Raw genomic sequence first — 113,471 nt, 5'->3', positions numbered from 1 at the left:
GAGATCACCGCTGTCCCGCACCAGCCCGGTAAACGTCGCAATGGCTCCGGTGCCCGCGCCGCTGTCCCGCAGCGCCTGGTACTCCGCTGCCGGATCAAAATCGTCAGTCTGGACCGTAATCATCTCAACCTCCTGTTACCGGAGGGAAAAAGGCCACTTCGTCCCCGGCTTTCACCGGGGTCGACGGTTTGGCCATCGCCTGATTCACCGCGATCATGACCGGTTGGTCGCCCTGCAGCTGGGCCCAGGGCCCGCCCCTGGCCGCCAGCTGCGCGAGAATGTCACCGGTGGTCAGCTCCGGCGATGCCGGCAGTTCCAGGCTTTCGGTGTCCAGCTCTTCCCGCAGGCGCGCGAAGAAGCGCACAGTCAGTGTTTCAGTGCTCATAGTCAGCTCATCAGCTCCGCAAATGAGTAATAGGTCAGCTCGTCCCCGGCCTTCACCGTCGTGTTCTCCGGAACCACGGCAAGCCCTTCCGCCCAACAGGCGGAGCTGAGGACACCCGAACTCTGGTTCGGATAGCAAACAATCTGGAGCTCGTCGCCCGATACCTCTTTCCTGGCACGCACGAATTCCCGGCGGATGGACGGGGATTCCACATCAAAGCCTGCCGGTAATCGTTCGCCCACAGGCCAGGTCTTGTGGCGTCCCTGGCATCTCCGGATATAAGGCATGCCGACAATGAGGAAGGTCACCAGAACGGTCGCGGGATTGCCCGGCAAGCCCAGAATCGGGGTGCCTTCAACAGCGCCGAACGCCAGTGGTTTGCCCGGCTTGATCGCCAGTCGCCAGAGCGAAAGCTGGCCCTGTTCCTCCAGCACTGCCCGGACATGGTCTTCTTCGCCCACCGATACGCCGCCACTGGTAATCACCAGGTCCGCCTCGGATGCGGCTCGCTTGAGGGTCTCCCGTGTCGCCTCCCGGTTGTCTTTCAAGGTTTCGCAGATGGTGACCTCGCAGCCTGCCTGGGCAAGCAGGCCGAGCAAGGTGAATCGGTTGGAGTTATAGATCTGGCCGCCGGCGAGCGGCTGGCCCGGATCCACCAGTTCGTCGCCAGTGGTCAACACTGCCACTTTCATGCGGGCGACGACCGATACCTCGGCAAAGCCCATAGAAGCAATCAGCCCCATTTCCTGCGGGCGAATCGGGGTGCCTCTGACCAGGGCCATATCGCCCTGTTTCAGGTCCTGACCGCGACTGCGGATGTTCTGGTTCCTGGCGACCTCGGCCTTAACCAGGATGCCGTCGTCGGTCACCTCCACCCGTTCCTGCATCACCACGGCATCGGCCCCCTCGGGAATCTCCGAGCCAGTGAAAATTCTGGCGGCGGTGCCTTCGGCCAAGGGGCCTGGGGCCTCGCCGGCGGCAATCCGGCCAGAAACCGGGATTGGCTGACCGGACTTCAGGTCGGTCTTGCGGATGGCGTAGCCATCCACCGCGCTGTTGTCAGCCGGCGGAACATCGGCCGGCACGTGCAGGTTTTCAGCCAGCACACGCCCCAGGCTCTCGCTGAGAGGTACGGTTTCCACCCAGGAAATCTCCGGTGCCCGGTCCAGGATGTGGGCGATGGCATCGTCGACGGAAGTCAGGTTTTGGCCTGCCATGGGTCCGCTCCTGTTATTTGGTTGCCCGGTTGCCGATGACCTGCTGCAAGCGGGGAAATGCGTCGTTCGCCGGTTTGCGCAGGGTCAGGGCGGTAAAGTTGCAGGGCTGGTGTCGGCTGTCCAGCTGGCTCTTCAGGATGCCGTCCCAGCCGGTGCGACAGGCGCTGGTGGAGCCGGGCAGGCAGAAGATCACTGTGTGGTTGGCCAGGCCGCCAAAGGCACGGGACTGGATGGTCGAAGAGCCAATCTCCTCGGCAGACAGGCGGCGGAACTCTTCGCCGAAACCCTCGATGGCCTTGTCAAACAGCGGGCTAATGGCTTCCGGAGTACTATCACGCTCATGGAAGCCGGTGCCGCCGGTAATAATGACCACATGGATGTCGGGGTCTGCAATCCAGTTGGACATCATGGACCTGATCAGGTAGACGTCGTCCGGCAGAATGCGGCGGGCAACCAGCTTGTGGCCGGCTTCAACCGCACTGTCCTCCAGAAACTGGCCCGAGGTGTCCTGGTCCGGTCCGCGGGTGTCGGAGACGGTAAGGATGGCTATGTTCAGGGGTTTGAATTCGTTGGTGCTTTCGCTGCTCATGGCTGGGCTCCGCATTCTGGAAACTGGAGGTGATGGAATTTTCTTCAGTATCCGTATTGGCGAAGGATAATGGAAGGGGAGTAACCCCAGAGGGGGAGGTATCAGGCCAGCCTTACCCCCGTTTCATGGTAATTTGCTCTAATTTTGGTCAGTGCACTTGACATTCGCAGCCAAGGTGGCCGATTATCCTCCTTGCCCGGCGAACGGTTGTTCCCACTCTACTGGCTTCAGCAAACTATTCCGGAATCCACAACACCGGCTTGCTCCATCTGGCCAGCACCTGTTTCAGCTTTTATTTGTTCAATACGTTCAGGGGCACCCCTGTCATTCCAACACTCGTTTATTTCCATTCCTGAAAATCCAACAAACTATGAATCTTACTGAACTCAAGCAGAAATCCGTGCCCGAATTGCTCGAAATTGCGCAAGAAATGGGCCTCGATAACCTGGCTCGTTCGCGCAAACAGGATGTGATCTTCACCATCCTGAAAAAACATGCCAAGAGTGGCGAAGACATCTACGGCGACGGCGTACTGGAGATTCTGCAGGACGGTTTCGGCTTCCTCCGTTCCGCCGATGCATCCTATCTGGCGGGGCCGGATGATATCTATGTCTCCCCCAGCCAGATCCGTCGATTCAACCTGCGTACCGGCGATACCGTGGCCGGCAAGATCCGCCCGCCGAAAGACGGCGAGCGCTACTTTGCCCTGCTGAAAGTTAACGAGATTAACTTCGACAAGCCGGACAACGCACGTAACAAGATTCTGTTCGAGAACCTCACGCCGCTGTTTCCCCAAGAGCGTTTGATGCTGGAAGCCGGAAACGGCAGCACCGAGGATCTGTCCTCCCGGGTCCTGGACCTGGTCGCTCCGATCGGCAAGGGCCAGCGTGGTCTGATCGTGTCTCCGCCCAAGGCCGGTAAGACTCTGTTGATGCAGGGCATTGCCCAGTCGATCACCCGGAACAACCCGGAATGTCACCTGATGGTGCTGCTCATTGATGAGCGTCCGGAGGAAGTGACGGAAATGCAACGCACCGTGCGTGGTGAAGTGGTGGCGTCGACTTTCGATGAGCCGCCGGCCCGGCACGTGCAGGTGGCCGAGATGGTGATCGAGAAGGCCAAGCGTCTGGTCGAGCACAAGAAGGATGTGGTGATCCTGCTGGATTCCATTACCCGTCTGGCCCGGGCTTACAACACGGTGATTCCGTCCTCCGGCAAGGTGCTGACCGGTGGTGTGGATGCCCATGCCCTGGAGAAACCAAAGCGGTTCTTCGGTGCGGCCCGGAACGTGGAAGAGGGCGGTAGTCTGACCATCCTGGCGACGGCGTTGGTGAACACCGGTTCCAAGATGGATGAGGTGATCTACGAGGAGTTCAAGGGAACCGGTAACATGGAGGTGCACCTGGACCGCAAGATTGCCGAGAAGCGGGTTTATCCGGCCATCAATATCCGCAGTTCCGGCACTCGCCGCGAGGATCTGCTGATGTCCGAGGCGGATATCCAGCGTATCTGGATCCTGCGCAAGCTGCTGCATTCCATGGATGACGACACTGCGGCCATCGAGTTCCTGCTGGACAAGCTCAAGGACACGAAGACCAACGAAGAGTTCTTCCAGTCCATGAAGCGCCGCTAACCAGCTTTGCGCTTGAGCCTGCGGGGGCGGGCAGTACCGGGGATGGCCTCCCCGGACACGCCGTGAATACGTCCCTGTAGGCTTGGTCTTGCCATCCCTGGCAAGACACAGTCCGGGGAGGCCATCCCCGCCACTGCCGATCAGACACTGTGCGCGCACTTTCTTGATTCCCCACCTCGTGTCGGCGCTGCTCCGGCAGTCCAGGCGACGAGTCACTCCGTACCTATAGGCCGATACAGAACGGAGCACACGATGAAATACAACGACCTGCGTGACTTCATCCATCAGCTGGAAAAGCTGGGTGAGCTGAAACGGATCAGCGTGGAAGTCGATCCCAACCTGGAGATGACCGAGATCTGTGACCGCACCCTGCGGGCAGGTGGGCCGGCGTTGTTGTTCGAGAATCCCAAGGGCTATGACATGCCGGTGTTGGCCAACCTGTTCGGAACTCCGAAGCGGGTGGCGCTGGGGATGGGGCAGGATAATGTCACGGCGCTGCGGGAGATTGGCAAGTTGCTGGCGTTCCTGAAGGAGCCGGATCCCCCCAAGGGTTTCAGGGACGCCATCGAGAAGCTGCCGATCTTCAAGCAGGTGATGCGGATGAGCCCGAAGGTGCTGCGTTCGGCGCCCTGTCAGGAGGTGGTGATCGAGAAGGATCAGGTGGACCTGTACCAGATTCCGGTACAGCACTGCTGGCCCGGAGATGCCGGTCCGCTGGTGACCTGGCCGTTGGTCATCACCCGCGGCCCTCACAAGGAGCGGCAGAATCTGGGGATCTACCGGCAGCAGGTGATTGGCCGTAACCGGCTGATCATGCGCTGGCTCAGTCATCGGGGTGGCGCGCTGGATTTCCAGGAGTTCCAGAAGGCCAATCCGGGCCAGCCTTACCCGGTGGCGGTGGCGCTCGGGGCGGACCCGGCCACGATACTCGGGGCAGTGACGCCGGTGCCGGATACTCTGTCCGAGTATGCCTTTGCCGGTCTGCTCAGGGGTTCCCGGACGGAGCTTGTGCAGGCCGCGTTGAGTGACTTGCAGGTGCCGGCCAGTGCCGAGATCGTGCTGGAAGGCTTTATCTATCCGGACGATATGGCGCCGGAGGGGCCGTTTGGTGATCACACCGGTTATTACAATGAAGTGGACCATTTCCCGGTGTTCACCGTGGAGCGGATCACCCACCGCCGGGATCCGATCTATCACAGCACTTACACCGGTCGACCACCCGATGAGCCCGCGATCCTGGGCGTGGCGTTGAACGAGGTGTTTATTCCGATCTTGCAGAAGCAGTTTCCGGAGATTGTGGATTTCTACCTGCCGCCGGAAGGCTGTTCCTACCGGCTTGCCGTAGTAACGATGAAGAAACAGTACCCCGGCCATGCCAAGCGGGTGATGATGGGGGTATGGTCGTTTCTGCGGCAGTTCATGTACACCAAGTTTGTCATTGTGACCGATGACGACGTGAATGCCCGCAACTGGGAAGACGTGATCTGGGCGATTACCACGCGGATGGATCCGGTCCGGGATACCACGATGGTGGAGAATACTCCCATCGACTACCTGGATTTTGCCTCGCCGGTGTCGGGTCTTGGCTCGAAGATGGGGATGGATGCCACCAACAAGTGGCCCGGTGAAACCGACCGGGAGTGGGGCGAGCCCATTGCCATGACCGATGAGGTGAAGCAGCGGGTGGATGACATTTGGGACAGCCTGGGGATTGAAATTCCGCAGTCTCGCCCTGATTGAGAAGGACAGTCATTTGCATCGGGTAGTGCTGCGGCCTTCAGGTTTGGGTTATTCGGTGGATCCCGGCGCCGATCTGCTCAGTGCCGCGGGACGGTCCGGTATTGCCGTACCGGCTGCCTGTCGCAACGGGGTATGTGAGATTTGTGAAGCCCGGGTGCTGTCCGGCACTGCTCTGAATACCCGTAATCAACGTGAAATTTCGATTGGTGAGCGGCTGATGATGTGTCGATCTCATGCGCTCGCCGACCTGGAACTGGAGATAACCGCCGTTATGGCAGCAGGAAACAATCAGCCCCGCAAGGTGCAGGCAAAGGTGGTGGATGTCCGGTCCATCAGCCACGACGTATACCGGGTGGAACTGGAGATTCCCCGCCGCCGGGAGCTGTCTTTCCATGCCGGGCAATACCTGTCTGTGAACCTGCCGGATACGGACCCCTGTTATTTTTCCATTGCCAGCAGTCCCTCCGAGCAGAACATTGAACTTCACATTCAGGCCTCTCCGGACTGGGTGTCGGCGCAGAGGGTGATCGACGCCCTGACCTCCGGTCAGGATGTGACCCTGGAGCTGCCCCATGGCCGGGCCTGCCTGGCGTCAGCCCCGGAGAAACCGGTGTTGCTGGTGGCTGCCGGCACCGGCTTTGCCCAGATGAAGAGCCTGGTGGATTACCTGCGCGAGACGAACTTCAATCATCCCATCAAACTGTACTGGGGCGTCCGCAAGCACGAGGACATGTACCTGCGCACCCTGGCCCAGCAGTGGGAGCGGGACTGGCCGCCGTTCACCTTCCTGCCGGTGGTGGGTGATGACGAGGATAATGACTGGGGTGGTCACCATGATCAGCTGGTGCGTGCTGTACTGGCGTCCGGCATGGACTGGAAGAATGTGGAGGTGCACGCCAGTGGGTCGCCGACCATGGTGTATACGCTGATGGACGCGCTGGTCGCGGCAGGGTTGCCGCAGGAAGCGTTTTTCTCGGACGTACTGGAGTACGCACCCAGGTGAAAATGGGGTCAGAAGAAAGCTTTCTTCCGACCCCGACTTGGCGGTATCCCCGAGTCAGCGGCCGGGCATGAACATGGGGTCAGATGAAAGCTTTCATCTGACCCCTTCCTGGGTATGCCCCCAAGCTCAGGCCCTCGGCATCGGCAACTCAGGCAGCCCGTTATCCTGGGCCAGTCCCTGCATCATCAGTTTGATGCTCAGCCCTTCCTCGCCCATGTGGGCATTCAGCCGGCTCAGTTCTGCCAGTGCTTCACGGCTCCGGCGCAGGCGCAGGCTGGTCTCGAAATACTCCCTGGCCTTGCCCCACAGTTCGTTACGCAGGCTCAGTCGACCCAGGGCCAGAAGGAGTTCGGGGTTGTTGGGGCGGTCCTTGAGCCATTGCTCGGCGAGCAGCAGCTGCTCATCTGTTTTCTGCCCCTCAATCCGGCCGTAAAGATTGATCAACTCGTCACTCCAATGGTTCCGAAGTACCTTGCGCAACAGGGTTTCGGCCTGGGCCTCGTCTCCCAGTCTGGCCAGCAGGCGAGCGTAATCCCGGATGGTGTATTCGTCCCGGCGCAGGAATCCAGGCAGCTCGTCCCACAGGCGGGTCAGGGGTTCCAGAGAGGCCTCGGGGTCTGCCTTGCGGGCCCGCTCACATTCCTCAGCCGCCTGTTCCAGCAGATTGTGCCAGACTTCCCGCTCCAGCTCGTGGAACTCCTCTTCCGGCAGGACATCCCGCTTACGCAGTTCTGGCAGCAGCCTGGACAGTTCGCGCCAGTCCTCGAGTCTCAGGTAGGTATTCTTCAGCAGCTTCAGTACAAAAGGATGATGCGGTGACTGCTTGCGCAGCCGTATCAGGGTAGCAAGTGCCTGTTCCAGTCGGTTGCCCGCCAGTTGCAGCTGGGCCTGGGTGATACCCACGGCAAGGTCCGAGCCCGGCGTGCTCTCGAAGGCCCGGCGCAGCAGGTCATCCACCGCCTCATGGTCGCCGGATTCAAAAGCTGCCTGGGCTGCTGCCAGGTAGTTGATCAGGGGCGTATCCGCCTTGTCGGCGGCGGAAGTCAGTAGCTTTCGGGCCCTGGGCCAGTTGCCTTCCGCCAACGACAGCAGTCCCTGGGTGGTGCGGCGTCGGGCACGACGCTCGTTGCCCCGTGCGATCCAGCCGGCTACCACGCCGGTGCCCTGCCGGAAACGACGGATCAGGTTGATCGCCACCACTGTCAGCGCTACCAGCGTCACAAACAGCGCCAGCCCCACCCAGAAATTTGTTTCCACCAGGTAGTGACCGAGGCTCACCCGGATGTAGCCCAGGTCGTATTGCAGGCCCAGCGCGAGGCCGGTGCCGATTAGCAGTGCAATCAGGATAATCAGCAGGAGGCGGATCATGATTCCGTGCCTCCGGCGCCGGCACTGGTCTCCTCGACGTCGCCGCCATTGCCATCGAGGCGGCCGGCCAGGCGCTGCTTGAGAAGGTCGAGGGATTTACTGATGTCCGGCAGTTCCGGATCGACGTTACGGTTGGCCAGCTCCGCGAGGGTATCCGACAGCGCTTTCACCCGGGGATTTTCCGGGTTGTACCAGTCAGTGACCGCCGCCCGGGCCTTAGCGAGGGCGCGCTCATACAGCGCCTGATTGCCGCGCAAGACGGCCATTTCGGCTTCTTCCAGCATCAGCTGGAGATTGAGCCGGGCGTAAGCACTCTGGTCCGGTGACAGCAGGGGTTTGACCGGCTCATCCAGTCGGCGTACCACCACGACCCGGCCGAGGGTGTCGGTGAACTGGCTCCAGGCCTGGGCGAGCAGGCCCGGGCCCCCTTCGGTGGCGTCCAGGGTGGCGCCGCCATCACCGCCCACGAATCCGGGGGCCGATTCGTGGATCAGGGCCTGATCGGTGAGCTGGTTGACGCTGTCAATACCGGCTTCCAGGGTGAGATAAAGGCCGGTGCGGTCGACATTTTCAATGCCTTTGAGGGCAAGCAGTTCCCGGGCCAGCTGCTGGCGCACCGGGTAGACGCCGATGTCATCGGACTCGGCGAGGACCTCGTCGGCGGCCTGCAGGGCGGAGATGGCGCCGCCAATATCCTTCTCAATCTGCAGGCGCTGGTTGGCGATCCGGAGCAGGTATTCCGCCTCTGCCAGCAACCAGTCGGTGCGGGTGCGGTTACCGGCTTCGAGCAACTCCCGCGCATTATGGTCAATCTGGCGTTGCTGGGTGGCAATCAGTTCGCGCTGGGCGGCGAGCTTTTCCTCCAGGGACTGGAGTCTCTGGGCCTGTTGGCTGCCCCGGTCGCCATACAGATCTTCCAGCTGGCGGGTATCCTGTTGCAGGCTCTCGATAGTCTGTAACGTCGCCTTGTGCGCCTGCCACTGCTGCCAGCTCCACAGGGCCAGGGCAATGGCGACGACCAGTGCAACAATCGCGAGTAACCACAAGGGCCAGAGCTTCTGGCGGCTGGGTTGTTCCCGGGGAATGGGAGCGGGCAGTTGATCGGTTGTTTCAGTCACGGGCGTCCTTACGTTTTATTTGCGGCGCCACCGTTTCTGCCATAAAGCTGTGCTGCAACAGTGGCCACGATGTCATTATCGGCAAGACTTCCTGGTACACACGGTTTCTCGAATCCCGCCTCCCGGGCCGTCTGGGCCACGCGTTCGGCGGGAACGATCAGTAACCTATCGTATAGATTATGGCCGCTCTTCGCACATAGTGCGATGAGATTGTTCAAGGTTTCCCCGGACAGTGCGACGATAACCTCCGGCGCGAACTGGCCGAGGGCAAGGTTCACTTGCTCCGGGGAGTGGTCCGGGCAGAATCGGCGATACAGGGGCAGCATGGTGACCCTTGCGCCTCTCGATTCCAGGGTCTGGCGGATCAGTTCACGGCCGTCCTCGCCCCTGGCAATCAATACCCGTTCTCCCTCCGGTCGGGCCAGGGAAGGGAGTTCCAGCAGGGCTTCGCTGGTCCAGCCGCTCGCTGGCCGGCGCACCGACAGGCCGTGACCGGCGAGGACCGCCGCGGTTCCCGCTCCGACTGCATACCAGCGGAGCCCCATGGGAATCTGGGGCCACCAGGTGTCGATTTCCTCCAGCAGCCGGCGGGCGGCGTAGGGGCTGACGGCAATGACGTGGGTAAACTGGTCCAGGTTAAGGATCGTGGTGCGGTTTTCCGGGGATTCCGGTAGCGGCTCACGATCGATCAGCGGCAGGATCCGGGTTTCGGCGCCGGCGGATTCAAAGGCTCGCGCAAGGCGGCCGGCTTCCGGTTCCGGCCGGCAGATCAGGACCCGCCGGCCGGACAGCCAAGGCTGATTAGCGTGGGGTATGACCATAAATTTCCGCCAGTACCTTGTCTGCCCCCATGGCCAGCAGGTCTTCGGCGAGTTCCCGGCCCAGGCGTTCGCCTTCGCCCCGGGGCGCTCTGCCTTCCACCCGGAAGATCTGCTCGCCGTTGACCGCGCCCACCAGTCCGCGCAGCCAGAGGGTGTCTTCGTCTTCCAGCAGGGCATAGGCGGCGATGGGAACCTGGCAGCCGCCTTCGAGGCGACGGTTCAGTGCCCGCTCGGCACTGACCCGGTCCCACGTGTCGGTGTGGTTCAGAGGAGCGATCAGTTTCAGCAGTTCGGTGTCGTCCACCCGGCATTCGATGCCAAGGGCGCCCTGGCCGACGGCCGGCAAGGAAACGGTGTCCGGCAGGCAGTAACGGATACGGTTGTGGAAACCCAGGCGCTTGAGGCCGGAGCTCGCCAGCACGATAGCGTCGTATTCCTCGGCGTCGAGCTTTGACAGCCGGGTATTTACATTCCCGCGCAGGACCCTGATCTGCAGATCGGGGCGGTAGGCGCGCAGCTGGGCTTCCCGGCGCAGGCTGGCGGTACCGACCACGGCTCCGTCGGGGAGGGCATCCACGGTCTCATACTTGTTGCTGACGAAGGCGTCGGTTGGATCCTCACGCTCGCAGATGGCCACCAGTCCCAGACCTTCCGGGAACTCCATGGGCACATCTTTCATGGAGTGCACGGCCAGGTCAGCACGACCGTCGAGCATGGCTTCCTCGAGTTCCTTCACGAACAGACCCTTGCCCCCGATCTTGGCCAGCGGCACGTCCAGGATCTTGTCGCCCTGGGTCTTGATCTTCACCAGTTCAACGCTCACGTTATCGTGCAGGCGTTCCAGTTCGGCCTTGATGTGTTCTGCCTGCCAGAGCGCAAGGGCGCTGCTGCGGGTTGCGATGCGAAGGGTACGTTTGGACATGGCACTCACTGTCGGTTGGGAAAATGTTCGCCAAGGTTAACGCGTGACGGCAGAAATGTCCCGTCGTGAAAACCGCAGTCAGCCGGGCTGGTGATCCTGCAACCACTGGCGCGCATCGGCGGCGTGGCGTCGGCTGACCGCCAGACGCTCGGGCCTGTCCCGCAGAATGATCCGGTTCTGGCCTTCGGTCGTGCGCTCCAGTGCCTTGATGAACCGGACCCCGACCAGGGTGTTGCGGTGAATCCTCAGGAACTGGTCTGGGTAACTGGCTTCCAGCTCCTTGAGGGTGTAGTCGGACACCGTCTCGCCGCCCAGGTGATGGATGGTGACGTACTTCTGGTCCGCCTCGCAGTAGAGAATGTCCGTCAGGTCGATCAGCTCCGTGCCCCGGTGGGTCCGGACCGCCAACTGATCGTTCCTCTGTTTGCTGTTGCCGGCCAGCTGCTGGCGCTGGACCCGGTTGACCCGGCCGACCCGCTCCAGGGCCTCGGCCAGGGCTTCCTTGCGCACCGGTTTCAACAGGTAGGCGGTGGCCTGGACGTCGAATGCCTGGATGGCGTAATGGTCGTAGGCGGTACAGAAAACCAGGGCCGGCGGGTGCTCCAGCTGGCTCAGGCGAGCCGCCGCCTCCATGCCATCCATGCCTGGCATGCGGATATCCAGCAACAGAATGTCCGGCTCCAGCTCGGCGACCTTCTGAAGTGTGCTGTCGCCATCAGCGGCTTCACCGCAAATCCGATAGCCGGGCAGGGCGTCAACCAGTCGCCGCAGGCGTTCCCTGGCCAGGGGTTCATCATCGGCAATCAGGATGTCCAGGTTGTGGTTGCCGTTTGCGGTCATGGCGTCTGATCTGCTCATTGGTTTTCATCAACTACTGTTGGCTTGCCTTCCGCCGGGGCAGGCGCAGGGTCACGGTGTAGGTCTCGTGCTGATGGCTGTGCTTGAGCACGGCCGGCTCGCCGAACAGTGCCTGCAACCGTGACTGGATGTTCGCCAGTGCGATGCGGTTACCCCGGTGACGTCGCTGGTCCTGTTCCGGTTTCGGATTCTGCACCATCAGGTAGACAAACTCACCCCCGGCCGAAATCTCGATTCGGACGGTGCCCCCTTCCGGCCGTGGCTGTATGCCATGGTAAATGGCATTCTCGATCAGCGGCTGCAGGGTCAATGGCGGAATGGCCTGGTGTTCCAGTCCCGGGCTGACAGCCCAATCCACCTGCAGGCGAGCACCCAGGCGCAGACTCTCGATGGCGAGGTAACGCTGGCACAGTTCCAGTTCCCGGGCCAGGGGGATCAGCTGGTCGGAGGTGCGCAAGCTGGCCCGGAACAGTTCGGAGAGATCCAGTACGGCTTCTTCGGCCTGTTCGGGGCGGGTGGCAATCAGGCTGGCGATGGTATTCATACTGTTGAACAGGAAGTGTGGCTGGATCCGCGCCTGCAGCGCCGCCAGCCGGGACCCCATCTCGGCTTCCCGCTGGGCCTGCCACTGGTGCTGGAGATAGAAGTAGCGCAACACCATAAGCACAATCAATAACGCCACCAGCAGCTTCTTGGCAATGCCCTGCCATTTGGTGACGCCGGGCTCCGGATGCAGGACCCGGTCGGCAAACAGGCTGAAGGCGAGGACATCGGCGAGCACAATGGCAACGATGAGCAGGGTTGAACGGGTGACCGTCATCCGCGCCAGGCGGCCGCGAAGCAGGCAGATCAGGGCGGCGCTGGTGAGGGTGGTCCACTGTACGAACAGGGACAGCAGGCCGAAGTAGTTCCAGTCGATCCAGCCGGTCTCGGTCTGCACGATCGACAGCACCAGCACGAACAGTTCGCTGGTGACCAGAAGCAGGAATACGGCCCGGACCCGGCACAGATCCGGGACGAAGAAATCTTGACTGCTCACACTTTTGTCGCCGTTCAGGGGTGTCTCCTTTGCACCGGTCAGAATGCTATAATCCCGCCACATCAAATGTACCCGTTGCCCGCAGATGATGCCGGGCCGTCAGCAGGAAAGATAGACCATGACGGATCAGAAAAAGTCTGACCAGACCACATCCTCCGAAAAACCCTGGGGCGGGCGCTTCAGCGAGCCCACCGATGCCTTTGTCGAGCGGTTCACCGCGTCCGTGGGTTTTGACCAGCGCCTGTATCACCACGACATCACCGGTTCCATTGCCCACGCCACCATGCTGGCGGAAGTGGGCGTGCTCACCACCGAGGAGCGGGACCAGATCATCGAGGGGCTGAAGGGTGTGAAGGCCGACATTGAGGCCGGCAAGTTCGAGTGGTCCGTGAGCCTGGAAGATGTGCACATGAATGTCGAGGCACGGCTGACCGACCGTATCGGCATTACCGGCAAGAAGCTGCATACCGGTCGCAGCCGGAATGACCAGGTGGCCACTGATATCCGCCTTTATCTGCGCGACGAGATCGACGTCATCGCCGACGAACTGAAGCGCCTGCAAACCGGCCTGCTGGATCTGGCCGAGCGCGAGGCCGACACCATCATGCCCGGCTTCACTCACCTGCAGACTGCCCAGCCGGTCACCTTCGGTCACCATCTGCTGGCCTGGTACGAAATGCTGGTTCGCGATGGTGAGCGCCTGCAGGACTGCCGCAAGCGGGTCAACGTGATGCCCCTGGGTGCCGCTGCCCTGGCGGGTACCACCTACCCCATCGACCGGGACATGACCGCCCGGTTGCTGGGCTTTGACCGGCCCACCGAGAACTCTCTGGATTCGGTCAGTGACCGGGATTTTGCCATCGAGTTCTGCAGTTTCGCAGCGCTGCTGATGACCCACCTGTCCCGGTTCAGCGAGGAACTGGTGCTGTGGACCTCGGCCCAGTTCGATTTTATCGATCTGCCGGACCGGTTCTGCACCGGTTCGTCCATCATGCCCCAGAAAAAGAACCCGGATGTGCCGGAGCTGGTGCGTGGCAAGACCGGTCGGGTCAATGGTCACCTCATCAGCCTGCTGACCCTGATGAAGAGCCAGCCGCTGGCTTACAACAAGGACAACCAGGAAGACAAGGAACCGTTGTTCGATACTGTCGACACCGTCAAGGGCTGCCTGAAGGCCTACGCGGACATGATCCCCGCGATTCGTTCCAAGGCGGACAATATGCGGGTGGCGGCCAAACGTGGTTTCTCCACCGCCACCGACCTGGCGGACTACCTGGTCAAGAAAGGCGTACCGTTCCGGGATGCCCACGAGATCGTTGGCAAGTCGGTGGCCTTCGGTGTGGCGGAAGGCCGCGACCTGTCCGACATGACTCTGGAGGAGTTGCGGCAGTTTTCGGACGTGATCGGTGAGGATGTGTTTGATGTGCTCACCCTCGAAGGCTCCGTCCAGGCCCGCAACCACCTGGGTGGTACGGCACCGGAGCAGGTGCGTGCGGCAGTTGCCCGGGCCCGGAAACTGATGGGCTGAGCGGGATTTCCGGCTCCCGGGTCAGCCGCCCGGGTGACCGGATGAGAGGCCTACCACGGCCGGAGTCAGGTCCTCCAGTGGCCGGGGATCTTCCAGATGGGAGCCCTGGCCGAAATGGATCCCGAGGGTCCGCACTCTCCGCAGGGTATGGTCGCTTTCGATGTGGGTAGCGACCGTGGTTTTCCCCGCCGCCTCGGCGATCCGGTGCAAGGCTTCCACCATCACCTGTTGCACCGGGTCCTCCTCCAGCTTTTCCATCATCCTGCGGTCCAGTTTGATGATGTCCACCGGCAATTTTGCCGCCAGGCTGTAACTTTCCACCGAAGCTCCCGCCCCTTCCAGCGCCACCCGGCAGCCAATCTTGTGCAGGGCGTCGCACAGGATGGCGACGTCGTCCGGATACTGGGTGGCATGTTCCTCGCGAATCTCCAGGCAAAAGTATTCCGGCGAGAACGGCGAGTTGGCCAGTTCGGCTTCCAGAAAGTCGGGGAAGGTGTCATCGAGCACGCTGGTGATGGACAGGTTGAAGCCGCAATACTTGATGCGCGGCTCCAGCAGCTTGTGTTGCGACAGCCAGTCGAGGGTTTGCCGGATCACCTGACGGTCCAGGCGTTTGGCCAGATCGAAGCGTTCGGTGACCGGCAGAAACTGGTCCGGTTGAAGTTGGATCTGGCCGTCCCGAAGCGCAGGGATGCGGCATAATATCTCGATATGGTCACCCCAGGTAGCGCTGGCGACGGGCTTCAACGCCTGGTATTCGAGCAGCAGCCGGTCGTTGTCCAGGGCCTCGCGGATCTGGTCGAGCCGCTTGGCAATCAGGTCTTCGTCCATGCTGGAGGCGATAGCCCGAGCCGTGTGGATCCGGTTGCGGCCGGAGGTCTTGGCGGTATGACACAGGTCGGCGGCCTGGATCAGCAGTTTTTCCGGATCGTTCGGGAATTCGTTCTCGATTACCAGCAGACCGCCGCTGACGGTGGTCTGCAGCTTGCTGCCCTGCCATTCGAAGACAAAGCTGCGAACCAGTTCCCGGATATCGTCGGCAATTCTACGGGCCCGGGGCTCCGGGCAGTTCTCGATCAGCAGTACGAAGGTGTCCCCGGATAACCGGGCCAGGGCATCCCGTTGCCGTATCCGCACTCCCAGATTGCCGGCCAGCTCCCGCAGGTAACGGTCGCAGGTACCACTGCCGGCGGTTTCGTTGAATCGGTTGAAGTCATCCAGGTCGAGGTACAGCAGGCTGTCGATGCTGTCCCGGTGGCTTTTCTGTTCCAGAGTCCGCAGCAGGCGGGCGAAGAATTCCCGGCGATTCATCAGGCCGGTGACCGGGTCACGGCGGATCCGGTCACCGGCTTCGTTCTGGCTGATCCGGGTGTGGGTGTTACGGCCAACGTGAACGGCGCCGAGGATGTCGCCCTGGGCGCTGGTCAGGCGTTGGTAGTGAAATTCGTGGACGGGCAGCTCGCGATTCTGGTGGGCCAGTGGCATCTCCACCACGAAGCTGCCCCGCTCGAACGCCCGCTGCCAGAGCCGTTCGATCAGCCGGCGTTCGTTGGGGTGGTCCCGGAGCAGTTCTCTGAGATTGTCACCGGCGGCAGGCGTCTTGCCGAAGGTCTGGGCGAACTGGCTGGCGTAGGACTGGTTGCAGTGCAGGAGCGTCAGCCGAGTGTCGACCGCCGCCACGAGGTCAGGGGTTGCCTGTCCGGCGGCTTCCATAAGCCGATGGCAATGATCGAGGGCCTTTTCCTGTTCCATGATCGCGGTGCGGTCCACCAGGGTACCGACCAGGCGGTGGATGCGTCCTCCCTTGCGCAGTGCCCGGCCATCCAGGGCCATACGGCGCTGCTTCTGCCGTGCCGTCAGAACATTCAGTTCCAGGGAAAACGGCTGGCCGGTGCGTATGCAGCGCCGGAACAGCGCCCGAACCCTGGACTGGCCGGCCTGGCAGTAGAACAGCGCCTGATCCGGTGTGATGTCCAGGCCCGGACGCAGCTCCAGCAGCTGGTAGATGCCCTCACTCCAGGTCATCTCGTTGCTGGCAATATCCAGTTCCCAGAGTCCGAACCGGGCAAGGTCCTCGGCGGATTTCAACAGGCAGGGATCCACTCGCGCAGCATCAGCCAGGGCGATGGTGGCTCGCGCTGCCTGGTCGGAATCGTGGATGGCCTGCTTGAGACTGAGCTGGGCGGTGAAGAAGAAACCTTCCCGGTGCCGGAAGGTCACCAGGATATGCTGGCCACCTTCGATCTGATGGCGGTTCACCGGCGCAAACGGATCGTCCTGGCGGGAAGCCAGGATGCGATGGACCGGTTGCCCCACCAGCTCACCGGCCTCGTAACCCAGGACCGCCTCGGCCTGATGATCGACCTGCACTACCGTGCCTTCGTCATCGATCCTCAGCAGGGTCTGGCGACCATCCTGTGGTGTCTGGTCTGGCCGGTAGCGGCGAATCACGAATTCTTTCACGTGCGGGTAGCCTCGGGTGTCGGTCAGTGGCTCCATGATACTGATACTGCCATGGAAAAGAAGCTTCGGGGCCGGTGCCGTGTCTCGCCCGCTGCCATGGGTGTCAGGTATACTGCGCCAAAGCAACTTTCCGGGGGCGCCCATGCCTTTTCGATTTTTTGCGATCTTCAGCCTCGTGTTTACCCTGTTGCTGGCTGGTTGTGGCCAGAAGGGTCCATTGTACCGCGATCAGGGCGGGGCGGCCGCCAGCGAGGCAGTACAGGCCGTGACCGACGGCCGGGCCGAGGAAGACCGTGAACAGAATGATAACTGAGCAACCGCGCACCCGTTTAACGAATCAGGACATCCATGGACCACTTCAACTACCGTAACGGCGAACTCTACGCCGAAGACGTCCCTGTCTCCGAAATCGCCGAGCGTTTCGGCACGCCGGCCTACATCTATTCGCGGGCTACTCTCGAACGCCACTACCGGGCCTACGACGATGCCCTGAAGGGTCGCCCGCACCTGGTGTGCTATGCCGTCAAGGCCAACAGCAACCTGGCGGTGCTGAACGTGCTGGCCCGACAGGGGGCCGGTTTCGATATCGTGTCTGCGGGTGAGCTCGAGCGGGTACTCCGGGCCGGCGGTGAGGCCGGCAAGGTGGTGTTCTCCGGCGTCGGCAAGCAGGAGTGGGAGATGAAGCGCGCCCTGGAGGCGGGGGTACGCTGTTTTAACGTGGAATCGGATACCGAACTGGACCGTCTGAACCAGGTGGCCGGCGAGCTGGGGGTGAAGGCCCCGATTTCCCTGCGGGTCAACCCGGACGTCGATGCCGGGACTCACCCTTATATCTCCACCGGTCTCAAAGAGAACAAGTTCGGGATCGATATCGCCGAGGCCCCGCAAGTCTACGCCAGGGCCGCGGCCTTGCCGAACCTGGAGATCCATGGTGTGGACTGCCACATCGGATCGCAGCTCACTTCCGTGTCGCCGTTCCTGGACGCTCTGGACCGGGTGCTGGCGCTGATTGATGCCCTGGCCGAACAGGGTGTCCGGATCCGTCACCTGGACATGGGGGGTGGTCTGGGGGTGACCTATGATCAGGAGCAACCACCCCAGCCGTCGGACTATGTGAAGGCCCTGGCGGAACGCCTGGGTGATCGCAACCTGGAGCTTATTGTTGAGCCGGGGCGGTCGATCGCCGCCAACGCCGGGATTCTGGTCACCCGTGTCGAGTTTCTGAAGTGCACGGAACACCGCAATTTTGCCATTATCGATGCCGCCATGAATGATCTGATTCGCCCGGCCCTTTACAGCGCCTGGCAGTCCATCATTCCGGTCCGGCCACATCAGGACGGCGAAGAGAAAGCCTGGGACCTGGTGGGGCCGGTCTGCGAAACCGGGGATTTCCTGGGCAAGGACCGGCATTTGCGGTTGCAGGCGGGAGACTTGCTGGCAGTTCGCTCCGCCGGCGCCTATGGTTTTGTGATGAGTTCCAATTACAACACCCGTAACCGTCCCCCCGAGCTGATGGTGGACGGGGACCAGGTCCACGTGGTTCGCCGCCGGGAAACCCTGGAGGACCAGCTCGCCCCTGAAAGTTGTCTGCCGGAATGACCGGGGAGCAGGAGATGAGTCAGCAGCGACGCGGGCAGGGCCCGACCCTCCGGTTCACCAAGATGCATGGTCTGGGCAATGATTTCATGGTGGTCGACGCCATCAGTCAGCCATTCCGGCTGCGCCCGGAGATGATCCGGGAGCTGGCGGACCGGAATTTCGGCATCGGCTTCGATCAGTTGCTGGTGGTGGAACCGCCCGGCTTGCCGGATGTGGATTTCCGTTACCGGATATTCAATGCCGATGGCTCGGAGGTGGAACAGTGTGGCAACGGTGCCCGCTGCTTCGCCCGGTTCGTTCGGGACCAGCGCCTGACCAACAAGAAAGTCATCCGGGTTCAGACCGCCAAGGGTGTGATCGAACTGCGGGTCGGGAAGGAGGGCATGGTCATGGTCAACATGGGGGTGCCCGAGCTCAATCCGCCGGCGATTCCTTTTGCCGCCGACCGGCGCAAGGATGTCTATACCGTGGACGTCGACGACCAGACGGTGGAGCTCAGTGCGGTCTCCATGGGTAATCCCCACGGTGTCCTGGTGGTGGATGACGTTGACACGGCTCCGGTGGAAACCCTGGGGCCGCTACTGGAACGTCACCCCCGTTTTCCGGCTCGGGCCAACATCGGGTTTCTGCAGGTTCTCGATCGGAGTCATGCCCGCCTGCGGGTGTTCGAGCGGGGCTCCGGCGAGACCCTGGCCTGCGGCAGCGGTGCCTGCGCCGCTGTGGTTGCCGGCAATGTCCGCGGCTTGCTCGACCAGCGGGTGGAAGTGGAGCTGCGCGGCGGCAAGCTGGTTGTCGAATGGCAGGGGGAAGGGTCGCCTGTTATGATGGAAGGCCCTGCAACGACAGTGTTTGAAGGGCAGTTGCGCCTGCCAGCTGACAACCATACCCGCCGCCGCAAGAGCGGTCGTTCCAACAGACAACGTTCCTGACAGCCCGGGAGAACGCGATGACAGAACAGACGGTCCGCAAGAAGGCCGAAGACCTCACGCCGGAACAGGTGGCCGACTACCTGAGGGCCAATCCTGACTTCTTTGTTGATCAGGATGAACTTCTGCGCAGCCTGACCCTGCCCCATGACAGCGGGCGCGCCATCTCCCTTGTGGAGCGGCAGGTGCATCTGTTCCGCGAGCAGCGTGACACCCTGCGCCGGGAACTGGTGGAACTGGTCTCCATTGCCCGCCATAACGACCGCCTGTTCGGGAAAAGCAAACGGCTGTTGATGCAGGTGATCGAGGCCCGCACCCTCAACGACATGGCGTCTGCCATCGATGACAGCATCCGCGGGGATTTCGGCCTGGATGCCGCCTCGGTCCTGCTGTTCACCGATCAGGCCCTGCCGGAAGCCTCCCAGGGCGCCTTGCATGTGGTCGGCCCGGAATTGGCCCGGGAACGGCTTGGCATGCTGCTGGACGGTGACCGCGCGGTGTGCGGACAGTTCCGGGAGAGCGAGCGGGAGTTCCTGTTCCCGGACCGGGAAGAGCCGATTGCCTCGGTTGCCCTGGTGCCGCTGCGCCATGAACAACTGGTGGGTGTGTTTGCTGTGGGCAGCTGCCAGCCCGGGTACTTCGATCAGAGCATGGGGTCATTGTTCCTGAGCTACATCAGCGACACCCTGAGCCGCCTGCTGCCCCCCATGATCCAGCGTCACACCGGCGGTGCGCCGGTGGCCGACATCACCGCGGAGTCCCGATAGCGTGTCAGCAGGGGACGTCGCCACGATGTTGCCCGATTCCCTGCAGGAACCGCTGTCGCGGTTTGTTCGCCACCTCGCCTCCGAGAAGCGCCATTCGCCACTTACCTGTGACAACTATGAACGGGACCTGAACCGACTTGCGCACTGGCTGGCGGAGTCCGGACGCGATCAGTGGCGGTTACTGCTCAGTCATGATCTGCGCCGTTATGTGGCGGTCCTCAGTCGACAAGGATTGAGCGGTCGCAGCATCGCGCGTCACCTCTCGGCCATTCGCCGGTTCTATAACTTTCTGCTGCGGGAACGGCTGGTGACGGACAATCCGGCGGTGGATGTCCGTGCCCCGAAAAGCGGTCGCCGTTTGCCCCGGGTGGCAGACGTTGACCAGCTCAGCCAGTTGCTTGATGCGCTTCCCGACGACCCCCTCGAAGTGCGGGATCTGTGTATGTTCGAGCTGATGTACTCCTCCGGTTTGCGGCTGTCGGAATTGGCCGATCTGAATCTTGAGTCGCTGGACTTGCGTGCCGGGGAAGTGCGGGTGGTCGGTAAAGGTAACAAGGAACGGGTTTTGCCGGTGGGGCGCAAGGCCGTGGACGCCATTCAGGCCTGGTTGTCCGTGCGACCGGAGCTGGCGCCGGAAGGCGAGAATGCGGTCTTTGTCAGTCGTCGGGGTGACCGGCTCAGCCGTCGCAGTATCCAGTCGCGGCTGGGGCGCTGGGGTATTACCCGGGGCGCCGACCAGAAACTGCACCCGCACCTGTTAAGGCATTCCTTCGCCAGTCACATGCTGGAGTCCAGCGGCGATCTGAGGGCGGTCCAGGAGCTCCTGGGCCACGCCGACATAGCCACCACCCAGGTTTATACCCACCTTGATTTCCAGCATCTGGCGCGGGTCTATGACCAGAGTCATCCCCGGGCCCGGCGCAACAAATCCGGATCCGACGATCAGTGACGCATCATTGCGTCCAGCTCGTCGATGATCTCTGCCCAGTCGCTGTCCTCTTCCAGTCCCTCCTCCAGGAAGTGGGATTGGCTTTCCGACCAGAATGGAGCGTCCTGCAGGGCAATTTCCCGCGGGAGCGGGGAATGCCTGGCGACAAAGTCCTCGATGCTCTTGTTATCGGAGGCCAGGCCGAGCTGTTCGAACAGGGTGCTCAGAGAGTGCTTGCTGGTGTCCATGGAGTACTGTCTCCTTATAGAGGATGTCTGAATGAAATCGCCAACGTTTGCAGGTATTGTTCACTGAACTTTAGCGAATCCCGGGAGGATATCCAGTGAAGGTCGTCCTTCGCTCCCTGTTACTATGCTGCCTGCTTGGCCTGTTTCAATCCCCGGTTCTGGCGGATCCTCCCCAACCCTCGCCAGCGCCGGTGCTCGGCCAGTCTGACCTTGAGTGGCTGCAACAGCAGGAACGGTTTGTGGTAGGCGTCCGGGGTGGGCAGGTGCCACTGGTTTTCGATACCGGCGACGGGATGCTGGCGGGAACCTACATCGATTACCTGGCCCGCCTGTCCGACAAGCTCGGTGTACCGGTGGATCCGGTCATCCTTGAGGGCGGGGAAGAAGCCAGCGCCGTGCACCCGGAGCCCGATGCGTTGCTGACCACCCATGCCCCGGGCACCAGGATTGCCAGCGGTCAGCGCATGACCAAACCGCTGATGACCCTGACCTACGGGCTGTTTGTCAGTGCCGGTGATGCCGCCATCCAGTCTCTTGCGGACCTGGAGGGTAGTCAGGTTGCCGTCATCGAGGACGATACCGATCAGTACGCGATGCTGGAACCGGTGGAAGAGTTCCAGCCGGTGCCGGTGAGCGGAATCGGGGAGGCGGTCAGTGCGGTACTCTCCGGCAAAGCTCAGGCGTTTGTCGGACCGGTGCCCGTGGTGTCCGATTATCTGCAGTCGGCCATGATCAACGGCATCGGCCTGGCCAGGCTGCTCGATGACAAGCCGGTGGATGTGGTGCTCCAGGTCCCGGCAAAACAGGAACGCCTGTTCCGGGTGCTCGACAGCGCAATTGCCGCCATCAGCCACAACGAGCACCGGGTGATCCGTCAGTCCTGGCTTCAGGCCGATGTGCCGTCCATGGAGCGCACTGGTGTCGAACTTTCGGCGACAGACCAGGACTGGCTCAAGCGCAATCCCAACCTGAGGGTCGCCTTCCGCTCGGACTGGCCGCCGTTCGAGTATGAGCAGGATGGGCGGCCCACCGGTCTGGTCGCGGATCTGGTGACCCGACTGGAATCCGAGTTGGGCATACGTTTCACGCGCACCCTGGTCGAGGACCGTTCCCAGGGGGAACAGAAACTGATTGATGGTGAGGTGGATATTCTGCCCGGTCTGTCCAGAACGCCCCGCACCGAAAACAAGTATCTGTTCACGCGTGCCTATCTGAACGTACCCATTTCCCTGGTGATCCGGGATGACGGTCGGTTTATCGGGGATCTCCGGGAATTGCGGGAGGAGCGTGTCGGGGTCGTTAGCCACCACGCTGCCCACGATTATCTGCTGATCAACCATCCCAACCTCGATCTGTATCCCATGGCGGATGTGGAGACAGGCCTGCTGGCCTTGTCCAACGGCGACCTGGACGTGATGGTGACCCATATTCCGGCAGTCAGTTACACGGTGGCACGGCTGGGACTGTCCAACCTCCGCATTACCAGCATTACTCCCTACCAGTACGATCTCAGGCTGGCAGTGCGCAAGGACAACCCGGAGCTGCACCGGATCCTGAACAAGGGCCTGTCGAACCTGGAGGCTTCGGAAACCGAGTCCATCTATAACCGCTGGATTCACCTGGATATCGAACAGGAAACCGACTACACCGTCGTGCGACGGGTGGTGCTGATTGCCATCGTGGTGGTGCTGATCTTCCTGTACTGGAACCGGAAGCTGTCCCGGGAGGTGGACGAACGGATCCGCTCGGAAAACGCCCTGCGCCGCAGTGAGGACGAGTTGCGGGCGGCCAAGCTCGAGGCCGAGCGGCTGGCCCGGGAGGCGGAGGCCGCAAGCCGGGCCAAGAGCGAGTTCCTGGCCAACATGTCCCATGAGATCCGGACTCCGATGAATGCGGTGATCGGCTACAGCGACCTGCTTAGCAACAGTGTGACCGATCCCCAGCAGCGTAGTTATCTGGATGCCATTCGTGCCGGCAGCCGCAGCCTGCTGATGTTGATCAATGACATCCTGGACCTGTCCCGGATCGAGGCCGGCAAGATGCGCCTGGACTACTCGGCGGTATCGGTGCGCCGCCTGTTGAGCGATGTCCGGCATATTTTCGATCTTCGTGCCCGTGATCAGGGCATTACCCTGGAAGTGAGCGTGGATTCGAGAATGCCGGCTGCAATGATGCTCGACGAGACCCGGCTACGCCAGGTTCTGTTCAATCTGGTGGGCAATGCCATCAAGTTCACCCACGAAGGGGGCGTTACTGTCCGGGCCACAGCAAAACCGCTGAAAGACGTTCCGGACGACGATGGCAAAGCAACGGACCGCCAGTTCTATCAACTGGTGGTCAGGGTCAGCGATACCGGAATCGGTATACCGCCGGACCAGCTGGACCGAATCTTCGATGCCTTTGAACAGCAGGAGGGGCAGAACACGCGTCGTTATGGCGGTACCGGCCTGGGGCTGGCGATCAGCCGCAAGCTGGCCCGCATGATGGGTGGGGATCTGGCGGTGGAGAGCGAACCCGGTAAGGGTTCGGTGTTTACCGTGACGCTGCCGAGAGTGGAAGCAACGGTCGAACAGGCCGAGGAAGATGGCGAGCCGAAAGAAGAGGAGCGCCTGCTGGCCCAGACTCTGAGCATGCAGGAGCGCGGTTGGTTGCGGCAGCAGCTTGCCCGGGACTTTGGTGATGAGTGGAAAGCGGTCCGTGAGAGTGGTGACCCGGAACAGATGAAGGATTTTGCCCGGCGTGTCGTGGCCTGGGGGCAGCGGCACCGGTCACCATCGGTCACCCGCTACGGCGAAAAACTGCTGGCAGATGTGGAAGCGTTCAATCTGGATGCGGTGAACAGTGCGCTGGAGTCCTTTCCGAAGCTGCTGGGGCGGCAGGGCTAGCCCGCCGGTGATCACAGACAGTCGAACTGGGAGCGGCGGTCAAAGGCTACAGAGACCATGTCGTAGCCGGACTCGGACAGATTTTGGATCAGGTCACGGTCCTTCAGAAGGGCCATGCAGACCTTGTGGACGCTGGCCTGCAGCTGCTCGGTGGGAGGTTCGCCCGCCGGGAAGCGGAAATCCACGATCAGGTATTTGCGATCCACTGTGGCCGCCACCGGAATATCCTCGCGGACGATGCTTTCATAGCCGATGTAGGTGGCCTGCTGCTGGGGGAAGACCTGGCTCATCAATACATCAATGTTCTCGGCCTGCGCCACTGGCGCTGCCAGGAGGAGGCCGGCGATGACCGTGCGGGAAAAAGTTCGAAGGTTCATGTGTCCACTCCCTGGTTTCCTTTTGGGCAGTGTAACAAAGTGTAACATCTCGTTACAGGCCATTATTGCAGAGTGTGCCGCCATTTACGCCGGTGGTGGGAAAAGTTTTTCAATTGTTTGCAGTCTGGATACAGTTTCTCCGGGCTGCCCCGGGCGAGCGGATCAACTATTCTTTCAAGAGCAAAAACGATAGGGAGAGAGCCATGTTTCAGCTGGTATTCAAAGGTGAGTGTGTTGCAGGAACGGATGAGCAGACGGCAAGAAATAACGCCCGGGCGCTGTTCAAGGCCTCTGTCGAACAGGTCGAACGGATGTTCAGTGGTCAACCGGTGGTCATACGCAACAAGCTTGAGGAGGCCCAGGCCGAGAAATACCGGGCAGTGCTGAAAAAACACGGCATGGTGGCGTATGTCCAGCCCATGCCCGGTGCCCGGCCTACACCCGCGCCATCACCCTCCGGCACCCAGGCCTCGTCCCCTACGCCTGATGAACCGGTACCCAAACCGGCCGCCAGCACCCCGGCGCGAGCCAGCGGTGGCGCAACCCCGAAGGTGGAGCCGGGCGACCGGTTGCCGGTGGCCGGGGAGAAGGTGGATGACATTCTGGCCGGCAGCGGCCTTGACCTGGATCCCGTCGGGGTAACCCTGGCTGAGCATCAGGAAGCCGAGGCGCCCATGTTCGAACACCTGGATGACTGGACCCTGGCGCCGGCGGGTTCGGATCTCGGCGTAGAGCGGGAGTTGCCGCCACCCATGGTCCCGGATGTGTCACACCTGTCCCTGGTGGACGAGGACGACAAAGATAAACCCTGAGCCTCTCGGTAACAGGACGTCTGCATTGAAAGCTCTGATTATCCTGCTCCTGTGTCTGCTGGTGCCGGCTTCGCTGCTGGCGCAAGAGCGTGAACGTGTCCGCGTCGGCCTGGTGCTCAGTGGTGGCGGCGCCAAGGGCATGGCCCATGTTGGAGTGCTGCGGGTGCTGGAGGAGATGAATATTCCGGTGGATGTGGTGGTCGGGACCAGTGCCGGTTCGGCAGTTGGCGCCCTGTACGCTTCCGGCATGCCCGTTGCCCGGATTGAGGAGCGCTTCATCGAAATGGACTGGCTGTCCAGTTTCCGGGATGACCCGGGACGGGTCTACAAGCCGATCCGGCGCAAACAGGATGACTGGCGGTTTCCGGTCTTGCCCGGTCTTGGTGTCCGTGCCGATGGTTTGCATGTCGGTGGCGGCATTGTTGCCGGTCAGAACCTGGGCTTCATTCTCAACGAACTGACCCGGAATGCCGCACTGGTGGAGGATTTTGACCGGCTGGCGATCCCGTTCCGGGCGGTCGCTACAGACCTGGCCACCGGCGAGCAAGTGGTTATTGGCCGCGGGAACCTGGCCGAGGCGGTCCGGGCGAGCATGAGTATCCCGGGTGTCTATGCCCCGGTGGAGCTGGACGGCCGGTTGCTGGTGGATGGGGGTGTCGCCAACAACCTGCCGGTCAGCGTTGCCAGGGATATGGGGGCGGACGTGATCATTGCCGTGGACATCACCGACCCGCTGATGGACACCGACGACCTGAGAGAGGCTTTCTCCGTAGTCGGCCAGCTCACCACTCTGCTCACCCGCCGCAACACAGAACAGCAACTCGGGTTACTTGGTCAACAGGATATTCTGATCCGGCCGGATCTGCAGGGTCACACCTCGGCCGATTTCTACCAGGCTCCGCTGCTGTTCGAGCTGGGTGCGACCGCCGCCCGAGACCATGCCGGCGAGCTGAGACCTTTACAGGTTTCACGCACCGACTGGACGGCCTATAAGGCGCGGATGGCCAGCCGCGCCTTCAGAGCCGGCCCGATTGCCCGCATCGAGATCGAGAATACCCGACGGCTGGCCCGGGATTTCCTGCGGGAGCGGATCCGCCAGCCCGTGGGTGAGCCCCTGGATGTTCCGGCCCTTGAGGAGGATCTCAAACGCATCTACGGCCTTGGCTATTACGAAACGGTTTCCTACTCGCTGTCTCCTTCTCCGGATGGCACCGTGCTGGTTATCCAGCCCCGGGAAAAGACCTGGGGGCCCAATTACCTGTCCTTCGGCCTCGGGTACGAGGACAATTTCGATGGCGAAACCCGTTTTAATATCGCCTCCGCATTGCGCATGACCGAACTCAACCGGCTGGGCGGTGAATGGCATACCGGCCTCCAGTTGGGTACCGAACCCTGGGTCAGGACCCAGTGGTATCAGCCCCTGGATTATGGCTACGACCGCTTCCTGGTGCTGGGTAGTGAGTATTCCCGGGACAACTTTGGCGTTTATGACGAGGTCGGCCGACAGATCGCCGAGGTGGATGTCACTTTTCGTTCCGCGGATCTGGCGCTGGGTATGGAGCTGGGCGGTGATGCCGAAGCCCGGCTGATCTACACCCGTGGCTATGCCACAGTGGATGAAGAAGTGGGGGAGCCGGTCGCCCCGGGCGACGCGATCCACCAGGGCAACGTAACGCTGCGGCTGGTCCATGATTCCCTGAATGATTCATTCTTTCCGACCGCAGGGGCTTTTGCCGGTGTCAAAGGGCGGTTCGAACGGGAGGATCTTGGCTCGGACCGGCATTTTGACTCGGTAACCACGCTGCTTCTGGGTACCGGAAGCTGGCAGGGCCTGACCCTGACGGGACTGGTGTTTGCCGAGGATGTGACCCGGGGCGAGGCCGGGGTTGAGAATCACGTCCGCCTGGGTGGCTTCCGGCGGCTGTCGGCGTTCGCTCCCGGTGAGATCACGGGCGAGAGCGCGGCCATGGCGGCCGCTTACGCCAGCCAGAGTTTTGGCGGGCCGCTGGTGCCGTGGTTTGCCGGTGTCGGACTCGAGGCGGGTAACGCCTGGGATTCCCTGAGCGATGCCAGCTGGGACCGCTCGGTTCGATCCTGGAGTCTGTTTGCCGGGGTGGACACCTTCTTGGGGCCGGTCCAGCTGGCAGGTGCCTACAACAACGAGGACAACTGGAGCGCGTACCTCAACATCGGCTTCTCCTTCACTCAGTTGTTCTACTGACAGCGCAGCTCAGTCCCGTTGTTCATTCCTGGCAATGGCGTCCAGTACCTGCTGGCACTGTTGCAGGGCGAAACGGTGGAGGATGCCGGCAAGGCGTTCCTCGTCGCGGTCCCGGATTGCGCTGATGGACTCCTCCATGTTCGAGAGGTTGTCCTCGAGCACCTGGCTGCCGCCATGCTGGAACGCAACGAAGGCACAACGCCTGGCTGAGGGCCAGAGGTCATCAATGGCGTTCACGATGAAGTAGTTGTCGGCGTAGACCAGGGAGGCCTTGGTGTATTCGATGCCCAGCTCGAGAAACTTCATCAGGTCATTGTTCTGGTAACAGGCCTTCATCTGCCGGTGGAGTGATTCGAGCCGCTCCATGTCTGACGGTTGCCACTTGCGTGCCAGCTTCCTTCCCGTGTGGGTGAGATAGAGTTCGAGGGTCTCGTACAGGCTACGCACAAAGTAGTCGTCCAGGGTTGTGACGAACGCTCCCTTGCGCGGGACGTTGCGCACCAGATGCCGCTTTTCCAGCAGGAGCAGGCCTTCCCGTATCGATCCGTGGCTGACGTCCATCTCCTTGGCCATGGCACCCTCGTAAATGCGCTCGCCGGAACGAAGCTGTCCAAAGACGATCAGGTTTTCGATGTGGCGGGCGACCTGTTCGGTCAGGGTTTCACGGGGTTTGAAAGCGTTCATGTCGGTTTATGGCTACTACAGGCGGTTGGAGATGATCGCATATTCGCATATTCGGGGGCGCCCGGGCCAGTCTGCGGCCGGCGTCACAGCAGGGGGGCACTCAGACGGATGGCCCGGCAGGTCAGCCGGAACAGGATTGAACGGTCCCGGTAGTCGCGCTCGGTCATCAGCCGGCAACTTTTCAGGTCCTCCTCCAGCATCTGTTCCACATCGGACACGAATCGTCGGTCGGTGTTGATGGCGGTGATCTCGAAGTTCAGGCGCATGGAACGGTTGTCCAGGTTGGCCGTACCCACCGCGGCATAGCGGTCATCCACCAGCACCACCTTCTGGTGCATGAAGCCCGGCTGATAACGATAGATGCCGATCCCGGCCTGGCTGGCCTGCACCAGGTAGGAATAAGCGGCCAGCTTCACCAGGTGATTGTCCGGTGTTTCCGGGATCAGGATGCGAACGTCGATGCCCCTAAGCGCCGCCAGCTGCAGGGCATTCATGATCTGGAAATCCGGGACGAAGTAGGGCGAGGCGATCCAGATCCGGGACCGGGCATTGTTGATGCAGTTCAGGAAAAACAGGGTACAGGTTTCCCAGGTATCGGCCGGTCCGGTGGGAAGGATCAGCACTTCCTGGTCGCCTGGAGTGTGCTCGCCGGCGCTCCAGTCGAGATTGGGGAGCTCGTCACTGGCCCAGTTCCAGTCTTCCAGCCAGGCCAGCTGGAGGCCGCTTACCGCCGGGCCCTCGATCCGGCAGTGAGTGTCCCGCAGGGGGTCCTGGTCCATGGCAGTACCCAGGTATTCATCACCCAGGTTGATACCGCCGACAAAACCGACCCTGCCGTCGCACACCAGCAGTTTTCGGTGATTGCGGAAGTTGATCTGGAATCTGCGCCGGCGGATGTTGCCATCGCCGAACGAGGCGACCCGTGCGCCGGCCCGGGACAATTCCCGCAGGTAACGGCGGGGCAGGAAGGCGCTGCCGATATCGTCGTACAGGAACCACACCTCCACGCCCTGCGCCAGTTTCCGTTCGAGGATCGACTTGATGCGCTGACCGACCCGGTCCGAGCGGACGATATAGAACTCCAGGAGGATGTACTCGCAGGCATCCTCCATCGCTTCAAACAGCGCCTCGAAGGTGGCTTCGCCATCGCGAAGCAGGGTGCACTGGTTGCCAGCGGTGAACGGCTGGCGGCCCAGTTTGCACAACACCTGCAGTTCGTCCTGGAAGCGGTCGTTGCCGGGGGCAGGAATGGACGTGGTCTGTTGCTCGAAACGGTTGAGCAGGGCAGTCAGGGACTCGTCACCCATCCGTCTGGCTTTGACGTAGCCACCGAACCGGTTCCGGCCAATCAGCAGGAACAGGGGCACGGTGACATACGGGATGCCCAGCAGGCCAATGATCCAGGCTATGGCGCCCTGGGGTGTGCGATAGGTCAGCAGGATCCGGTAGATACACCCCAGTGCCGCCAGGTACAGCAGGCCGACAGCAATGGCAATCAGCGGAAAGCCCTCCATCACGCCGTGCTCCCGGGATCCGTGGTGTTGGTACCCAGATGTTCGGCCCGATACTGGGCCGGCGCCTGGCCGGTCCAGCGCTTGAACGCCCGGCTGAAGGCGCTTAGCTCGGAAAAGCCCAGCAGGAATGCGATCTCGCCCAGGGCATACTGGTCGGCGGCGACATAACGCAGGGCCTTGTCCTTACGCACCTCCTCAACCAGCTCGTGGAAGCTCAGTCCTTCCTTCTTGAGTTTGCGGTAGAGGGTTTGGCGGCTCATGTGACACTGGCGGGCGAGGGTGTCGGCATCGATCCGGTCGGTCGCCATCTGCCGGGAAATCAGGCGGCGGATCTTGCGGCTGAAGGAGCGGCGGGTCTGCAGCCGGGCCAGCAGGAAATTGACCTGACGAAGGACCGCCGAATACACATAGGGATTGCGGTGCGGTATCGGATGGCTCAGGTGGCGACTGGCAAAGGCAACGCGGGTGATGCCATGCCCGAAGGTTACCGGTCCGCCCAGCAGGACTTCGTACTCGGTGGCGTAGGATGGCTTCTCATGGGCGATCTCGGCCCATTCGGCCTGGAAACCGGGATGGATGAAGTGCCGGGTCCGGCTCATGGCAGCGGCCAGGGTCCGGTCCATGTCCTGGCGGCAGTAATGTTTCGGAACGTCCGGTTGCCAGGTCAGGATGGCGGTGTCGCCGCTCTGTTCGAAGGTTAGGATGACCGATTCGTTGATCAGCCGGTGGAGGCGCACATACTGGGTCACCGCCTCGCCCAGGGTGTCGCAGTTGAAAAATACATGCCCCACCAGCCCCATGCGTTCTGGATCGACCAGTTTGCCGGCGTGGAGGCCGACGCCGGGGTCCCCGGTGATCTGTTCGGCATATTCCCACAGCCGGTAGTGGGCATCGGCAGGCACTCGGCGGTCCGGATCTTCGAGTTCACCGGTATCCAGGCCGGTGATGAGGGCGATCCGGCTCCGGTCCAGCACGCCCTGGCGTTCCAGGTAATGCACCAGTGCCAGCGTGCTGGATGCGGCAACGCCGGGAGTACGGGCTGTCAGGGTATCCGGGTGCGAGGAACTCACAACATTCCTTCTGAAAGTTAACAAGCTGTCATGGACGCTGGTACAAAATGTCAAGCGTATGGGACAACTTGTCAACGGCCTGTTTGCGATACAACGATAGCATCATCACATCAGGTTGGAGTAATGAATGCACACTTGATGGAGGTGTTGTATGGAACAGGAAATCTTTGTGCCCCATAGCGAGCAGGAACGCAAGAACGTGATTGCTCTCGCGGAATATCTGGACAGCATCTTCTACTGCTGATCAGACAGGCGTTCAGCCTATGACCTTAAGCCGGGGAACCCCCGGCTTTTTTTCGTCCCGACATTCGCCTGCCTTGCTCGCTGGGCTGGCAATGGTAATGTATCCGCTCCTAGAACAATCCTGTCCAATGCGGAGGCCGTCTGTCCATGAGTGTCGAGCTGAATCATCGAATTACCGGCGAAGGCAAACCCCTGATCCTGTTGCATGGCCTGTTCGGGTCACTGGAAAACCTGGGAGGGATCGCGCGCCGGCTGCAGGATGAATGGCAGATCCACGCCCTGGACGAACGCAATCACGGCAGTTCCCCACACACCGACAGCATGGACTACCCCTCCATGGCGGAAGACGTGCTTGCCTACATGGATGCCCAGGGGCTGGACAAGGCCTCACTCCTGGGGCATTCCATGGGGGGCAAAGTGGCCATGCAGGTGGCCCTGATGGCGCCGGAGCGGGTGGAGAAAGTGATCGTGGCGGATATCGCGCCGGTCAGCTACAAACCCCGCCACGATGCCATTCTCGAGGGGCTGAGACGTCTGGATCTGACCAGCGTGCGCTCCCGTCAGGCCGCCGACAAGCTGTTGGCGGAGTTTGTCGAGACGCCCGGCGTCCGGCAGTTCCTGCTGAAGAACCTGGAGCGGGTGCCCAGCGAAGAGCAGAGTGCTGATGGCCCCATGTTCCGGTGGCGGCTGAACCTGCCGGTGATCGATGACTGCTATGAAAATCTGGCCAAAGCCCCCGAGGGCGACGGCCCCTTCAACGGTCCGGTCCTGTTCCTCAAGGGCGCCGAATCCGCCTACATCCAGGAAAAGCACCGTGACCAGATCATGCGCCTGTTTCCTTCGGCCGAACTGCGGATCATCCAGGATACCGGCCACTGGCTGCACGCCGAGAAAGCCGATACCTTCGCCGCCCTTTGTCGCCGATTCCTTGAGAGTGAGGGCTGATGCCGGAGCTGTCTGGCATGGTCTGTTTTCATGGGCTGGCCCGCGTCTGCTATGGTTAGGCCATTGTCCTGGCGGGGAAATCGGAAAATAACAACAGGCGGACGCACTCTATGAAGTGGTTGTTGATCGGGTTGCTGGTGGTGTTTCTTTTGCTCGGCAGTTTTTTGCTGACGCCGTCGCCCATTGACAGCAAGGCCTGGGAGCCTCCCTCGCCACCACCCCTGACCGGCATCCTGGCGCCCAACGAACGGCTTCGGCTGGCGGACCTGCTGGCCCGCGGTCAGGTGTATGGCCCGGAAGACACCACGGTCGGGCCGGACGGCGTTCTTTACAGCGGTACCCAGGACGGTTTCATCGTCCGGGTCTTTCCGGACGGTCGCATCGAAAAGTGGCTCGAGACCGGCGGCCGGCCCCTGGGGATGGTGTTTGACCGCGAGGGCAACCTGATTGTTGCGGACGCCTGGAAAGGCCTGTTGTCGATTGCCCCGGACAAGACCATAACTGTGCTGGCCCGCGAAGCCGGGGGCACCCCGTTCCGGTTTACCGACGATGTGGACATCGGCCCGGATGGCACCATCTATTTTACCGATGCCAGTTCGCGCTTCCATCAGCCGGACTACAGGCTCGACCTGCTCGAAATGCGCCCCCATGGACGTCTTCTGCGTTATTCCCCCCGCACCGGGCGGGCCGAGGTCCTGCTGGGCAACCTGCACTTCGCCAACGGTGTCGCGGTTTCGCCGGACGGAGATTTTGTCCTCGTCAACGAGACCTGGAAGTACCGAATCCTGCGCTACTGGCTGCAAGGCCCCCGGGCCGGTCGGGCCGAGGTGTTTGCCGACAACCTGCCAGGGTTCCCCGACAACCTGGCGGTAGACAGAGATGGCCGTTACTGGGTGGCATTCCCCACACTGCGGAACGCGCAGGTTGATGCCCTGCATCGGACGCCCTGGCTCAAGGACCTGGTTGCGAAGCTGCCGGACAGCCTGAAACCCGCCCCCCAGGAGTATGGTCTGGTGGTGGCTTTCGACCGGGACGGCAATCCGATTACCAGCCTGCACGATACCCGTGGCACCCACCTGCAGGAAATCACCTCGGTGAACCCCCATGACGGGGTTCTATACTTTGGTTCACTTCACAACGACCGTATCGGGCGGCTACCGTTGCACGCCATTCCGGGGCTCGGAGACACTGACGAATGACCGCCGAACAGAACATTGACTGGGATCTTCCGGATCCCTTCACCCTCGAGATTACTGTGCGTGAAGAGGACACAGATCGCCTCGGGCACGCCAATAACGTAGTGTACGTCCGCTGGCTGGAGGACATCAGCTGGGCCCACATCGAGACTCTGGGCATGACCTGGGAGCTGCACGAGAGCACCGGCAAGGCCATGGCGATCACCCGTACCGAAATCGATTACCTGGCCTCTGCCAACGCCGGGGACCGGCTCATCCTGGGTACCTGGCTAACCGGATTTGACGGGCGCTTCCGTTCCTCCCGCCAATTCCAGTTGGTACGCCCGGCGGATGGCAAAACCCTGGTGCGGGCCGTTTCCACCCACGCCTGCGTCAACATGAAAACCCAGCGACCCTCCCGTGCGCCTAAGGAATTTGCCGAGATTCTGTTGTCCGCCTCGGTCAGTGGCGGCAAGGGCCTGGCCTCGAACTGAGCTTACCCGGGGGCGGTTTTCTGCTAGTCTGAAAGCGTCTGCCTCTGTAAGCACCGACAGTTACTATCGATTGTTACCACCGATGTCTGGAGAGACCCATGGAATCCACTAACGAAAACAAAATCGACACTTCCATGCGCCACGTGGTTTATGACCGTTTTGGTGAACGGGATGTTCTGCAGGTGGTGGAAAGCCCGGTGCCGGAACCGGATGAAGGGCAGGTGGTAGTTCGGGTTCACGGTGCCGGTCTGAATCCCATTGACTGGAAGACTCGCAAGGGTCTGGGTTTTGCGGCGCGCCAGATCGAGAACTCGCTGCCCTGGACGCCCGGCTATGATGTGGCCGGCGAGGTGGTTGCTGTGGGCGACGGAGTTACCACCCTGGCACCCGGTGACCGCGTGATGGGCATGGTGGGGTTCCCGGCCGCCGGCGGAGGCTACGCCGAGTATGCCCTGGCCGCAGCCGATGAATTGGCGATCGTGCCGGAGGAACTCGACCTGGTAGCGGCCGGAGGTGTGCCCCTGGCGGCACTGACCGCCTGGCAGGGGCTGTTCGAGATGGGCAAGCTGGAATCCGGACAGAAAATCCTGATTCACGCCGGTGCCGGTGGGGTTGGCCATTTTGCAGTCCAGTTTGCCCTGGAGCGGGGTGCTCATGTGATTGCCACCGCCTCCGCGCGAAACCGTGACTTTCTCGCGGAGTTGGGCGTTCATGAAGTGATCGATTACCACACCACCGATTTCGCCGATGAATGTTATGGCCTGGACATGGTGCTGGATCTGATGGGCGGAGATGTGGGCAAGCGGTCACTGCATACGCTCGGTGAGGGCGGTGTTCTGGTGACCATTCCCACCGTGACGGCTGATGAGATTATCAGCACCGCCGAAGAGATGGGCCTGCGGGCCCACGGTATGACCGTGCGTCCGGATGTCTTTCACCTGGAGGAGATCGCCGAGCTGATCGAGGACGGCGATGTGCGGGTGCACGTTGACGGCAGATTTACCCTCGATCAGGTGCGGGAAGCCCACGAAGCGCTTGAGGGCGGACATGTTCGCGGCAAACTGGTGCTGGATTGCCGCTGAGGGCCGGAGCCCTCAGCCCTTTTCTTCCGCGTTCGCGGAGTTTTCCGTCTCCGCCTTCGCGGCTTTTCCGCCGTTGTTTTTCTCCTTGCGTTCCTTTTGCGGCTGAGGCGGTACCAGGCTGATCAGTACCCAGTCCTCCTCCGGTTTCAGGTCGTCCATCTTGCAAACCGGCGAGATGTAACCCTTGCTATCAAACACGAACAGTACCAGGGCCTGGCGCTGGTATTTCTCCAGGAAATCCTCGTAACTGAATTCCTCGCTCAACTGGGTGGTTCTCACCGTGTAGCCCTGGCTGGCCAGGCTGGCCAGCTTTGCGTAGCTGACGCCATCGAACAGACCCCGGGTCATCTGGATCTTTTCTGCCGTCTGGTGGCGCGCCTTCTGGTCCTGGTCTCCCTCGGCCAGACTGAACACACAGTTCTTCCCGAACCAGTCCAGGAAATGATACGTGGCCAGTGAATTCATGTGCTTATATGGGGAAATGACCAAGAGTTTGCCAATGCCGGTCAGGTCCAGGTGGGTCGAGGCGTGTTCGGACACCGGATTGCCGAAGTAAACCTGCAGATTGTCCATCCGGGCCTGGCGAACATTCTCCCAGTTGGTATCGGCCAGGGTGACCGGCACCTCATGCTTCTTCAGTGCATGGGCAATCATTCGGGCGACATTGTTGGCGCCCAGGATCAGGAAGCCGAATTCGGCCGGTTCCGCGACCTTCAGCAGCCTCGCCAGAGGACGAGCGGTCAGGCTCTGCAGGGTGACCGTGGCAATGATCAGCATGAATACCAGCGGCACCAGTGTGCCGGCACTGTCATAGCCGAGTTTCTGCAACTGGAAAGCGAACAGCGCTGAAACCGCGGCCGCCACGATACCGCGGGGGGCTATCCAGCTCAGGAACAGCTTTTCCCTGAGGTTGAGTTCGGTGCCGATGGCCGACAGAAAAATGCTCAATGGGCGGGCAACCAGCATCAGGGCGGCCAGAACCACCACCAGGGCCCAGCCCAGCTCTGCAATGGCCGAGAATTCCACCCGTGCGGCCAGGATGATGAACAGGGCGGAGATCAGCAGGACACTGAGGGATTCCTTGAATTCGAGGATGCTGTCGATGGGTACCCGCTTCATGTTGGCCATCCAGATACCCATGATGGTGACGGTAAGCAGACCGGACTCGTGGGCCAGTTCATTGGAAATGGCGTAGACACCGAGCATGAAGGTCAGGGTGCCCGCATTGTGCAGGTACTGGGGAATCCAGTGTTTGCGCAGCACCAGGCCGTTGAGATAGCCGGCAACCGCCCCGATAAGAAAACCCACCAGCAGGGTCTTCCCGAAGATATAGAGGGAGTGGCTGAAAACGTTGCCCTGACCCCAGGAGACGATGCCCTCGAATACCAGCACTGCGAGGAGCGCGCCCACCGGATCGATGATGATGCCTTCCCAGCGAAGGATGTTGGCCAGTTTGGACTTCGGACGGACCGATCTCAACAGGGGCGCAATCACGGTAGGGCCGGTAACGATGGAGATTGCACCGAACAGCAGTGCCACTTCCCAGGATACCTCGAGGGCCCAACGGGCCACCAGGGTGCCGATGATGCAGGTGACGATGGAGCCGACCGGCACCAGATTGCGCACCATCTTGCCGTGGCCGCGAATTTCCTCGTAGCGCAGAGTCAGACTGCCCTCGAACAGGATGATGGCCACCGCCAGTGAGATCACCGGGAACAGCAGGTCCCCGAAGACCTGTTCTGGTGCCAGGAAGCCGAAGAGCGGTCCTGCGGCAATACCGCCGGCCAGGAGGAACAGGATAGCCGGCATTCGCACCCGCCAGGCCAGCCACTGGCAGAACAGGGACAGAACGCCGATGCTGGCGAGAACCATGACAGTGCTGAGAGGCATAGGTTTTCAGGTCCTTTGAATTACAGGTTGGCGCGCCGGGCAATACGGTTGAGCAGGCGCGAGGCCGCGATAAACCCGAAACTGGCGGTCACCGGGCTGGCGGCCCCGAAGCCGGAGGCGCAGTCCAGCCGGACCGGGCCGTTGCTGGCCGGTTTCTGCAGGCACACTTCACCATCTCCCGCAGGATACGTGAGCTGCTCAAGTGAGTATACGGCCTCTACGCCAAATCGCCGCTTGGGGTTGCGGGAGAAACCGTATTCCCGCCGTAACAGGTTGCGGACCTTCGCAAGCAGCGGGTCCTGGGTGGTTTTGGCAAGGTCGGCCACCTGGATCTGGGTCGGATCCATCTGGCCACCGGCTCCGCCGGCACAGACCAGTAGAAGCTTGCGTCGCTGGCAGTGGGCGATCAGGGCGGCCTTGGCCTTGACGCTGTCGATGGCATCCACCACTCCGGTCATCTCGGGGGTAACCAGTTCGGCGACATTCTTGGGGGTCAGAAAGCCAAAATGAACCCGTACCTCGGCATGGGGGTTGATGGTCCTCAGGCGTTCGGCCATGGCGTCGGTCTTGGTGCGACCATATTGTCCCTCCAGGGCGTGTAGCTGCCGGTTGGTGTTGGATACACAGATGTCATCCATGTCGATCAGCGTCAGGGTACCGATACCGCTGCGGGCAAGAGCCTCTGCGGCCCATGAACCGACACCCCCGAGGCCGATGATGGCGATGTGTGAATTCCGGAATGCGTCCAGGGCACGGCGGCCATAGAGCCGCTCGATCCCCCCGAAACGAAAAGCATAATCGTCCTCGGACATTCAGCCTCCGTCAGTAGCCGGTCCTTGCCGGCGCGAATCAAAGGACGCAATTGTAACCCAGGCATCGAAGGGAGACGAAAAGCAGGCATAAAAAAGAGCCACGCGGGGGCGTGGCCTTGAAGATGGCCCTGTCCGAGCAGGACATGGGCCGGACTAGTTCAGAGACACTAATCAACGGCTCCATTATTGATTTTCATCAGACCCGAGAGAAGGTCACAACGTGCCATTTGCCGGTCATTTCCGGTCAGACGGTCAGGCCATCCAATGGTGGTCGGAGAACGCCATCAGACTGTCCTTGCCGCTCTCGATATCCCTGAGCAGCCAGTCGATTTCCGGCAGCAGCTTGTCGAAATAAAAGCGAGCGGATACCTGCTTGCCTTCGAGCAACGGCTTGTTGCCCCCACCGCTGGCAAGTTGCTCGCCGGCGACGCCGGCCATACGTGACCACAGGTAACCAATCACAGTCAGGGCCATCAGGCGCAGGTAGGGTGTCGCTGCCGCACCAGCCTGCTCCGGATCTTTGGGGGCATTGTTGGCAAGCCATAGCGTGGCCTGTTCGAGTGCCTTGACCGCGTCTTTCAGTCGCTCCCGATGGGGCGCTTCCGGGTTGTCCTTGAGGTAACCGGTAAGTACCGCAAACAGGGTGCGCACCAGTTGGCCGCCTTTCAGCGACAGCTTGCGGCCCACCAGGTCCATGGCCTGGATGCCATTGGTGCCCTCGTAGATGCGGGCGATGCGTCCGTCACGCACCAGCTGCTCCAGAGGCCAGTCGGTGGTGAAGCCGGAGCCGCCGAGGACCTGCAGACCGGTGTTCGCGTTATTGAAGCCCTCGTCGGTAAGGAACGCCTTGACCACAGGGGTCAACAGCTGCACCAGGTCGTCTGCGGACTCGCGGAGTCCGGCATCCGGGTGGGCCACGGACAGGTCGAGCTGATGGCCGGTGAACAGGGCGAGGGCACGCATCCCTTCATTCAGCACTTTCTGACGCATCAGCATGCGCCGTACATCCGGGTGCACAATGATTGGATCGGCCGGGCCGTCCGAATTCTTCGGTCCACTGAGGGACCGGCTTTGCAGCCGCTCCCGGGCAAAGCCGAGGCTCTCCTGGTAAGCCATCTCCGCAAGGCCAAGCCCCTGCATGCCGACCATGAGGCGGGCCTCGTTCATCATGGTGAACATGGCCCGCATGCCGTCATTGGGTTCGCCCACCAGCCAGCCCTTGGCGCCTTCAAAGTTCATCACACAGGTGGCGGAGCCCTTGATACCCATCTTGTGCTCGAGCCCGCCACAGAAGGCCGGGTTGCGCTCGCCGGAATCCGGCAGGAACTTGGGTACCACGAACAGGGAAATGCCCTTGGTGGTATCCGCCGCACCGGGCAGCTTGGCCAGAACCAGGTGTACGATGTTGTCGACCAGATCGTGTTCACCGCCGGTGATCCAGATCTTGGTCCCTTCCAGGCTGTAGCTGCCGTCATCGTTGGGTGTGGCGCGGGTACGGATCAGGCCCAGGTCCGTGCCGCACTGGGGCTCGGTCAGACACATGGTGCCGGTCCACTCACCGGAGATCAGCTTGTCCAGATAGGTCTGCTTGAGTTCCCCGGAACCATGGGCATAAAGGGCGCTGATGGCGCCGTGGGTCAGGCCCGGATACATGCCCAGGGACAGGTTGGTGGAGCACACCATTTCATCCACCACGAACTTGAGTGTGTGGGGCAGTCCCTGGCCGCCGAACTCCAGGGGCGCGTCGAGGGCGGTCCAGCCGCCTTCAACAAACTGGCGGTAGGCCTCTTTGAACCCATCGGGTGTTGTCACGCTCCGGGTTTCCGGATTGTACTGACAGCCTTGCCGGTCACCGGTCTGGTTGGTGGGCTGGATGACTTCCGCTGCCAGCTTGCCGGCCTCGTCAATCACCGCGGACATCAGGTCCGGGGTGGCGTCGGCGTACTTTTCCAGCTCGTGCAGCTTGTCTGCTCCCAGGACATCAAACAGCAGGAAGCGAAGGTCATTCGCGGGTGCCTGGTATTGCATGGACGCTCTCCTCGTCGTTTTCAGGTCAGTCAGACTGGATATGATTGTTCCGGGCCTCGCAGCCCGGTACTCGTCTTCAAACTGGTGATTCATACGACTGTTTGAACGCTTTGGTCTTCACTGATCGGACAAAAAAGTAGCGCAACTTCATAAAAAAAACGTATCGACCTGTTGGGTTCGATCAATGGGTTTTTCCGAAAACCCTTTGATAATCTTTTCAGTCAGTTGGAGCTCATCATGAAGCAGGTTTTGATTGCAGGCGTCAGCGGGGCGATTGGTTCTGCGGTGGCGAGCCAGTTACTGGCCACGGATCCGGAACGGACCGTTTTGGGTCTGTGCCGGAATCCGGATGCGCTGCGGGAACGGATTCCGGACAGTCGCTTGCGACTGGCGCACTGGGACGCCCAGACAAGCAGCGTGGAAGAACTTGGTACTAGCCTGGCGGAGATGCTGGGGCGGGATGGCGAGCTGGACACCGTGATCTATACTGCCGGCCTGCTGCATGACAGCGAGGTCTTTCCCGAGAAACGGATAGAGGAGCTTGAGGTCGAGGCGATGGCGCGCTCCTTTGCCGTCAACTGCACCGGTTTTGGTACTGTGATGCGGGCGGCTATCCCCTATTTGCGACATCGCCGGTTCAAGCGGATTGCGGCTATTTCCGCCAAGGTGGGGTCGATTGAAGACAATCGGTTTGGCGGGTGGTACGCCTATCGTTGTTCGAAGGCCGCCCTGAATATGCTGGTCAGGAACCTGTCTGTTGAGTTACCAAGGCGGTGTCGGCCCGTGAGCTGCGTTGCCGTGCATCCCGGTACAACCGAATCGGGACTCAGCGAGCCATTCCAGCAGTCACTGGCGAGTCTGCAGGTGCACAAGCCCGGGGAAACTGCGGCCAATCTGTTGAGGGTGATCGGATCACTGGAGGAGGGGAGTAACGGTCGTTTCTATAGTTGGGATGGCAGCGAGTTGCCCTGGTGAAGTTGGATTTTGCACCGCCCCGAAGCGCGAAGCGGTGCGAGATATGAGGGTAGCTAGCTATCGGATAAAGGGGTTGAGAAGGCGGGTAAACGTGCCGGTCAATTTCACCGGAGCGCTGAGCACAGACAACGTAATGCAGTCCTCACACCCAACCGCAACGGGCTTGTGCTCGTCCTGTTCATTGAGCACGACGAAATCCCACTGGTTGAACACACCATTCTGGTCAGCGAACGCGCCCTGCAGGACAATTGTGGTTTCATTGCCCCGATGGGTGTGAGCCGGCGCTTTGCCTCCGGCTACCAGCTTCTGTAAAACCACCTGTTCGCTCTGCCCGGGAAATTTCTCGCTGATATCCAGCACGCTGACATCACCCAGCTGTCTTTTCCAGGGCAGTTCGTTCAGATCCTCCCCAAGCAGCTTCTGCAGCGCACTCATCCTCGGCGCAGCCGGTTGGGCCGGTTCACTGGTGGGCTCACTGTCAATGCGCGACAGGATGTCGTCGAAGATGCTCTCTGAGACACTGACCCGGGGCTGCTCTTCCATCATCACGGCGCCCAGGCTGTCCAGCGTGTCTACACGGCTCCGGCAGTGCGGGCACTGATCCAGGTGGAGCCGGATGCACAGGGCATGGGGCTCGCTCAGGTTTCCTGCGCTGTACTCCATGAGAGTCAGGCTGTCGGGATGGTGCCGTGTCATACGTTCTGATCCTGCAAAATCACTTTCAACTTGTTCAGGGCCAGGCGAACCCGGCTTTTCACCGTACCAAGGGGGATGTTCAGCTCGTCCGCAACCATCTGGTGGGACTTGTTCTCCATGTAAACCTTGGCAATCACTGTGACCTGCTCCTCGGGCAGATGACTCAGTGATTCGCGGATTCGCCGCTCAGACATAAGACGGTGCAGAGAGGTAACCGGTTCATCCTCGTTGTCGCCGGGGATCTGCCAGAGGTCCTCGGTCTCAACCAGCATCTCGGCGCTGGATCTCTGCATCTTGCGCAGCATGTCGATGCGTTGGTTACGGGCAATGGTGAAGATCCAGGTGGAGGCCGCCGCCTTGCGCCAGTCATAGAGACAGGAGCGCCGCCAGATCGAGACAAATACTTCCTGCACCAGTTCTTCCGCGTGACTGGCCAGGCCGTTGGCCATGGCGTAATACTTGATCTGCGGACCAAAGTGCTCGAACAGTGCGTGGTAGGCCTCGCGGTCCTGGTGTTTGCCCACTTTGTTCAGCAACTGGCTCCAAGGATCCTTTCGGCCCTCGGCTTTTGCTGGTTTCGGATCCAGTGTTGTCACCGGACGCTCCTTGACAGTCGCATGGCTTGAGCTTGTTCTGGTCATCATTCTATGCACTCGTCGCGGGTTTGTCAGTCGCAGGATTTACGAGGGCACGAGGGGACCGGATCAGTAAGACCACAAAAAAACGGAAAAGTTTTCCGTTGCGGCCCGGGTGTCCGAACGCACCGGTGGTTATTCTTCGAGGTAGGTGTAGCCTTCCAGTCCCGCGGCCAATTCAGCCAGCAGGGCCTTCTGTTGGCTTTCTGACAACTCGCTGGCGGAGAACTTCCGACGATACGCTTCCAGCAGCTGCTCCGGCTCGAAATTCACATAGCGTAGCACCTTGGCCACCGTGTCACCCGTGATGGGTTCGCCGATGGCATAACCGCCCTGGTCGTCCAGCCGGACGTCCACGGAGTGGGTATCGCCGAACAGGTTGTGCATGTCGCCCAGTATTTCCTGGTAGGCGCCAGTCATGAAAAAGCCCATCAGCAGCGGCCCTTCGCCATTTTCTTCCGGCAGGGGCAGGGTGGTCTCGATACCCTGCCCGTCCACGTACTGGTCGATACGGCCGTCGGAATCGCAGGTGATGTCCTGGATGACGGCACGCCGGGTCAGGGGGCGGTTCAGGCCGTTGATCGGCATCACCGGGAAAATCTGGTCGATGCCCCAGACATCCGGCAGGGACTGGAACAGCGAGAAGTTTACGAACAGCTTGTCGGCCAGCTTTTCGTTGAGCTCGTCAATGATTTCCCGGTGGGCGCGGTTGGCGCTGTCGAGTCGGCTCTTGAGTAGCCGGCAGCACCGGGTATAGAGGGTTTCAGCCTGGGCCCGTTCGGTCAGTGACAGCAGGCCGTGGGCAAACTGGCTGTGCACTTCGGCCATGGCATGCAGCACGTCGTGGTAGATCTCCGCCAGCGAGCGGGGGGATTCGCTGTCCTCAAGGCTGGCCAGGTCGCGCCATAGATCGTGCAGGGGCGCCGGTGCTTCTGCCTCCGGTTCGATGGGGGTGCGGTTGTCTGGCTGCTCCCGGTCGATGACGTTGGTAACCAGCACCGAGTGGTGGGCGGTCAGGGCTCGCCCGGACTCACTGATGAGGTCGGGGTGCGGAATGCCCTGGCGGTCGCATTCGGCCTGGATTACATGGACTACGTTGTAGGCGTATTCCGACACGCTGTAGTTCATGGAACAGCTGCTGCGGGAGCGGGTGCCTTCGTAATCCACGCCCAGGCCGCCGCCGATATCCACGGTTCCGATGGGTGCCCCCAGGCTGTGAAGCTCGGCATAGAAGCGGGCGCATTCCTTCAGCCCGGTCTGGATATCCCGGATGTTGGCAATCTGCGAGCCAAGATGGAAGTGCAGCAGTTGCAGGGACTCGAGGGCGCCGGCGTCGCGCAGGGTTTCCACTACATCCAGGACCTGGCTGGCGGAGAGGCCAAACTTCGATTTCTCGCCCCCGGTGTTCTGCCAGTTGCCCTTGCCGATGGTAGCCAGGCGGGCACGGACACCGATCAGCGGGGTCACCTCAAGCTCCCGGGCCTGCTCCAGAATCAGGGGCAACTCGGATTGTTTCTCGACCACGATAAAGACCTGATGCCCCAGTTTCTGGCCAATCAGGGCAAGACGAATGTATTCACGGTCCTTGTAGCCGTTGCAGACAATCACTGAGCCGTTCTGGCGGGACATCGCCAGTACCGCCATCAGTTCGGGCTTGCTGCCCGCCTCGAGGCCAATCTGGCCGGCGGAGGCGGCGGGTTCTGCCGCCAGAAGTTCTTCCACCACCCGGCGCTGCTGATTGACCTTGATCGGGTAGACCGCAGTGTAGCGACCCCGGAAGCCCTGATCCGTGGCAACGCGGTTAAACGCGTTGCAAAGCGTGTTGACCCGATCATGAAGGATATCTGTGAAACGGATCAGTACCGGCAGCTGCACTCCGGACTGGCTGAGGCTACGGGTCAGTTCGGGCAGGTTGATGGCAGCCCGGGTGCGGCCCCGGTCCGGTCTTATCAGGACCTCACCCTGCGGGTTGACGCCAATGTAACCGTCGCTCCAGTGCGCGATGTTGTAGACCTTGTGGGCAGGGGTGCCGCTGGCTTCGCTCATGCTTGCTATCCTGTCAGGAAACCGGGCCGGACGGGTGCCGGGAATATGGGCGCCATTGTAGGGCCAACATCCGTTGGCTAAAAGAACCGGATGTGGAAAATACGTGCTTCCGGGACGGTATAAATGCTTTGGCGGCCGGGATCCCGGCCCTACAATACGCCCCTTTCAACATAGCCCATGGTGCACAGCGGGAGGCAACACATGACAGCATTGAACGAGGGATGGTTTACCGAGGTCTTTCAGGATCAGGGTACGGCTTTTTCCCTGCAGGTGAAAAAGAAACTGCATGAAGAACAGACGCCGTTCCAGAAACTCGAAATCTACGAGACCGAAACCTTCGGCAACCTGATGGTGCTGGATGGCTGCGTGATGCTGACCACCCGTGACAACTTCCTGTACCACGAGATGATGACCCATCCGGCCCTGTTCACCCACAAGGATCCGAAAAAAGTGGTCATTGTCGGGGGGGGTGACTGTGGCACCCTCAAGGAAGTGCTGAAGCATCCGGGGGTGGAAGAAGCGTGGCAGGTGGAAATTGACGAGCGGGTGACCCGCATGTCCGAGAAGTATTTCCCGGAACTGTGTGAGGCGAATGATGACCCCCGGGCCAACTTCTTTTTCGGTGACGGTATCCAGTGGATGCGTGATATCGAGCCCAACAGCGTTGATCTGATCATCATCGACAGCACCGATCCGGTCGGCCCCGCCGAAGGCCTGTTCGCCCTGGATTTCTACCGGGATGCCATGCTGGCGCTCCGGGAAGGCGGCATCATCGTGCAGCAGAGCGAATCACCGCTGCTGCACACCGACACGATCATCAAGTCGATCCATGAGGACATGCACAAAGCCGGTTTCGAGCATGTGCAGACCTTGCCGTTCCCTCAGCCGGTCTATCCCACGGGCTGGTGGAGCTGCACCATGGCCAGCAAGACCAACCCCCTGCGCTACTTCCGCGAGGAAGACGCGGGTAACCGCCCGTTTGTCACCCGCTACTACAACCCGGGCGTTCATCACGGTGCCCTGGCCATGCCCCAGTTCATGCTGGACGCCCTGGGGGACCCGGTTATTCCCGGCGAGGCGTGACGCAAAAGTAGACACTTCCTGAGTCTGATCTAGACTTTAGGCAGTGATCGCCTTTCGATCATTCACGTTGGTTTTAGCCAGAGGAAGCTGTAGAGGAAGTCTTTATGGATGTACGCAAGGGAGAGCAGGAACGTCACTGGTTCCGAAGTAAGCGTTTTGAGGTGATCAACGGTCAGTGGTATTTCCAGACCCGGGAGGGAACCATGGAGGGGCCGTTCGACAGTATGAAGGAGGCGCAAATGGAGTTGCTTCTATATCTTCGCCACGCTGACGATGCCTTGTACCAGAGTGTCTGAATAAAGAAGGGGTCAGATGAAAGCTTTCACCTGACCCCCGTGTTCACTTCAGGTTCAAATTCGCGACCTCCGGGGTCAGATGAAGGACTTCATCTGACCCCTCCTTCACAGCGGCCTTACTGCTTGCCGCTGACAAACTCCGGATAGGCTTCCATACCACACTCGGACAGGTCCACACCCTCGTACTCGTCTTCCTCGCTGACCCGCAGGCCGATGACTGCCTTCAGGATACCCCAGACAACCAGGCTGGCCACGAAGACCCAGATGAAGATGGTGAGCGCGCCGATGATCTGGCCGCTGAAACTGACGTCACCGTTGGTGACCGGCACCAGCAGCAGGCCGAGCAGACCGCACACACCGTGGACGGAGATGGCGCCCACCGGATCGTCGATGCGCAGTTTGTCCATGGTCACGATGCTGAGCACTACCAGGACACCGCCGATGGCACCGAAGAGTGTCGCCGTCAGGGCACTCGGAGTAGACGGCTCGGCAGTGATCACCACCAGGCCGGCCAGCGCACCGTTCAGCAGCATGGTCAGGTCGGCCTTGCCGAACATCAGGCGGGCTGTGATCAGCGCCGCAACCGCGCCACCGGCAGCCGCGGTGTTGGTGTTCAGGAACACCATGGCCACGGAGTTGGCGCTGGCGATGTCGCCCAGTTTCAGGACAGAACCGCCGTTGAAGCCGAACCAGCCCATCCACAGGATGAAGGTGCCGAGGGTAGCCAGCGGCAGGTTGGCACCCGGGAACGCGCGGATCTCGCCGTTCGGGCCGTACTTGCCTTTACGGGCACCCAGCAGGAGCACGCCAGCCAAGGCCGCAGCCGCACCGGCCATGTGCACGATACCGGAGCCGGCAAAGTCACTGAAGCCGAGGTCACCCAGGTTGTACATGCCGAACACAGAGGCACCGCCCCAGGTCCAGGCACCTTCCATCGGATAGATGAAGCCGGTCATGAATACCGCAAAGACCAGGAAGGCCCAGAGCTTCATGCGCTCAGCCACCGCACCGGAAACGATGGACATGGCTGTGGCAACGAAGACCACCTGGAAGAAGAAGTCAGATGCGCCGGAGTAGATGGAACCACCCTCGAAGCCATCCTCACGACCGGCGAAGTCGCCCAGCACACCGGCAACGTCCACGTCGGCAATGCCGGACAGGAAGATGCTGCCGCCGTACATGATGGCGTACCCGCAGACCAGGTACATGATGCAGGAAATCGCGAACAGTGCGACGTTCTTGGTCAGGATTTCAGTGGTGTTCTTGGCTCGCACCAGGCCGGATTCCAGCATGGCAAAGCCGGCGGCCATCCACATGACTAATGCGCCGCACACCAGGAAATAAAACGTATCTATAGCGTATTGCAGGTGAAAAAGATTGCTTTCCATTTGAAGCCCTCCGCACAAGGCTCTTCAGGTTATAGGTTTTTTGCGTTGGCTGACTGAGTGGTCAGGTCAGGCTCAGACCGCTTCTTCGCCGGTTTCACCGGTCCGGATGCGGATCGCCTGTTGCAGTTCGGTCACGAAGATCTTGCCGTCACCGATCTTGCCGGTGTTGGCTGCCTTGGTGATCGACTCGATAACCTGGTCCAGCAGGTTGTCGCCGATGGCGATCTCGACCTTGACCTTGGGTAGGAAATCCACCACATATTCAGCGCCACGGTAGAGCTCGGTGTGGCCTTTTTGCCGACCGAAGCCTTTGACTTCAGTGACGGTAACGCCTTGAACGCCAATCTCGGATAGTGCCTCACGGACATCATCCAATTTGAAAGGCTTGATGATCGCTGTCACAAGTTTCATTGCTTTCTCCTTGGTAAAGCCGTCCCAACAGTGAGGGCCCGTCGGCCGATTGTTGAGTTCGGGATGCTGCCACCTCGCACACCAATTGTGCGGATTGCGTACTGGTGTTCTAGCATCGGGTATGCCAACGCAAAAAATTCATTTTAAAACAAAAGGATATATATTGCCTGTCCCAGATTGGCGCAAAAGCGTGCACCAAAACAGGGCCACTCATCGCCCGGCGGTCCATTTTGGAGCCATTCGCCGTGCGGCGACGGCAGCCATTATATAGCTGACAGGCAACAGTATGGCAGGCCCGCGTGTGTGATACACTCCCGGAACTGCTTTTTGGTGGCCGGCGCAGGCCGGAATCCGCAAGATTGGGAACCAGTGAGGTAATACGTGAAAGGTCCGCAGGATATACTCTCTCAGCTACAGGGCCAGTTCGGTCAGTTCGTCCCCGATATGGCCCGTGCCGCCCGGGAAGACTTTGAAACCCAGGCCCGAGCCACGGTCATGTCGGTCCTGTCGCGCCTGGAACTGGTGACCCGGGAAGAATTTGATGCCCAGCAGGCGGTACTGATGAAGACCCGGGAAAAGGTGGAAGCACTGGAATCCCGCGTCGCCGAGCTGGAACAGAAACTCCAGGGCAAGTAATGCCCTGTTGGTGGGCAGGATGCCCGCCGGAACAAACCATGGAAGGTGATTATGCTTGCCGTTGTCCATTCCCGCGCCAGCATTGGCGTGTCGGCTCCCGCGGTTACCGTGGAGGTCCATCTGTCGGGCGGCCTGCCTGCCCTGTCCATTGTCGGATTGCCGGAAACCGGTGTCCGTGAAAGCAAGGAGCGGGTGCGCAGTGCGCTGCTGAACGCCGGTTTCGACTTCCCCGCCAAACGCATTACCATCAATCTCGCTCCAGCCGACCTTCCCAAGGAGGGTGGGCGCTTTGACCTGCCGATTGCCCTGGGAATCCTGGCAGCCTCCGGGCAGATTCCGGAGCAGAGCCTGCAAGACTGCGAGTTTGTTGGCGAACTGTCCCTGGATGGCGCTCTTCGGCCTCTCAAGGGTATTCTTCCGGCCGTGCTGGCGGCCAGGAGTGAGGGGCGCCAACTGCTGGTACCCCAGGCCAACGCCGAAGAAGCCGCGCTGGCAAGCCGGGATGATGTGCTGGCGGCTGCCCACATTCTGACGGTGAGCGAGCATTTGTCCGGCCGTGCCCGGCTGGTTCCCATCCCCGGCGCGACCCGGGAGCAGGCCTCGGGCGACCGCCAGCCGGTGGCCGATCTTTCCGAGGTCCGGGGTCAGCAGGTGCCCCGCCGGGCGCTGGAGGTGGCCGCAGCGGGTGGCCATAACCTGTTGCTGTTTGGTCCTCCGGGAACCGGCAAGAGTATGCTGGCGAGTCGATTGCCCGGCATTCTGCCGTTGCTGACCGACGACGCCGCCATGGAAGTGGCGAGCGTGCATTCGGTGGCAGGACTGCCGGTTCGGGAGGGGCGCTGGCGGGAACCGCCGTTCCGTGCACCCCATCATACTGCCTCGGCCGTGGCCCTGGTGGGTGGCGGCAGCAGCCCCCGTCCCGGTGAGATCTCCCTGGCGCACCGTGGCGTACTCTTCCTTGACGAATTACCGGAATTCGAGCGGCGGGTACTCGAGGTGCTGAGGGAACCGATGGAGACCGGCGAAATTGCCATTAGCCGGGCTGCCCGGCAGGTGCGTTTCCCGGCCCGGTTCCAGGTGGTGGGGGCGATGAACCCCTGCCCCTGTGGTTACAGTGGTCATCCTTCCATCGACTGTCAGTGCACGCCTTCCCAGGTGATGCGATACCGATCGAAGATCTCGGGGCCTTTGCTGGACCGTTTCGACCTGCACGTGGAAGTGCCGGTGCAAAGCGGCGAGGTGCTGATGCAATCGGGTACGGAAGAGGAAACCAGTGCCTCGGTGCGTACCCGGGTGGAGCTTGCCCGGGTACGACAGCTGGAACGGGGGCAGCTCAACGCCCTGCTGTCCGGTCGTGCCCTGCAGGACGCATGCCGCCTAGATGCCGACAGCGAACGGATGCTGGCCGGGGCCATGGAACGGTTGGGGCTGTCGGCCCGGGCGCTGCATCGTATTCTGAGGCTGGCACGCACCCTGGCGGATCTGGAAGCGGCGGAGACGGTGTCCTATGCCCACCTTGTGGAAGCGCTCGGTTACCGTCAGTTGGATCGGCAGCAGGGCCGGCACTCGGTGGTATCCGCCTGAACCGACGGACTCTGGTAAACTGTGGCCCAGATTGTTAACCAGAACCCGCAGCCTGCGGTAAAGGATTCCAGATGACTGACCAGAATGAACCGCAAGACCAGAAGGAAGCCGCGGATTCGCCGGTAACCACCCGCCGTGGTGTCCGCAGCTTCGTGCTCCGTCAGGGGCGTATGACCGAGGGCCAGAAGAAGGCCTTTGACCGGGGCTGGGCGAAGTATGGCCTGAGCCGCGAGGACGGCATGATCGATCCCCGCGAAGTATTTGGCCGTGATGCCATGCTCAACCTGGAAATTGGTTTCGGTATGGGCCAGTCCCTGGCCGAGATGGCCGAGGCCGCGCCGGAACAGGATTTTATCGGGGTGGAAGTGCACCTGCCGGGTGTTGGCGCACTGCTCAAGGAAATCGAGGACCGGGGCCTGGAAAATATCCGGATCTACAACATCGATGCCAATGATGTCATCGACCTGTGTCTGCCGGATGCCTGCCTTGATCGGGTCATGGTGTTTTTCCCGGATCCCTGGCCGAAGAAGAAGCACCATAAGCGCCGGTTGATTCAGCCCGAGTTTGTTCAGCGCATCCGGCACAAGCTCCGGGTAGGCGGCGTGCTGCATCTGGCGACTGACTGGGAAAACTACGCCGAGCACATGATGGAAGTGATGGGCGAGTCGGAAGGCTTCGCCAATGCCGGCGAACCGGGTGAGTTCTCTCCGCGCCCGGATGATCGGCCGATCACCAAGTTCGAGAAGCGCGGTGAGCGTCTGGGCCATGGCGTCTGGGATCTGCTGTTCCACCGCACCAACTGATTCCCTTTGCCGGGTCAGCCGTGGGCGAGAGGATGTCGCCGGGCGGCCCGGATGATTACCAGGCCGGCCACGCCCAGGGTCAGGCCGGTAAACTTGATCAGCGCACAGAGTGTGGCGGAAAGGCTGACCACATCAGTGGGTGGGTTGAAGTTGTTCAGCAGCAGGATGTTCTCGGTGACATCCGCCGCGCTCGCTGCCACAAACAGTGCCCGTACCCAGCGCCCGACGACCCGCTCCCGGACGCCGGGCCGGTCCCGCATCAGGTGGCGGGTGAGGTGCAGCAGTGCCAGCAGGTAAGCCGCGATAAAGAAGAAATCGAGCCACAGGGAAACCCGGGCCCAGAGCAGGCCTTCGGAGCGCCAGCTGCGAAGGATGGCATGAGCCTGGTCAGCAGTGGCAGCGAACTGGAAACTGACAATGCCCTGGGGCGCAGAGCCGGTCTGAAGTGGCTGATTGACCAGTATCAGGCCCCCCAGCAGGATTACGGCGGTGATCAGACTGGTCTTCAGCGTTTTTGGCAAGGCTGCCCATCCATGTGCCGGGTCCATCAGAGAAAACGCTCCAGCAGGCTGTTGAGATATCGCTGGCCAAGCTCCGTTGCCTGCAACCGGTGGCTCTCCAACAATCCATCCTTACGTAATTGATCAAGTTGTACCCTAACTGACCCCAAGGGTAAACCCGTTCGTTCCGCAAACAGCGATTCTGCCACACCGGCCTTCAGCCGCAATGCGTTCATCAGGAATTCCAGCGGCCGCTCGTCCGGTTCAATGGCTTCGACCCCGGCGGTGCGACTGCCAATACGATTGAGATAGGCCTCCGGCTGACGGGTTTTCCAGTAGCGCCGGATGCTGCCATCCGCCAGGCTGACCTTTCCGTGTGCGCCGGCACCCAGCGCCAGGTAATCGCCGAACGTCCAGTAATTCAGGTTGTGCCGGGAGGCTCGTCCGGGCTGGCACCAGGCCGATACTTCGTAGTCCTCGAAGCCGTTCTCCCGCAGCAGGTCAGCGCCGGCCCGGTAGATGTCCCAGAGCCGGTCATCGTCGGGCAGATTCGGCGGGCGACTGTAGAATTCCGTGTTCGGTTCCAGGGTCAGCTGGTACCAGGAAAGGTGAGGCGGCGCATGGGACAGGGCTTCGCGCAGGTCCGAGAGGGCCTGAGCCGGTGTCTGTCCCGGCAGGCCATGCATCAGGTCCAGATTGACGTTGTCGAAGCCGGCAGTTCGGGCCGCTTCAACGGCGCGATGGGCCGAGTTGCGATCGTGGATGCGCCCAAGCACTCGCAGGTGTTCAGGGTTGAAGCTCTGGATGCCGATGGAGAGCCGATTGATGCCGGCCTGCCGGAACGCCTCGAAGCGGCCCTGTTCCAGGGTGCCGGGGTTGGCTTCGAGGGTGATCTCCGCATCCGGCGCAAAAGCAAGCTTCTCCCGAAGCGCTTCGAACAGCCGGAAATAGAAATCGCCCGTCATCAGGGAGGGCGTGCCGCCGCCGATGAAAACCGTCTGGATGGCCCGGTTCCGAACCAGCGTCAGATCCTGCTCCAGATCCTCCAGCAGCGCTGACAGGTATGCCTTCTCGGGAATGTCGCCCCGGATTGCATGGGAGTTGAAGTCGCAGTAGGGACACTTGCGCACGCACCAGGGCACGTGGATGTAGAGGCTCAGGGGCGGGTTCACCGCCACCGGGGTAGTGGCGGACATGACCTCAGAGCTCCACCTTAAGGTGTTCCACCAGCTGGGCAAGGGCGCGGCCCCGGTGGCCGATGCGGCCCTTTTCGTCCCGACTGAGTTCTGCGGCGCTGCAATTGTGTTCCGGCGCGAGGAAGATGGGGTCATAGCCGAAGCCGCCACTACCCCGGGGCTCGCGCAGAATCCGGCCCGGCCAGCGGCCATGGCAGACGATGGGAGTCGGATCATCAGCATGGCGCAGATAGACCAGTACGCAATGGAACTGGGCCCCGCGATCTTCATCGGGGACGTCCTTCAGGGCGTCGAGGAGGGCTTCGACGTTGTCCGGGTCGGTGGCATCTTCGCCGGCAAACCGGGCCGAGCGGACGCCGGGCAGGCCGCCCAGGGCGTCCACCGCAATGCCGCTGTCGTCGGCAAGCGCTGGCAGGCCGGTTTCCCGGGCAGCGTGCCGGGCTTTCAGGATGGCATTCTCAACAAAGGTAACCGCCGGTTCCTCGGCCTCACCCACACCCAGCTCGCCCTGGGCGATTGGCGTCAGGCCCAGGGGCGTGAGCAGTTCGGTCAGTTCGGCAATCTTGCCCTTGTTGTTGCTGGCGATGACGAGTTGTTGTGCCATGATTCAGTCGCTGAACAGGGTATGGGCAAACCGGACCGAGAGGTCCTGCTGGTAGCCGGTCGGGCGGGCGGTAATGTTGAAGGTCATCAACTCGCCGGCGGGGTACTGGTACTCGGCGATGAAATAGACCGCATCGCCTTCCTGGATACGACGGAACGCCAGGAAATTGACCTGTTGGATGTCGTTAGTGACCTTGCCTTCTACCTGGCCGCTCACAGGTTTGAGGGTGCCGTTGTCCTGCTCCTGCATGATGGAGATATTGATGATGCCGATGCCCTTGCTGCGTTGGAGGTTGTTGGCACTGGCGACCTCGGGCGACAGGAAGGTGCTCGGCAGCACGCTCCAGTGCAGCTGATAATCGCCGAAGTCCTTGGAGCCGGCTGCCTGCGCCTGCAAGCCAGCCAGGGTCAGGAGGGTGGCCGTCAGAAAGATTGTGAAAATCCGGAGTTGTTTGATCATTGCTCGTTCTCCCGTGTGATGCGGTAAATGGCAATCTCCCCCAACAGGTTAGGCCATAATCGGGCAGACCAGCTGTTCTGGTGCTGGCCGTCCACCACCCGTCGGCTCTTGATCCTGATGCCCTTTTGACGGCACAGGGCCTCGAAATCCTTGAAGGTGCAAAGGCGGATGTTGGGGGTGTTATACCATTTATACGGCAGTGCCTCGGATTCGGGCATACGGCCACTGAGCGCCAGGCCCCAGCGCAGCCGCCAGTGGGCGAAATTGGGAAAGGTGACAATGCCTTCCCGGCCCATTCGCAGCATTTCATCCAGGACCTTGTCGGGGCGGCGGACGGCCTGCAGGGCCTGGGTCATCAGTACGATATCGAACATGCCGTCATCGAAGTTATCCAGGCCCTGGGTGTCCAGGTTCTGTTCGATTACGGCGACACCCCGGCTCATGCAGGTGGTGATGTGGTCCGGGTTGATTTCCAGACCGAAGCCGGTGGCCTGGCGTTCCCGCTGCAGGAAGTCGAGCAGGGTGCCGTCACCGCACCCCAGATCCAGGACGTGATGCCCGGGTTTGACCCATTGCTGGATGATTTCGAGGTCAGGTCTCATGCGCCTACCTCCCTTGCTACCCGGTCCATATAGGCGGTGAAGATATCGGTATACCGTGGCGTGGGGATCAGGAAGGCATCGTGCCCCCAGGGCGCGTCAATCTCGGCGTAGCTGACTTTCTTCCGGGCGGAGATCATTGCGTTCACCATCTCTTCCGAGCGCTGGGGCGTAAACCGCCAGTCAGTGCTGAATGACAGTACCAGGAATTCACACTCGGCTGCCGCAATCACTCTCGACAGGTCGCCGCCGTGGTCATAAGCCGGGTCGAAGTAATCCAGTGCGCGGGTCATGAGCAGATAGGTGTTGGCATCGAAGGTCTCGGAAAACCGCTCGCCCTGGTAGCGCAGGTAGCTCTCCACCTGGAATTCGGCGTCATAGCCGAACTTGTAGGCTTCTTCCCTCAGCTCCCGGCCAAACTTCTCCCCCATGGAGGCATCGGAGAGGTAGGTGATGTGGCCGACCATCCGCGCCAGCATGAGGCCGCGGCGGGGCAGGGTGTCAAAGTCGTAGTAGCGGCCGCCATGAAACTCCCGGTCGGAGGTAATGGCCTGGCGCGCCACCTCGTTGAAGGCGATATTCTGAGCGGTCAGCCTCGGTGTGGAGGCAATCACCACGGCGTGCCGGAGTCGGTCAGGGTAATCGAGGCTCCACTGCAGTGCCTGCATGCCGCCCAGGGAGCCGCCAACCACCGCCGCCCAGCACTGGATGCCGAGTCGGTCGGCGAGCAGGGCCTGGCTCTTCACCCAGTCACTCACCGTAATCACCGGGAATTCGGGGCCAAAGGGCTTGCCGGTGGCCGGGTTCTCCGAATTCGGTCCGGTACTGCCGTGACAGCCGCCCAGGTTGTTCAGGGAAACCACGAAGAAACGGTTGGTATCGATGGGTTTGCCCGGGCCGATGCAGCTGTCCCACCATCCGGGTTTGCGATCGTCCATGCTGTGGTAGCCGGCGGCATGGTGATGGCCGCTGAGGGCGTGGCAGATCAGCACGGCATTGCTGGCGTCGGCGTTCAGTTCGCCATAGGTTTCCACCACCAGGTCGTAATTTCCCAGCTGCTGGCCACAGGCCAGCTCAATGGGAGTGTCAAAGTGGTAAGACTGTGGGGTAACTATCCCGACAGAATCCGCGGGCAGGGAATCGGGCATCGGCGCGACAGGTTCCTGGTTCGATCCGTAAGTAACTGGAACAGCGACAGCAAAGCCATCGCCAGCCCAGCAGTTTATAGCCGGGTGGGGATGGCTGCAACCGGGGCGGGTGTCAGCAGGCCGGGGTTAAATGACCCCGGAAATGTTTACCACCTTCTGCTGGATCAGGGTCGGGGCCGGCTTGCGGATCTGCCGCTGCATGCCGTCGGCCAGTTCAAGCTGGCGACGCAGGTCGGCAATGGTGGTTTCGAGCTTCTCCCGCTCGGCACGGCCATCGCGGTCGCTTCTGACCATGTCACGCAGTCGCCGGATCTGGTGCTCCAGCAGCTGCTTCTGTTCCATGGAATACTGCATGATGGGGAGCAGGGCCTCGTGTGGCCAGCGTTCAACGTCCTTGCGTACCCGGTTATGCAGGGTGCGGGCCTCTCCGACCATGACATTAAAAAAGCGACGCACCAGCAGGGACTGTTCGGTCAGGAGGTTTTTCGGGCTGATCCGGAAGCGCCTGGCTTTCTTGCGCAGCTCCCGGACGGCGATGACGTGCCGTCCGGCGCGTAGCGGAATGGGTTCCAGATGCCGTGCCCGGGTATCTTCGTTATAGCGCCGGTAGATGGCGCCCACCATCTTCTCCGCCAGGTGGCCTTCGCTCATAAGGTTGGTGAGGTCAGCTTCCAGCAGTTCGAAGAAGTGATCCATGGCCCGGTTCATGCCGGCGGTGGTCCAGCTCTTTGACATGGACGCCCGGATCTTATCGGCATGCTCCTCGAAGCGTTGCTCGCTGACCAGGCTCTTGAGGGTCTTGCCCTGGGAATCCACCAACCGGCGACTGGAGCGCAGGGATATGAGCTTCTTGTAGTAGAAGTCATAATCTTTCTGTGCCCGCTCCGCGAGCCGGCCAAGGGCCGCTTTGTCCATAGTGGCGCCGGAGCAGGCCTGGAGTTCTTCGTCCAGCGCCTCCAATCGGGTCTGCATGGCGGCCTGGCTGTTCTGAAGCATACCCAGCAGGTCGTTGATCAGGCTCTGGGTAATCAGCTGCTCCTTATGCATCAGGATGCGTTTTATGATCAGCTGTTCCAGCTGGCCGATGTTGGAGCGCTCGAACAACTCGGCATCCCGGCGGACACGTGCCAGCAGCCCCTGCTTGGCCGACAGCGGGATGACATCGTGCTGGCGGATACCCAGGTGGTCGGCGGTGTAGCTGCGTACCCGTTCGATGGCTTCCCGGGTATGCTTTTCACCCTGTAGATCGTCCCAGAGCACGTCGATCTTGTTCAGGGCCGCAAACCGGCCGGCCCGGTGATCAGCGTGTTCGGTGTCGATGTGTTCCTTCCAGATGGTCATGTCACTGGCGGTGACACCAGTGTCGGCGCTGAGCACGAAAATCACTGCGTGGGCCCGGGGCAGCATGCTGATGGTGAGTTCGGGTTCGGAACCAAGTGCGTTAAGGCCGGGGGTGTCGAGAATGCGCAGGCCGCGTTCGAACAGGGGGTGCCGGATACTGATCTGGGCGTTACGCCAGGCCGGCACCAGAACATTGCCGGGATTGTTGCGATCATGCTCGAGCATGGCTTCGTCGAAGCCGAGGTTCCGTGCCTCTTGTGGTGGCACGCTCTTGACCCTGGCAACCTCTGCCAGAACTTCGCGCATGATTTCCGGATCGCGCTCATCGAGTTCATGCTTGACCCAGCGTTCCGGCTGTTTTCGGAGCTGCTGCAGTGACAGCTCTCCGGTGCGGGTCTCGATCGGGAGCAGTAGCAGGTAATTCTGATTGGCCGTACGGTCAAAGAACAGCTCGGTCGGGCACATGGTGGTTCGCCCGGCCTGGGAGGGCAGCATGCGCTGACCATACTCCGAGAAGAACAGGGCATTGATAAGTTCGGTCTTGCCCCGGGAGTACTCGCCGACAAAGGCAATGGTCAGCTCATCCTCGATGAGCAGTTCGAGTCCGTTCCGAATGCGGGTGCTGATGTCGTCGGAAAACAGGTCATTATCCTGCAACCAGAGGCGGTAGCGCCCGATCTGCCGGATCAGTTCCTTTTTCCAGTTATGGTAAGCCTCTACCTGCTGCGACAGAGTTCCCTGCGGGTTCATTGGAGTTTCCTTCTGCGCGACTTCCCGGTATACCGGCGCCCACTGCCTGCCAGGCGCGCGGACTACAGCAATTCATGAATAAGTAGTAATACTATCCCGTCTTCCGAATTTGTGTGTACCTTCCCTGTGCATTCCGTCGAACAGGTCACAATTTATCCCAATAAAAAGCCGCAAAATCAACAAGATGATTCTGCGGCCTGAATTTATTGATTTTCGTTTCCGGGTGTTACCGAATGTACATCAGGAAGGCGGAATTACATGCCGAGGCCAATGGATCCGAGGCCGGCGGCCAGTTTCATGTGATCGATCACAACTGAAATCACGTTCAGGATCAGGAATACAATGATCGGAGACAGGTCCAGTCCGCCCATGGATGGCATGATGTTGCGCACCGGGCGCATGACCGGCTCGGTGATCTGGGCAACCAGCTGAATGGCCGGGTGGCCACTGTGGGGAGCGATCCAGCTCACCACCACCACCGCGATGACTGACCAGAAGTAGATTTTCACGATCAGGCTGAGCACGTTCAACACGGCCCAGACCACCAGGGTGATGGGATTGATCGCCGGAATGCCACCGTTGAGTGCGATCAGGATGAAGAAGAATGTGATGGCCTGGATGATGATTGCCAGGACGAGGGAGGCGCCGTCGATGCCTCCCCAGCCCGGAATAAAGCGACGAAGGGGGCGCAGCAACGGGTTGGTCGCCTTGACCACAAACTGGGAGATCGGGTTGTAGAAATCGGCCCGGGCCAGCTGCAGCAGGAAGCGCAGCAGCACAATCGTCAGATAAAAGGTGGACGCGATCAGCAGGATGGTGATCAGGATGTCTGCCAGCATGTAGCTGTGTCTCCGTTATCGGTTACTGTTTGCCGGCCAGTTCTTCGGCCATTTCTTCCGAACGCTTGAATGCTGCGCCGTAGGCTTTCTTGACCAGTTCTCGCAGCCCGCCTTCCTCGAACGTATTGATAGCCTGCTCGGTGGTGCCGCCGGGGGACATCACATTGCGCTTGAGCTGGGCAGGATCGTGTTCGCTGCGGGCGGCCATTTCTGCGGCCCCGGCCATGGTCTGGATCGCCAGTTCCCGGGCGGTGGCCGGTTCAATGCCGGCTTCCGTGGCGGCCGCCTCGAGCGCTTCAAGCATCAGGAAGAAGTACGCCGGGCCACTGCCGGACAGAGCGGTAACCCCGTGCAGCAGGTTTTCGTCCTCCACCCACAGCGCGGAGCCGATGCTCTCAAATACAGCCTGGACCATCTTTTTCTGGTCGTCTTTCACCTGGCTATTGGCAAACAGGCCGGCAGCCCCTTTGCCAACCAATGACGGTGTGTTGGGCATGACCCGCACCATGGGTAGCCCGCCGCCGAGCCATTCGTCCAGGGTGTCGGCGGTCAGGCCTGCGGCGATGGAGACCATCAGTGGACGGGTGTTCTGCACCACCGGGGCAATGTCACGACAGACATCGGCCATGACCTGGGGCTTGACCGCGAGGATGACCATGTCGGCCTGCTGGGCGCAGTAGCGGTTGTCGGTGGTGACGCTGACGCCAAAACGCTTGCGGATGGCCTGAAGATGACCGTCATCCGGGGCGCTGACCCAGATATCACCGGCCTTGTAGCCATTGTCCAGCATGCCGCCAATGATGGCGCTGGCCATATTGCCGGCTCCGATAAATGAGATAGTGGGCGATGTGCTCAAGGTTCACTCCAACGATTGATCGGTTAACTGTTTGAACCGGATGATAGCAGGAACTGAAAGATTCAGCTCTGGGGTTCCTTTGGTGGGCGGGCTCCGAACACCGCAGTGCCAACACGGACCCAGGTTGCGCCCTCGGCAATGGCCATTTCCAGGTCATCGGACATGCCCATGGACAGGGTGTCCAGCGGGCCGACGCCCGGGAATTCCTGCTTCAGGGATTTGAGAGCGTTGGCCAGTTTGCGGAAGCTGGACCTGAGCTCCGATTCCGGCTGGTCGGGGTCCGGAATGGCCATCAGGCCCCGCAGGCTGAGGTTGGGAAGTTCACCGATTGCTGAAACCAGCTCGGGCAGCTCCTCCAGGGTACAGCCGGACTTGGTGTCTTCCTCATCAATATTGACCTGCAGACAGATGTTGAGGGGCGGTAGTGACGGCGCACGTTGCTCGCTGAGGCGGCGGGCGATCTTCAGGCGGTCGATACTGTGCACCCAGGCAAACGATGTGGCGATCTGGCGGGTCTTGTTGGACTGGATCGGACCGATAAAATGCCATTCGATGCCGTCCAGATCGTCCAGCGCCTCGATCTTCTCGAGGGCTTCCTGCAAGTAGTTTTCGCCAAACGCGGTCTGCCCCGCAGCGAAGGCTTCACGCAGGTCTTCCGGCGGTCGGGTTTTGCTGACTGCCAACAGGCGCACACTGCCGGGGTCCCGCCCCGCCTGCAATGTTGCTTTTTGTATGCGTCGGGTTACGCTCCCGATGTTGTCTGCTATGCTGCTCATACTGTGAGTTTGCCGCTTCTGGATTAAAAGAAAAAGCCCTCCGAGGAACCCTATGGATATTACTGAACTGCTTGCCTTTTCGGCCAAACAGGGTGCGTCCGATTTGCACCTTTCCTCTGGTTTGCCCCCCATGATTCGTGTCGACGGCGATGTACGCCGGATCAACCTGCCGCCGATGGAGCACAAAGAAGTGCACGGCCTGATCTACGACATCATGAACGACAAGCAGCGCAAGGATTACGAAGAATTCCTGGAAACCGACTTTTCCTTCGAGGTTCCCGGTGTCGCCCGTTTCCGTGTTAACGCCTTTAACCAGAATCGCGGCGCCGGTGCCGTGTTCCGGACCATCCCCTCGAAAGTGCTCACCATGGAAGATCTGGGCATGGGCCAGGTTTTCAAGGATATCTCGTCCGTTCCCCGCGGGCTGGTGCTGGTGACCGGGCCGACCGGTTCCGGTAAGTCCACCACGCTGGCGGCCATGATGGACTACATCAACGACAGCCGCTACGAGCACATCCTCACCATCGAGGATCCGATCGAATTCGTGCACGAATCCAAGAAATGTCTGGTCAACCAGCGGGAAGTGCACCGGGACACCCTGGGCTTCAACGAAGCCCTTCGTTCGGCACTGCGGGAAGACCCGGACATCATCCTGGTGGGTGAGCTCCGGGACCTGGAAACCATCCGCCTGGCCCTGACCGCCGCGGAAACCGGTCACCTGGTATTCGGCACCCTGCACACCACCTCGGCAGCGAAGACCATCGACCGGGTGGTGGACGTGTTCCCGGCTGAGGAAAAGTCCATGGTGCGGTCCATGCTCTCCGAATCCCTGCAGGCGGTTATCTCCCAGACCCTGATGAAAAAGATGGGCGGCGGACGGGTTGCCGCGCACGAGATCATGATCGGTACCCCGGCCATCCGGAACCTGATCCGGGAAGACAAGATCGCCCAGATGTACTCCGCGATCCAGACCGGCGGCTCGCTCGGCATGCAGACTCTGGACCAGTGCCTTGAGCGGTTGCTGCAGAAAGGTCTCGTTTCCCGTGAGGCGGCGCGTGCCAAGGCGAAGATGCCGGATAACTTCTGAGGTAAGTAGGTAGCAAAATGGAATTCGAAAAACTGTTGCGGCTGATGGTGGAGAAGGGCGGTTCGGACCTGTTTATCACAGCAGGTGTGCCGCCGAGCATGAAGGTCAACGGCAAGGTTCTTCCGGTTACCAAGAATGCCCTGACCCCGGAACAGACCCGTGAGCTGGTCTACGGCGCCATGAATGACAAGCAGCGCGCGGAGTTTGACGCCAGCCATGAGTGCAACTTTGCCATCAGTGCCCGGGGCATCGGGCGTTTCCGTGTCAGTGCCTTCTTCCAGCGTAACCTGTGCGGCATGGTGCTGCGCCGGATCGAGGTGAAGATTCCCCAGATCGATGATCTGGCCCTGCCGGATATCATCAAGGATCTGGCCATGACCAAGCGTGGCCTGATCATCTTCGTGGGCGCCACCGGTACCGGTAAGTCCACCTCCCTGGCCGCCATGCTGGGGCACCGCAATCGCAATAGCCGCGGGCACATCATTTCCATCGAGGATCCGATCGAATTCGTGCACCAGCACCAGGGTTGTATCGTGACCCAGCGCGAGGTGGGGATCGATACCGAGAGTTTCGAGGTGGCCCTGAAGAACACCCTGCGTCAGGCTCCGGACGTAATCCTGATCGGTGAGGTGCGGACCCAGCAGACCATGGAATATTCCGTGCAGTTTGCAGAGACCGGCCACCTGTGCCTGGCGACGCTGCACGCTAACAACGCCAACCAGGCGCTGGATCGTATCATCCAGTTCTTCCCGCCCGAGCAGCACAACCAGATCTGGATGGACCTGTCCCTGAACCTCAAGGCCATCGTGGCCCAGCAGCTGGTGCCGACACCGGATGGCAAGGGGCGCAAGGCGGTCATCGAAGTACTGATCAACACTCCGTTGGCATCGGACATCATCCGTAAAGGTGAGGTCCACAAGCTCAAGGAGCTGATGGCGAAATCCGGTGAAGTAGGAATGCAGACCTTCGACCAGGCCTTGTACCGGTTGTACTCCGAAGGCTCTATTACCTACGAGGATGCTCTGGCCCATGCCGATTCGGCGAACGATTTGCGCCTGATGATCAAGCTGGGCGCCGATGCTGCCGGAGCCGACCAGCTCTCCACGTCGGTGGACAAGCTGTCCATACAGGATGACTGAACGGGAATTCAGCATTTCAGACTAAAGTCGTAAGTAGTTAGGGCCTCGAACCAGTAGTTTTGGCATTTGAGGCCTTTGGCCCGTGCTGCGTATACTCCGCGCCGAATCAATCAAGGAGATACCATGCACAAGAATACCAACGCACTCGTAAAGGCAATCCGCCTTGCAACCCTGGCCGCTTTTGCCGCGCCAGCCAGCGTCCTGGCGGGTGGTTTCTCGCTCAACGAACAAAGCGCCAGCGCCATGGGCGTGGCCAATGCTGGTGTCGCCGCCAATCCCGAGAATGCGACCACCGTGCTGTTCAACCCGGCCGGGATGAGCCAGCTTTCCGGGATGAACGTTTCCTTTGGTGCTGCGGTTCTGGATATTGATGCCGAGGCGAAAGAGGGCTCCACCTCAGCAACCAATCAGCTTGGTATGCCGGTGACCGGTAGCACTGGCGGAGACATTGCTGATCCCGCAGTTCTTCCCAATTTCTACTTTACCCACGAAATCAACGACTCTATCGATGTCGGGTTTGGGATTCATGCGCCTTATGGTCTGGCTGCCGATTACGACAATGACTTCATTGGTCGGTACTTTGCTGATGAAACCGAGTTGACCGCTATCGCCTTTACGCCGTCTGTTGCCGTAAACAATGGTAAGGGGCTCTCCATGGGCGTCGGGCTTAATATCATGTACGCCGAAGGGCGTCTGTCGAAGTTTCAGGACTACTCCGGGGCCTATTTCCTCGCTCAGCAAGAAGCTGATGCGGCGGGCGTGCCACTGAACGGTGAGCCGTTCAAGCCGGGTTACGCGGATATCGAGGGTGACGATATCGGCATCACCGCACGCATCGGTTTCCTGTATGAGATGTCGAAACAAACCCAGTTGGGTCTTACTCTGCAAACCGGAACGGAGCTGGAGCTGGAGGGAGATGCGGATCTCTCCAATTACCCGGTGGTCCAACCGGGCGATACCGGGCTGAACGCCTTCCAGGCTGATATCAGTCGGGATGTAGAGGTGCCACTGGCAATTCCAGAGAGTGTTGCCTTCGGTGCCCGGCACTTGCTCACTGACAAAGTGACCCTCCTGGCCGGTGCGACCTACGCCAAATGGAGCCGCTTTGAAGAGCTGGATATCATTAGCCAGGAAAGCGGAGAGGTCATCTCCCACATCACCGAAGAGTGGAAAAACACCTGGCAGTTCAATGTAGGCAGCATCTGGCAAGCCACCCCTGAATGGGCCCTGAAGGCAGGCTATGCCTGGGACGAGTCGCCGGTCGACAACTACGTCACTGCCCGGATTCCGTCAGAGGACCGTCACTGGCTGACCCTGGGTACCCAGTGGAAAGATATCCAGAGTGGCTGGACGGTCGATGCTGCCGTAGGCACGTTGATTTTCGCGGATGATGCGAAAGTGGATGACAGGGAATACAGTCACGAGGATCCCACCGGTGATCCGGTCAGCGCGGCCAGCTACCAGGGCGAATACGACCTGAGTGCCTGGAGCGCATCATTCCAGATCAGCAAAGCCTTCTGATTCCCCCGTTCAATCCGCACTTTGTGTGAGGCTGGCGGCCAGCGCCGTCAGCCGATCACCTGGCCGCGGTAGATCACCTGTTTCTTCCTCGGTGGCGTGCCGCCTGTCTGCTCTCCTTCCTCAACCGCTCTGGCGGGCCGATCGTCGGCGATTGCCTGACCGCGATACATCCGCCTCGGATTTTCTCCGTCTTCCTTGTTTCCCGAATCCCGTTGCAGTTGCGGTACCTGCGCCTTGAGCGCCTCCCACGTCCGGATCAGGTGGCCGGAGCGGCTTTTGCCCGCATAGTCCGCCAGTTGCTGTTCGAGATGCTGTTCGGTGAGATGAAGTTTGACGCCGAACTCGGAATGAATAAGCCGGCGGCACTGGTGCACCAGTTTCAGCAGATTGGGGTCCAGGAGCCAGCCTCGTTCAGATGCCAGAGTGTTCATGGTTACGGCCTCGGTTTATAGGTCACAACGTGATTGCGGTTCGGGATGGACCGAATCCGGCAACCGACACCGTTCAGGATGCGAATTTTGTGCCGTTATTCACGGCATCGCCCGCAGGCCGCCAGCGAAGCGGTTTACGGGGTCCGTCATGGCGTGGAGGCCGGGTGGCAAAGCGGTTACCGTGTCACTCGAGGGTGCAGAAGCAGATGCTTTGCCCCGTTTTGGGGTGGGGGAGCCGGCCGGGTGGGGCCCAAGCCGGCTTATCGGGCAAGTCGAATCAGTGGGCTTCGTCCCAGTTGTCGCCGACCCCGGCATCCACCACCAGGGGAATGGCCAGTTCCACCGCGGCTGACATCCGTTTCACCAGCCCGTCCCGGACCTTGTCCAGGGCAGATTCCTTTACTTCCACGATCAGTTCGTCGTGAACCTGCATGGTCATGCGGGCCTCGTCGGCGTGCTCGTTACGCAGCCAGTTGTCGACTTCGATCATGGCCCGCTTGATGATGTCCGCTGCGGTTCCCTGCATAGGAGCGTTGATCGCTGTGCGCTCTGCAGCCTGCTGCATCTGTTTGTTGCGTGCATTGATTTCCGGTAAGTACAGGCGACGGCCGAACAGGGTTTCCACGAAGCCATCCTCGTGGGCCTGTTTGCGGATATTGTCCATGTACTTCAGCACGCCGGGGTAACGCTCGAAATAGCGGTCGATGTATTCCTGGGCCAGTTTCCGTTCTACGCCCAGTTGCCGTGACAGACCGAACGCGGACATGCCGTAGATCAGGCCGAAGTTGATGGCCTTGGCGCTGCGGCGTTGATCGGAGCTGACCTCCTTGAGACTGACGCCGAACACCTCGGCGGCCGTGGCTTTGTGAATGTCTTCCCCATGTTCGAACGCGTTGATCAGGCCGTTGTCGCCGGACAGGTGAGCCATGATCCGAAGCTCGATCTGGGAGTAATCCGCGGCCACCAGCTTGTAACCCTCCGGCGCTATGAACGCCTGGCGGATGCGCCGGCCCTGCTCGCTGCGGATGGGAATGTTCTGCAGGTTCGGCTCTGACGAAGACAGCCGCCCGGTGGCGGTGACCGCCTGGTGATAAGAGGTGTGGACGCGTCCGGTTCGGTGGTGGATCAGCTCCGGCAGGGTGTCGGTATAGGTGGACTTGAGCTTGCTCAGGCTCCGGTGCTCGAGGATCAATCGGGGCAGTTCGTGCTCGTGGGCTAGTTCCTGCAACACCGGCTCGGCAGTCGATGGCGCGCCCTTCGGTGTCTTCTTGATGACCGGCAAGCCCAGCTTGTCATAGAAGATAACCTGCAGCTGCTTGGTGGAGCCCAGGTTGAAGCTTTCTCCGGCGACTTCGTGGGCTTCCTCCTCCAGCTCGGCCATACGCTCGGCCAGCTCCTGACTATGCTTTCTTAGCACGCTGGCGCTGATCAGGGTACCCCGTTGTTCCATGCGGGACAGAACCGGCACCAGCGGCAGGTCGATCTCCCGGTAGACGGAGTCCAGCTTGCCGGTTTCCTTGAGTCGGGGGCTCAGGGTCTGATGCAGGCGCAGAGTGATGTCGGCATCCTCGGCGGCATAGGGGCCGGCCTTTTCCAGATCGATCTGGTTGAAGGTCAGCTGCCTGGCGCCCTTGCCGGCAATGGATTCGTAGGTGATGGTCTGTTCTCCCAGGTATTCCCGCGCCAGGCTGTCCATGTCATGGCGGGTGGCCACCGAGTTATAGACATAGGACTCCAGCATGGTGTCCTCGGCAATGCCCTCAAGATCGATGCCATGATTGGCCAGCACGTTCTTGTCGTACTTGAGGTTCTGGCCCACCTTTCTCTGCTTGGGATCCTCCAGCAGTGGCTTGAACTGCTCGAGTACCGTGTCGCGGTCCAGTTGTTCTGGCGCCCCCATGTAGTCGTGGGCCAGGGGTACGTAAGCCGCTTCGCCTGCTTCAACAGCGAAGGAAACCCCGACAATTTCGGCGTCGATGTACCGCAGGCTGGTGGTTTCCGTGTCAAAGGCGAACAGATCGGATGCCTTCAGGCGCTTGATCCAGTCGTCCAGTTCGTCTTGCTTGGTGATGACGCTGTAACGCTTTTCCTTCGGGTTGGAGGGGCTATTGTTGTCAGTTTTTCCCTCTGCATCGCTTTCGCTCTCCAGTTCGTTGACCCAGCTGCGGAATTCGTATTCCTTGAACAGGTCCAGCAGCTGTTCGTCGTCCTGCTCCCGCAGCTTGAGATCCTCCAGGCCGAACTCGAGATCGACGTCGGTCCGAATGGTCGCAAGTTCGCGGCTCAGGGGCAGGGTTTCGATGGCTTCCCGCAGGTACTCGCCGATCTTGCCCTTGATTTCGTCCGCGTGCTCGATGAGGTGGTCCAGATCCTTGTAGGTCTGCAGCCATTTGACAGCGGTCTTCGGGCCGCACTTGTTTACGCCCGGGATATTGTCCACCTTGTCGCCCACCAGGGCGAGGTAGTCGATGATCTGCTCCGGCGTCACGCCGAACTTTTCTACCACGCCATCCCGGTCCATCCGGGTCTCGGTCATGGTGTTGATCAGGGTGACATGGTCGCTGACCAGTTGCGCCATGTCCTTGTCACCGGTGGAGACCACCACATCAATGCCCTTGCTGGTGGCTTCGTTGGCGAGGGTGCCGATGACGTCATCAGCTTCCACTTCCGGGACGATCAGCAGGGGCAGGCCCATGGCCCGGACGATCTCGTGAATGGGTTCAATCTGCATGCCGAGGTCTTCCGGCATGGGAGGCCGGTTGGCCTTGTACTCCTCGTACATCTCGTGCCGGAAGGTTTTGCCCTTGGCATCAAAGACCACCACCATTTTCGAGCCCGGAAAATCCTGCTCCAGGCGCCGGATCATGCTGATAACGCCCTTGATGGCCCCGGTCGGGTGATTCTTGCTGTTGGTCAGAGGCGGCAGCGCGTGATAGGCGCGGAAAAGATAGGATGAGCCGTCGACGAGCACCACGGGTGGGGTCTTTTTTTCATTCATAGAAATACGGATCCGGATTCTGATTGAAGCGTTGGTTGGCTTGTGCAACTCTGTACTGAACTGGATTGACGAAAGGGTATCACGAAAATGAAGCGAATCGCTTACCCCGCCATACTGCTACTTGGCCTGCCGCTGGCAGCCTTGGCTCAGGAAGAGGGGGCGCTGGACCAGACCCCGGTGGAGACTCCGAAAGAGCCGGTGGTGGTGACCGATTATCAGCCGGAGGCTGAAGGCCCCCAGATTGTTATCCGCCCCGGCGAGAACGAGGTGTTCTACGAGTACCGGGTGAATGGCCAGCTGATGGAAATCAAAGTGGTGCCGGAGGTCGGACCCGAGTATTACCTGGTGCCTGCCGATGGTGGTGGCTGGATCCGGGAAACCGAATCGGACCTGCTGGTGCCCAGTTGGGTTCTTTTCCGGTGGTAGCTGGTTTTTAGTATGAACATTCTAATTTTTGCCCGTATCTTGGTTAGTGAGATCGAAAGAAGGCCCGCGATTTAAGCAGTTAGCGGGCCCGACGAATGTTCACGAAACCAAGGAGAGTCCATCATGGGTAAACTCAAGTCCTACCAGGAACAGATTCAGGAAATCGTCGACAAGGGCATCAACGCCGCGGAAGAGCAGCAGAAGAAAATCGCTGCCAAGCCGTTCGAGTACGCCGAAAAGCTGGAATCCGAAGCTCGCGAGTACAGCGTCAAGAACCTGCGCAAGCGCTATGACGGTTACAGCGAAAGCCTGTTCGAGCAGCTGCGCAGCCTGAACTCCCGTTTCGGCAACTTCGCTGCCGAGCTGGTGGCCAAGCTGGAGAAGGAAGCGGCTGAAAGTGCGGAAACTGTCTCCGAAGCGGCCGACGACGTGTCCGAGGCGGCCCAGGAAGCCAAGAAGAGTGTTGAGCCGAAGAAACCGGCCGCTCGCAAGACCACTGCCCGCAAGAGCAGCAGCTCTGCAGCTGCCAAGAAGAGCACAGCCTCTGCTTGATCTGCATTGACGTGAAGAAGATGGGGTCAGATGAAAGCTTTCATCTGACCCCTTTTTGCATCATCTGGCCGATGTGAACTGAGCTGGATTGACGGCGGGGTCAGAAGAAAGCCTTCTTCTGACCCCATTTTTATGCCTGGCCTTTTACTGCTCGCCGGCCACTTCCAGAGGCAGCGTCCGTTTCTTGTCCGTAATCACTTCCAGCCGCTGAATATCTTCCCGATAGCTCTGTTTGAGCTCCACGATATCCTGTCGCTGGCTGGCAATATCCTGCTCGATTTCCTCGATCTGGGATTCAAGCCGCCGGATCTTGTCCAGGGTGGCCGGCGGGATTTCCCGGCCTGCGCGCTCCATATCCGCAGCGCGACTCTGCTCGTTATTGAGCTGGGATGAGATCACCTGGATGTTGCCGCGCTTGAGCTGGATAAGGCCATTCATTTCCCGCACCTTTCGATGCATGGCTTCAACCGCCTGGTCCGGGTGGCTGTAGCGTTTGAGCAGCAGTTCGTCCTGCTCGCGCTGGCGTTCCCGTTCCTGTTGGCGTTTTTTCTCGGCCTTGCGGGCTGCAATCTCTTCTTCGGTCGGCGCAGGCGGGACGGTTTCCACCACCCGGCCGTTACTGCCCAGGATGTCGTAGCCCCGTTTTGTGGCTTCCTGGGGAATGGTATTGCTGATTACTACCTGGCCCTGTGCGTCGGTGTAGCGATACATCTGGGCATTTGCCGGTAGCGAGGCGCCCATGGCGGCTACCAGCAGCAATGCCGACGAATACACAGACAGACGATTGCCCATCAGTCAGACTCCGTATTGATCACGGTATTCGGCTACCTTGTCCGCGTGACCGCCAAACTCCGGGTTGGCCTTGAGGTAGTCGAGCACCTGTTCGAGGCGAATGATACTGACCACCGGAATACCGAATTCCTTTTCCACTTCCTGGATGGCCGAGAGTTCGCCGTTACCTTTTTCCTGTCGATCGAGGGCGATCAGCACGCCTGCCGGTTCGGCACCTGCGGCCCGGATAAGGTCAATGGACTCACGGATGGCAGTACCGGCAGTGATGACGTCATCCACGATCAGCACTTTGCCCTCCAGTGGTGCGCCGACGATGTTGCCGCCCTCACCATGATCTTTCTTTTCTTTGCGGTTAAAGGCAAACGGTTTGCTGTTACCTTCTGTAGCCAGGGCCATAGCGGTAACAGTGGCCAAGGGAATGCCCTTATAGGCAGGGCCGAAAATGATGTCATAATCCAGCCCGCTGCGGCTGATAGCGGCGGCATAGGCTTTGCTTAATTGCAGCAGGTCGTTTCCGGTGTTGAACAGTCCGGCGTTGAAAAAGTACGGGCTGGTGCGGCCGGATTTGAGTGTGAACTCTCCAAAACGCAACACGTTCCGCTGGATGGCGAATTCGATGAAATCTTGCTGATAGTCGTGCATGACAAGGCTTCTGGCGGGTGTGGATCTTTAATTAGTGCGTAAAAACGGTATCATACACACAAACCGAATCAGGGAACACGTATGCGGGTAGTATCAATCAGCGTCAATGGCCTCGCCCAGGCTGTTGATAAGGGCTTTTTTGACTGGCTGGCCGACCAGGACGCTGACGTGGTTTGCGTTCAGGATCACCGCATGCGGGCCTACGAGATCGAAGACTACAACCTCATCCCCGAGGGCTATGAAGCCTACTTCATTGATGGTGAGAAGAACGAGCATGGCGGTGTCGGTATCTATACCCGTCATTTTCCCAAGGCCATCATGTACGGTTTTGCCAATGAGCAGGCGGACCGCGAGGGGCGCTTCCTGCAGGCAGACTTCGACAAGGTCTCTGTAGCCTGTGTGCTGGCACCCAGCGCGCTCGGGCGCGAGGAAGAGCTGATCGGTGAGGATGACCTGACTGTCCTGGATCACAAGGACGAGTTCCTGGATGCGTTCGGTCTGCATATGCAGAAGACCCTGCGAAAGCGTCGTCAGTTCATCTTCTGTGCGAACTTGCAAACAGCCCACCATGTGACGGATGCCAGTCCGCTCTATCACAAGTTCGATTTTTCCGGTTTCCTGCCCCACGAACGGGCGTGGCTGGATCGGCTGTTTGATGAGATGGGCTGTATTGATGCCTTCCGCGAGGTGAACAAGCAGAGCAATCAGTTTACCTGGTGGCCGGAGCAGGCGGAGGGTGCCCGTCGGAATGCCGGTATCCGGGTGGACTACCAGTTGCTGACGCCGGGGATTCGCAAGACTATCCAGGATGGGTGGATTGATACTTCAACCCGGTTCTCGGATCACGCGCCGGTGATCATGGATTACGACATCGAGATTGGTTTTTAAGCCCTGATTTAAAGTCTGGGGGGAGGCGCCCGCATGGCACCACGTCCCCAGACACGCTACGAGCACATCCATGTGCGCTTGTTTCGGGCCGTCCATGGCCCTCAACAGTCTGGGGACGTGGTGCCATGCAGGCGCCCCAGACTTTCTGTTTAGCCTTCCAGCGCTGTTTTCTGAATCTCGAACAACTGCTCAATACCCTGTTTCGCCAGGGTCAGCATGCTGTCCAGTTCTGACTGTTCAAACGGTGCGCCTTCCGCCGTTCCCTGGATTTCGATGAAGCCACCCTTGTCGGTCATGATGACGTTCATGTCGGTTTCGGCTTCGGAGTCTTCCGGGTAGTCCAGGTCGACCACTGGTGTTCCCTTGTAAACCCCCACGGAAAGTGCCGCCACCATCTGCTTGAGCGGGGAGGCTTTAATGCGCTTTTCGGCTACCAGGTAGTTCAGGGCGTCCACCAGGGCGACGCAGCCGCCGGTGATTGCCGCTGTGCGGGTGCCGCCGTCGGCCTGGATGACGTCGCAGTCGACGGTGATGGTGTGTTCGCCCAGGGCGGAGAGGTCGACGGCGGCGCGCAGGGAGCGGCCGATCAGGCGCTGGATTTCGACGGTGCGTCCGCCCTGTTTGCCGCGGGCGGCTTCCCGGCCCATGCGGCTGCCGGTGGAGCGGGGCAGCATGCCGTATTCGGCGGTGATCCAGCCTTTGCCTTCGCCTCGCAGGAAGGGTGGTACCTTGTTTTCGACGGAGGCGGTGCAGATCACTTTGGTGTCCCCGAATTCCACCAGCACGGAACCTTCGGCATGGCGGGTGTAATTACGGGTGATTCGGACGTCTCTGGGTTGCTCGGGCGTTCTGCCGCTTGGTCGCATAGTGTGTCCTGTATCTGGATCTGAATGTCCGGACTCGGGTCCGGGCGGGGTAATGAAAGGACAGCGAGTATAACACGCTCAACGGAGAACACAGGCGGATCGTCCCTTCCCTTTTGGTCGGGTTCGCCGCAACTGTTAAGAGCCTGTTAAACTCCGGTGATCTGCCAAACATGATGATTGGAGCCGATATGATCCGGAGTATGACTGCCTTTGCCCGGAAGGATGCCCGTGGAGACTGGGGCACCCTGACCTGCGAGATTCGCACCGTGAACCATCGTTACCTGGAGCCGTCATTCCGGTTGCCGGAGGCGTTCCGGGAGCTGGAGAACAAGTTCCGGGAGGAGTTGCGCAAGGGCCTGAAGCGGGGCAAGGTGGATATCTCCATGCGGCTTCAGTCCGCCGAGAACACCGCACAAAGCTTCGAGATCAGTGACGAGATGGCAAAGGCGGTGAACAACGCTGCCAACCATATCAACCGGATGCTGGATAACCCGGCCCACATCAGCGCGCTCGATATTCTCCGCTGGCCCGGTGTGCTGTCCGTGCCGGAGCAGGACTACACTGCTGCGAGGGAAGCGGCGGCGGAGCTGTTTGCCGATACCGTGGCGGAGCTGGTTACCGTTCGTGAGCGGGAAGGGGAGCGGCTGCGTCCCTTGTTCGAGGACCGCCTGGAGACCATGGGCAAGCTGGTGGCGGATGTTCGCGCCCGGATGCCGGAATTGCTTGAGGCCCAGGAGCGCAATTTGCGGGAACGGTTCGAGAAAGCCAGTGTCGAGCTGGATCCTGATCGGATCGCCCAGGAAATGGTGATGCTGGCCCAGAAGAGCGATGTGGCGGAAGAGCTGGATCGCCTCGATGCCCATATCGGCGAGGTCTCGGATACCCTGAAGCGGGATGACGCGATTGGCCGGCGCCTGGATTTCCTGATGCAGGAGCTGAATCGGGAAGCCAATACCCTGAGCAGCAAGAGCATCGATGCCGATGTCACTCGGGCAGCAGTGGATCTCAAGGTGCTGATCGAGCAGATGCGGGAACAGGTGCAAAACATCGAGTAACGGATAAGCCGAGGCGGTTACCTGGACCCATGGACGATTTTCACTGGCATGCTCGCGCTCTCAAGGAAGTCCTCGATCGGCTGGGGACCAGGTCGCAGGGGCTTTCCACATCGGAGGCCCGGCGTCGGCTGAAAAAGAGCGGGCCGAATCGTATTGAGCGAAACGGTCGTCGGTCCTGGTACAGGATTCTTCTGCATCAGCTGGCCGATCCGATTGTCTACGTGCTGCTGGCGGCAGCGGTGCTTGCCATCCTGATTGGCAAGGTGACGGACAGTTTTGTGGTGCTCGCCGTTGTTGTGCTTAACACCACCATCGGCTTTGTCCAGGAGGTGCGCGCCACCCAGGCCATCGAGGCGTTGAGCCGGATGGTGCCCCAGAATGCCACGGTGCTGCGCGACGGTGACGCCAGGTCGGTTCCCGCCCACACGGTGGTGCCGGGGGATGTGCTGTTACTGCAGGCTGGAGACCAGGTGGCAGCGGATGTCCGGCTGCTTGAGGTCAATGGACTGCAGGTTGATGAGGCAGCACTGACCGGGGAATCGCTTCCGGTGACCAAGCAGGAAGAGCCGGTGGCAGATGACGCGGTGATTGGTGATCGCCATTCCATGGCTTTCGGTGGGACCCTGGTCACAGCCGGTACTGCGGACGGCGTGGTGGTTGCTACTGGCGCCACCAGTGAGCTTGGTCGGATTTCCCGGTTGCTGAGTGAAACCTCGGAGCTGCAAACCCCGCTGACCCTTCGGCTCGCTAGCCTGGTCAGAGTCATTTCCCTGGCGATCCTCGTGGTCGCGGTGCTTATCTTTCTTGTCGGGATGTGGCGGGATAATTCGCTGCTCGACAGTGCGCTGGCCGCAATCACGCTGGCCGTTGCATCGATTCCCGAGGGCTTGCCCGCCGTTATTACCATCGCATCGGCCATCGGTGTACAGCGCATGGCGCGTCGCCGTGCCATCGTCCGTCACCTCCCCGCTGTAGAAACCCTGGGCAGTACCACCGTCATCTGTACCGACAAGACCGGCACCCTGACGCGAAATGAGATGACTGCCGAGGCGTTGTGGACGCCGGATCTGGAAGTCGAGGTGACCGGTATCGGGTACGCGCCCGAAGGCGAGCTGCGGGCCGGAGGCCAGTCATTGTCCCCGGTGCCGGAGCAGGTTCACGACTTGCTGCTGGCGGGTTTGCTTTGCAACGATGCGGAGCTGGAGTGCAAAGATAGTCGCTGGCGAATCGTCGGCGACCCCACCGAGGGGGCTCTGGTCGTCGCCGCCGGTAAGGCAGAGCTGGATGAAGACTCGATGCGGGCAGCCTTCCCCCGCAAGGACGAGATCCCGTTCAGTTCGGAGAGTCAGTTCATGGCGACCCTGCACGAATCCGGTGACGGGGCCGGCATGGTGTGTGTAAAGGGTGCGCCAGAGGTGATCGCCGAGATGTGTCCGGTATTCGCCGGAGGCCGGCCAATGGCCATGGAGCTCGTGCATGAAGCCGTGGAAGCGCTGGCTGCACGAGGCATGCGTGTGCTGGCCGTTGCCATGGCAAAGCCACCTGCGGGCGAGGTGGATCTGGAGTCGTCCGGCTGGCGGGACGAGCTTTGTTTCCTGGGGCTGGTCGGCATGTCGGATCCACCCCGCGATGAAGCCATTCAAGCCGTCAGGATCTGTCAGCAGGCCGGCGTTGTGGTCAAGATGGTCACCGGCGATCACGCGGAGACCGCCCGGGCAATCGGCCAGAGCATTGGTTTGCTGGAGGCCGACGGCGACGGTGCGCAGGTGGTGACGGGCGTGCAGATCGAGGCGGCAACCGATGCCGAACTGCTTGAACTGGTGCACTCCACCAACGTTTTTGCCCGTGTGGCGCCAGAGCATAAACTGCGGCTGGTCAAGGCGCTTCAGGCCGGGGGGCAGGTTGTTGCCATGACCGGTGATGGTGTCAACGATGCGCCGGCACTGAAGCGGGCGGAGATCGGCGTTGCCATGGGAATCAATGGCACGGCGGTCGCCAGGGAGGCCAGCGACATTGTGCTGGCAGATGATAATTTTGCCTCCATAAGCGCCGCCGTAGAGGAGGGGCGGCGGGTCTACGATAATCTCTCCAAGTCCCTCGCTTTCGTGCTGCCCACCAGTCTCGGGCAGGCCATGATCATCCTGGTTGCGGTACTTTTCTTCCCCGTTACTGACGGCCATCTTCTGATGCCGATCGAGCCGGTACAGATTCTTTGGGTGAACCTGGTCGTTGCCATTGCACTGGCGCTGCCGTTGGCCCTGGAGGCCAGGGAGCCTGGCTTGATGAAGCGACCGCCGCGGCCGCCGAAGGAGCCACTACTGAGCCGGTTCCTGGTGGTTCGTACCTTCCTGGTCGGAGCCCTGATGACCGGTGGGGCGGCAGGACTTTTCCTGCTGGAGTACGCCGCCGATCTTTCCGAAGGGGCTGCGGTTGAGCTCGCCCGGGGTAAGGCACAGACCATGGCCGTCACAACCATCATCCTGTTCCAGATGCTGTATCTGCTCAACTGCCGCTCGCTCACCCAGACGTTCTGGCGGATCGGTCTGTTCGGCAATCTCTGGGTGTACCTCGGTATTGGGGTGACCCTGGTGTTGCAACTGGCCTTTGTCTATTTTGAGCCACTCAACCAGCTTTTCCATACCCGACCCCTGGAGGCGGCTGACTGGTTGATGTCCGCGGGTGTGGCGTTGGCGGGGTTCCTGATTATCCTGCTGGAGAAATGGCTGTGGCGCCAGAATGACAGTGGGGAGCAGGTTGAAAATGGGGTCAGATGAAGGTTTTCATCAGCCCCCTGGGGCTTGGGTCTGACTCCGGGGGCGATGGTCTGGAATGGGGTCAGATGAAAGTGTTCATCAGACCCCTGAGCAACGGCCTGGCCTCGGGGTAGCGACTAGCAATGGGGTCTGATGAACACTTTCATCTGACCCCGTCTTGCATATTCCCCCACATTCGCCGACCCTGCGGCTTTCACGTATAATCACCCGCTTTTCCAGCCCCAGGGGCGAGCAACACATCGACGTTCGGGAGTTTTCAATCATGAGTCAGGCCGGTGAGCAGGGCACCCTGTTTGTGATTTCTGCCCCCTCGGGTGCGGGCAAGACCAGCCTCGTGGCAGAAATGCTGAAAAATGATTCTAAGCTCGGTGTATCTATTTCCCACACCACCCGGCCGATGCGGGAAGGGGAACAGGACGGGGTGAACTACCACTTCGTCAGCCGCGATGTATTCGAGGCCATGATCGCCCGGGGAGATTTCCTGGAGCATGCCGATGTTTTCGGCAATTACTATGGTACCTCCCAGGTCTGGGTGCGTGAGACCCTGGCCCGGGGCGAGGACGTCATTCTCGAAATCGACTGGCAGGGGGCCGAACAGGTGCGCCGGCTCATTCCGGAATGCGTCAGCATCTTCATTGTTCCTCCCTCCTCCGAGGTCCTGCGGGAGCGTCTGACCGGACGCGGTACCGACGCTACGGACGTCGTCGAACGCCGACTCAGGGAAGCCACCGAAGAATGCTCCCACGCCCTGGAGTTCGATTACCTGGTGGTGAACGATGATTTTCAGGTGGCGCTGGCGGATCTGCTGGCGATTGTCCGTAGCCAGCGCCTGCGTATGCAGGTCCAGCAGGTCCGGCACAGGGGGCTGCTGGCCGGACTGTCCGGCAAGGCGTGATACGCGGTTTTCCTGTATACAAATTGAGCCGGTAGCAGTAAACTATCCGGTCTGCTGAATCAGTCATTTTATTTGTCGGGGAAGTTATGGCACGAGTTACCGTTGAAGATTGTCTGGAAAACGTCGATAACCGCTTCCAGCTGGTGATGCTGGCTACCAAGCGTGCCCGCCAGATTGCAACCAAGGGCTTTGAACCGATGGTTCCGGAAGAGAACGATAAGCCGACGGTCATTGCGCTGCGCGAAATTGCCGAGGGCAAGGTAACCCGAGATCTTCTGAAAGAAGAAGACGAGGATTGATCACTGCGCAGGATTTGCACCTACGCGCAAGTGAGAACCATTGAAATCTGTCCCCGCGGTTTTATAGTGTATCTATAGAACGTTGCTGGAAGGACCAGGAAGGACCCGGATGCGTGCATTCGGGTTTTTTTGTCCCTGAAATTCGAAAAGTGTGGAGGCGCGGTGTCGGCGGAGCCTACGGTTGAAGGTCTGGCGGGAGAGCTCAGTACCTATCTGGATACCAATCGCATCAATCAGGTGCGAAGGGCCTACTATTACGCCGAACAGGCTCACGAAGGGCAGATGCGCAAGAGCGGGGACCGTTACATTACCCATCCCCTGGCGGTCGCCGGTATCCTCGCCGAGCTGAAGCTTGACCATCAGAGCCTGATGGCTGCCATGCTCCACGACGTCATTGAAGACACCGGGATTCCCAAGGATGCCCTGGCCGAACAGTTTGGCGAGGATGTGGCGGAACTGGTGGATGGCGTCAGCAAGCTGACCCAGATTGAGTTTCGCTCCCGGGCAGAAGCCCAGGCGGAGAACTTCCAGAAAATGACCCTGGCGATGGCCCGGGATATCCGGGTGATTCTGGTGAAACTGGCCGACCGGCTGCACAACATGCGCACTCTCGGGCCCATGCCCTACGAAAAGCGCCAGCGTATCGCCACCGAAACCCTCGATATCTACGCCCCGATTGCCAATCGTCTGGGCATGCACTCCATTTGTACCGAGCTTGAAGATCTGGGCTTCTCGTCCCTGTACCCGATGCGGGCCAAGTATATTTCCAAGGCGGTGAACAAGCTGCGGGGCAGTCACCGGGAAATCATCGAGGAAATCCGCGGCAAGCTGCAGGAAAAGCTGGAGGAAAGGGGGCTGCCGGGCCGTATTCTCGGGCGCGAGAAGCATCTGAACAGCATCTACAACAAGATGAAGTTCAAACACAAATCCTTCCATGAGATCATGGATGTGTACGCTTTTCGGATCATCACCGACACCGAAGACGACTGCTACCGCATCCTTGGTGCTGTGCACAGCCTGTACAAGCCGCTGCCGGGCCGTTTCAAGGATTACATTGCCATGCCCAAGGCCAATGGCTACCAGTCCCTGCACACCACCCTTTTCGGTATGCACGTGAACATCGAGATCCAGATCCGCACCGAGGAGATGGAGCACATCGCCAACAACGGCATTGCGGCCCACTGGATGTACAAGAACGAGCCGTCCAATGTCACCAACGTCAATCAGGCCAGAGTAGACCGCTGGGTCAAGGGCCTGATGGAGATGCGCGAGCGTGCCGATGACTCCCTGGAGTTCATCGAACACGTCAAGGTGGACCTGTTCCCCGACGAAATCTACGTATTCACCCCGAAAGGCAGGATCATGGAGTTGCCCAGCGGTGCCACACCGGTGGATTTTGCCTATGCCATCCACACCGATATCGGCAATGCGGCAGTGGCCTGCCGGATCAATCGCAATCTTGGTTCCCTGAGCCAGCCACTGCAAAGTGGCCAGACAGTGGAAATCATCACCGCGCCGGGCGCGCGGCCCAATCCCGCCTGGCTCAGCTTCGTGGTCACCGGCAAGGCTCGCAGCAGTATTCGCCATGTCCTCAAGACCCAGAAACGGGCGGAATCCCTGGAACTTGGTCGTACCTTGTTGAAGAAGTCACTCAAGGGCTTTGGCGCCAAACTCGCCGAGATCAGCGACGGCCAGAAACAGGCGGTGGTCAATCACAACCAGGTGAACAGCTTTGACGATCTGATCAGTGACATTGGCCTTGGGAACCGCATGGCCTACCTGGTGGCCCGGCAACTGGTCAACGGTGCCGAGGGCGCAGAGGGCGCACCGGTTGAAGCCGGGCGACCGGCGGATGGCAGTCCGGTCACCATCCGCGGTACGGAAGGGTTGCTGGTGAAGTTCGCCAGCTGCTGCAAGCCGATTCCGGGAGATCCGGTGGTTGGTGTGATGGACTCCGGCAATGGCATGGTGATTCATTCCGACACCTGCTCCCGCCTGCCTGAAGACGACGAAGGCAGGGCGCGCCTGACCCACCTCAAGTGGGCCAAGAATATTACCGATGAGTTCTCGGTTGAGCTTCGGGTGGAGCTGGAACGCCAGCGCGGTGTGATTGCGGAGCTGGCCAACGCGGTGGCCATGGCTGACGGCAACATCGAGCGCATCAGCGTGGAAGACCAGAACGCCAAGTTCGGGATCGTCAGCCTGGTGGTTCACGTCAATGGCCGTAAACATCTTGCCCGTGTGATGCGCCGGATACGCAACATCCGCGCAGTGACACATATCAACCGGGTTCGCCACTGACGTCGACCAAAGGCCGGTTGACAGTTGCGGCCGTGAGCGGCGAGCATTGGCGTTTTGGAAGAGAGGAATTCTGAGATCATGACCAACAAATCCGTAATCCAGACCGAAAATGCTCCCCAGGCGATTGGCACCTACTCGCAGGCGGTCAAGGCAGGGGACACTGTCTACCTTTCCGGTCAGATTCCGCTGGATCCGGAAACCATGGAAGTGGTTCCGGGGGATTTCTCTGCCAAGACCCGTCAGGTATTCGAGAACCTCAAAGCCGTCTGTGAAGCGGCCGGCGGTGAGCTCAAGGATATCGTCAAGCTCAATATCTACATGACGGATCTGGCCAATTTCGCCACCGTCAACGAGATCATGGCGACTTACTTCCAGGAGCCGTATCCGGCCCGTGCCGCCGTTGGCGTAGCGGCACTGCCGAAGGGTGTGCCTGTCGAGATGGAAGCTGTGATGGTGCTCAGCTGAGGCTGTCGATCATCTCCCGGTACCCCGCCCGGAAGTCGGGGTACCGGAACGTAAACCCGCTTTCCAATAATCTCCTGTTACTGCATCGCTTACTCCCGGCACGGCCTCCCTTGCGCGCACCCGCCTGAGGCGGTTTGCAGGCAATTTTCTGCCGGACCCAATCTACCACTTCATCCAGTCTCACCGGCTCACAATCGCTGGCGATGTATACCGGTTCCAGTTTTTTGTCCGCCAGAGCCCGGTCCACCAGGTGAACGACCACCCGTGCGGCATCCACTTCGTGGATCCGGTTGCTGAAAGGCGCCGGCGACTGGGGATTCATGCGCCCTTCCAGAACCTCCTCCAGGAAGCGTTGGCGGCCGGGCCCGTAGATCCCGCTGAAGCGCACGATCGTGGCCGGGTGGAGGCTGTCGAGCGCGGTCTGTTCGCCGGCGATGATTTGCTGCCCACTGAATTTTGCCGGTACCGTCTCGCTGTTCTCATCCACCCACCCGTCGTCATCCTGGGAGTAAACACTGGTGCTGCTGACGAAGATCAGGCGCTTCAGTGACTGATTTCCGATGGCTTCGAGCAGGTTGGCCAGCCCATTGACATAGGCGTTCCGGTAGCCGTCTTCGTCGTAGCTGGCGGGCGTCAGGCAGTAAATGACGATGTCCAGGCGGTCCGGGAGGTTGCCTTCGAGTGTTTCCGGCCGGGTCAGATCGGCGCGGATACCGACCACTCCTTCAGGTACCTTGCTTGCATCCCGGCGAAGACCGAACACCTCGGCATTGTCGAGCAAGGCGCTGGCAATACTGCCACCAAGTTTCCCGCACCCGGCGACCAGGATGCGTGGCAGATGTCCGTTTTCAGTGATTGCCATAGACAATTTCAATCCTTATGCTTTACCTCATAAATAAGTGAAACTTCGACCCGTACCTATCTGACCGGAGCTCACCATGACTCTTACCGAGTTACGATACGTCGTTACCCTCGCCCGCGAAAGGCATTTTGGCCGGGCAGCGGAGCGCTGTCATGTCAGCCAGCCGACGCTCAGTGTTGCCGTCAAGAAGCTCGAGGACGAGCTGGGTATTCCTCTGTTTGAGCGGAGCAAAAGCAGCATCCGAGTGACGGAGACTGGTCAGCGTATCATCGAGCAGGCCCAGAGGGTTCTGGATCAGGTGCATGTGATCAAGGACATGGCGCAGGACGGCAAAAACCAGCTGAATTCACCGCTGAAGGTGGGTGCCATCTACACCATCGGTCCTTATCTGTTCCCGCACCTGTTACCTGAGTTGCGTCGGGCGGCACCGGATATGCCCTTGTATATCGAGGAGAACTACACGGCCAACCTGCGCCAGAAGCTGCGCCAGTCCGAGCTGGACGCAATTATCATCGCGCTGCCATTCGAAGAGCCGGAAGTGCTGACATTGCCACTCTATGACGAGCCCTTTGTGGTTCTGCTCCCGGCCGGTCATCCGCTGGCCAAAAAGGAACAGCTCACCGCCGAGGAGCTGGCAAAGGAACAGCTGTTGTTGCTGGGCCCGGGGCACTGCTTCCGGGACCAGGTGCTGGAATCCTGCCCGCCCATGGTGGAGGCGATTACCAAGCGGGTGGACAACGGCTCTCCCTCGCTGGTGACCGAAGGCAGCTCCCTGGAAACCATTCGTCATATGGTGGCTTCGGGGCTTGGGGTTACCGTGTTGCCCCTCTCCGCGGCGACGGCCATGCAGTATCACGAGGACATCCTCGCTGTCCGGCCGTTTGCTCCTCCCGTGCCGTTCCGGACCGTGGCCCTGGCCTGGCGGGTAACCTTCCCGAGGCCCAAGGCCATCGATGTGTTGTCTCTCGCGGCCAGTCAGTGCCGGGTGGTGGAGAAAGCGAAAACGGACAATCCGGCCGTAGCCGAATCCGCCTGAGCTCCCTATGACGGCACTGGACGACATCCCCGTCACTCAACTCAAGGGCGTTGGACAGGCCCTGGCGGATAAGCTCGCCAAGCTGGGCATCGAATCCCTGCAGGATCTTTTGTTTCATTTGCCTCACCGGTACGAGGATCGTACCCGGGTGATCCCCATGGGCAACCTCCGCATCGGCGATGTGGCCGTGGTGGAGGGCGAAGTGATGAAGGCGGATCTGGTCATAGGCCGGCGCCGCAGCCTTCAGGTGACGCTCAGGGACAGCAGTGGTTTCCTGGTCATGCGCTTTTTCCACTTCAATGCAGCCCAGAAGAACCAGCTGTCCGAGGGCGCCCGGGTTCGCTGCTTCGGGGAAGTCAGACCGGGTCGGGCCGGCTACGAGTTCTACCACCCCGAGTACCAGGTGAATCCGCCGCCCATGCCGCCGGAAGGCCAGGCGACCCTGACCCCGGTGTATCCACTCACCGAGGGCATCCAGCAGCCCAGGGTGAGGAACCTCTGTCAGCAGGCGCTGACCTACCTGGACCGGTTTCCCATCCGGGACTGGCTGCCATCAGGCCTGCTGGCGGATTACCAGTTGCCGGGCATCACCGAGGCGGTAAGGCTGGTGCATGCACCACCGGCGAACGCGCCCGTCCATCTGCTGATGGAGGGCAAACATCCGGCGCAGCAACGCCTGGTGATGGAAGAATTACTGGCGCACCAGCTCAGTCTTCTGCAGGTGCGCGAACAGATCCAGGCCCGGGAGGCACTGCCGCTGCTGCCAGCCGGAGATCTTGCCGCCCGCTTTCTCGACAGCCTCCCGTTTGCCCTGACCGGCGCCCAGAAACATGTCATGACTGATATCCGTCAGGACCTGAGTCAGCCCATCCCGATGCTCAGACTGGTTCAGGGCGACGTCGGCTCGGGGAAGACTGTGGTGGCAGCACTGGCGGCGCTGCAGGCGATCAGTGCGGGTGCCCAGGTGGCCCTGATGGCACCCACCGAGATACTGGCGGAGCAGCATTACCAGAATTTCCGTGGCTGGCTGGAGCCTTTGGGTATCCGGCTGGCCTGGCTTTCGGGGAAGGTCAAGGGCAAAGCCCGGCAGGAAGCGCTTGATGCCGTGAGCTCCGGGGTTGCCCCGGTGGTGATTGGTACCCATGCACTGTTCCAGGAGGACGTCCGGTTCGACCGGCTGGCGCTGGTGATTGTGGACGAGCAGCACCGGTTCGGCGTTCACCAGCGTCTGGCACTGAGGGAAAAGGGCGTGGGCGGTTCCCTCGCGCCCCACCAGTTGATCATGACCGCAACCCCGATTCCCCGTACCCTTGCGATGAGTGCCTATGCCGATCTCGATACGTCGGTCATCGATGAATTGCCGCCCGGGCGCAAGCCCATTGAAACTATTGTGATTGCCGACGGTCGACGCGATGATGTGATTGAGCGGGTTCGCAGCGCCTGCCGGGATGGCCGCCAGGCCTATTGGGTCTGCACGCTGATTGAAGAGTCCGAGGCGCTGCAATGCCAGGCGGCGGAGGTGACAGCACGGGAACTTTCCGAACGGCTCCCGGGGTTGCAGGTTGGCCTTGTCCACGGTCGACTGAAAGCTCAGGAAAAAGCTGAGGTGATGGAGCGTTTCAAGACCGGTGAGCTGGATTTGCTGGTGGCGACCACGGTGATTGAAGTGGGGGTGGATGTGCCCAATGCCTCGCTTATCATCATCGAGAATCCGGAGCGTCTCGGTCTGGCCCAGCTGCACCAGTTGCGAGGCCGGGTAGGGCGTGGTGAGCAGGCCAGCTTTTGTGTGTTGCTCTACCACCCGCCTTTGTCGTCCAATGGCAAGGCGCGGCTGCAGGCGCTCCGCGACAGTCAGGACGGTTTCGTTATTGCCGAAAAAGACCTGGAAATCCGTGGCCCCGGGGAGGTCCTCGGAACGCGGCAAACGGGCATGATGCAATTCCGGCTCGCGGATTTTGAAAGGGACAAGGGCTGGATTGAACCGGTCAGGGAGATGGCCCCTTCGCTGATGAAGCACCCTGACGTTGTCAATGGACTGATTCGCCGTTGGTTGGGCGAACGAATACGCTATGGCGACGTCTGAACCAGGGAGATCTTTATGGAACTACCCCTCGCGGTGCGGCAGGCTCTTGGAGATTCTGCCCAACGCGTGTCACTGACGACTGTCCGTCAGGTCGATTCGCTATCGGCATTGCGGATGTTGTTGCTCAGTGATGAACAGGGCAGCCTGCAGGTCATCTGTCGCAAACATGACCTGATCGACCTCGAGCAGCTTAACCAGCAACTTGGCCGTGACTTCCGGATTATGGAGCGTCCGGAGCAGTGGCGTATTATCGACCGGACCGGCCTTTCCGACCTTCCCGCGCTGCCATCTCTGACCGAGCTTCCGACGGTCGTGGATTTCCGGGTCCGGGACCTGGATACCGTTTCGCTGGAACTCGCCGGGCAGAACCTGGCGATTGTGATGGCGGCCAGTGACTTCCGTTCCTTGGCAGAAGCGGCCTGGCATTGTTCCTTTGCCGTCGATCCTGCCCTGATTTCTGCGCCCGGAAAAAAGTCCTCCGGTGGCGCGGACCAGTTCCATTCCAGCATCAAGAAATTCACCGCCCTGAGAATCCAGCAACGCCTGGAAGACACCCTGGAGTTGCCCCCGATGCCGGAAACGGCGCAGCGTATCGTGCACCTGCGGGTGGACCCTAATGCGGTGATGGGCGACCTGGTGGATGTTGTCGAGAGTGATCCCAGCCTGGCGGCCCAGGTGGTCAGTTGGGCGTCATCCTCGTTCTATGGTGCAGCCGGCCATGTTCGATCCGTCCACGACGCGGTCTCCCGGGTGCTGGGCTTTGACCTGGTGATGAACCTGGCCATGGGGCTGTCCATGGGCCGGGGCCTCAAGCAGTCCACTGATGGCGGAGAGGGCTATACAGGGTATTGGCGGCGCGCACTCTGGCAGGCACAGTCAGCCGGGATTCTGGCCAGCATGATGCCGAGGGGCAAGCGCCCGACCTTTGGCCTGGCATACCTGGCAGGGCTGTTGCACAACTTCGGAGAACTGGCGCTGGCCCAGATCTTCCCACCCCACCACCGACTGGTCTCAAGGGCCCAGGAAGTGAATCCCCACTTCGATCCCTCGGTGATCGAGTATTACCTGCTCGGCATCAGTCGGAATGATGTGGCGGCACGGCTAATGGAGAACTGGGGCATGCCCGAGGAGGTCATCGTGGCGATCCGGCACCAGAACGATCCGTCCTATCAGGGGCCGCACCAGGTTTACCCAAGGCTGCTCTGGCTATGTCGACAGCATCTGGCGACCCTGGGAGTCACCGGCAAGGTGGCCGCGGAGGTGCCGGAGGCCCTTTACGACGAGCTTGGCCTGGACCCCGAGCGTGTTATCAGACAGTTCCAGGAGTTGTTGAAGGGCAAAGACAGTATTCATGCCGTTACCGGGAGCTCCGATACACCGCCGTCGGGCCTTTGACCACGAAAAAAGCCGGCCCAATGGCCGGCAAGCTCACCCGCTTTTTGCAGAGTCGTCCTAACTTATCAGGAGAAAACAACGTAGGGCGTTGCCGCCGCAGATTCTGGCACCACCCTGTTTATAATCTAGATCACGAAGACAAAAAGAAAAGTCAATAGTTCGGTGTGTGAAAGGTGTGATTCGAGCGTCAGTTTTATGGGTTTTCGGAAGTTGCTGATTCTAAATGATAAAACTCAGCCTTTCCGGCTTTTGATGTTACAAACCGTTACAAAAATGAGGTCTGACCAGTTGGGTTTCGGCTGATTAGTCGAACTGGTGATGACGAATCGCTGTCGCCGCCCGGCGGATTTCGTCGGCGTGGGTTTCTTCGACTTCGAAGCGTTCCTTGTCCATCTTCTCTACGAATCGGGTCTCGGTTGCCTGCCGCGCCCGATGAGTGGGCATATGTTCCAGTTTCTCGTGAACCGTCTGGAAGATCCGGAAGGGAGCCTCCTCCAGCAGATGCGGTGCGACGTGGTCCAGCAGTCCTTTGATGCGCAGGCAGGCTTCGGAGTACTCGATCTGATCCTCTTCCACGGCCATGGCAATGACGCGGATGCTGCCGATCATGTCCTCTCGACGCTTCGCCTGGAACGCCTCGGCTTTTTCCTGACGCCGGCGCCCCTCGGAGAGCACATTCATCTGATTCCGGATGAACCAGATCAGGCAGGTTATGGCAATCAGGCCGGCAATAATCAGGGTCCACTGAAGCCAAACAGGCATGCTCTCTCCTTTCTTGATCAGGCGGAACGGCGTTGTTTTCCGGAACGCCAGACTCTGACAGTTACCGACTGGCCATTCAATACGGAAGTTCCGGACAACTGGTCTATCTGATTGTCCTCCAGCACGTCATTGATAGAGGCGCCGGCATGGGCGCTTGCCACCGAGAGGCCGGTGCCCTGACGGTCATGGCCCCAGCCGTGGGGTATGGAAGCCACCCCCGGCATGATGTCCGGGGTAACCTCGACCGGCAGCACGATGGTCTGACCGGCGCCCTGGACTTGGGCAGATTCCCCGGCCTGAAGACCGAGGCGCGCGGCATCATCCGGATGCAGCATCAGTGTGCAACGATCCTTGCCTTTGACCAGTCGGCGACTGTTGTGCATCCAGGAGTTGTTACTGCGCACATGCCGGCGGCCGATCAGGCATAGCTGGTCATCCGGTTGTGACACCAGGTGTTTGTGAAGGCGGCCCAGGTCCTGCAGATAGCGCCGGGGCGCAAGATGGATGAGCCCATCCCGGGTAAACAGCCGGTCCGGCAGAGATGGCTGGAGCGGGCCGAGATCCACTCCGTTGGGGTGGTCCCTGAGTGCCGAGAGGGAGAGGCCCTTGGGAAGGGCATTCCACTGCCGGTTAACCGGGCTCAGCCGCGCCAGACCCCGAAGCGGGTGCCGCTCGGGCAGAATATCGAGCACCAGATCAACCGCAGGCTGGAGGAATTTCCTGGCCGGCCCGGTATCGGCACCGTAGGGGCCGGAACGCAGCAACAGATCCAGGATCGGGTCCGGGCCGATTTGCTTGAAGGCGCGCCAGCCCAGTTCCGACCGCAAGGGCAACCGGCCGCCCTTGCGGTGCTGTTCCAGACGGTGGGCCAGTTCCAGGAGAATCTGCCAGTCGTGCTTCGCATCTTCACTGGGCTCGAACAGGGCGGCGCTGTATTTGGCGTAATTGCGCACGGCAAACATGCTGAATATCAGGTCGTAATGACTGCGCTCCAGCGCGGCGGTGGGCGGCAGGATGACATCGGCATGGCGGGTGGTTTCGTTCAGGTAATAGTCCACCGAGACCATGAAATCGAGTTTCTCGAACGCCTGCTCCAGGCGACGGCCATTGGGGCTGGAGAGCACCGGGTTACCGGCGACCGTCACAAAGGCCCGGATCTGGCCGTCACCCGGCGTAAGGATCTCGTCCGCCATCGTGCTGGCGGGGTATTCACCGGCAAACTCGGGAAGATCACGGACCCGGCTTCGGCGCTTGTCGAAATGCCCGTTCTGTCCGCTCATGGCCCCCAGCGCCACCAGATCGATGGCCGGCTGGGTGAACAGCACCCCCCCCACCGAGTCCAGCTTTCCGGTCAGGATGTTCAGGCAATAGGCCAGCCACGTAGCGAGGCCGCCGAAGGCCTGGGTGCTGGTGCCCATCCTCGAATACAGGGCGGCCTTGCGGGTCGAGGCGAGTTGCCGGGCCAGGCCACGGATCGCTTCGGCGTCCATGCCCGTGTGGCCGCTCACCGCTTCCGGCGTGTAGGGGACGGCAGCCAGCTGCAGCAACTCGAGATCCTTGACGAGACGTTCCGCCGGGCCCGGATCGACCAGGTTCTCCTCGAACAGGGTATTCACCATGGCCATCAGCAGCAGGGCATCGTTGCCCGGACGGATGAAGTGAAACTCATCGGCCAGTCGGGCGGTTTCCGTGCGCCGGGGGTCGATCACCACCAGTTTGCCACCACGCTGCTTCAGGGCCTTCAGCCGACCCCGCACATCCGGCACCGTCATCAGACTGCCATTCGAGGCCATGGGATTGGCGCCGATACAGATGAACAGATCAGTATTGTCGATGTCCGGAATGGGAAACAGGATCTGGTGCCCGAACATTTCCAGGCTGGCGAGCATATGGGGCAGCTGGTCATTGGACGTGGCGGAAAAACGGTTCTGGCTGCCTATGGCACGCAGGAACGGCATGGTCGCAACCAGCGACCCATGATTGTGGACATTGGGATTGCCCAGGTAGACCCCGATGCTGTTGCGGCCGTGTTCCTTCCGGGTCTGGTGCAGGCGCCGGGCGACCAGGTCGAAAGCCTCGTCCCACCCAATCTTCTGCCAGCCGCTCGCGGTCTTGCGCATGGGCTGGCGCAGCCGCTCCGGGTCCTCATGGAGATCCTGCAAGGCAATGGCTTTCGGGCAGATATGGCCCTTGCTCAGGGGATCGTTCTCATCGCCCTTGATGGAAGCAATGTGGCCATCCTTCACCTCAATGGCCACGCCGCACATGGCCTCGCAAAGGTGACAGGTGCGGTAATGAGTGCCGTTGTCCATGGAATCTCCCGGGAATTGTTGTTATGGCAGCAGGTTTCGTTGTGCAACCAGATTATCAGGTTTGGCGGGGGAGGGGAAAAGTCAGGACGGGACAAGGGAATAAAAAAGGCCAGTCCGAAGACTGGCCCAAGGCGGAGACATCTCAGGTTATTGCTTGGCCGGGATCTCCTTGATCGGGTTGGAGATGAAGTTGAGGTAAATGCCGCCCACTGGAATCTGCAGCGGAATATCTGCCGTAGTCCCTCCGCCAATCAGCACATTGATGGGCGCAACGGCGGTGTTACGTTGCTCGATCTGCATCCGGCCATCATCGAAAAAGGTAATCGGGCCGTCCAGCACGAGTTTTATCGGGTAACTGTAGAGATTGTGCTGTGCAATGCCCTCCAGGGGCGCCAGGTTGGGAGCGTCCAGTGTCAGGTTCGCAACAGTACTGAAATAGGGGCGTCCGTCACTGCCTTCGGAAATCAAGCCCTCGACCAATCCCAGGGGGTTGTCCTCAGTAGGCTCGCCGTATGTCATACGGATGATTTGAGGGCCGGTGGGCTCCTCGAGCTCTGCCAGTGACAACAGGTCCAGGTCGGACTTCAGGAACACGCTGGCGGAAGAGGCCACCAGCATGGTCGGATACAGCAGCACCCGCACGCCAATGTTATTGCCTGCTTCATCGAAAGCCGGGCCGATTACCTCTGTATCCAGACCGTAGGTCTGATAGATGAATTTATTGTCCGGACAGTCGGCTCCGGTGGTTGAACAACCGACCCGTGCGTCGGCTCCGGCGCCAAGGACAGATGCACGCTGTCCCACGACTCCAAGCTTGCCCGCATTGGCTGACGGCAGGAAGCCACCGTTGCCATCCTCCTCGTGGGCAAAGGGCTCCAGGCAGTCTGTGCCTCCCGGCGTATCGCAGTCGATGACATAGTTGGAGTTGGTATCCCGGATCGGCAGGTTACGCAGTGGTGTGAATACACTGGATTGCTCTTCTGTGCCGGTGAAGTAGATGGTCAGGTTCGGCCCGCCCACATCGGTCGGGTCAACAAGAACGTCGGTCTGAAGGGGAAGGTTTTCTTCCGAGCAGACGTAATCTCCTGTGCCGCAATCCCCGTTCGCCGCTGATTTCAGAGTGTAGCGGTAGGTTGCACCTACCTCCCAGGCGGCGTCCGGGAAAAAGCGCACGCGTTGATTGCTCTTGTTCAACCGGCCACTGACCATCTCTTCAGTGCCTACGGCTCCGGGCGTTGCGGGATTCGAGATCTTCTCTACCACAAAGGTGTTGGAATTAATGGTGGAGAGATCCATTGACTGGGAGAACTGCACCACAATCGGCCGGTCCTTCGGTAAGGTAGTGACCGGAAGCTGGTCACGAACCGTGCCTCCTGGTGCTGCGTCGACACAGGTGCCGTGGCTCCCGTTCGGGAGGTCAAGATTTTCGGTCGCGCACGGATAGCCCGGGTAGGTCGTCAGCGCGATGGGCGAGGCAAACGGCGCTTCTGATCCATCCTTGATTGCCGGAAGGGCAAAGTCCAAGGATTGTGACGCTGCGCTATTGCCGGCCAGGTCAGTCAGTGCGTTGCTGATTGCCAGGGTGTAATTGACACCATGTTTCAGGCCTCCCTGAGGGTTGATTGCTACCGTGGTGCCATCAAGCCGGGTTTCCACGGGTACTGTACTTGCGTTGCCGGCATAGAGGATGAAAGCGGTGTCGAGGCTGTCTTCATCCAGAGGTTCATCAAAATTCAGCACAATCGGATCACCGGGGCGCTGCATCTGGTCCCGATCACCCGGAATGGCAGAATCCGGACCCGGCATCCAGCTAACGAGGGTCGGGCTGGTGGTGTCGGGCTCCCAGAGATCCTCGGCGTCGAGTGCAGAGTCGGTGTCAGTGGCCGCCTCGATACGGAAGGCGATGGTGGAGTCGGTGAACTCCTGACCCAGCAAATTGGGCTCAACGACACCGATGGCATCGATCGTCAGCACACCGTCCTCAACCAGGGCGATGCCGCTGAGTTCCACGCCCAGGAGGTTCTGGGACAGGGAGGCATTGGGCTGGGCCTCCTCGGTATTCATGGCTACGTCCATGAAAAGCTTCACATGGCGGGGCGCGTTGAGGTCATCGGTATAAGGGTTCGGCAGCAGGTAGCCGCTGGCATCGGAGATCATGGTGACCTTGATGTTGCCGGTCTGCTGAATCTCCCCAGTTACGGGATTGATGATTGGCACAGTGCCGTTGATCTTGACGTCCAGGCTGCTGCTGTTGAGCACACTGCTTCGCGGAACACGCAGTGGCAACGGCTCATCCGCCTCAAATGCCGGGGCGTAGGCGAGCTCGGCGAAGAGACCGCCTGTCTGTTGGGACGGGCCGGCGGTGCCCTGAAGCACGGAGTTCAGAGTAACGCCGTTGATGATCTGTCCATTGAGTTTCGAGGTGTTCGGCTCGGTGCCGGCCAGCAGACCGGAGTCGATGACCTCCTGGAACAGGACGACTGTTGGTCCGGTTTCCCGGACGGTAAAGGTCTTGTCAAAATCCAGTGTGGTACCGGGACTGGTCAGGCTCGGGAGTCCGGAGATGCTAAGCGTGTAAGTGGCACCGGCCATGAGCTCATCGGCCTTGGTGCCGCACTGTGCCGGCTCGTCGGTCAGGCATGGATCAACGGTGATCCGACGCTGGTCGACAAGGATTTTTGCCGGAACCTCATTACCGTCGCTGTCCTCGAGAAGGATGCTGCCACCCATTTTCTTCCACTGAGGGTGGACTGGCTGGGTCAGGAGAAGACGGAAGCTGGAGAAGTCCATTGGTTGCAGCTCACCCTCGGGGGAGGGGATCATTTCCGCCACTTCGAAACTCGGTGCCAGATTGTCTTTACTGGCAATGCCGGTGAATCCGGCTCGGGTAGTGAACTGGATCCCTTCTGGACCTTCCGCGTTCGGAGTGCCAACTGAATTGGCATTGGCCGCAGCGAGTGGTTCCACAAAGGAGATGGAATATTCGGTCCCGGTGCTGAGACTATCTGCAGGTTCCAGCTTCAGGCTGCGTCCGCCATCAACTTTGGTCACGGTAAAGTCGACGTTACCAGCGCTGTCCTGAACCAGTATCTTGCTCTGTATGTCCGCTTCTTCTTCCGTAATGGCATGGGAGAAGCGGATCACGATATCGGATTTGGGGCTGATTCCGGTCTGGCCATCGGCCGGATAGGAGTAGACGACGGAGCCGGATGGCAGCTCGGCGTTCAATGTCTGCTCCTCGCCCCCACAGGCAGCGAGCAAGATCGCGGGGACGAGTGCCAGGGTCTTGTTGTATTTCATGGCTGTACCTCTCCTCAGAACTTCAGGGTGATGGAGCCGGCGACCACGTGGACATCGCCGTCGGCTTTCACGTTGGTCTCATTGCCGTCGAAGTCCACCAGGGTGAAATCACGCTCCTGCAGCTGCTGATACTGGTAGCCCAGGTCCAGCCGGACCGGGTAGGCCAACAGACGGGTGCGGTCGTAGGTGGCGCTGATGCCAAGGCCGATCACGATCTTGTCGGTGTCGAGGTAGTTGATCTCGGGGTTGCGGGTGGATTTGAGGGGGGATTCTTCATAGGCAATCCCGCCTCGAACTGCGAAATTCTTGTTGAGCTGATACTCGCCCCCGACACGGGGGATCAGGATGTCGTCAAATTCGATCCGGCTGGCTGCTGCCACCGAGCCCTGATCCTTGATGCTGTCGGCAGCGAATTCATCCTCCAGCTCGGACCAGTTCTGCTGCTCGATGCTGCCACCAATGCGCCAGTTCTCACCCTGGTACTGGGTGCCGATGCCGATGGTTTCCGGCTGGAAAGAGTCAATGGTTGAAACAGCAAGACTCAAGCCGGGCTCCGGAATGGTCTGGGTGACGATAATGTTGGAGTCGATCGTGGTGGAGGCAGAGGACTTGGTCCGGTAAATGAGTGCAGATTCCCAGCCATCCAGGAAGCATTCACTGTCCGGACAGAACGTACTTCCCAAATCAATATTGGTGCCGAGGATGGTTTTCAGTGAGGGCTCGGCATTGACGGAGAGACGTTCGCGGGTGGTCTCGCCGCCCAGTGTGGACACGGCGTCGAGATTTGCCGTTGCGTCCAGCGTAACTCGTACTGAGGCACCGGCAGAAATGCCGCGCCAGATTTGCGTCGCGCCGCCGATATTCAGGAACAGTGGTTCCTTGCCGTACTGCAGGAATTGGCCGGTTTCGGTGGTTTCAGAGCTGAAAGCCAGCATTTCCTTGCCATATTTCTCCACGCCGGCAATGAAACCGAGATAGATCGGATGGTCAAAGCGGGTCAGTGACCCCAGGTTCGTTTTCATACCGATCAGCACGTGCTGGCTCGGGGAGTTGGAGAGCACATCGCCGTCCGCGTTGGGGTTGGCAGAGCGCAACTCCTGTTCCGCGTGCAGAATACCTGCCGTCAGTTCGCCGCGGGTGTCCTTGGTCAGGTACGCCGGGTTGTAGTAGGTGGCGGACACCTGGTCATTAAACATGGACAGGGACTGGGCGGTGGCAACGTCAACCGGCATTACACCATAGGTGGTGCCGAGGTTGCCCATGCTGGCAGTGGCGGACAGAGAAACACCTGCGGAAACCGCAGCAACTGCAAGGGACATAGCCCGTACGGAAAACCGGGGGGTGGTTACCATTGATACACTCCGTTATCTCGTTGTTTTTGTCCGTGCGCCGGTGCTTCCTGAGGGTGGCGCCACGTTGGTTCAGGGTTGCAGTGTATGTGGCTTGTCTTTTCGGGACTTTGGCTTTTTTGACACAGATCAATGTCTGTAGAACCACGTATATGCTTGGGGGTCGTGAAATCCCCGTTGTTACAAGCTCTTACCAGTGTTTTCCGAATTATGAAATGTTTAATGGTCACGGAATGTAAGGGACCGTGACGCGATGTCGAAAAATTTTACGATTTACTCCGGAGTGGCTTTTTTTTGCTCTCGTAACCGGCTGGCAGATATATGTTTTTCCATGTTGGCTCGCCTCTTGCTCATATCCGAAGAGAAAGTGGCCGTGCAGTTTTTGGTGGTGGAGGGGTTGATGCCTCTACCGGGACTGCATGTCGTACAACGGAGGGAAGTAACATGAAATTCAAAGGAAGGTTCTTGCCATCACTGCTTGCTGCTGGGTGCCTTGCGGGTGCCGGTGCGGCTCAGGCAGGGATGATTACGTATGACACCTGGACGAGCAATGAGAACGGATCAGGTAACTATATCTTCACGGTGAACGACAACGACGCGGGTTATTTCAACTACAGTCTGACTGTTGATCCGTGGAACGCAGAGGCGTTGGGCCTGTTTGTCGATTTCGGCAGCGAGACCACCGGCGGCGGCAGTGCGATGCTGACAGGCGCTAATGTCGCTTTGGTCGGGCAGGACACTTCGAGCAACAGCTGTGGCACAGGTTGCAACCTTGAGGGCTTGTCTTTCCCTGCATCATTTGATGGCCTGTGGGGGCTGGTGTTCCGCCTTGGCGAACAGGGCTTTGACGGTATCCAGACCTTCTCTTGGCAGACGTCAGACTTCGGCTTGGGTCTTGATGACTTCGGGCTTGTTGCTATCCGGGCTCAGCAGTTCTGCTCTGAAGGAACTCTGGATGGTAATAATGACGGCTGCGAGGGTAGCGACAAGTCTTACAGCTCCGACAAACCGCCGGTATCTGTTCCGGAGCCTGGTACCTTGGGGCTTCTCGGGTTAGGGCTTCTGGCCTTGGCCATCCGGAGGAAGAAGGCTTCCTGAAGCTCTGTGAAAGATCATGAGTGTTAAAAAACCGCTGGGTGAGATCCCAGCGGTTTTTTTGTCCAGAAAATTTACACCGTGCGTGGCCGCTTGTGTAGGGGTTATGTTTGAGGCGCGTCGAACGGTACCTCCACGCTGAAGGCAATATCGGTCGTCGCATCACGAAAATAGAAGACCACCTTGAACTCACCGGGAGGGTAGGTTGTTTCAGAATCCGATCTGAGTTCGCAGCCGAAGAAAGCTTCCTCTCCACCTTCGAGGATTCCGTTTTGATTATTCAGATCCAGCGGCGGCAGTGGGTTTGCGGGGTCGCAATCTATGAGGGTACTTCCATTGAAAAACTCGGCCTGGGTTGGTTGGAACCCAAAATCGCGATTTGAAGTATTTTTGATAAGTGCACCAAAATCTCCGTCGCGCAACATGCCGTTGAGTATAACTGGCTGCCTGATTTCGCTGGATTGCTGAATGACTTCATTGAAGTTGGATACAACATCCAAAGTGCCTTGAGCCTTGGCTGTGGTATTTGGGACGGCCGCAGAAAGCAGGTATTCGCCAACGAGTGTGGATTTGGCTTCTGTTTCAACCTGGTTGGTGCTGTTAATTTCAGCTTCAGTCGGTATGAAACTTACATCGCCGGATGACTCTGAGAAGACTATCGTCGTGGTAGGGCTCAGGACTCCACCAGTCTCATCATTGGCAAATACCGTAGCAAGAATAGATGCGCCTGTTACTTCATCCTTCAGAATAACATTTGGTGTAATAACGATTTCCATTCGCCCGGGAGCATCCGGAGCCGGAGCTATCATTAATTGCGTGGTGCCAGACACGGGCCCGGCAACTGCGGATATGGTTACTTCCCCTGGTTTGAGCGCAGATACCTGCCCTTCGTCAACTGTCGCTATAGTCTCGTCGTTTGAAGTCCATGTTACGCCGTTTGTTACGTCTTTTGAGGTGCCATCGCTGAAGGTGCCCCTTGCTGTGATCTGTTCCAGTGAACCATCCATGATGCTCTTGCTCGGTGGATCCGTGACGATCTTGATCAATGGGTTGCCGATGGTTACGGAGGCAGTAGTTGAAATGCCGTCGAGTTCAGCAGTAATTGTGGTTGATCCTTCGTTTTGAGGTATAACCGTAACGGTCCCGCCGGATCTCGTAATGGAAGCGATAGCAATATTATCCGAGCTCCAGTTAACCTGATCCGATACATCAGCTGTTGTTCCAGTCCTTACCAAAGTGGCAATGGCCTTTACCGTGGCACTCTGGTTAAGCGCCAGATTCAGGTTGTCAGGGTTTATGGAAAGGGAAATATCCTCCGTGGATTCCACGGTGACCGATTGACTTCCGCTCCCACCTCCACCACAGGCGCTGAGAACGAAAGCCAAGAAAAGAAGGGTTAATAGGGTCTGAAAGGTGCCGAGTTTGCTCCTCATGATGCCTCTCCATGGGTCTTTGACGACTTCATCTGTTCCCTCGGGGAATTACGATCAATGATCCAATTTCCTGGCTCTGGGGACGGTTCTTGTCAGGCTCGACGCAGTGTCGAGTGAGCCTTGGCCGGTAATTCCTGCCTGTCGTCGGCCATCGGTCGGCGATGTGCTCCGGTCACTTTAAAATTAGTCGATAAAGATAGGTATTGCACAAATTCAGGTGGGAATTGTATTGGGGGCAGGGAAGTGGTGGGCCCAGCTGGGCGAAGCAGGATGAAGCGGAAGCATGGCTTGCGCCCTGCGAAGCGACAGAAATCTGTGATTTCTGGCTGGAATAGTCCAATGAGGTCCATCGCGACTGAAAGGAGTGGTGGGCCCAGCTGGACTCGAACCAGCGACCAAGGGATTATGAGAGCCTTGCAGGAGTGCTTTTTGCAGCACATAAGTCCTCAGTCATCCACAAAACAATGACTTACGAACTAGTATCTCCACTTTGATCCACAATCAACCAGGGTTTGGTTGACAGTACGTCGACACTCTCGGGTTTACCTTTCTCCCAGAATCAGCTAACTTAGGTTTCAACTAAACCGAGTAGTTCGGGTTTATCCGACTACTCTTCGCCCTCCAGTTCGAAGTATCTCGGCTGGTTCTTCAGGTATCGCTTAAGCGATTCTGAGGTACTGAAAAAGCCGGTCTATTTCGTGTCTAAAAAAAGATATTCCCTCAAAAAAAATCGTAATTCAGTGTACCTCCGTCAGCATGGTCTTTGCATATACTGCCGCAAGCCTATGTGGATCTCCGATGTCGAAAGCTATGCATCTCATTACGGTATCTCTGTAAAGCAAGCATCTTTCTTTCAGTGTACTGGCGAGCATCTCGTTGCTCACTGTGAGGGAGGAAAGGCGAATGCATCAAACATCGTCGCGGCATGCAAATTCTGCAATACAAAGAGACATGCTAGAAACCGTCCAGAAGATCCAATCTCCTATGCATTTCATGTGCAACAAAGGTTGAAAAAAGGCTCCTGGAATAATCACTTACTCAACCTCGCAGCGAATTGTAATTCTTAGTATGGTGACCAGGTGAACCGCAGTCAGCGCTGTCACAACCATGTAGAACTATTAAAAGGAGCAGTAATCGTGAGGAACCTGGTATTTATTCTCTGTTTCATCTTCAGCGGATCCGCTTTGGCGAGCATTCTGGATGATCTGAAGAAAACGCCAGCCACCAAGTATGAGGTTGGAGTCGTTCGGTTAGAAGTTGGCGCAATGATGTTGTCCAAAAATCTTGAGGGTAAGTCTGCTGGAGAAGGAGGGGTTAAATTCAAAGGTGCCAGGGTCGACGAAAATCCAGGAAGCGTTGAATTCGTGTTCATGGTAGAGAGCAGAGCTAAGGATATCAGCGAAGAACTTTGCCAGGTTATGAAAAACAAGTTTGATGAACAGGGTGTCATAGAAGAGATGAAAAAAGACGTTTGGCCAGGTCTTTCCGATTCTCAGTACGCTGCACTTGGTGAGGAGTTTTTCCTGACGGTTGAGCTGGTGTCCAAAGAGAATTCCGCCTTTACACTCAGCTGCAAATAATTGTGCTTCGTGGCTGCGTTTTCTTCATTGGAAATCGTGGCCACCGGGTTCTACCCCGTTAGCCGGATTGATCACCTCACTCGGATTAGCCTTCAGATAAATCCATATTAGTCATTAAAACATGTGCTTATGTAGTTAGGAGTCTATCCTGACACATTGACAACTACAGGCAGGTAGGCAACTCGTTGACACATGCATTCCGTGCTATCTTTAGCGCCACCGCTTGTTGGAATGTAAGCTAATCAGTTGTAACGTAAGGAATGTTATGTCAATTTTTCGCCCCTTCTGTTTTTCCGCCATATTGCTCTCTGGCTGTGCCTCTCAACCTGCAACAGAAATGAGCCGCGACGAAGTTCTGTCGTCCCGTCTACCAGGTACATGGGAGTGTTCTTTAATTGAGAAATCTCCCGATGGGAATTTATCAATTGAATCTACCGACCAATATCTTCCGACTGGCGCTGCAAATTCGTTCGGGTCGATGACGATTTCCGGTGGCGAGTTGCCGGTAGAATTGAAATTTGCGTTCTCGGTAGCCGGAACGTGGGAAATCATGGATGAGAAGCTGATTGTGACGTCTCAGGATATGAAGATTAAGAACGTCTCGCATCCTGAGATGGATTCATTCTTTAATCTTGAGGAATTCATGCCTCAGGGCCTCAGCGATGCTAGTACGATAAGGGTCTTAACGTCTGAAGTTCTTGTTCTGGGAATTGACAGGAATTCTCCGCCAATTGATTGTTCTCGAATCGATGGCTAGCTCTTTCCTTTGGGTGGGCGCTGGCCAGCCATAGCGCCCACAACTTCAAACGGAATAACAGAAGTGGCGGGAATTGAACCCGATGTCGCGCCTTTTCAAAGCAACACAGAAAACCACTATTCTCGCAAAATCAGTAGCCTGGTTAACTCTTCTCCCACACAAAACCACTCTTAAACACAAACCCGTGGACACTTTGTTGACACCTTCGGTAAGCTTCCTATCGGTGTTTCAAAGGAGTGAATGATGTCCTGGTTTAAGGTGTTTTCTGCAGTTGTCGTCGCGAACATCGTTTCGTGGATCATTATCAGTATTATTGGTTGGCTGATTTTCTTCGTGGTTTTCGATTCCATGACAGACTTCATGGAAAAGAAAATGGAATCGCAACTCTCAAAAGAGTTTCCTCCCATAACAGTTCCGGCTCCCAGTCTTCCTTCACGAGATATCCAGCGACAGTGGGAGGAGGCTGAAAAGGATAGGCAACGCAAACAGGCCGCGGCACAGAGAGAAGCTGAGCAAAAACGGGCAATGATTCAAAAGAATCGCGAACTCTGTGAGTTTTGGCAGGCGGAATTCAGTAAAGATAGGACTGAGAAGAGCAAAGCCTACCGCGATATGGCATGTACGAGGTATAGGAATAATTTATGAGTGGCGATAAACATTACCAGCCGCCTCAAAATTCCTTGATGTCTGAGCTGAAGCGTTTGCTTTCTTCGCTTGTGGCCTTCGCCGCAGCAACAGTCTTATTGGCGATCCAGGGTAGTATTGAGCCCCATGGTTTAATTGGGTTCCTAGGTCTCGGGATATTCGTCGCGGCCATTCCTCTGGGAATTTTTTCCTACATTCTCTTCCACAAAGTTTTGGAATCTGACCCTGCTCCGCCTGTTGTTTACAAGGCCGCAGACGTAATTTCGACTTTGGCCCTGGTAGGACTTTGTGCCGGTTTTATTTTCCTCCTAGCCGACTTTAGCCCCTTGCTTTGCGGGATTCTGGTCTTTTCCCTATTAATGAATTTCTTGGTTTTCCGCTGGGTCATCGGGTTTTGGGAAAAATCTAGAGTTGAAGAGAACGCACAAAAACAAAAGGATGTGGCATGAGCTATACCGTCATTACGGAGAACGACGTTTCTCAGTGGTCCGATAAAACGGGTTCCGAATATCACTTTCCAAAGCGTTACGCCAAATACCTCGCCCCCGGCACTACGGTTGTCTATTACAAGGGCAAGCTGAAAGACAAAAGCTTTCGGGACAAACGTCTTTCGGATGAGCCCCATTACTTCGGCTTTGCAACCATTGAGCAGGAGCCATTCATAGACGAGGAGAGCCAAAAAGGTGACCTCTTCGTTACGATCGAGAACTTCACTCCGTTCAAAGAAGCGGTGCCTAATAAGTACCCAGGGACAGACGAGTATATTGAGATAATTCCAGAGAACCGGAGAAATAACTATTGGCGTGACGGTGTAAGGCCGATCAACAAGGAAACATTTGACCGGATCGCTACGCTTGCGGGTCTAAGTGGCCCTAAGAGTCAAAAAAGGTTAGGGGACGAATATGCGTTTACTTCATCTATAGCGGAGGGTGGAAAAAAACGCATTTTCTCAACGCGCTATGAAAGGGACCCAAGGCTAAGAAAGCAGGCTATCGAGATTCATGGTGATAGTTGCATCGCATGTGGTTTTAATTTCGGCGAAGTATATGGTGATCATGGTGTGGGTTTTATCCATGTACACCATGTTGTTCCTATCTCTATGTATGATAAAAAACAGATTGTAAACCCTGCCACTGACTTAATCCCTCTTTGCCCGAACTGTCATGCAATGGTACATCGTGATCCGAATAGCACTCTTAGCATAGAAGAATTGCAAAGAATCCTAAAACGATTTGGAAATAAATAAGCTCAGATTTACAGAGGTTGAAGAATGGATACTAAGCCAGTGAGCGCCGTTATTTTTGATTTGGATGATACACTTATTTACACCAAAAGCCTTCAGGGATACCGAGAGAATCGAGATTCCCAAGGGATGCGGGAGAAGCTCGATGAAAGTAGTGTCTTTAAACCGGTTGCTAATATTGTTTCGGAGCTAAAAAAAATAGGGGTACCACTGGCTGTTGTTACAAATTCTCCGCGCTGGTATGTAGATATTCTTCTTAATCATCATGACTTAAACGTATTTGATATTTTGATTTGTTATGATGATGTGGGCCCTTCAGGTGCTAAACCATCACCTCGCGGTATTGAGTTGGCTCTCGAAAAACTGGGTCGTCCTGATCCAAAAACAGTAATTTATGTTGGGGATCAAGACACTGATATTGTGGCTTCATACGCTGCCGGTGTAAGACCTATTGCTCCGTCTTGGGCGACTAGAAGACCAATTGATCAAGTTCCTGCCGCTATACTTAATTCTGAAACGTTGCTCGCTAACCTACATGATGTAGAGGAGTTGGCGTTGATTGCGGATCGGGTCGCCCTGAATAGGAAGTTCGATTTCCCAAAATCTCAAATGAATTTCCTTCCTCTTAATGAAGCGGGCCAGGTTGTACCATTAAAAAGGGAAGAAATAAAGCTGATATCTTTTGGTAGATATTTTAGCCAAGGTAGCTCTCTCACCGCCCGTATTCATGAAGATCATTCTTTGTCTAAAGATATCTTCAAAAAGGAAGAGTCTCAAACTTATATATTGCCTGAGTATTACGTTGACTTAATTGTTAAAGTGGTTGAGAGTCTTCCACAATATGCTTTTGGTTCTGATGAATCATATTTTGATGTTGTTACTGTTATACCAGCTAAAAAAGAGAAGAACCCTCGGCTAGAGAATTTCCTAAAAAGAATACAGAGGAAATCAAAATCGAGATCAGAGTTCATACCTGATATTTTTGAGTTTGAGCGTGGCGCGCGGAGCCTTAAGACTCTTGGCGGCAAGGAAAAGCGCTCAGAGGAATTGAGCAGAAATTTCCGTATCAAGAAAAAACATGAAGAACGACTCTCTGGAAAGACTGTGTTGGTATTGGATGATATCATTACTACCGGCGCCACCTTCACGGCGGCCTTTGATCTGCTGCAGAGAGTAGGCGTTTCCGCAGCTCTGGGAGCATGTTTGGCCAAAACCGTGAGCATCCAGGAGCATCAGAAGACCTGTCCAAAATGCTCTCGTGTTATGAGAGTTAGTAAAAATGGTAAAACAGGAATTCATTTTTATAGTTGCACTGGTTTCTATGAAAAGGATCAATGCAAGTATTCGGAGTATATTAAGATAAAGGAGTGTCCTCGTTGCGGAAAAGATATGAAGAAGAGCTACAATTACAGGGAGGGAAAACAGTTCTTAACCTGTACCTCTTATGGAACTCCCGAAGCATGTGGTTATACTGAGAGTGTGAGCGACGTATGATAAGCGATTGCACGAGAAGTTTGATTAAATATAGTCGACTTAAAGGTGTCGGAAGAAAGTATTTGATTGATGTGCTTAGCTTTTGTCTCCGTGAATCAGTTTCGGTTGAAAAATATTTCCATGACGATGTCGTCAAAAATAATAAATATACCGAACAAGAAATTCGGGAAGCTGAACATTATGCAGATGTGCAGTTATCTGTGGCCAAATCTTATGGTCATCATATAATTTCAATGAATGACGAGGCATACCCGGAATCACTCAGGAGTGTAAGTGATCCACCCCCTTTACTTTACTGCTCAGGCAATCTTAGTCTACTTAAGAGGGAGTCGGTGACGATTATTGGCACTCGTGAGCCTACGGATCATGGAGCCCGCATTGCTGAAAGGGTTACGTCTTGGTTCGTTTCTGATGGCTGGGTAATTACCAGTGGTTTAGCTAAAGGCGTTGACACTCTGGCACATCAGTCATGTCTGGTTCGCGGAGGGTCCACGATTGCTGTATTGGCTCATGGTTTGGAAAAGATATATCCCGCATCCAACAAGGAGCTAGCCCGAAAAATCGTTGATAACGGTGGGTTGTTGATTAGCGAATACGGATACAATTCATTCGTTGCTAGATCCAATTTCGTTGAGAGAGACCGTATTCAGGCGGCATTGGCCAAGGGGGTTGTGCTAGTGCAGTCTGATTTGAGGGGTGGAAGTCTTCACGCGTCAAGATCAGCTTTGCGCTATGGGCGTTATTTGGTTGTATTGGGGCAATCTATTCGAGATATTCGACGTTCAGAACCAAAAACAGCTGCGAATCTATTGTTAGCAGACTCTGAGGATTTTGCTAAGTTAGAGCTTTTGAATGTCTCGCCAGATAAGCTGAAAAATTTACTTTATTTACGCGATAAATCTGAGTTGCCACCTACATCAAGCAAGCTTAGGTCCTTATCCTTCGACGGGAAGGTTGAAGACTCATCTGATCTCTTTAGATGAAAATGTTGAGGGTCTATTATCTAATGTTGTTTATAGATCCTTTCCCACCCAAACGACCTTACCTATTACCTCGAGATTCTCTAAATCAGAGCTGGCAATTTCTTGGGGCGGATATTCTTTGTTGTCACTCAACAACTGAACACCGTCATTCCATAGTGTTTGGATGCGCTTAACCAAAAGGTGGTCGCCGTTGCGAATGACGTAAATATGCCCATCCCGAAGCTTTTTTTCGCTAGTATCTACCATCACGGTTTCATTGTCTGAGATGGTTGGCTCCATTGAATCTCCTTTTGCGAACACCAGGGCTAGGTCTTGTTCATGCAAGCCTCTGAAGCGAAGCCATTTCCTCCTGAAAGCCAATTCCCTAGTTGGTGCTTCATCACCCGCGATTGATCCATGACCTGCAGCCACCTGGACGTTGTAGCCGGGTATTAGAGCAAACTCTTCCTCAAACCTCAGTCCACTTTCATCGGTTTCGTTACTGCTTTTCTTTTCACGTTGAAGCTTCGGCTCACCAACTCCTGTCAGTATCCAGTTGCTGTCATAGCCATTTGCAATCAGCTTCGCGAGAAATCCGGCATCTGGAGTTCTGTTCTCGCGCTCGTAGTTGCCTAGAGAGTTCTTATGTACGCCGAGCTTTTCGGCAAATGCCGCCTGGCTCATAGAGCCCCGAATGTGGGCTATTCGGCCTCCAATGCCTTCAATTTTGTCTTCGTCGTTATGGTCTGGCATCGATTGCACCCATTCGAAGTTTTAAAAAACACAAACGGGGTTGACAATGCTCCCGAATGTGGTCATATTTAGATTGTGGTTTCAAATGTGTGCCAATGCTGTCCTCGTGTTAGCACACGAATGGGAATAAGTGTAGCAGAGTGCAAAACAGTGGACGAGCAGAAACAAATCATTCTGATAGCTACCCCGGTCATGACCCAGGAGCGCTTTGCTCAACTGACCGGGCTCACGGAAGGGCAGGTACGGGGCATGATCGAGAAGGGCCATTTGCCGTCTCTCAAGATCGGAAAACCCCGCCTGGTGAACATTGCCGCTCTGTCTCAGGACGCACTGGATAAGGAGGACTGGCAATGAGCCCGGACCTGCGCAACCAGAAACAAACCATCATGCGCCTGCGCTTCCAGGAAGCCTGTGAAGCCTTTCAGGAAGGCGAATACGAAGAAGCCGCACAGCGCATCAGCCAGATCCACCAGATGGTGTCCGCCTACATGGGCGTCGATTCCGACCTGTACTGGTACGGCCTCCGCCTGACCATCCTGTGGGCTGAATTCCTCCTCCAGGAACAAACCCGGGACTTCAACGCCTGGGCCGTCGGGCAAGCCTGCACTGCACTGAGGGCTTCGGGATGAGATTCCACCGCCACGACGTAAACCGCGCCATTAATGCGGCCAGTTTCGCCTTCCAGGGCCCACATCCGTCCTCTGCGCTCACCCCTGATGCCCTGGAAGGCCTTTTTGACACCCTGGCCCAGCGCCTTGGCCAGCTGCGCGACGTCCGCACCGACCATCCGTGCGACTACCTAGCCCGCTGCAAGGCCGGGTTCACCGACGCACTCATCCACGAACTGGAAGCCAGGAACTACCACAGCCCGGCCTTTGATCGCCTCATTCAACTGAGGGATGCCTGGGACTGCGGCCACCTGGATCTTCCCAACGTCACGGAGACACAACCATGAGTTACATCCCCCCAAGACAGGACCAGGTGGAGGACAAGGAACGCCGCTTCTACGTGGTGGCCCCGAGTTCCTGTTACCTGCAATTGCAGCAAGAAGCCATCCAGCGTGGCACCGACCTGTGGACCCTCTGCGGTTCGGTCCTGCGCGCCTGGTTAGAGGCTGGCTGCCCGAACTTTGGCTTCCAGGGGGATGCCCCTGAAAAGTCTTCGAGTCCGCCCCCGTCATCGTCACCACTCGCGCACGACCAGGGGGCCGGGCAGTGAGCGCTGCAAGGCTGGCGCCCCGCGCCAGGGCCGCAGGCCCCCTGGCCTTGTGGCGGTCGCTGACTGGTCCACAGTGCGCATCCGGAGTGGTGAGGATGTCGGGGGAGGACGCCCGCCCCTTGATTCCGAGCCATGAGCACAGGAGGCAAGCGGAGCGCGGCAGGCGACAGGGATCGTTACCCGTAAGGGTGGTCACCTTAGTGACCAGGAGCAACGCGAGTAGAGCCCGCCCCGTAAGGGGTCGCACAACCCAGGTTTAAACCGCCCGGAGCTTCCGGGACATCAACGCAACCCAGCAACACCGAAACCAGAACCAGAGGACCAACGACATGGAAAACTACCTGAACCTGATGATCATCGGCGCCACCCGCTACGACATCGACGGCAACAAAGGCGGCTCCCTGTGGGCTTACTCCCCGGCTGAAGCTGACGACGACAACCGCGTCGGCAACGAAGTCATGAAAATCGCCTGCGACTACAAGCACATCGACCAGCTTCGTAATCATGCCGACCGCCTCCCGGCCATGTTCACCGTCAAGGCGCAAATGAAAGCCGGGCAGGGCGGCAAGATCACCTTCAAGGCCCTGGAGCTCAAGCCCCAGGACACCGTGAAGAAACCCGCTGCTTAAGGTCCAGGGCAGCCTGTTATGAACGTCATCACCTGCGAAGGTGAATGGATACAAGGGACCCAGGGCATCGAATGCACCGGGACCCTGCAAAGCATTCCTTATCAGGACGTCGACGTCCTGTTTCAGGAATACCTGGCACCGGACGTCGAGATCATCGGTCTGGTGTCAGGGATCGCCCTGACTCTCTTCGTCACCGGAGTCGGTGCCGGACGAGTCGTTCAAATCATGAGAAAAGTCTGAGGTACACGCTATGAACGAAGTTATCGAAATGGAAAAGCAGGACAACGGCAAAACCTGGGGCATGGCCCGCGCTCGCTTCGGCAAGGGACTGGCTAAGGCCGGTGCTGTGGTTGCGGCGGCTGGTACATCCCTGAGCGCCTTCGCCGTGGATCACACCGCCACCATCACCGCGGCACAGACCGACGCCACCACCAACACCACGGCCGCTGTGGCCGCCGTTATTGGTGTCGCTGCCGTGGTCTTCGGTGTCGGCATCGTGCTGCGACTGATTAACCGGTAATGCTGACCAGCATCTTAATAGCCTGTCTCTGGACAGGCTGTTTTGTCTCCGGTTATCGCACTGTCTAAGGCCGGTTTCGACCGGCCTTTTTAGTGGGGGCTTCCATGAGATTTGTACTAAGACTTTTGCTTCTCAGCGCGGTATCGCTGCCAGGTTTTGCAGCGCCTTTTTATGCCCCGGCCAGTGCCAACTATTACTTCACATCCGATCAATGGTTCGACACCGAACAGCAGATCGGAGACGCCATCAAATGCAAAACGGGCGGTTGCCCGGACCTGGTCGATGACAACTACGCCATTGTCCTCAACGATACCCGCACGCTTTACATCGACGGTGTCCGGTATGGGCCGCTGCCTTATAAGAAACTGACTGTCTACGTCATCGGCAAGGACAACCCTTCTGCGTACTACTACGATTTCGAAGGCGTCGAGAACCCACCGGCGCCATGTGACCCACCCAACTACGAAGACCCCGATACCGGCGCCTGTCTCTCTCCCAAAGCCCCGGAAGAGTGCGAGGAAATCGGCGAGTTCTACAACCCTGATAATTCCCAGTGCGTCACCACCTGTCCCTCGGGTGGCTCCCTCGGTACGTACTGCCTGACCCAGCCCGATCCGGCCTGTTCACCATCCTCCCCGGATTACCAGGGCACCGCCGGGTGGGGCGACGATCACCGTTATGTCTGCTCCGGCGAGACCTCCTGTGGCACCGGCGAATCCTACGCTTTCCGGGAAATGGACGACGGCTCCTGGAGTGGCGTCTGTGTTTCCGACGAATCCAACCCGCCGGTCTGCCCTGGTGGCTTCGAGAGCGTGCTGGAAATCTACGACGACGGCTTCGCCTGCGGAAACCTCAACGAAGACAAAGAAGATCCCACCCGTAACGATTCGTCGAACGGGGACAGCGACGGCGATGGTGTTGCCGATGACACCGGCATGGCCGGCCAGCTGGAAGACATCAAGGGCCTGCTCAAAGACGGCAACAACGAGCGTTCCAACATCGGTCAATCCATCAAGAAGGGCTTCGGAGATCTCAAGGACGCCATCAGCAACCTTCCCGGTGGGGGAGGCGGTGACTCTGGTACCGGCAAAACCGAAATCGTCGGCGAGGACGGCAACGCCATCACCTGGAGCGGTTCGCCTATCGCGATGGAAGTTCAGGACGGCCTGAACGAACTCAACGCCGTCCAGGGCGAATACGAAACCCTCATCGGCAACATTCGGTCAGAAATGGCCGCCTCTTTCGGCTCCTTCACCGGGGCCGGGGGCCTCCAGGACAACAACATCACCCTGTTCGGCCAGACCTTCAACGCCGGTCTGTCCAAGTTCGGAGCGGATCTCTCCATGATCGGCTCCATCATCCTGTTCGCCGCCACCTTCGCCGCGCTCGGCATCATCATGGGAGCACGTGACTGATGGAATTCATCGCTGACTTCTTTACCGCCATCTGGGGCTTCTTCGAATCCATCCCGGCCTTCCTGGATGACATCCTGGTGAAGCTCTCCGCCTGGTATGTGATCTGGGTGACCAAGGCCAAGATCTACTTCGTCGGCTTCTCCTGGCAGGTCGCCCAGGAAGTCCTCAACCAGCTGAACATCTCCGGCACCATCAACCAGTACTGGGGCTCCATCGATTCCAAGGTCATGGGGGTGCTGACGTTCTTCCGGGTGCCGGATGCCCTGAACATCATCCTCAACGCCCACCTGACCCGCTACGTGATGGGAGTCTTCAAATGACCATCAACATCCACCACGGCCCGCCGGGCTCCTATAAATCCGCCGGCGTGGTTCAACGCTACGTGATCCCGGCCCTGATCGGGGAGGACAGTGACTACCCGGACGGCCGCTGCGTCGTCACCAATATAAGAGGCCTCGATTCCATCGAACGGGTAGAGCAAGCCTTCGGCGTCACCTGCGGCCCGGAAGCGAGAATCATCAACCTGGAAACCGAAACCCGGGACGCCCTGGAGTACGCCGCAAGATGGTTCCATTGGGCCCCCATCGGTGCCCTGATCGTCCTCGACGAAGCCCAGGCGGTGTACCCCGCTGCCCGGCGTGACTTCAAGATCGAACACCTGGACTACCCGGGCGGCAAGGAAGCGGCACAGAGAGACAACCGCCCGGCGGACGTCCTCTTAGCCTTCGACATGCACCGGCACTACAACTGGGACCTTTTCCTGTGCACCCCGAACATCGGAAAGATCCACAAAGAAATAAGACAGAGTGCCCAGCAAGCGTTCCGTCATTGGCAGATGGGGCACATCGTGCCCTGGAAGAAAAACAAATGGAGGGAACTGGAACATGACCCTGAAAACAGCGGAAAAGCTGCCTCCCATAGCATCGGTGTCCCAAAAGAGTACAAGGTCGATCTCCGGGTCTTCGAGTGCTACCAGTCGACCAAAACCGGCAAGGCCAAAGGGGTGGTCGGGGGCCATTCAATCCTTAAGGATCGCAAGTTGCAGATGGCAGTTGTGGTTGTCATCGGCAGCCTCGGCTACTTCTCATACGCTGCGGTCCAGATCATCGAGCGTGAGAAAGCGCGCCTCTCAGGTGACCCGGTGGCTGTGCCTGAAGCTCCTCAGACTGATGGTGGCGCTTACCCTGATGGTGCTGATGGGCGCAGCGTTCCGGCTGGTAGCAAGGCTGAGCGTGCTGTAGATCCAGACCAGCCAAAACCTGAATCACACCATCCGTTCTCGGACGTTCACCTCCGCATCGCCGGCAGCATCAACCGGGCCTACCTGTTCAGCGGCAAAGACCAGCAGGGTGAGTTTGCACTTACTCAACAGGATCTCGCCAGCTACGGGTACCGGGTGCTCTACCTCCGGGACTGTCACGGCCAGCTTTGGTGGAACGGGGAAGCCGTCCAGGATCTCTACTGCCATCGCATCCGATCGGAAGAGCCGGGACCACGCCCGATGATCGAGCCAAGCATGTATCCACCCTTATTAACCCAGGCCGACGACCCGGCGCCAGCGGAGCGCTAGCGACGATGCGCGAGGAGCAAGCGATCCGCTGGCGCCGGGGCGAAGCCCCAGAGACGTCCCTGTAACACGTCTCATAGAAAACAACGTGAGTTGATTTTCCACCACAGACAACCACAGAAGGCCACAGATGAAAATCAAAGACTTTGAACGCATTGATATCCGGACCGGGGAAACCGGCAAAGGGGATCTGTTCATCGGTCCCGAAGGGCAACAGGTCAACCTCCAGGATGTGAACGTCCTCTGGACCGGGGTTGATACCGTTCGTCAGTTGTTCGAAGGACGCCTCAAGCCCGAACCCCTGGCGGAAATCGCGGAAGCCTATGAATCCAGCTTTGACGCCACCATCACCATCAGGAACATTCCGTTCCGGGTCCAGTCGGGCAGGCGAGGTGGCTTCAAGTACATCCTGCAGAACCGTGAATACGGCCTGACCCTGCTGATCCAGAACTTCTACGCCGATGCGGAGAACCCCGGCACGCACCTCAAGATTGAAACCTCTCCCCGCTGGCTCTACGAGCGCTCCAGCCAGGAGATCCACGACGAGCTGGCCGAGTGGGGCATGGTCTTCCTGAAGGGCATTAAACCGGTCGGGATTGCCCTACATCTGTGTGTGGACTTCCAGGGCTGGGAACCGCCCCAGGACTTTGCCAGCCACTTCGTCACCCGCGCCAAAACCATCAGCGTCCACAACGGCCTGAGTGACCTGGTGTTCAAGGGCCTGGACGGTGCCACCATCAACGGCCGGGGTGAAACCTACACCTTCGGCAAGGCCAACAGCCTGCAGGTCTGCCTCTACGACAAGTCCAAGGAAATCGACGTCTCCGACAAGCGCGCCTTCATGGAGTCGATCTGGGAATGTGCCACCAACGAAGAATGTTTCCCGGATACCTGCTACGACCCCGACAAACCGGTCTGGCGCCTGGAAATCCGGTTCCATCACCGGATCGTGAACGAGATCTCCCAGGGCACGGCCAACATGAAGCCCATCTATACCTACATGGACGCCGTACCGCACCTGACCGGCCTATGGCGCTACGCCCTGACCGGCAACCGGTATGAAGTAAAGCGGGAATGGGTACACCCCATCTGGACCAAGCTCCGGGATGACATCGGCTTCGGCTACTCGGCCCCGGATCTGCTCTACAAACGCGCAAAAAAGGAACCCGGTTGCGGCAACGAAAAGAACGTCTCCCTGGCCTTTGGCAATTTGCTCTCCATCTATGCACGCAACCGGTTTAACACGCGCCAGGCTTGGGACTGCCTCAAGAAATCCGGCCTCTGGGAAGACCTCTGCAATTACTACCGAAGGCGCGAGATTTACGAAAACGAGCTCTACCGGCTGGTAGAGGACGGGCTGATTAAACGACGACTGCTGACAAAGGTGGCTGCATGATCCGGAAACTACCATCAGGACGATGGCAGGTAGACCTGCGTATGGATGGCCGGGGCTCTAAACGCATCCGGAAAAGCTTTGATTCAAAGGCTGAAGCCAAGCGCTTTGAAACCTTCATCCTCACCAAACGGGCAGAAGGGAAGGATTGGAACCCCTCGAAGGCGGACAACCGGCGGCTTAAAGAGCTCGTCCAGCTTTGGTTCAATGCCAAAGGTGTGCACCTCAAAGATGGTGAGCGCCGAAAGCGCTGTCTGGATGTTATCGCGGACTTCATGGGCAACCCGATTGCTAGGACCGTTAAGCCTGCTGCATTCCTGGCCTATCGCGCCTACAAAATCCAGGAAGGGGCCAGCACGAAAACGCTGAACAATCACCTCGGCTATCTCAATGCGGTCTACAACCAGTTGCATCGGCTGAATGAAATCGACTTTGAAAACCCGATCAGGAATGTCGAGATGATCCGCTTGGATGAACGGGAGCTATCCTGGCTCACAGTCGAACAGATCCGGCATTTGCTGAAAACCATCGAGGAATTCAGTCAGAATCCGCACGTTCATCTGCTTACCAGAATTTGCCTGGCTACTGGCGCCCGGTGGGGAGAGGCAGAGAACCTTCAGCTGCGGCACGTCCAAGAGGGAAAGCTGAGGTTTGTAAATACAAAGAGTGGGAAGTCGAGATCTGTCCCAGTTTCTCCCGAATTATTCCAGGAGATCAGGGAGCATCTGGAAGCACATGGGGGGTTCAGTTTTTCTCTATCGGCCTTCCGACGAGCCCTTGATAAGTCAGGAATCGAGCTGCCATCAGGTCAAGCAGCTCATGTGCTTCGACATACCTTTGCAAGCCATTTTGTTATGAATGGAGGGGATATACTGAGTCTTCAAAAAATTCTTGGGCACTCGACCATTACAATGACGATGAGGTATGCCCACCTTTCCCAGGATCACCTTGTTGAAGCCGTAGTTAAAGGGCCGCTAGTTTCGTTGAACTAAGTGAAAATTGACAAAAGTTTATAGAATTCGGTGATTTTTGGGCTATCTTTAGATCATTAATTATATAAGCCTGGTTGGCCGGGGTGAGTGTAAGTGGATGGGCGTATCAACTCGCCCACGTGGTATTTTAGATGAATGCTGAAAACGTCACCGTAACGTCTATTGGTCGGGAAGCACTCGATTTCAGCGGTCGAGGAAGTCTACTTCGTACCGTATCGCGAGTCATTGTAATTGCTGCGTCGTTAATTGCAGGTGCTTCTGTTGTTTATGCAACTGGGGGCACTGGATATGCCTACCCGTATACTGTTCTTCTGCCGGTTATTCTGACAGCGGCATGGTTTGGGCCCGTTCCGACAGTGATTAGTGCTGTAATTGCAGGCCTGCTTCTTGGCCCTTATATGCCTATGGATGTTGAAAAAGGTTTGATCCAGTCAACCGATAATTGGTTGGCCAGGACTGCTTTTTTTATGCTTATTGGTGGTTTTTCCAGTTGGCTTTTCCAAAGCCTGCGCATTTCAACTCAACGACATTTTCGAGATATTAAAATTGATAGGGAAACCGGACTTCCCAACCAGGTTGCGCTAAAAGAAGATCTTGTAAGTGTTCTTTCTTCTGCTACGTCTCGGAAAGCATTTTCGGGCAGTCCTGGGGTCATACTGGTTCGTTTGCAGGACCTTTGGGAAATCATGGAAGCAATGGGCCCGCAAACTGCTAATAAAGTTGTTTGCTGTCTTGCAGATCGAGTTAGCGTAGCTGTTTCCTGTGACCATAAGATTTACCGTTTTAGTACCTCGGAGCTTTTGCTCTTGTTTTTCGCTTCATCTCAAGAAGAAGTTGACAATGTTGCAAAGTCTGTTCGTTCTGCAGGAGAACAAGAAGCGGAAATAGACGGTATTCCGCTGAGAGTTCAACTGATTGTTGGTAGCTACTTGGTTGAAAGAAACGTTGTTGAGCCTGATCTTGTGGTTAACCGGGCAAGAACGGCTCTTTTTGCGGCAGTGGATGCCAATGCTTTTTATCGCTCTTATGATCCAATTTTCGATCATAAGACGGTAGAGCAGGTGCGTCTAATATCGGGTGTCCGAAAGGGGCTTCGAGAGAATGAATTTTGCCTCTTCTATCAGCCTAAAGTTTGCCTTAGAAGCGGCCGCCATACTGGGGGTGAGGCATTATTGCGATGGTTCAAAAGTGATGGGTCAGTTGTTTTACCCGGTCTGTTTATGCCGAAACTGGAAACCACCACGTTAATAGATCCTGTGACGCGATTTGTGATCAGGAAGGCCTGTGAGGATGTTAAGCAACACGATCTTTGTGCGGTAAGTATTAATTTTTCAGCTAAGAATCTGATGGATACTGCGTTGGTTCAGAATTTAGGTCGTGTTGTGTCTCTATGCGGTGTTGAACCTGGAAAGTTGGAAATTGAGATTACTGAGAGGGCACTCATCCGTGATCCCGCTAATGCCAAGTTGGCAATTGAGAGTTTGCGAAATCAAGGTTTCCTTGTGAGCCTAGATGATTTTGGAACGGGATACTCATCGTTCCAATACCTCGCTCATTTACCTCTTTCGGGGTTAAAGATTGATCGCGCTTTTGTATCGAGCGTGCATGAAAGCCCTCATGCTCGGACAGTTCTGAGCTCTATGATCAAGATGGCGCATGCATTGAATTTGCACGTAACAGTCGAGGGAGTCGAGACGAGAGAGCAACATGAGATCGTCGCAGAATACGGAGCAGATACGGCACAGGGTTTCTATTATGCGAAGCCGATGCCGTTAACCGAATACGTAAACTGGAAATGTGGTCTTAATGTGGACGCCAGGGGAGGTTCAACCTCTTAGAGGCAAAAAAAAGCCCCTGAAATCAGGGGCTTTCTTCTGGGTGTTTGGTGGAGACGGCGGGAATTGAACCCGATGCTGCAGGCTTTCGCAGCAGCACAGTAAACCACAATTCGTGTTAAAACAGTCACCTATGAGAACCAAAAACCACTCAGTTCCACACAAAAGCGCATGGGCGTGGACATTTTGTTGACACCTGCCTAACTCAGTTGGCGATGAGTGAGAAATATAGGCTACTATCCTTATCTTCATAAGGAACTGAAAAGGTAAAGGTGTTCTTGTGTTCGATGGATTGTTGTTTCCGATCCTGTTAGCGGGGATCGCAGTATTATTCTACTTGCTCTGTTCGCCACATTCGCCTCTTGCTAAAAGGGTGGTAATCGAGTTCCCCTATCAGCGTCGAGACCGCCTGATGACAGAAGCAGAGGGGTCGTTTTACCAGGTCCTTGAGCTCGCATTACCTGGCGATCAATACAGGCTTTTCGGCAAGGTTCGTGTAGAGGATCTTATCTCTGTAAAAACGGGGCTTGAGCGGCAAACCCGTCAGTCTTTCCGTAATCGAATAAAAAGCCGCCACATAGATATCGTTGTAGTGGAACGCAAAACCTTCAAGCCAGTTTGGGCTATTGAGCTGGACGATAAATCGCATGATTCGGCCAAGAGAAAGGAGCGTGACACTTTTCTAGATAACGCCTTTGAAGCTGCAGGCCTCCCTTTAGTTAGGTTTAAAGCCAAACGCAGCTATACCACTGCGGACATCCAAAAAACATTGGGTGTAGGTCAGACGAGTGAAGCCATTAGTGGGGCTTCTGTTGGAAGTGAAGATAGTGTTGAGCCAGTTGATGAGGCTTTATTTGCGTCTCGTTCTGAGGATACGCCGGAGAATTTCTGTCCTCGTTGCTATGCGCCGATGGTGAAGAAGCGGGTTCGCTCAGGCAAGCATGCAGGCACTGAGGTTATGGCTTGTTCTCGGTACCCGAAATGCCGAAAGCTGTTACCTATCGCCGATTCCGTTAGGGAGACTTATTCAGAGTCTCCGTAGTTTTCTTATACACTTTGTTTTTCCGAAATCAACCGTCAAAGATATTCTCCAGAAAGCCCGATGTTAAAGCTATGAGAACATATCTAATAGCCTATCCTTTTTGTCTTTTTTCTTTTCTTTAATAATTTCAAGGATTTTTGATGATGTGGTGTAAATCTGCTTGTAGAATTCGAAAAGTTCAATTTCTCTAAATAGTTGTAAGTTTTCGTCGCTTGCCTCTGTGGGCCTTATATCAAAGCCAAAGGAATCAAATGTTTCCGCTGTTAGATAAGTCGTTAGTTTGTCCATACAGAGCCTTCGATTTATTTTTTTAACTTTATTTTTATGTGATTTAGCAAACCATTCTGAAGATCTATGTATTAATCCGAATATAAATTTGTTGTCGCCACCTATATCTAGTGTAAATGAATGTGTTGGGCCTTCAGTATTTTTTTCCTTACCTTTTGTATGGTTTATATATTTTATCTGAACTCTTCCAAAGATAGATTCAGCGAATTCTAGAATTTCACGGTCAGTTTTAGGTTCGCTGTGTGCGACTATCCTTTTCAGCTCGGGTTCAATCAGTTCGCTCTCGACTTCTCGAGGAGAAATGTTATAGAGAAAAGTTGCAACCTGTTCTGAAACCGAATGCTGAATTATTGTGGGATATGCAGCGCTCCTCTCCTCTGGCGAGCATCTTGATAAGAATTTTGCGGCGAAATATTCTTGGAAGGTTCTATGAGTAAATGTAAGCACCAATCCGTCGCGTACGAGTAAGCAAACATTTTCTAAGATATCTGTAAGAAAAAATTGCGGCTCAAAATTTTTATCGATGTGTTTTTGTCCGGCACGAATTGCATCAATGGCATTATGATCTTGGAATTCAACCCCGTGCTTGAAAAATGTCGATGCAGAGAAATAAGAGAACAATTCTTTAAATTCATCGGAAGCTAAAGGAGATTTTATGTTTCTTCGGAAAAAATCTTTTGTTAAATCATGCCTGTAATAAAGCGCACTAAAGGCATTCTCAAAAAATAATGATAAATTGTCTGGTATTTCTCCCGTTTCGCAATATGTTAAAAGCATTGTTGAGAGAAGCAGAGGGTTTGAGGCAAATGTTTTGTGTTTATCATAAAGATCAGACCTCAAGCTTTCTAAAAAGCTTGCTTTAATCTTTTCATTGAAAGGCACTCTGGCAATAAGGTCACAGGCCTCATCTTTTCTTAAGGGAAGTATTTCGGCAGCTGAAAAGGCGACCAAATTTTGGATGCTATGTTCTGGTCGGCTCGAAGCAATAACTTGCAAATCAGGGTATTTGAAGCAAAGCTCTTCTATTTGCTCATAGACATTCTCGCGAAACTCTTCCGGGACCTCGTCGAACCCATCTAATATTAGTGTAAACCTTCCCTCTTTAATACATTTCTTGACAATATTTTCAGTTATTGCAATTGCCGTAATATTTTCCAAATCTTTTGCAATTTGTGCTGTTATGCTTCCTTTATTAGATATCCTCCGTAATTCGATAAAAAAAGGTATTCTTGTTAGCCTATCGTTGACCTGGTTGACAAGAAGTGATTTAAGAAACGTTGATTTGCCGCAGCCGGCAGTTCCTGAAACGAGAATTTTTCTATGCTTATTGAATATGTCATGGTGTTTCTCTAGCTCTTTTATTTCGTTTTCCAGT

The 113,471-nt window shown here is 58.5% G+C and carries 107 protein-coding genes (1 of these 107 running past the window's edge); 60 read left to right on the top strand and 47 right to left on the bottom strand.

Features of this window, described 5'->3' with window-relative positions; translation table 11 throughout:
- The 4 genes in view from ACQUTG_RS10545 to moaB are tightly spaced (at most 13 nt apart) and all read right to left on the bottom strand, a layout consistent with a single transcriptional unit that may run on beyond the window.
- Positions 1-123 carry the beginning of a molybdenum cofactor biosynthesis protein MoaE gene (locus ACQUTG_RS10545; RefSeq protein ID WP_428919362.1) on the bottom strand. 324 nt of this gene lie to the left of the window's left edge, so the window shows 123 of its 447 coding nt (coding positions 1-123); its start codon is at positions 121-123; its stop codon lies beyond the left edge, outside the window.
- A 1-nt stretch (position 124) separates the two neighbouring features.
- The gene (moaD, locus tag ACQUTG_RS10540; protein ID WP_428919361.1) at positions 125-385 is read right to left on the bottom strand and encodes a molybdopterin converting factor subunit 1; all 261 of its coding nucleotides are present in this window, start codon (positions 383-385) and stop codon (positions 125-127) included.
- 2 nt (positions 386-387) lie between these two features.
- Positions 388-1,602 (bottom strand): molybdopterin molybdotransferase MoeA, encoded by a 1,215-nt coding sequence (locus ACQUTG_RS10535; protein WP_428919360.1) that lies wholly within the window; start codon positions 1,600-1,602, stop codon positions 388-390.
- Between the two features lie 13 nt (positions 1,603-1,615).
- Positions 1,616-2,191 (bottom strand): molybdenum cofactor biosynthesis protein B, encoded by a 576-nt coding sequence (gene moaB / locus ACQUTG_RS10530; RefSeq protein WP_428919359.1) that lies wholly within the window; start codon positions 2,189-2,191, stop codon positions 1,616-1,618.
- Between the two features lie 370 nt (positions 2,192-2,561).
- On the opposite strand from moaB, the gene rho reads away from it, so the two are divergent.
- The 3 genes from rho (at position 2,562) to ACQUTG_RS10515 (ending at position 6,567) form a co-directional block, all read left to right on the top strand.
- Positions 2,562-3,824 (top strand): transcription termination factor Rho, encoded by a 1,263-nt coding sequence (gene rho, locus ACQUTG_RS10525; RefSeq protein ID WP_428919358.1) that lies wholly within the window; start codon positions 2,562-2,564, stop codon positions 3,822-3,824.
- A gap of 252 nt (positions 3,825-4,076) precedes the next feature.
- Positions 4,077-5,564, top strand: coding sequence for a 4-hydroxy-3-polyprenylbenzoate decarboxylase (ubiD, locus tag ACQUTG_RS10520; RefSeq protein ID WP_428919357.1), 1,488 nt, complete (start codon positions 4,077-4,079; stop codon positions 5,562-5,564).
- Positions 5,536-6,567, top strand: coding sequence for a 2Fe-2S iron-sulfur cluster-binding protein (locus ACQUTG_RS10515; RefSeq protein WP_428919356.1), 1,032 nt, complete (start codon positions 5,536-5,538; stop codon positions 6,565-6,567). Before ubiD ends, ACQUTG_RS10515 begins: the two co-directional genes overlap by 29 nt.
- A gap of 126 nt (positions 6,568-6,693) precedes the next feature.
- On the opposite strand, the gene ACQUTG_RS10510 is transcribed toward ACQUTG_RS10515, so the two are convergent.
- The 6 genes from ACQUTG_RS10510 to ACQUTG_RS10485 form a co-directional block, all read right to left on the bottom strand.
- Positions 6,694-7,935 carry a heme biosynthesis HemY N-terminal domain-containing protein gene (locus tag ACQUTG_RS10510; RefSeq protein WP_428919355.1) on the bottom strand — a complete coding sequence of 414 codons (1,242 nt, stop codon included), beginning with the start codon at positions 7,933-7,935 and terminating at the stop codon, positions 6,694-6,696.
- Positions 7,932-9,053, bottom strand: coding sequence for a uroporphyrinogen-III C-methyltransferase (locus ACQUTG_RS10505; RefSeq protein ID WP_428919354.1), 1,122 nt, complete (start codon positions 9,051-9,053; stop codon positions 7,932-7,934). Before ACQUTG_RS10505 ends, ACQUTG_RS10510 begins: the two co-directional genes overlap by 4 nt.
- An 8-nt stretch (positions 9,054-9,061) precedes the next feature.
- Complete coding sequence (locus ACQUTG_RS10500) at positions 9,062-9,874, bottom strand: uroporphyrinogen-III synthase (RefSeq protein WP_428919353.1); 813 nt, start codon at positions 9,872-9,874, stop codon at positions 9,062-9,064.
- Positions 9,855-10,796, bottom strand: a complete 942-nt coding sequence (hemC, locus tag ACQUTG_RS10495) for a hydroxymethylbilane synthase (RefSeq protein WP_428919352.1) — start codon at positions 10,794-10,796, stop codon at positions 9,855-9,857. The genes ACQUTG_RS10500 and hemC overlap by 20 nt, the downstream gene beginning before the upstream one ends.
- 78 nt (positions 10,797-10,874) lie before the next feature.
- Positions 10,875-11,654 (bottom strand): LytR/AlgR family response regulator transcription factor, encoded by a 780-nt coding sequence (locus tag ACQUTG_RS10490; RefSeq protein ID WP_428919351.1) that lies wholly within the window; start codon positions 11,652-11,654, stop codon positions 10,875-10,877.
- Positions 11,655-11,667: 13 nt separating this feature from the next.
- Positions 11,668-12,756 carry a sensor histidine kinase gene (locus ACQUTG_RS10485; protein ID WP_428919350.1) on the bottom strand — a complete coding sequence of 363 codons (1,089 nt, stop codon included), beginning with the start codon at positions 12,754-12,756 and terminating at the stop codon, positions 11,668-11,670.
- A 55-nt stretch (positions 12,757-12,811) separates the two neighbouring features.
- Here ACQUTG_RS10485 and argH point away from each other — a divergent pair, with 55 nt between their 5' ends.
- The gene (argH, locus tag ACQUTG_RS10480; protein ID WP_428919349.1) at positions 12,812-14,221 is read left to right on the top strand and encodes an argininosuccinate lyase; all 1,410 of its coding nucleotides are present in this window, start codon (positions 12,812-12,814) and stop codon (positions 14,219-14,221) included.
- A 21-nt stretch (positions 14,222-14,242) separates the two neighbouring features.
- Here the strand turns inward: argH and ACQUTG_RS10475 are convergent, their stop codons facing one another.
- On the bottom strand, positions 14,243-16,720 hold the full coding sequence (locus ACQUTG_RS10475; protein ID WP_428919348.1) for an EAL domain-containing protein: 2,478 nt from the start codon (positions 16,718-16,720) through the stop codon (positions 14,243-14,245).
- A 106-nt stretch (positions 16,721-16,826) separates the two neighbouring features.
- On the opposite strand from ACQUTG_RS10475, the gene lptM reads away from it, so the two are divergent.
- Genes lptM through xerC form a run of 5 tightly spaced genes read left to right on the top strand, consistent with a single transcriptional unit; the run spans position 16,827 to position 20,925 of the window.
- Positions 16,827-16,997, top strand: coding sequence for an LPS translocon maturation chaperone LptM (gene lptM / locus ACQUTG_RS10470; protein WP_428919347.1), 171 nt, complete (start codon positions 16,827-16,829; stop codon positions 16,995-16,997).
- A 35-nt stretch (positions 16,998-17,032) separates the two neighbouring features.
- On the top strand, positions 17,033-18,283 hold the full coding sequence (gene lysA, locus ACQUTG_RS10465) for a diaminopimelate decarboxylase (RefSeq protein ID WP_428919346.1): 1,251 nt from the start codon (positions 17,033-17,035) through the stop codon (positions 18,281-18,283).
- A gap of 14 nt (positions 18,284-18,297) precedes the next feature.
- On the top strand, positions 18,298-19,212 hold the full coding sequence (gene dapF / locus ACQUTG_RS10460) for a diaminopimelate epimerase (protein ID WP_428919345.1): 915 nt from the start codon (positions 18,298-18,300) through the stop codon (positions 19,210-19,212).
- 17 nt (positions 19,213-19,229) lie between these two features.
- Positions 19,230-19,976: a DUF484 family protein gene (locus tag ACQUTG_RS10455; RefSeq protein ID WP_428919344.1), complete on the top strand. Its 747-nt coding sequence runs from the start codon at positions 19,230-19,232 to the stop codon at positions 19,974-19,976.
- Between the two features lie 25 nt (positions 19,977-20,001).
- A complete protein-coding gene (xerC, locus tag ACQUTG_RS10450; protein WP_428919842.1) occupies positions 20,002-20,925 on the top strand; it encodes a tyrosine recombinase XerC in 924 nt (307 codons plus the stop codon).
- On the opposite strand, the gene ACQUTG_RS10445 is transcribed toward xerC, so the two are convergent.
- Positions 20,919-21,152 carry a DUF2789 domain-containing protein gene (locus tag ACQUTG_RS10445; protein ID WP_428919343.1) on the bottom strand — a complete coding sequence of 78 codons (234 nt, stop codon included), beginning with the start codon at positions 21,150-21,152 and terminating at the stop codon, positions 20,919-20,921. The two genes, xerC and ACQUTG_RS10445, sit on opposite strands and share 7 nt — an antisense overlap.
- A 95-nt stretch (positions 21,153-21,247) precedes the next feature.
- Here ACQUTG_RS10445 and ACQUTG_RS10440 point away from each other — a divergent pair, with 95 nt between their 5' ends.
- Entirely contained in the window at positions 21,248-24,037 is a 2,790-nt protein-coding gene (locus ACQUTG_RS10440; protein ID WP_428919342.1) for an ATP-binding protein, read from the top strand.
- An 11-nt stretch (positions 24,038-24,048) separates the two neighbouring features.
- On the opposite strand, the gene ACQUTG_RS10435 is transcribed toward ACQUTG_RS10440, so the two are convergent.
- The gene (locus ACQUTG_RS10435; protein WP_428919341.1) at positions 24,049-24,414 is read right to left on the bottom strand and encodes a hypothetical protein; all 366 of its coding nucleotides are present in this window, start codon (positions 24,412-24,414) and stop codon (positions 24,049-24,051) included.
- 203 nt (positions 24,415-24,617) lie between these two features.
- On the opposite strand from ACQUTG_RS10435, the gene ACQUTG_RS10430 reads away from it, so the two are divergent.
- Together ACQUTG_RS10430 and ACQUTG_RS10425 are read left to right on the top strand one after the other, a co-directional pair.
- Positions 24,618-25,226: a hypothetical protein gene (locus ACQUTG_RS10430; protein ID WP_428919340.1), complete on the top strand. Its 609-nt coding sequence runs from the start codon at positions 24,618-24,620 to the stop codon at positions 25,224-25,226.
- 139 nt (positions 25,227-25,365) lie between these two features.
- Positions 25,366-27,447 (top strand): patatin-like phospholipase family protein, encoded by a 2,082-nt coding sequence (locus ACQUTG_RS10425; RefSeq protein ID WP_428919841.1) that lies wholly within the window; start codon positions 25,366-25,368, stop codon positions 27,445-27,447.
- A 9-nt stretch (positions 27,448-27,456) separates the two neighbouring features.
- Here the strand turns inward: ACQUTG_RS10425 and ACQUTG_RS10420 are convergent, their stop codons facing one another.
- From ACQUTG_RS10420 to ACQUTG_RS10410, 3 genes are all read right to left on the bottom strand, one after another.
- Positions 27,457-28,131, bottom strand: a complete 675-nt coding sequence (locus ACQUTG_RS10420; protein ID WP_428919339.1) for a GntR family transcriptional regulator — start codon at positions 28,129-28,131, stop codon at positions 27,457-27,459.
- A gap of 83 nt (positions 28,132-28,214) precedes the next feature.
- Positions 28,215-29,645 carry a cardiolipin synthase gene (gene cls / locus ACQUTG_RS10415; RefSeq protein ID WP_428919338.1) on the bottom strand — a complete coding sequence of 477 codons (1,431 nt, stop codon included), beginning with the start codon at positions 29,643-29,645 and terminating at the stop codon, positions 28,215-28,217.
- A complete protein-coding gene (locus ACQUTG_RS10410; RefSeq protein ID WP_428919337.1) occupies positions 29,645-30,715 on the bottom strand; it encodes an AraC family transcriptional regulator in 1,071 nt (356 codons plus the stop codon). The genes cls and ACQUTG_RS10410 overlap by 1 nt, the downstream gene beginning before the upstream one ends.
- 390 nt (positions 30,716-31,105) lie before the next feature.
- Here ACQUTG_RS10410 and ACQUTG_RS10405 point away from each other — a divergent pair, with 390 nt between their 5' ends.
- From ACQUTG_RS10405 to ACQUTG_RS10390, 4 genes are all read left to right on the top strand, one after another.
- Complete coding sequence (locus ACQUTG_RS10405; protein ID WP_428919336.1) at positions 31,106-31,903, top strand: alpha/beta fold hydrolase; 798 nt, start codon at positions 31,106-31,108, stop codon at positions 31,901-31,903.
- Positions 31,904-32,013: 110 nt separating this feature from the next.
- Positions 32,014-33,102, top strand: a complete 1,089-nt coding sequence (locus ACQUTG_RS10400; RefSeq protein WP_428919335.1) for an SMP-30/gluconolactonase/LRE family protein — start codon at positions 32,014-32,016, stop codon at positions 33,100-33,102.
- Positions 33,099-33,572: an acyl-CoA thioesterase gene (locus ACQUTG_RS10395; RefSeq protein WP_428919334.1), complete on the top strand. Its 474-nt coding sequence runs from the start codon at positions 33,099-33,101 to the stop codon at positions 33,570-33,572. The genes ACQUTG_RS10400 and ACQUTG_RS10395 overlap by 4 nt, the downstream gene beginning before the upstream one ends.
- Positions 33,573-33,670: 98 nt before the next feature.
- Positions 33,671-34,654 carry an NADP-dependent oxidoreductase gene (locus tag ACQUTG_RS10390; protein ID WP_428919333.1) on the top strand — a complete coding sequence of 328 codons (984 nt, stop codon included), beginning with the start codon at positions 33,671-33,673 and terminating at the stop codon, positions 34,652-34,654.
- 12 nt (positions 34,655-34,666) lie between these two features.
- Here the strand turns inward: ACQUTG_RS10390 and ACQUTG_RS10385 are convergent, their stop codons facing one another.
- The 3 genes from ACQUTG_RS10385 to ACQUTG_RS10375 form a co-directional block, all read right to left on the bottom strand.
- Positions 34,667-36,544, bottom strand: a complete 1,878-nt coding sequence (locus ACQUTG_RS10385; RefSeq protein ID WP_428919332.1) for a cation:proton antiporter — start codon at positions 36,542-36,544, stop codon at positions 34,667-34,669.
- Between the two features lie 20 nt (positions 36,545-36,564).
- Complete coding sequence (gene tcdA, locus ACQUTG_RS10380; protein ID WP_428919331.1) at positions 36,565-37,356, bottom strand: tRNA cyclic N6-threonylcarbamoyladenosine(37) synthase TcdA; 792 nt, start codon at positions 37,354-37,356, stop codon at positions 36,565-36,567.
- A gap of 252 nt (positions 37,357-37,608) precedes the next feature.
- Complete coding sequence (locus ACQUTG_RS10375) at positions 37,609-39,384, bottom strand: acyl-CoA dehydrogenase C-terminal domain-containing protein (RefSeq protein WP_428919330.1); 1,776 nt, start codon at positions 39,382-39,384, stop codon at positions 37,609-37,611.
- Positions 39,385-39,621: 237 nt separating this feature from the next.
- On the opposite strand from ACQUTG_RS10375, the gene ACQUTG_RS10370 reads away from it, so the two are divergent.
- Entirely contained in the window at positions 39,622-40,359 is a 738-nt protein-coding gene (locus tag ACQUTG_RS10370) for an SDR family oxidoreductase (RefSeq protein ID WP_428919329.1), read from the top strand.
- Positions 40,360-40,416: 57 nt separating this feature from the next.
- Here the strand turns inward: ACQUTG_RS10370 and ACQUTG_RS10365 are convergent, their stop codons facing one another.
- The 3 genes from ACQUTG_RS10365 to speA form a co-directional block, all read right to left on the bottom strand.
- The gene (locus ACQUTG_RS10365; protein WP_428919328.1) at positions 40,417-41,055 is read right to left on the bottom strand and encodes a ChrR family anti-sigma-E factor; all 639 of its coding nucleotides are present in this window, start codon (positions 41,053-41,055) and stop codon (positions 40,417-40,419) included.
- Positions 41,052-41,651 (bottom strand): sigma-70 family RNA polymerase sigma factor, encoded by a 600-nt coding sequence (locus ACQUTG_RS10360; RefSeq protein ID WP_113863574.1) that lies wholly within the window; start codon positions 41,649-41,651, stop codon positions 41,052-41,054. Before ACQUTG_RS10360 ends, ACQUTG_RS10365 begins: the two co-directional genes overlap by 4 nt.
- Positions 41,652-41,825: 174 nt before the next feature.
- Positions 41,826-43,736 (bottom strand): biosynthetic arginine decarboxylase, encoded by a 1,911-nt coding sequence (gene speA / locus ACQUTG_RS10355; RefSeq protein WP_428919327.1) that lies wholly within the window; start codon positions 43,734-43,736, stop codon positions 41,826-41,828.
- 201 nt (positions 43,737-43,937) lie between these two features.
- On the opposite strand from speA, the gene speE reads away from it, so the two are divergent.
- A complete protein-coding gene (speE, locus tag ACQUTG_RS10350) occupies positions 43,938-44,819 on the top strand; it encodes a polyamine aminopropyltransferase (RefSeq protein WP_428919326.1) in 882 nt (293 codons plus the stop codon).
- A gap of 104 nt (positions 44,820-44,923) precedes the next feature.
- Positions 44,924-45,115, top strand: coding sequence for a DUF6316 family protein (locus ACQUTG_RS10345; protein WP_410329209.1), 192 nt, complete (start codon positions 44,924-44,926; stop codon positions 45,113-45,115).
- 116 nt (positions 45,116-45,231) lie between these two features.
- On the opposite strand, the gene ACQUTG_RS10340 is transcribed toward ACQUTG_RS10345, so the two are convergent.
- Positions 45,232-46,503, bottom strand: coding sequence for an ammonium transporter (locus tag ACQUTG_RS10340; protein WP_428919325.1), 1,272 nt, complete (start codon positions 46,501-46,503; stop codon positions 45,232-45,234).
- A 72-nt stretch (positions 46,504-46,575) separates the two neighbouring features.
- On the bottom strand, positions 46,576-46,914 hold the full coding sequence (glnK, locus tag ACQUTG_RS10335; protein ID WP_091997389.1) for a P-II family nitrogen regulator: 339 nt from the start codon (positions 46,912-46,914) through the stop codon (positions 46,576-46,578).
- A gap of 381 nt (positions 46,915-47,295) precedes the next feature.
- Here glnK and ACQUTG_RS10330 point away from each other — a divergent pair, with 381 nt between their 5' ends.
- The 3 genes from ACQUTG_RS10330 (at position 47,296) to trmB (ending at position 49,937) form a co-directional block, all read left to right on the top strand.
- Entirely contained in the window at positions 47,296-47,550 is a 255-nt protein-coding gene (locus tag ACQUTG_RS10330; protein WP_343814460.1) for an accessory factor UbiK family protein, read from the top strand.
- Positions 47,551-47,601: 51 nt separating this feature from the next.
- Positions 47,602-49,134, top strand: coding sequence for a YifB family Mg chelatase-like AAA ATPase (locus tag ACQUTG_RS10325; RefSeq protein WP_428919324.1), 1,533 nt, complete (start codon positions 47,602-47,604; stop codon positions 49,132-49,134).
- 71 nt (positions 49,135-49,205) lie between these two features.
- The gene (trmB, locus tag ACQUTG_RS10320) at positions 49,206-49,937 is read left to right on the top strand and encodes a tRNA (guanosine(46)-N7)-methyltransferase TrmB (protein WP_428919323.1); all 732 of its coding nucleotides are present in this window, start codon (positions 49,206-49,208) and stop codon (positions 49,935-49,937) included.
- 14 nt (positions 49,938-49,951) lie between these two features.
- Here the strand turns inward: trmB and ACQUTG_RS10315 are convergent, their stop codons facing one another.
- From ACQUTG_RS10315 to ACQUTG_RS10270, 10 genes are all read right to left on the bottom strand, one after another.
- Entirely contained in the window at positions 49,952-50,485 is a 534-nt protein-coding gene (locus ACQUTG_RS10315) for a hypothetical protein (protein ID WP_428919322.1), read from the bottom strand.
- Entirely contained in the window at positions 50,485-51,633 is a 1,149-nt protein-coding gene (gene hemW, locus ACQUTG_RS10310) for a radical SAM family heme chaperone HemW (RefSeq protein WP_428919321.1), read from the bottom strand. Before hemW ends, ACQUTG_RS10315 begins: the two co-directional genes overlap by 1 nt.
- Before the next feature lie 4 nt (positions 51,634-51,637).
- On the bottom strand, positions 51,638-52,237 hold the full coding sequence (gene rdgB / locus ACQUTG_RS10305; RefSeq protein ID WP_428919320.1) for an RdgB/HAM1 family non-canonical purine NTP pyrophosphatase: 600 nt from the start codon (positions 52,235-52,237) through the stop codon (positions 51,638-51,640).
- Positions 52,238-52,240: 3 nt separating this feature from the next.
- Positions 52,241-52,696 carry a DUF4426 domain-containing protein gene (locus ACQUTG_RS10300; RefSeq protein ID WP_428919319.1) on the bottom strand — a complete coding sequence of 152 codons (456 nt, stop codon included), beginning with the start codon at positions 52,694-52,696 and terminating at the stop codon, positions 52,241-52,243.
- A complete protein-coding gene (metW, locus tag ACQUTG_RS10295; protein WP_428919318.1) occupies positions 52,693-53,298 on the bottom strand; it encodes a methionine biosynthesis protein MetW in 606 nt (201 codons plus the stop codon). The genes ACQUTG_RS10300 and metW overlap by 4 nt, the downstream gene beginning before the upstream one ends.
- Positions 53,295-54,443: a homoserine O-succinyltransferase MetX gene (gene metX / locus ACQUTG_RS10290; protein WP_428919317.1), complete on the bottom strand. Its 1,149-nt coding sequence runs from the start codon at positions 54,441-54,443 to the stop codon at positions 53,295-53,297. Before metX ends, metW begins: the two co-directional genes overlap by 4 nt.
- Positions 54,444-54,569: 126 nt before the next feature.
- Entirely contained in the window at positions 54,570-56,534 is a 1,965-nt protein-coding gene (locus ACQUTG_RS10285) for a dynamin family protein (RefSeq protein ID WP_428919316.1), read from the bottom strand.
- Between the two features lie 254 nt (positions 56,535-56,788).
- Positions 56,789-57,373: a YggT family protein gene (locus tag ACQUTG_RS10280; RefSeq protein ID WP_428919315.1), complete on the bottom strand. Its 585-nt coding sequence runs from the start codon at positions 57,371-57,373 to the stop codon at positions 56,789-56,791.
- Between the two features lie 22 nt (positions 57,374-57,395).
- Positions 57,396-58,229 (bottom strand): pyrroline-5-carboxylate reductase, encoded by an 834-nt coding sequence (gene proC / locus ACQUTG_RS10275; RefSeq protein ID WP_428919314.1) that lies wholly within the window; start codon positions 58,227-58,229, stop codon positions 57,396-57,398.
- A gap of 62 nt (positions 58,230-58,291) precedes the next feature.
- Positions 58,292-59,005: a YggS family pyridoxal phosphate-dependent enzyme gene (locus tag ACQUTG_RS10270; protein ID WP_428919313.1), complete on the bottom strand. Its 714-nt coding sequence runs from the start codon at positions 59,003-59,005 to the stop codon at positions 58,292-58,294.
- Between the two features lie 52 nt (positions 59,006-59,057).
- Here ACQUTG_RS10270 and ACQUTG_RS10265 point away from each other — a divergent pair, with 52 nt between their 5' ends.
- From ACQUTG_RS10265 to ACQUTG_RS10255, 3 genes are all read left to right on the top strand, one after another.
- Positions 59,058-60,092 carry a type IV pilus twitching motility protein PilT gene (locus ACQUTG_RS10265; protein WP_428919312.1) on the top strand — a complete coding sequence of 345 codons (1,035 nt, stop codon included), beginning with the start codon at positions 59,058-59,060 and terminating at the stop codon, positions 60,090-60,092.
- A 17-nt stretch (positions 60,093-60,109) separates the two neighbouring features.
- On the top strand, positions 60,110-61,231 hold the full coding sequence (locus ACQUTG_RS10260) for a PilT/PilU family type 4a pilus ATPase (RefSeq protein WP_428919311.1): 1,122 nt from the start codon (positions 60,110-60,112) through the stop codon (positions 61,229-61,231).
- Between the two features lie 123 nt (positions 61,232-61,354).
- Complete coding sequence (locus ACQUTG_RS10255) at positions 61,355-62,752, top strand: OmpP1/FadL family transporter (protein WP_428919310.1); 1,398 nt, start codon at positions 61,355-61,357, stop codon at positions 62,750-62,752.
- Positions 62,753-62,799: 47 nt separating this feature from the next.
- Here ACQUTG_RS10255 and ACQUTG_RS10250 read toward each other — a convergent pair whose 3' ends face one another.
- On the bottom strand, positions 62,800-63,183 hold the full coding sequence (locus tag ACQUTG_RS10250) for a hypothetical protein (RefSeq protein ID WP_428919309.1): 384 nt from the start codon (positions 63,181-63,183) through the stop codon (positions 62,800-62,802).
- 277 nt (positions 63,184-63,460) lie between these two features.
- Complete coding sequence (gene polA, locus ACQUTG_RS10245) at positions 63,461-66,181, bottom strand: DNA polymerase I (protein ID WP_428919308.1); 2,721 nt, start codon at positions 66,179-66,181, stop codon at positions 63,461-63,463.
- Between the two features lie 87 nt (positions 66,182-66,268).
- On the opposite strand from polA, the gene ACQUTG_RS10240 reads away from it, so the two are divergent.
- The gene (locus tag ACQUTG_RS10240) at positions 66,269-66,607 is read left to right on the top strand and encodes a DUF2782 domain-containing protein (protein WP_428919307.1); all 339 of its coding nucleotides are present in this window, start codon (positions 66,269-66,271) and stop codon (positions 66,605-66,607) included.
- A 123-nt stretch (positions 66,608-66,730) separates the two neighbouring features.
- Positions 66,731-67,159 (top strand): hypothetical protein, encoded by a 429-nt coding sequence (locus tag ACQUTG_RS10235; RefSeq protein ID WP_428919306.1) that lies wholly within the window; start codon positions 66,731-66,733, stop codon positions 67,157-67,159.
- Positions 67,160-67,303: 144 nt separating this feature from the next.
- On the opposite strand, the gene ACQUTG_RS10230 is transcribed toward ACQUTG_RS10235, so the two are convergent.
- A complete protein-coding gene (locus tag ACQUTG_RS10230) occupies positions 67,304-67,951 on the bottom strand; it encodes a DUF4124 domain-containing protein (protein WP_428919305.1) in 648 nt (215 codons plus the stop codon).
- Between the two features lie 3 nt (positions 67,952-67,954).
- Entirely contained in the window at positions 67,955-68,593 is a 639-nt protein-coding gene (gene pyrE / locus ACQUTG_RS10225) for an orotate phosphoribosyltransferase (RefSeq protein WP_428919304.1), read from the bottom strand.
- Between the two features lie 81 nt (positions 68,594-68,674).
- On the opposite strand from pyrE, the gene ACQUTG_RS10220 reads away from it, so the two are divergent.
- Entirely contained in the window at positions 68,675-69,481 is an 807-nt protein-coding gene (locus ACQUTG_RS10220) for an exodeoxyribonuclease III (protein WP_428919303.1), read from the top strand.
- Positions 69,482-69,630: 149 nt separating this feature from the next.
- Here the strand turns inward: ACQUTG_RS10220 and rph are convergent, their stop codons facing one another.
- Positions 69,631-70,347: a ribonuclease PH gene (gene rph, locus ACQUTG_RS10215; protein ID WP_428919302.1), complete on the bottom strand. Its 717-nt coding sequence runs from the start codon at positions 70,345-70,347 to the stop codon at positions 69,631-69,633.
- A 188-nt stretch (positions 70,348-70,535) separates the two neighbouring features.
- Between rph and ACQUTG_RS10210 the strand changes: the two genes are divergently transcribed.
- The 6 genes from ACQUTG_RS10210 (at position 70,536) to ACQUTG_RS10185 (ending at position 78,136) form a co-directional block, all read left to right on the top strand.
- The gene (locus tag ACQUTG_RS10210) at positions 70,536-71,402 is read left to right on the top strand and encodes a YicC/YloC family endoribonuclease (protein WP_428919301.1); all 867 of its coding nucleotides are present in this window, start codon (positions 70,536-70,538) and stop codon (positions 71,400-71,402) included.
- Between the two features lie 29 nt (positions 71,403-71,431).
- The gene (locus ACQUTG_RS10205) at positions 71,432-74,176 is read left to right on the top strand and encodes a cation-translocating P-type ATPase (protein WP_428919300.1); all 2,745 of its coding nucleotides are present in this window, start codon (positions 71,432-71,434) and stop codon (positions 74,174-74,176) included.
- Positions 74,177-74,438: 262 nt separating this feature from the next.
- A complete protein-coding gene (gene gmk / locus ACQUTG_RS10200) occupies positions 74,439-75,071 on the top strand; it encodes a guanylate kinase (RefSeq protein WP_428919299.1) in 633 nt (210 codons plus the stop codon).
- An 86-nt stretch (positions 75,072-75,157) separates the two neighbouring features.
- Positions 75,158-75,370 (top strand): DNA-directed RNA polymerase subunit omega, encoded by a 213-nt coding sequence (gene rpoZ / locus ACQUTG_RS10195; RefSeq protein ID WP_091997338.1) that lies wholly within the window; start codon positions 75,158-75,160, stop codon positions 75,368-75,370.
- Positions 75,371-75,532: 162 nt separating this feature from the next.
- On the top strand, positions 75,533-77,671 hold the full coding sequence (locus ACQUTG_RS10190; protein ID WP_428919298.1) for a RelA/SpoT family protein: 2,139 nt from the start codon (positions 75,533-75,535) through the stop codon (positions 77,669-77,671).
- Positions 77,672-77,749: 78 nt separating this feature from the next.
- The gene (locus tag ACQUTG_RS10185) at positions 77,750-78,136 is read left to right on the top strand and encodes a RidA family protein (protein WP_091997337.1); all 387 of its coding nucleotides are present in this window, start codon (positions 77,750-77,752) and stop codon (positions 78,134-78,136) included.
- On the opposite strand, the gene ACQUTG_RS10180 is transcribed toward ACQUTG_RS10185, so the two are convergent.
- Positions 78,129-78,998 carry an NAD-dependent epimerase/dehydratase family protein gene (locus tag ACQUTG_RS10180; RefSeq protein ID WP_428919297.1) on the bottom strand — a complete coding sequence of 290 codons (870 nt, stop codon included), beginning with the start codon at positions 78,996-78,998 and terminating at the stop codon, positions 78,129-78,131. The genes ACQUTG_RS10185 and ACQUTG_RS10180 overlap by 8 nt on opposite strands.
- Positions 78,999-79,074: 76 nt before the next feature.
- On the opposite strand from ACQUTG_RS10180, the gene ACQUTG_RS10175 reads away from it, so the two are divergent.
- From ACQUTG_RS10175 to ACQUTG_RS10165, 3 genes are read left to right on the top strand one after another with little or no spacing between them, the layout of a single operon-like run.
- Entirely contained in the window at positions 79,075-80,034 is a 960-nt protein-coding gene (locus ACQUTG_RS10175; protein WP_428919296.1) for a hydrogen peroxide-inducible genes activator, read from the top strand.
- Between the two features lie 7 nt (positions 80,035-80,041).
- The gene (recG, locus tag ACQUTG_RS10170; RefSeq protein ID WP_428919295.1) at positions 80,042-82,117 is read left to right on the top strand and encodes an ATP-dependent DNA helicase RecG; all 2,076 of its coding nucleotides are present in this window, start codon (positions 80,042-80,044) and stop codon (positions 82,115-82,117) included.
- 15 nt (positions 82,118-82,132) lie between these two features.
- Positions 82,133-83,512 carry an HDOD domain-containing protein gene (locus ACQUTG_RS10165; protein WP_428919294.1) on the top strand — a complete coding sequence of 460 codons (1,380 nt, stop codon included), beginning with the start codon at positions 82,133-82,135 and terminating at the stop codon, positions 83,510-83,512.
- A 303-nt stretch (positions 83,513-83,815) separates the two neighbouring features.
- Here ACQUTG_RS10165 and ACQUTG_RS10160 read toward each other — a convergent pair whose 3' ends face one another.
- From ACQUTG_RS10160 to aupA, 4 genes are all read right to left on the bottom strand, one after another.
- A complete protein-coding gene (locus ACQUTG_RS10160; protein ID WP_428919293.1) occupies positions 83,816-84,274 on the bottom strand; it encodes a DUF2489 domain-containing protein in 459 nt (152 codons plus the stop codon).
- Between the two features lie 17 nt (positions 84,275-84,291).
- Positions 84,292-86,586 carry a molybdopterin-dependent oxidoreductase gene (locus ACQUTG_RS10155; protein WP_428919292.1) on the bottom strand — a complete coding sequence of 765 codons (2,295 nt, stop codon included), beginning with the start codon at positions 86,584-86,586 and terminating at the stop codon, positions 84,292-84,294.
- A gap of 147 nt (positions 86,587-86,733) precedes the next feature.
- Positions 86,734-89,886 carry an Ig-like domain-containing protein gene (locus ACQUTG_RS10150; protein ID WP_428919291.1) on the bottom strand — a complete coding sequence of 1,051 codons (3,153 nt, stop codon included), beginning with the start codon at positions 89,884-89,886 and terminating at the stop codon, positions 86,734-86,736.
- Between the two features lie 14 nt (positions 89,887-89,900).
- Complete coding sequence (gene aupA, locus ACQUTG_RS10145) at positions 89,901-91,238, bottom strand: alkane uptake protein AupA (RefSeq protein WP_428919290.1); 1,338 nt, start codon at positions 91,236-91,238, stop codon at positions 89,901-89,903.
- Positions 91,239-91,679: 441 nt separating this feature from the next.
- Here aupA and ACQUTG_RS10140 point away from each other — a divergent pair, with 441 nt between their 5' ends.
- A complete protein-coding gene (locus ACQUTG_RS10140) occupies positions 91,680-92,333 on the top strand; it encodes a PEP-CTERM sorting domain-containing protein (RefSeq protein WP_428919289.1) in 654 nt (217 codons plus the stop codon).
- 101 nt (positions 92,334-92,434) lie between these two features.
- On the opposite strand, the gene ACQUTG_RS10135 is transcribed toward ACQUTG_RS10140, so the two are convergent.
- The gene (locus ACQUTG_RS10135; protein WP_428919288.1) at positions 92,435-93,763 is read right to left on the bottom strand and encodes an Ig-like domain-containing protein; all 1,329 of its coding nucleotides are present in this window, start codon (positions 93,761-93,763) and stop codon (positions 92,435-92,437) included.
- A 785-nt stretch (positions 93,764-94,548) separates the two neighbouring features.
- On the opposite strand from ACQUTG_RS10135, the gene ACQUTG_RS10130 reads away from it, so the two are divergent.
- The 8 genes from ACQUTG_RS10130 (at position 94,549) to dprA (ending at position 100,465) form a co-directional block, all read left to right on the top strand.
- Positions 94,549-94,830: an HNH endonuclease gene (locus tag ACQUTG_RS10130; protein WP_428919287.1), complete on the top strand. Its 282-nt coding sequence runs from the start codon at positions 94,549-94,551 to the stop codon at positions 94,828-94,830.
- A gap of 69 nt (positions 94,831-94,899) precedes the next feature.
- Positions 94,900-95,343, top strand: a complete 444-nt coding sequence (locus ACQUTG_RS10125; RefSeq protein WP_428919286.1) for a hypothetical protein — start codon at positions 94,900-94,902, stop codon at positions 95,341-95,343.
- 265 nt (positions 95,344-95,608) lie between these two features.
- Positions 95,609-96,100 carry a hypothetical protein gene (locus tag ACQUTG_RS10120; RefSeq protein ID WP_428919285.1) on the top strand — a complete coding sequence of 164 codons (492 nt, stop codon included), beginning with the start codon at positions 95,609-95,611 and terminating at the stop codon, positions 96,098-96,100.
- A 243-nt stretch (positions 96,101-96,343) separates the two neighbouring features.
- A complete protein-coding gene (locus ACQUTG_RS10115) occupies positions 96,344-96,745 on the top strand; it encodes a hypothetical protein (protein ID WP_428919284.1) in 402 nt (133 codons plus the stop codon).
- Positions 96,742-97,194, top strand: coding sequence for a hypothetical protein (locus ACQUTG_RS10110; RefSeq protein WP_428919283.1), 453 nt, complete (start codon positions 96,742-96,744; stop codon positions 97,192-97,194). The genes ACQUTG_RS10115 and ACQUTG_RS10110 overlap by 4 nt, the downstream gene beginning before the upstream one ends.
- Entirely contained in the window at positions 97,191-97,991 is an 801-nt protein-coding gene (locus ACQUTG_RS10105; RefSeq protein ID WP_428919282.1) for an HNH endonuclease, read from the top strand. The genes ACQUTG_RS10110 and ACQUTG_RS10105 overlap by 4 nt, the downstream gene beginning before the upstream one ends.
- Positions 97,992-98,015: 24 nt before the next feature.
- Positions 98,016-99,482, top strand: a complete 1,467-nt coding sequence (locus tag ACQUTG_RS10100; protein ID WP_428919281.1) for an HAD-IIIA family hydrolase — start codon at positions 98,016-98,018, stop codon at positions 99,480-99,482.
- A 71-nt stretch (positions 99,483-99,553) separates the two neighbouring features.
- Entirely contained in the window at positions 99,554-100,465 is a 912-nt protein-coding gene (gene dprA / locus ACQUTG_RS10095; protein ID WP_428919840.1) for a DNA-processing protein DprA, read from the top strand.
- Between the two features lie 30 nt (positions 100,466-100,495).
- On the opposite strand, the gene ACQUTG_RS10090 is transcribed toward dprA, so the two are convergent.
- On the bottom strand, positions 100,496-101,197 hold the full coding sequence (locus ACQUTG_RS10090; protein ID WP_428919280.1) for an XRE family transcriptional regulator: 702 nt from the start codon (positions 101,195-101,197) through the stop codon (positions 100,496-100,498).
- 150 nt (positions 101,198-101,347) lie between these two features.
- Between ACQUTG_RS10090 and ACQUTG_RS10085 the strand changes: the two genes are divergently transcribed.
- The 14 genes from ACQUTG_RS10085 (at position 101,348) to ACQUTG_RS10020 (ending at position 111,808) form a co-directional block, all read left to right on the top strand.
- Complete coding sequence (locus ACQUTG_RS10085; protein ID WP_239038421.1) at positions 101,348-101,551, top strand: hypothetical protein; 204 nt, start codon at positions 101,348-101,350, stop codon at positions 101,549-101,551.
- On the top strand, positions 101,548-101,826 hold the full coding sequence (locus tag ACQUTG_RS10080) for a hypothetical protein (protein ID WP_428919279.1): 279 nt from the start codon (positions 101,548-101,550) through the stop codon (positions 101,824-101,826). The genes ACQUTG_RS10085 and ACQUTG_RS10080 overlap by 4 nt, the downstream gene beginning before the upstream one ends.
- Positions 101,823-102,152, top strand: coding sequence for a hypothetical protein (locus ACQUTG_RS10075; protein WP_428919278.1), 330 nt, complete (start codon positions 101,823-101,825; stop codon positions 102,150-102,152). Before ACQUTG_RS10080 ends, ACQUTG_RS10075 begins: the two co-directional genes overlap by 4 nt.
- Positions 102,149-102,415 carry a hypothetical protein gene (locus tag ACQUTG_RS10070; protein WP_239038424.1) on the top strand — a complete coding sequence of 89 codons (267 nt, stop codon included), beginning with the start codon at positions 102,149-102,151 and terminating at the stop codon, positions 102,413-102,415. Before ACQUTG_RS10075 ends, ACQUTG_RS10070 begins: the two co-directional genes overlap by 4 nt.
- A 329-nt stretch (positions 102,416-102,744) precedes the next feature.
- Positions 102,745-103,044: a hypothetical protein gene (locus tag ACQUTG_RS10065; protein WP_428919277.1), complete on the top strand. Its 300-nt coding sequence runs from the start codon at positions 102,745-102,747 to the stop codon at positions 103,042-103,044.
- 18 nt (positions 103,045-103,062) lie between these two features.
- The gene (locus ACQUTG_RS10060) at positions 103,063-103,284 is read left to right on the top strand and encodes a hypothetical protein (protein ID WP_219867977.1); all 222 of its coding nucleotides are present in this window, start codon (positions 103,063-103,065) and stop codon (positions 103,282-103,284) included.
- Positions 103,285-103,294: 10 nt separating this feature from the next.
- Positions 103,295-103,564, top strand: coding sequence for a hypothetical protein (locus ACQUTG_RS10055; protein WP_428919276.1), 270 nt, complete (start codon positions 103,295-103,297; stop codon positions 103,562-103,564).
- Positions 103,565-103,668: 104 nt separating this feature from the next.
- A complete protein-coding gene (locus ACQUTG_RS10050; protein ID WP_428919275.1) occupies positions 103,669-104,979 on the top strand; it encodes a hypothetical protein in 1,311 nt (436 codons plus the stop codon).
- Positions 104,979-105,299 carry a DUF2523 family protein gene (locus ACQUTG_RS10045; protein ID WP_219867980.1) on the top strand — a complete coding sequence of 107 codons (321 nt, stop codon included), beginning with the start codon at positions 104,979-104,981 and terminating at the stop codon, positions 105,297-105,299. The genes ACQUTG_RS10050 and ACQUTG_RS10045 overlap by 1 nt, the downstream gene beginning before the upstream one ends.
- Complete coding sequence (locus ACQUTG_RS10040; RefSeq protein ID WP_428919274.1) at positions 105,296-106,549, top strand: zonular occludens toxin family protein; 1,254 nt, start codon at positions 105,296-105,298, stop codon at positions 106,547-106,549. Before ACQUTG_RS10045 ends, ACQUTG_RS10040 begins: the two co-directional genes overlap by 4 nt.
- 127 nt (positions 106,550-106,676) lie before the next feature.
- The gene (locus ACQUTG_RS10035; protein ID WP_428919273.1) at positions 106,677-107,942 is read left to right on the top strand and encodes a hypothetical protein; all 1,266 of its coding nucleotides are present in this window, start codon (positions 106,677-106,679) and stop codon (positions 107,940-107,942) included.
- Positions 107,939-108,931 (top strand): phage integrase, encoded by a 993-nt coding sequence (locus ACQUTG_RS10030; protein WP_428919272.1) that lies wholly within the window; start codon positions 107,939-107,941, stop codon positions 108,929-108,931. Before ACQUTG_RS10035 ends, ACQUTG_RS10030 begins: the two co-directional genes overlap by 4 nt.
- A 131-nt stretch (positions 108,932-109,062) precedes the next feature.
- Positions 109,063-110,769, top strand: coding sequence for a putative bifunctional diguanylate cyclase/phosphodiesterase (locus tag ACQUTG_RS10025; RefSeq protein ID WP_428919271.1), 1,707 nt, complete (start codon positions 109,063-109,065; stop codon positions 110,767-110,769).
- A gap of 409 nt (positions 110,770-111,178) precedes the next feature.
- Entirely contained in the window at positions 111,179-111,808 is a 630-nt protein-coding gene (locus ACQUTG_RS10020; RefSeq protein ID WP_428919270.1) for a DUF2726 domain-containing protein, read from the top strand.
- Between the two features lie 69 nt (positions 111,809-111,877).
- On the opposite strand, the gene ACQUTG_RS10015 is transcribed toward ACQUTG_RS10020, so the two are convergent.
- The coding region (locus ACQUTG_RS10015) for an NACHT domain-containing protein (protein WP_428919269.1) at positions 111,878-113,471 on the bottom strand (1,594 nt) is incomplete at its 5' end.

The organism is Marinobacter sp. DUT-1 (assembly GCF_050379415.1).
In the GTDB taxonomy this organism is placed as follows: Bacteria; Pseudomonadota; Gammaproteobacteria; order Pseudomonadales; family Oleiphilaceae; genus Marinobacter.
Note: the sequence above shows the minus strand (reverse complement) of the source record. Positions and strands in the feature narration are given on the sequence as shown.

Bases quoted from the DNA above. Each gene is read 5' to 3' on its own strand.
- moaD (WP_428919361.1), bottom strand. From the start codon at position 385: ATGAGCACTGAAACACTGACTGTGCGCTTCTTCGCGCGCCTGCGGGAA.
- ACQUTG_RS10535 (WP_428919360.1), bottom strand. From the start codon at position 1,602: ATGGCAGGCCAAAACCTGACTTCCGTCGACGATGCCATCGCCCACATC.
- moaB (WP_428919359.1), bottom strand. From the start codon at position 2,191: ATGAGCAGCGAAAGCACCAACGAATTCAAACCCCTGAACATAGCCATC.
- rho (WP_428919358.1), top strand. From the start codon at position 2,562: ATGAATCTTACTGAACTCAAGCAGAAATCCGTGCCCGAATTGCTCGAA.
- ubiD (WP_428919357.1), top strand. From the start codon at position 4,077: ATGAAATACAACGACCTGCGTGACTTCATCCATCAGCTGGAAAAGCTG.
- ACQUTG_RS10510 (WP_428919355.1), bottom strand. From the start codon at position 7,935: ATGATCCGCCTCCTGCTGATTATCCTGATTGCACTGCTAATCGGCACC.
- ACQUTG_RS10500 (WP_428919353.1), bottom strand. From the start codon at position 9,874: ATGGTCATACCCCACGCTAATCAGCCTTGGCTGTCCGGCCGGCGGGTC.
- hemC (WP_428919352.1), bottom strand. From the start codon at position 10,796: ATGTCCAAACGTACCCTTCGCATCGCAACCCGCAGCAGCGCCCTTGCG.
- ACQUTG_RS10490 (WP_428919351.1), bottom strand. From the start codon at position 11,654: ATGAGCAGATCAGACGCCATGACCGCAAACGGCAACCACAACCTGGAC.
- ACQUTG_RS10485 (WP_428919350.1), bottom strand. From the start codon at position 12,756: ATGTGGCGGGATTATAGCATTCTGACCGGTGCAAAGGAGACACCCCTG.
- argH (WP_428919349.1), top strand. From the start codon at position 12,812: ATGACGGATCAGAAAAAGTCTGACCAGACCACATCCTCCGAAAAACCC.
- ACQUTG_RS10475 (WP_428919348.1), bottom strand. From the start codon at position 16,720: ATGGAGCCACTGACCGACACCCGAGGCTACCCGCACGTGAAAGAATTC.
- lptM (WP_428919347.1), top strand. From the start codon at position 16,827: ATGCCTTTTCGATTTTTTGCGATCTTCAGCCTCGTGTTTACCCTGTTG.
- lysA (WP_428919346.1), top strand. From the start codon at position 17,033: ATGGACCACTTCAACTACCGTAACGGCGAACTCTACGCCGAAGACGTC.
- dapF (WP_428919345.1), top strand. From the start codon at position 18,298: ATGAGTCAGCAGCGACGCGGGCAGGGCCCGACCCTCCGGTTCACCAAG.
- ACQUTG_RS10455 (WP_428919344.1), top strand. From the start codon at position 19,230: ATGACAGAACAGACGGTCCGCAAGAAGGCCGAAGACCTCACGCCGGAA.
- xerC (WP_428919842.1), top strand. From the start codon at position 20,002: ATGTTGCCCGATTCCCTGCAGGAACCGCTGTCGCGGTTTGTTCGCCAC.
- ACQUTG_RS10445 (WP_428919343.1), bottom strand. From the start codon at position 21,152: ATGGACACCAGCAAGCACTCTCTGAGCACCCTGTTCGAACAGCTCGGC.
- ACQUTG_RS10435 (WP_428919341.1), bottom strand. From the start codon at position 24,414: ATGAACCTTCGAACTTTTTCCCGCACGGTCATCGCCGGCCTCCTCCTG.
- ACQUTG_RS10430 (WP_428919340.1), top strand. From the start codon at position 24,618: ATGTTTCAGCTGGTATTCAAAGGTGAGTGTGTTGCAGGAACGGATGAG.
- ACQUTG_RS10425 (WP_428919841.1), top strand. From the start codon at position 25,366: ATGGCCCATGTTGGAGTGCTGCGGGTGCTGGAGGAGATGAATATTCCG.
- ACQUTG_RS10420 (WP_428919339.1), bottom strand. From the start codon at position 28,131: ATGAACGCTTTCAAACCCCGTGAAACCCTGACCGAACAGGTCGCCCGC.
- cls (WP_428919338.1), bottom strand. From the start codon at position 29,645: ATGGAGGGCTTTCCGCTGATTGCCATTGCTGTCGGCCTGCTGTACCTG.
- ACQUTG_RS10405 (WP_428919336.1), top strand. From the start codon at position 31,106: ATGAGTGTCGAGCTGAATCATCGAATTACCGGCGAAGGCAAACCCCTG.
- ACQUTG_RS10400 (WP_428919335.1), top strand. From the start codon at position 32,014: ATGAAGTGGTTGTTGATCGGGTTGCTGGTGGTGTTTCTTTTGCTCGGC.
- ACQUTG_RS10395 (WP_428919334.1), top strand. From the start codon at position 33,099: ATGACCGCCGAACAGAACATTGACTGGGATCTTCCGGATCCCTTCACC.
- ACQUTG_RS10390 (WP_428919333.1), top strand. From the start codon at position 33,671: ATGGAATCCACTAACGAAAACAAAATCGACACTTCCATGCGCCACGTG.
- ACQUTG_RS10385 (WP_428919332.1), bottom strand. From the start codon at position 36,544: ATGCCTCTCAGCACTGTCATGGTTCTCGCCAGCATCGGCGTTCTGTCC.
- tcdA (WP_428919331.1), bottom strand. From the start codon at position 37,356: ATGTCCGAGGACGATTATGCTTTTCGTTTCGGGGGGATCGAGCGGCTC.
- ACQUTG_RS10375 (WP_428919330.1), bottom strand. From the start codon at position 39,384: ATGCAATACCAGGCACCCGCGAATGACCTTCGCTTCCTGCTGTTTGAT.
- ACQUTG_RS10370 (WP_428919329.1), top strand. From the start codon at position 39,622: ATGAAGCAGGTTTTGATTGCAGGCGTCAGCGGGGCGATTGGTTCTGCG.
- ACQUTG_RS10365 (WP_428919328.1), bottom strand. From the start codon at position 41,055: ATGACACGGCACCATCCCGACAGCCTGACTCTCATGGAGTACAGCGCA.
- speA (WP_428919327.1), bottom strand. From the start codon at position 43,736: ATGAGCGAAGCCAGCGGCACCCCTGCCCACAAGGTCTACAACATCGCG.
- speE (WP_428919326.1), top strand. From the start codon at position 43,938: ATGACAGCATTGAACGAGGGATGGTTTACCGAGGTCTTTCAGGATCAG.
- ACQUTG_RS10345 (WP_410329209.1), top strand. From the start codon at position 44,924: ATGGATGTACGCAAGGGAGAGCAGGAACGTCACTGGTTCCGAAGTAAG.
- ACQUTG_RS10340 (WP_428919325.1), bottom strand. From the start codon at position 46,503: ATGGAAAGCAATCTTTTTCACCTGCAATACGCTATAGATACGTTTTAT.
- glnK (WP_091997389.1), bottom strand. From the start codon at position 46,914: ATGAAACTTGTGACAGCGATCATCAAGCCTTTCAAATTGGATGATGTC.
- ACQUTG_RS10325 (WP_428919324.1), top strand. From the start codon at position 47,602: ATGCTTGCCGTTGTCCATTCCCGCGCCAGCATTGGCGTGTCGGCTCCC.
- trmB (WP_428919323.1), top strand. From the start codon at position 49,206: ATGACTGACCAGAATGAACCGCAAGACCAGAAGGAAGCCGCGGATTCG.
- ACQUTG_RS10315 (WP_428919322.1), bottom strand. From the start codon at position 50,485: ATGGACCCGGCACATGGATGGGCAGCCTTGCCAAAAACGCTGAAGACC.
- hemW (WP_428919321.1), bottom strand. From the start codon at position 51,633: ATGTCCGCCACTACCCCGGTGGCGGTGAACCCGCCCCTGAGCCTCTAC.
- rdgB (WP_428919320.1), bottom strand. From the start codon at position 52,237: ATGGCACAACAACTCGTCATCGCCAGCAACAACAAGGGCAAGATTGCC.
- ACQUTG_RS10300 (WP_428919319.1), bottom strand. From the start codon at position 52,696: ATGATCAAACAACTCCGGATTTTCACAATCTTTCTGACGGCCACCCTC.
- metW (WP_428919318.1), bottom strand. From the start codon at position 53,298: ATGAGACCTGACCTCGAAATCATCCAGCAATGGGTCAAACCCGGGCAT.
- metX (WP_428919317.1), bottom strand. From the start codon at position 54,443: ATGCCCGATTCCCTGCCCGCGGATTCTGTCGGGATAGTTACCCCACAG.
- ACQUTG_RS10285 (WP_428919316.1), bottom strand. From the start codon at position 56,534: ATGAACCCGCAGGGAACTCTGTCGCAGCAGGTAGAGGCTTACCATAAC.
- ACQUTG_RS10280 (WP_428919315.1), bottom strand. From the start codon at position 57,373: ATGCTGGCAGACATCCTGATCACCATCCTGCTGATCGCGTCCACCTTT.
- ACQUTG_RS10270 (WP_428919313.1), bottom strand. From the start codon at position 59,005: ATGAGCAGCATAGCAGACAACATCGGGAGCGTAACCCGACGCATACAA.
- ACQUTG_RS10265 (WP_428919312.1), top strand. From the start codon at position 59,058: ATGGATATTACTGAACTGCTTGCCTTTTCGGCCAAACAGGGTGCGTCC.
- ACQUTG_RS10260 (WP_428919311.1), top strand. From the start codon at position 60,110: ATGGAATTCGAAAAACTGTTGCGGCTGATGGTGGAGAAGGGCGGTTCG.
- ACQUTG_RS10255 (WP_428919310.1), top strand. From the start codon at position 61,355: ATGCACAAGAATACCAACGCACTCGTAAAGGCAATCCGCCTTGCAACC.
- ACQUTG_RS10250 (WP_428919309.1), bottom strand. From the start codon at position 63,183: ATGAACACTCTGGCATCTGAACGAGGCTGGCTCCTGGACCCCAATCTG.
- polA (WP_428919308.1), bottom strand. From the start codon at position 66,181: ATGAATGAAAAAAAGACCCCACCCGTGGTGCTCGTCGACGGCTCATCC.
- ACQUTG_RS10240 (WP_428919307.1), top strand. From the start codon at position 66,269: ATGAAGCGAATCGCTTACCCCGCCATACTGCTACTTGGCCTGCCGCTG.
- ACQUTG_RS10235 (WP_428919306.1), top strand. From the start codon at position 66,731: ATGGGTAAACTCAAGTCCTACCAGGAACAGATTCAGGAAATCGTCGAC.
- ACQUTG_RS10230 (WP_428919305.1), bottom strand. From the start codon at position 67,951: ATGGGCAATCGTCTGTCTGTGTATTCGTCGGCATTGCTGCTGGTAGCC.
- pyrE (WP_428919304.1), bottom strand. From the start codon at position 68,593: ATGCACGACTATCAGCAAGATTTCATCGAATTCGCCATCCAGCGGAAC.
- ACQUTG_RS10220 (WP_428919303.1), top strand. From the start codon at position 68,675: ATGCGGGTAGTATCAATCAGCGTCAATGGCCTCGCCCAGGCTGTTGAT.
- rph (WP_428919302.1), bottom strand. From the start codon at position 70,347: ATGCGACCAAGCGGCAGAACGCCCGAGCAACCCAGAGACGTCCGAATC.
- ACQUTG_RS10210 (WP_428919301.1), top strand. From the start codon at position 70,536: ATGATCCGGAGTATGACTGCCTTTGCCCGGAAGGATGCCCGTGGAGAC.
- ACQUTG_RS10205 (WP_428919300.1), top strand. From the start codon at position 71,432: ATGGACGATTTTCACTGGCATGCTCGCGCTCTCAAGGAAGTCCTCGAT.
- gmk (WP_428919299.1), top strand. From the start codon at position 74,439: ATGAGTCAGGCCGGTGAGCAGGGCACCCTGTTTGTGATTTCTGCCCCC.
- rpoZ (WP_091997338.1), top strand. From the start codon at position 75,158: ATGGCACGAGTTACCGTTGAAGATTGTCTGGAAAACGTCGATAACCGC.
- ACQUTG_RS10185 (WP_091997337.1), top strand. From the start codon at position 77,750: ATGACCAACAAATCCGTAATCCAGACCGAAAATGCTCCCCAGGCGATT.
- ACQUTG_RS10180 (WP_428919297.1), bottom strand. From the start codon at position 78,998: ATGGCAATCACTGAAAACGGACATCTGCCACGCATCCTGGTCGCCGGG.
- ACQUTG_RS10175 (WP_428919296.1), top strand. From the start codon at position 79,075: ATGACTCTTACCGAGTTACGATACGTCGTTACCCTCGCCCGCGAAAGG.
- recG (WP_428919295.1), top strand. From the start codon at position 80,042: ATGACGGCACTGGACGACATCCCCGTCACTCAACTCAAGGGCGTTGGA.
- ACQUTG_RS10165 (WP_428919294.1), top strand. From the start codon at position 82,133: ATGGAACTACCCCTCGCGGTGCGGCAGGCTCTTGGAGATTCTGCCCAA.
- ACQUTG_RS10160 (WP_428919293.1), bottom strand. From the start codon at position 84,274: ATGCCTGTTTGGCTTCAGTGGACCCTGATTATTGCCGGCCTGATTGCC.
- ACQUTG_RS10155 (WP_428919292.1), bottom strand. From the start codon at position 86,586: ATGGACAACGGCACTCATTACCGCACCTGTCACCTTTGCGAGGCCATG.
- ACQUTG_RS10150 (WP_428919291.1), bottom strand. From the start codon at position 89,886: ATGAAATACAACAAGACCCTGGCACTCGTCCCCGCGATCTTGCTCGCT.
- aupA (WP_428919290.1), bottom strand. From the start codon at position 91,238: ATGGTAACCACCCCCCGGTTTTCCGTACGGGCTATGTCCCTTGCAGTT.
- ACQUTG_RS10140 (WP_428919289.1), top strand. From the start codon at position 91,680: ATGAAATTCAAAGGAAGGTTCTTGCCATCACTGCTTGCTGCTGGGTGC.
- ACQUTG_RS10135 (WP_428919288.1), bottom strand. From the start codon at position 93,763: ATGAGGAGCAAACTCGGCACCTTTCAGACCCTATTAACCCTTCTTTTC.
- ACQUTG_RS10130 (WP_428919287.1), top strand. From the start codon at position 94,549: ATGTGGATCTCCGATGTCGAAAGCTATGCATCTCATTACGGTATCTCT.
- ACQUTG_RS10120 (WP_428919285.1), top strand. From the start codon at position 95,609: ATGTCAATTTTTCGCCCCTTCTGTTTTTCCGCCATATTGCTCTCTGGC.
- ACQUTG_RS10115 (WP_428919284.1), top strand. From the start codon at position 96,344: ATGTCCTGGTTTAAGGTGTTTTCTGCAGTTGTCGTCGCGAACATCGTT.
- ACQUTG_RS10110 (WP_428919283.1), top strand. From the start codon at position 96,742: ATGAGTGGCGATAAACATTACCAGCCGCCTCAAAATTCCTTGATGTCT.
- ACQUTG_RS10105 (WP_428919282.1), top strand. From the start codon at position 97,191: ATGAGCTATACCGTCATTACGGAGAACGACGTTTCTCAGTGGTCCGAT.
- ACQUTG_RS10100 (WP_428919281.1), top strand. From the start codon at position 98,016: ATGGATACTAAGCCAGTGAGCGCCGTTATTTTTGATTTGGATGATACA.
- ACQUTG_RS10090 (WP_428919280.1), bottom strand. From the start codon at position 101,197: ATGCCAGACCATAACGACGAAGACAAAATTGAAGGCATTGGAGGCCGA.
- ACQUTG_RS10080 (WP_428919279.1), top strand. From the start codon at position 101,548: ATGAGCCCGGACCTGCGCAACCAGAAACAAACCATCATGCGCCTGCGC.
- ACQUTG_RS10075 (WP_428919278.1), top strand. From the start codon at position 101,823: ATGAGATTCCACCGCCACGACGTAAACCGCGCCATTAATGCGGCCAGT.
- ACQUTG_RS10070 (WP_239038424.1), top strand. From the start codon at position 102,149: ATGAGTTACATCCCCCCAAGACAGGACCAGGTGGAGGACAAGGAACGC.
- ACQUTG_RS10065 (WP_428919277.1), top strand. From the start codon at position 102,745: ATGGAAAACTACCTGAACCTGATGATCATCGGCGCCACCCGCTACGAC.
- ACQUTG_RS10060 (WP_219867977.1), top strand. From the start codon at position 103,063: ATGAACGTCATCACCTGCGAAGGTGAATGGATACAAGGGACCCAGGGC.
- ACQUTG_RS10055 (WP_428919276.1), top strand. From the start codon at position 103,295: ATGAACGAAGTTATCGAAATGGAAAAGCAGGACAACGGCAAAACCTGG.
- ACQUTG_RS10050 (WP_428919275.1), top strand. From the start codon at position 103,669: ATGAGATTTGTACTAAGACTTTTGCTTCTCAGCGCGGTATCGCTGCCA.
- ACQUTG_RS10045 (WP_219867980.1), top strand. From the start codon at position 104,979: ATGGAATTCATCGCTGACTTCTTTACCGCCATCTGGGGCTTCTTCGAA.
- ACQUTG_RS10040 (WP_428919274.1), top strand. From the start codon at position 105,296: ATGACCATCAACATCCACCACGGCCCGCCGGGCTCCTATAAATCCGCC.
- ACQUTG_RS10035 (WP_428919273.1), top strand. From the start codon at position 106,677: ATGAAAATCAAAGACTTTGAACGCATTGATATCCGGACCGGGGAAACC.
- ACQUTG_RS10030 (WP_428919272.1), top strand. From the start codon at position 107,939: ATGATCCGGAAACTACCATCAGGACGATGGCAGGTAGACCTGCGTATG.
- ACQUTG_RS10025 (WP_428919271.1), top strand. From the start codon at position 109,063: ATGAATGCTGAAAACGTCACCGTAACGTCTATTGGTCGGGAAGCACTC.
- ACQUTG_RS10020 (WP_428919270.1), top strand. From the start codon at position 111,179: ATGACAGAAGCAGAGGGGTCGTTTTACCAGGTCCTTGAGCTCGCATTA.